Raw genomic sequence first — 115,343 nt, 5'->3', positions numbered from 1 at the left:
TGATTGGGTAAGGAATACTTTCTTTTTTGTATTTTATTTTTTCTTGGTGGCGGGGGTTTTTGTCGGATTTGTAAAGCCTCAGTTGGATATTTTTAGAAACACTAATGCAAATTATCGCAAAGAGCTTTTTACACTCGAACAAATACAAAAACAACGCGATTTAGAAAAGCAATCTTTGGCAGAATATCAAAAAAATAATGCAGAGATTCTTGAAGGATTTAAATACCAAATTACTCAACAAGAAATCGAAGAAAAATTGCGAATTATTTTCGATACAGCAGGGATTGTAGCAGATGGAGAGCCAATTTTGGAAGGGGATTATTGGAAGCAGCGTTATGTAATTAGTGGAAAGGTTAAAGATATTCAAGCACTTAAAAAAGCACTTGAAATAGCTCAAAATTTTAAAGCTATTATGCGTTTAAATTTTCCAATTCATATCGAAAAAGAGGGCAAAATGCTGGTGTTTTCTTTTCGATTAGATGTTTATTATCTCAATAAAACTTAATTTAAGGAGAACTTATGCGAAGCGATGTGATTAAAAAAGGCTACCAAAGAGCCCCGCACCGAAGTTTATTGCGTGCGACAGGGCTAAAAGATTCTGATTTTAACAAGCCCTTTATAGGTGTGGCAAATAGCTATATAGACATTATCCCCGGGCATTTTTACCTAAACAAATATGCGGAGATTATCAAAGATGAGATACGCAAAGCCGGGGGCGTGCCATTTGAGTTTAATACCATTGGGGTTGATGATGGGGTTGCTATGGGGCATAATGGTATGCTCTACTCTCTGCCTAGTCGTGAGCTGATAGCCGATTGTATCGAAACGGTGATGAATGCCCATAGTCTTGATGCGATGATATGTATCCCAAACTGCGATAAAATCGTGCCGGGTATGCTTATGGGGGCATTGCGTGTGAATGTGCCGACAATCTTTGTGAGTGGCGGTCCGATGAAAGCTGGCAAGCTAGATGATGGCAGTGTGCTGGATTTGAACTCTGCCTTTGAAGCGGTGGGGGCGTATGAGAGTGGTAAGATAGATGAGAAGCGACTGCATGAGATAGAGTGCAATGCCTGTCCGGGTGGTGGGAGCTGTAGCGGTATGTTTACTGCAAACTCGATGAATACGCTTTGTGAAGCTATGGGCGTGGCACTGCCCGGTAATGGCACGATACCGGCGTTGAGTAAAGAGCGTGAAGAGCTACTTAGAACGGCGGCTAGGCGAATCGTGAAGATTGCACTAGATTCTGAAGCAAGTGAGCAGTTTAGATTCCGCAATATCTTAAATCACAAGGCGGTGCATAATGCCTTTGTCGTGGATATGGCAATGGGTGGTAGCACAAACACCGTGCTGCATATGCTTGCTATCGCTAAGGAAGCGGAGGTAGAGTTTGACTTAGAATCTATCAACGCTATCGCTACTAAAGTCGCCCATATTGCTAAAATCGCCCCGGCACTTAGTAGTGTGCATATGGAGGATATTAATAGGGCAGGAGGAGTGAGTGCAGTGATGAATGAAGTGGCTAAAAGAAATTCGTCTTTGGGTAATCATTCGGCAGATTTGCAAGGTTTGGGGGCAGTCATTACCGATGGGGTAACTCCTACCCCCGCACCTTGCAAAAACTCCCAAAGCACCACCACAAATACTAGAATTTGTGGGGAGGGCGTTTCAGAATCTATTCTGTATTTGGACGCGCTGACAATCACAGGCGAGACTTTGGGTGAGAGAATCAAGGGAGCAAAAATCACAGATACCAACATTATCCACACCAACGAAAATGCATATTCGCAAGTAGGAGGCTTAAAGATTCTCTTTGGGAATCTAGCCCTTGAAGGAGCGGTGCTAAAGGTCGCCGCTGTGGCAGAATCTATGAAAGAATTTAAGGGCAAAGCGATTTGCTTTAACTCCCAAGCTGAGGCGATTAAAGGTATCGCAGGGGGTAAGGTAAAAAGTGGCAATGTCGTGGTAATCCGCTATGAAGGACCAAAGGGGGGTCCCGGAATGCAAGAAATGCTAAGTCCCACAAGCCTCATAATGGGCATGGGCTTAGGGGAGAGCGTGGCGTTAATCACTGATGGGCGATTTAGCGGGGCGACGCGTGGAGCGTGTATCGGGCATGTGAGTCCAGAAGCCGCAGAGGGAGGCTTAATCGCACTCATAGAAGATGGCGACGAGATAGAGATTTCAGTTTCAAAGGGGAGTTTGGAGCTCTGTGTGGATTCTAAGGTTTTAGAATCTAGGAGGGCAAAATGGCTAGAACAAGGCGTAGCACAGAAAATCATGCAAGATAAAAACATCACAAGCAAATGGCTCAAACGCTACTCCCTACTTGTCAGCAACGCCGCTAATGGTGCTGTCTTAAAAACGGAGCTGTGAGGAGAAAAATCAATGATTGTGTTATAATATAACCAATAAAAAATAAAGGACTTGAAATGTTTGCATACGATAGCCGTTTTTTTAAAAATGAAAGCGATGTAGAGATAAAATATATACTTCCATTACTTACGCAAATTTTAGGCTATGATGAGCAAAAAGATTTGTTTTGGAAAGAAAGCATAGACTTTGTTCAAGGTAGAGAAAAAGTCAGAAAACAAGCAGATTTAGTCGTCTATAAAGAAAATAAACCTGTTTTGCTTGTTGAAGCAAAGAGTCCTAAGGAATCGTGTAAGGATAATGTCGCTCAAACAGATTCTTATGCTTTTGCTAAAGAAGTGCGTTATTCGCTTACTATAAATGGCCTAAGGCTTATTTTGCGTGAATATTTGGCTGGAAATAAAAAAATAAATTTGCTTGATGAAAGCATACAAACCCTACATAACAATAACTATAAAGAGCTTATTTCTAGTATCTCTAAAGCAAACATAAATACACAAATCATAGAGAGCAAAGAGCCAACAGAGAATAAAATAGAGCTAAATAAAATCAAGGATTATAGGCAGTTTTTTAGGAGCATTCACAATATCATACGAGATAGTGAAAAGATTGACCCGGTGATTGCCTTTGATAATTTTAGCAAGATTCTTTATCTCATACTTGCTAATGAAATGGCATTAAAAGATAAAAGCATAGAGCATTTTGAGAGTTTAGAAGACTTTAAAACACCGAGTGCGAAGCCGATTGATTTGCTCAATGATTGGTTTTGTAAGGCTATGAATAAATATTATCCTAACATTTTTGGAGAAAATGCACGTATTGATTTAGGCTTTGAGACAATTCAAAAAATTTTTACAAAAATCAAGCAGTATGATTTTTTAATCTATGACACAAGTATTGATATAAAAGGTAGGGCTTTTGAGGAGTTTTTACCATCACAGCTTAGAGGCAAGGGCTTGGGGCAGTTTTTTACCCCTAGAAGCATTGTAAAGTTTATGGTTGCTTTGTCAGATATTTCTCACAAAGATATTATTTTGGATTTTGCTTGTGGGAGTGGAGGATTTTTGATTGAAAGTTTTCATATTCTTAAAAAAATGCTTGATGAGATTCCAGAATCGAGTTTCCACGCCATAGGCACAACTAAAGAAAACACATTAGGACAAATTAAACAAAAACAAATTTTTGGCATAGATGCTGAATCTAAAGCGGTAAGAATCGCTAAAATGAATATGTTTTTGTGGGGCGATGGTGACCAAATCGTGCGTGGCAATGGACTTAGCTCCCTTGATTGGTATGGCAATCCCTATAAAGTCACAGAATATGATAGTCTCAATGATAGCGGGGGTTGTACACTTATTTTAGCAAATCCACCTTTCGGGCTTAACGAAAAAGATTCTACAATCTTGCAATCTTTTGAAATAGCTAAAAATAAAACTAGTCTTTCAACGCAAAATCTGTTTATAGAAAAAGGAATACGGCTTTTGCGACCTAGTGGTAGAATGCTTATTGTCTTACCAGAGGGTATTTTATCTAATCCTAATGATTCTTTTGTGCGTAACTTTATTTATAAAAATGCTAGGATTAGAGCCGTTATAGCTTTACCAAAACACACATTTGTGCAATCAGGAGTTGATACAATAAATAGTGTGATTTTATATATAGAAAAATACGAAAATGGTATATTCGAGCAAATACGAAAGCACACAAAAGATATGGAATCTGAAAAAGAAATTATCAATGCCATTAGTGAGATTGTTGATTATGAAATATTTTTAGGAACTTGTCAAAATGTGGGTTTTGAACCTAATGGCAAGATTTTAAAACAAGAAAAAAGTGATTTAGATATATTGTTAGAACACTATTTTGATACTTCTCATACACAAAATGCAACAAAACCATTATTTGAGGAGAATGAGGATAGCACTTCATCTTGGAAAAAATATGCGGCTGATTCTCATACTATAAAATTTTCAAGCATACAAGAAAGACTAGATCCCTCATTTTATTTATTTTTTAAAAATTATGGAGCAATCTTGCAAAATTTTAAACCTTTAGAATCTTTTGGGCTAGAAATAAAAGATACAAAAATCAAACGTCCTAAGCAAGATTACGAACTTGAAAGCGAATATGAGCTTTATTCGGTTAATAAAAATAGCCCCGATTGGAATATGGAATTTGACGGATATATTTTTGGCGATGAGTTGGCAAGACAAACTCAAAGTAAAATAAAACTCTATAAAAATTATATTGTTTATAATCCTTATAGGGCAAACATCGGTAGTTTTGCCCTTGTGCCAACCAATATAGGGGATAATGCTATTGCAAGTGGGGCGTATATACAATTTTGCATAAAAAATTATGAAAGTGAAATATTGCTCTATCTTTTTAAAACACCTTTTTATCAAAAATACATTAAAATTCTCTCAACAGGAAGCATTCGAGATAATTTTTCAAAAGAACTTTTAAGACAGATAAAAGTGCCACTTTTAGATTCCAAAACAAAAGAAAAGCTTTTACAAGCTGCACGAGAACTAAAAGAAAATGAGCAAAAATTAAAGCTTTTAAACAAAATAATTATAAAGCAATCTTATAAAGATATTTTTATGTAAATTAGTAGACCACATAATCTTAAGTTGGGCTTTGTGTGCGATGGACGGTATCTCTTTTCGCAAAGGAGTTTGGAATCGTGTGTGCTAGATTCTAGCTTTAGAGAATTTGTGAAGATTTCAAATATGCTATAATGCTTAAAAATATCACAAGCAAGTGGCTTAAACGCTACTCACTATTAGTCAGCAACGCCGCAAATGGTGCGGTGCTAAAGACGGAGCTGTGAGAAAAATATTGGGATATATTAGAAAGGGATTCTATGCTACACGCTACAATTAAAAATTTTTCTTACACAAAATACTTAAAAGAGGAATTAAAAACTTGTGATTTTACAGATATTAACGCACTTCCTAGCAAATGCCTAATAAATTTTAATGATAAAACTTTCGCCTTAAGCAAATGGGTAAGCCCTAAACGCACCCGCTCTTATCCTTATGCAAGAGTGTATGATACTTTTAGCTCTAGTGCCTCAAAAAAATCACTACCATTATCCCGCTTATCAAAGATGAGGGCATAAATGGTGATATGGATTATTTGCAATGGGATACGATTTCATTGATGAGTCTCTTAAATGTTTATGTCATTTTAGGCTATTATGATAAGGCAGAATCACACCCACATAACAGTGATAAAATTACTAATCAGCAATTTAACAACGACTATATCAAACAACAATTACATAAGCTATCAAACTATCATCAATCCGCATTGCATTGGAATTTGAATCAATTAGAAAGAGATAATCTTTCAAAACTTATAGGTTTAGTAAAAACTTCATACAATGGTATCGCCAAAGAACTCAAATGCACACTGCATAATCATAAAAATATCGATACCTTTGCTACTAAAATATCACAAACAAAAGAATCTTTTATGCAATTCTCAAGGACAAAAGCACAAATGGCACAAAATAGAGAAAGTCTCACTATTCAGCCAAAAGAGCAAATAGGCATAGGGCAAAAGAGTAAGATTATGATAGAAAATTACTTGGGAGGGCAGTATTTTTTCACAATCGATGATGTGTTGCTTCATAATGACACTTTCTATATTTGTGAAAGCAAACATAGTAAAAATGCACTTTTGCCAAGTAGTGATGATATAAAAGATGGGCTTTTAAAGCTTATGTTGTATAACAATATAGATTCTTTGCAAGGACACACAAATTTTACAGTTGTGTTGCGTCTTACTTCTAGTATTTTGCAAAGTGGCATAAAGCTACCAAATAATAATATAGAATCTTTTTTGCAAAATAACGCTTTTACCAAAACACAAAACAAGCTTTTACAAGATTTAAATGCAGAGGCTAAAGCAAATAATTTTGCAGTATGGATAAATAATGATGTATAAAAAATCCCCTTTGCGTTATCCCGGTGGCAAATCAAGAGCAATAAAATTTTTAAAAGATTTTTTTCCAAAAGATTTTATAGAGTATAGAGAGCCATTTTTTGGTGGTGGAAGTGTGGGGCTCTATCTTTTGCAAACATATCAGAATCTTAAGATTGTAAATTATACGCTTAACTCCAAGACTTTTGATTCTAAAAGCTCTTTACGCACACAATGTAAAGATTCACAAAAGAATCTTATATCACTTTTTGCTGATATACAAGCACAATGTGAGAGCTTACAAGCAAATCAAGAAATAAAATTCTATGCCAATGATATAAACTATGACCTTTATTGCTTTTGGCAGATTCTAAAAACTCAAAGCACAGAATTAATACAAGAGATTCAAAATATAAAGGATACATGCACAAATGGCAGGGAGCTTTATACACTTTTGCTTAATCGTAGAAGTGAGAATCTAAGTGATTTTCAAAGGGCGATAGATTTTTTTATCCTCAATCGCATTAGTTTTTCTGGCACGATAGATTGTGGAGGCTATTCACAAAAAGCTTACGAGTCTCGCTTTACACAAAGCTCTATTGAAAGACTAAAAGATATAAGCGAAGTGATACGAGATATAGAATTTAGCTGCAAAGATTATGAATCTTTGATACAAAAAGAGGGTAAAAACGTCTTTATCTTTTTAGACCCGCCTTATTTCTCTGCCACAAAATCAAAACTCTATGGCAAAAAAGGGGATTTACATACAGGCTTTAATCACGAGAGGCTTTGTGAAATTCTGAAAAAAACTAAACACACATTTTTACTTACTTATGATGATAGCGAGTTTGTGCGAGAACTCTATAAGGATTTTTATATAAAAGAATGGAGTTTGCAATATGGTATGAATAATTTTAAGCAGACAAAGGCAGAGCTTGGCAGAGAGCTTTTGATTAGTAATGACTATTTTAGTAGCCAAGAAAAAGAGCATAAAATTAGTATGGAATATTTTGTAGAAACTAAACAATATAGGAGATATATATGATAGAAAACTTAAAACAACATTTGATTAAAAAGTATTCACAATTTACATCAAGAGATACTCAAGACTGTATTAAATTACACTACCAATATAAAGGAGTGAGCATTAATCTTTATTTTGATTATTATGAAAAATTATTCACATCATCACTTGTACTGATATATGAAAATATTTATTACTATAACTCACTTAATATTGACACTCTTATCAATCCAAACAAAAAACCATATTTAGATAATTTACCACCAGAAATAATACATCAAATACGAGATAAAAATAATAAGTTACAAGACTTTTATGATGCCATGAGACAACACTTAATAAGCGAAAATCTCGAACAAACAACCTACAATGATGCAATATTTCAAAGAGGGATTAACGCACATAGAGATAATACCAGAAATCCTTTTTTATCACATTTGAGAAAGACTCCTATGAGTGAGACACATTTGGATTTTCTTAATAAAAACTTGAATATTCCAAGAAAAGCACTGAAAGATTTACAAAAAAGAGGATTTACCATAGTAACCACTGCTAACCTACAGGAAAGAAAAAGCATTACTTTGATATTGCAACAAGAAGGAATTTTCTTATAAAGTCTTTATTGAGTTGTATATTGATTTTTAAATATCAGTTGTTACGAGACTTTTAAAACAAAGAATTTAATGCAAAATATGATAATGCGGGGCAAAGGCGAGAAAAATGATGAGATTCTTATCCTTGATACCAAATGGAAGATTCCAGATTCTACTAATGATGAAAAGCGATATGGTATCGCCCAAAGCGATGTATATCAAATGTGGGCGTATGCGAGCAAATACGCTCTAGAATCCACTCTCCAAAATACAAAATCTAAGCTGGATTCTAAAGAGATAAAATCTCAAAAAGCCCCAGAAATTACAGAGTTAGAATCTAACACAGATTATAAAAAGATAGAAGCAAACAAACCCAAACAGCTTAAAGTATGGCTTATCTATCCGCTTTGTGAGAGGACAAAAGCATTGCAAGAAAAATGGCAAAAACCTACGCAAGAACAGCCTAAGCAATGGTATTTCAAAGCAAGCATACCGCACAATAAAAGCCATAAAACACATGAAGAAAATCAAGAAAATGGGGCAATTTCCCTATTTGTCGCCTTTTTTCCGCTTACAGATTAATGTTGGTGTATAACCCTCATCAATTTAGCAGAGTAAGATGCAAAAGCCAAAAAGCTATAAAATCCACAAAGACTTTATGGATATTATAAGAAAAGATTAAGAATATAAAGAAGCTAAAGTTAAAGATTGGAAGTTTATCTCCCTAAGCTAATTAGCTCCAAAAACCATTGTTGCAGGCTTGTGTTATTGAAATAAATGAATGGTTTGTTTCTATTTAAAAAAATATTAATGCTTTTATTGATAAAATAATAATTATTTTCAATATTAAAGGTTAGAAATGGAAATTCTTAAAGAAACTATTGATTATGCGATTTTTGGTATTTTAGGAATTATGGGATTTATTGCGTTGTGGCTGACAATCGAGCGGGTTATATTTTTTTCTAAAGTTAAGTTGAGTGATTATCCCACTCAAGAATCTTTTGATGATTCAATTACAAAAAATCTTACTACCCTTTATATTATTTATTCTAATGCACCTTATGTCGGGCTTTTGGGGACTGTGATTGGGATTATGATTACTTTTTATGATATGGGGTTGAGCGGAAATATTGATACAAAAGAGATTATGACTGGTTTATCTCTTGCACTAAAGGCAACGGCTTTGGGGCTTGCAGTGGCGATTCCTACTTTGATTGCTTATAACGCACTTTATAGGAAGATTACTCTTCTTAGCAATCTTTATAAAACAAGGCAAAACAATGATTAAGATTCCTAAAAATGAATCTTTAAATATTGTTCCTTTTATTGATATTATGCTTGTGCTTTTGGCGATTGTATTGAGTGTTTCGACATTCATCGCACAGGGCAAGATTCAAATAGAGTTGCCACAAAGTGCAAATCAAGAGCAACAAAAAGATGAAAAAAAGGTAAAAGTTCTCATCAATAAAGAGAATCAAATTTATTTGGATGATAGTTTGGTTGGCTTAGAAGAATTGAAAGTGAAGCTAGAGAGTTTGGAGGCTAAAACTATGGTGGAATTACATAGCGATAAAGATGCAAAATTTGAGACTTTTATCCAAATTGTTGATATTTTAAAAGGAAAAGGGCATGAAAACTTCAGTATTGCAACACAACAACAATAATTCTACATTGCATTCTTTTTTGATTGCAAGTGGAATTTATGCGATATTATTTTTTGGAATTTTTTATTCTACTAAAAACTTTCTTCCTAAAGATGTGGGATTGCAGACTCGGGCTATTGCGATTTCCCTTTCTCATTTTTCTCCCTCCACAAAAGAGCCTCTCCCAACACCAAAAGAAGAGGTAACCCCTAAGCCAACTCCAATAGAAAAGCCAAAACCTATCCAAAAACCATTGCCCAAATCAAAGCCTATTGCTAAGCCTATTAAGCAAGTAGAATCTGTGCAACCTACACCTATTAAACCAACAGAAAATGTAGAAAATACAAAAGAAATGGCAACTGAAGCTAAAAATGCCTTAGCAACTCCAAAGCAAATGGGGAATGTTCCAGAAACATTGACTTTTGGGAAAGTGAATGATCCTTTTTTGATTTCAGTAAAGCAGGCAATTGATAAGAATTTGGAATATCCAAGAAAAGCTAGAATGTTAAGAATGACGGGTATTGTAATGGTGGAATTTACTTTATTAAAAGAAGGTGGGCTAGAAAATGTTAGGATTATTGAATCTTCTCAGCATCAATTGCTGGATAAATCCGCTATTAAAACTATCATGAGAGCTACTAATGACTTTCCAATCCCAAAAAATAATGTAATCATTCAAATACCTATTCAGTATCTTCTTACCTAAGGATAAATTAATTAGCTGCAATATAATTTTTGATTTGCTCTTTGATATTTGGTGCAATGGATAATTCAAGCTGCAAAATAGAAAGGGGCAAACCAAACTCTTCTAATTTTACCGCATCTTTTTGAGTTACCAAAAGTGAAGTTGCATTGAGCGTGGCATAAGATTCTAAAATTTTTGTTTTATCAAAATAGGAATGATCTTTTAAGATAATTTTTCCAACCACATTAGGAAGGTAAGAATCTAATCTTGAAGGATTTGCAATCGCAGTTAGAAGCAACATTCTCTCTGTGGGATAAAGGAGTTCTACTTTTCTATTATAATCAATTCCTTCTTGTGCTATTATGTCCGCTTCTTTGTAGGCTTTTTTGGATTCTCTATAACCGCCACTTGGGATACAAAAATCAAAATAGGGTTCTAATTTTGGTTTTAATAAGATATTGAGTTTTTTGAAATTAAAGCGGAATCCATCGTCTAAGAAAATGACTTTCGCACCCATTTTTTTTGCCTCTAAGATAGCTTTTTTGCGATTTTCACTAACAATAACAGAGGCATTTTTTAGTATTTTTGCAAGCATAATTGCTTCATCACCTGCTGTTTTTGGAGTTTCTAGGATTTCGCCCTTTTGGCTAACTATTTTTAGCCCTTTGCTTTTTCTGCCATATCCTCTTAGTATCACAAAGCAATCTTCATAATCTTTTGCGATTTCTATGATAAAAGGACTTTTTCCACTTCCCCCTAAGACAAGGTTTCCAACGCTAATAATAGGAATATTAAAATCTTCAAAATGTGCTATTTTGCGTTTTGTGGTAGCTATAATGCAATAAATTATACTAAAGGGCAATAAACAAAAAGAAAGCATTTTTTGTAAAGGGCTAGGTGCAAGAAAATAACGCTCTAATGTTTTCATAACTATACCCTTTGGTTTGCAAGTCTTAAAACTTCTTTGCAAACATAATCAATATCTTCTTTTTTCATTGCACTATAAATCGGTAAGCTTAATATTTGTTGATAGTTTTTAAGTGCAATTGGAAAATCACTTATTTTGAGCTTGTATTTGGTTTTGTAGTAGGTCAAAAGGTGAAGAGGGACAAAATGTAAGGCGGTTTCAATACCGCTTTCTTTGAGTTCTTTGGCAAAGTGATCGCGATTTTTATCGATTTTGATAATAAAATGAAAAAAAATGTGTTCGTTTTTGATAATCGGCATAGAAATATGTGGAGCATTTTTTAAACTTTGCATATAATAATCCGCAATTTCTTTGCGTTTTTGGATAATATGTTCAATGCGTCTTAGCTGGCTAAGGCAGAGTGCGGCATCTAAAAAACTAAGATTATATTTATTGCCAATGCCTATGACATCATAAAGATATTGTGGGCGGATGCTTGTAACCTTTTCACTAACGATTCCATGGTATCTTAATAGGGCTGCTTTTGAAGCTATTTCTTCATCTTGAGTGGTAAGGAATCCTGCTTGTGCGACTGGATTATGAGAATCAAGAACAATACTAAAAATTGTTGCAAAGCTTTTTTGATTACCGATTTTGACGCCATTGTGTGTTAGTCCAAGAGCCATTGTGGCATCTTCAATGACTTTGATATTGTATTTATCAGCTAGTTGATAAAATGGCTCCATTTCACAAACTTGTCCTGCAATATGGCCAACAATAATTGCACGCAATTTTTTGGTATTGTTTTTTTCTAAGGCTTCTTTGCATCTTTCATAAGAAATTTCAAAAGTATCTTCTTGAATATCCACAAAAATAGGCTCTGCATCAAAATGTCGTATCATTTCTGGAAAACTTGGGTGACAATTGATGGAGCAAAGTATTTTATCACCGCGTTTAATATCCATTGCAAAGAGACAAAGATGGAAAGCAGCAGTGCCGCTAATAGCAGAAACAGCGTATTTTGTGCCAATGTATTTTTTAAACTCTTCTTCTAACTCAGAAATGATATTGTGGCTTGGGTATTCTAATACATTAGCAATAATATTTTTTTCGCTTTCTGTAATATCGGGGATAAAATAGGGAATTTTTAGCATTTATAATCCTTCCAAAGAAGCAATTTCGGGCATTTTTCTCTTGAATTCCATTAATTGCATTCTTTGCAAAACAAATTCTATAGCAGTTTTAGATAAATTTTTTTCTAACATTTCTTTTTTAGAAAGCCCTTTTTCTAATGATAACATAATTTCATCAAGAATGGCATAAGAAAAGCCAAGTTCTTTTTCATCGCTTTGCCCTTCATATAAATCGGCACTCGGAGCTTTATTTTGGATACTTTGTGGGATTTGAAGAATCTTAGCGATTTTGAAAATTTCTGTTTTATAAAGATTCCCAATAGGATTAATTGCGCAGGCTAAATCACCAAAAATTGTTCCATATCCTAGAAGAATCTCGCTTTTATTGCTTGTGCCAATGACTAAAGACTGATTAGCAAAAGCATAATCATAGAGATAAATCATACGGATTCTTGCACATAAATTCCCAATTCTTGATGGATTATCTTGTAAGCCTTCTAAGGTTTGCAAAAAGGCTTTTTGTGGTTTTTCTAGGGGGCAAATGGAATAGGGGATCTTAAAAGATTCGCATAATTCAAGAGCATCTTGAATGCTATTAGTTGAAGATTGCAAGGAAGGCATTAAGATTCCATGAATATTATCACCAAATGCTTGTTTGCATAAAACCGCAACAACCGCAGAATCTATTCCGCCACTCAATCCAAATACAACTGATTTGAAGCCTTTTTCTTTGACTTTTTTTTGGAGGAAATCTACTAGAGTTTCAATGATTTTTTGGTAATTACGCATAAATCTCCATCTATTCTTAGAATCTAAAATTGAAGTTAAGATTTTATCTAAAAAATTATTATTTTATAGTTATCTTAAAATAATCTATCATCTATAAGAAGGCTTATCATTACTTGATAGCCTTTGGAGGTTTTTTGGCTGTAATGTAATAAATGCAACCCAAAAATGCTATAAGACCCCCTATATACCCAATGAAACTGACATTAAGCTTATCCACTACAATCCCGCCAATAAACGCTCCACTACCTATTCCGATGTTATAAATTCCAGAAAACATAGACATGGCAATAGAAGTAGCTTTTGGAACTAGATGAATGATTTTGGATTGAAAAGTGAGATTGAAAATTGTAATACACAATCCCCAAAAAATACAAGCAACAATCATTAAAAACGGATTATAAGAAGCAAGACGTAGGATAAATAAGCTAAAAGTAATACCAAAAATTGCAAAGTATGTGAATCCTAAAGTATGATTATCGTGGTATTTTGTAAATAAGAAGCTACCCAAAAAGCCTACTGCACCAAATGCTACCAAAATAAGAGTGATATCTGTTTTGTCAAAATTTGCACTTTTAGCTAAGAAAGGCTCAATATAGCTATATCCTGTGAAATGTGCGGTAGTTAGGAGGATTGTAAGGAGATAAATCCCTAAAAGATGAGGAGTTTTTAGAATCTGTGGCAAAGAGCGGATAGAGATAGCACCTGTGCTTGGCATTGTAGGGAAAACTCTCCAAATTACAAGCATAACAAGAAAGGCAATTGCTCCAATTACCAAAAAAGTTGTTCTCCAACCCAAATACAATCCTATAACTCGTCCTAAGGGCAATCCTGCAATAAATGCAATGGCAGTTCCTGTAACAACAAAGCTCAATGCTAAGGATTGTTTGCCTTCTGGTGCAGCACGCACAGCCATAGGAGTAGCAATAGACCAAAAAAGCGCATGAGAAAAGGCTACTCCAATCCTTGAAATAATAAGCATTGTATAGCTATTTGCCATACCAGATAGAATATGGCTAATGACAAATAAAGCCATCACACAAAGAAGCAATCTTTTTAATTCTACTTTTGAAAAAGTAAGCATTAAAGGAAGAGAGGCTAGAGCAACAACCCAAGCATACATTGAAATAAGGAAGCCAACTTTTGCTTCACTCATTTGAAAATCTTGTGCAATTAGGCTCAAAAGCCCGATGGGAACAAATTCTGAAGTATTAAGGATAAAAGCACCAAGACTAATTGCAATGACGCCAAGCCAAGTGTTTAATGAAGTGTTTTTCATTGTTTCGCCTTCAAAAGTGATTAGAAAATAAAATTGCGAATTTTATCAGAAAAGATTCTATTTGACTTTAAAGTTTTGCAACAAAAAGTGTTGGGCAATAAAAAATAAAACTTTTCATCTTTAATAAAAGTTACAAAATTTTAATCGTATAATTGCAAAAAATAAACATTTTGAGGTTTGATCAATGACACAAGAGGAATTAGACGCATTATTAAATGAAAATATATTAGATGAGGCAGATGAACAAGAAGCAAAAGTAGAAGCCAAAGAAGAGGTGCCAGAAGAACAATTTGAGGATAAACATGGGAAAATTGATGAAAGCAAAGGGGTAAAGGCAGCAGATTTTCGAATCGATTCAGATGCGAGTTGGCCACCACCACCACCAACAGTAGAACATAAAGTGGTGCATCAATTAGATGATGTTACAAGAGATTCGGAAGTCAAAGCAACAGAAACTTTTGACAAATTAGAACTTATTAGCAATGCAGGAATGGATATAGAAGAAGGATTAGCAAAGATTGAAAACTTTATTAATTCGCAAGAAGATATGTTGCAAAAACTTCATTCAAAGTTTCCTAATTTTCATACCTTTTCGCAAAAACTAGAAGAGATTGCAGAGGTTAGAGGAGTGGTAGGTAAGATTACTAATGCAGTGCAGGATGTGAGCAATGCTTCATTAGAGGCAATGGATATTATGCAATACCAAGACATTCATCGCCAAAAAATTGAACGCGTTATCAATGTAATGCGTGCGCTTTCAAGATATATGAGTTCTTTATTTGAGGGCAAAATTGATGATACAAAGCGAGTAAGCTCAGCGGTGCATATCCAAGGGGATAAAACAGAAAATGTGGTGAATGAAGAAGATATTGAAGCATTGATTGCAAGTTTTGGAAAATAATTTTAATGAATAAGGAATTAAAGAAACCAGAACTTCTTTCACCAGCAGGGAATCTTAGGAAATTAAAAATAGCTTTAGAATATGGGGCGGATGCAGTTTATGGTGGAGTAAGCCATTTTTCCTTGCGGAATCGCTCTGGTAAAGAGTTTGATTTTGAGAGTTTCAAAGAAGGGATAGAATACACACACAATAGAGGCAAGAAAATCTATGTAACCATCAATGGTTTTCCTTTTAATTCGCAAATCAAGCTTTTAGAGAAGCATATTCAAAAAATGGCAGAATTAAATCCCGATGGGTTTATTGTCGCTGCACCCGGGGTTGTGAAGCTGGCACAAGAAATTGCTCCACAAATTCCTATTCATTTATCCACGCAAGCTAATGTTTTGAATGTATTAGATGCAAAAGTTTTCTATGAAATGGGAGTAAAAAGAATAGTTGCTGCAAGAGAATTAAGCTTGAGGGATGCTATTGAAATTAAAAAAGCTTTGCCAGATTTAGAGTTAGAGATTTTTGTGCATGGGAGTATGTGTTTTGCGTTTTCTGGACGCTGTTTGATTTCTGCTTTGCAAAGTGGGCGTGTCCCAAATCGAGGCAGTTGTGCAAATGATTGTCGATTTGATTATGAATATTATGTGCGTAATCCCGATAATGGCGTAATGATGAGACTTGTAGAAGAAGAAGGCATAGGGACGCATATTTTTAATTCCAAAGATCTAAAACTCATAGAGCATCTTCCAATGATATTGGAAAGCGGGGTGATTGATTCTTTGAAAATTGAAGGAAGGACAAAATCTAGTTATTATGCCGGAATTACTGCCTTAGCTTATAGGGGGGCAATTGATGGGTATTTTAAGGGAGATTTTAGATTGCAAGAGTATGAAAAAGAGCTTGAAACGCTAAAAAATAGAGGCTTTAGTGATGGATATTTGATACATCGTCCCTATGAAAAAAACAATACACAAAATCATTTTACAGCTATTAGCGAGGGAAGTTATCAAGTCAATGCTGAAGTAAGTGAAGATGGGAAGTTTGCACTTTGTCGGCATACTATTAGAGTGGGAGAATCCAAAGAAATTGTAAGTTCGCATAACAAAGAAATCAATGAAGGTAAAAACGAATTGGGTGAGATTTATACCAATGGAGATAAAAAGTTTATGCGGTTTGATAAAATTTTGCTTGAAAATGGCAAGGAATTAGAATCTATTCATAGCGGGAATGAAAATAGGATTGTGCTTCCACTCTCACTCCCGCCTTTTAGCTTCCTGCGTCAAAAAATTTAACTTTTTTTGAAAATTTTATAAAGTGGGCAATATCCATAGACTGCACTTAATAGTGGAAGTAGTGAGATAAGCCACCACCAGCTTTGGCATACAAAGCCAAAGATGAAATAAAGTATCATTGCTATGATTAATCGAATAGTTTTATCTAAGTTGCTCATTTTTTCTCCTTTTTAAGCTCTTGCGTGAATCATTCCACTCATTACCATTGGTTTCATAAGATAAATTTTTACAAACCAATTTAACCAACTTTCTCTTGTTGCTCCAAAGCAAGGTAAGCTTGGTGCTGCACCTTTATAGTCAAACTCCACCATAACGGCTTTTCCATATCTTGTTAATAAAGGGCAAGCGGTGTAACCATCAAACTTTGCCTTTAGAGGTTCTCCGTTGAGATGTGCAATGAGATTCTCTGCAATTACAGGGTATTGTTTGCGGATACTAGCACCCGTTTTTCCTTTTGGGATTCCTGCACAATCGCCGATGGCAAATATATGCGGATATTTTTTGTGTTGTAATGTGTATTGATCTACATCAACCCAGTGTCCAGCAACATCCCCTTTTGTAATAGCAAGTCCAGAATCGCTTATAAAACTTGAAGTTGTCATTCTTGGAATCATAAATAAATAATCAAAAGGCTTTTGGATTCTCTCTTTTGCTATTTTGGAGATTCCATTTTCAGTGTAAGGCATCATTTTTTCAAAAGTGGCAATATTGTTATTTGTGTCAATTTCTACTAAATTATGTTGTTTGGAATATGGCATATTTCGCCCTATAAAAAATTGCTCTATCATTGCTGCGTGTATAGGACTAGAAAGCATAGAATTTCCACCTGCATAAAGGTGCATTTCAACTTTATCTCTCAAGCCTTGTTTGGTTAATCTATCTTCTAATAAAAAATAAATTTTTTTATTTGCGCCACCACATTTGATAGCGGTATTTGGTTCTGCAAAGAGGACTTTACCGCCACTTTTTTCAATTTTATTAAACATTTCTTGAGCTTTTAGTGCGCCATCTGCAGTGTATATGGTTGTAATATTTGTATTTTTATCATTAATGATATTTTCATCAAGCCCTTTGACTTTTTCAAATTCATAGGTGGTTCCAGTGGCGATGATGAGATAATCATAGTTGTATATTTGATTGCTTGTAGTTGTTAATGTCTTGTTATCGGGATTTACAAGGGAAATGTTTTCTTTAATCCACTTTACTTTGCTATCAAGCAATTCTTCTTTTTTGTATAAAGTATCTTGCTTATTGTATATTCCACCTGCAATGAGTGTAAAACCGGGCTGATAGTATAAAATGGGGTCTGCATCAAAGATTGTAATTTTGGCATTAGGTAAGTCTTTGATGAGTTTTGCAGAAAGTGAAATACCTCCAAGCCCAGCACCAATGATTGCAATATTTGGAGCTAAAGTAGATTTAGCTTGAGCGGCTGTTGGCATTAGAGTTGATGTTCCAAGTGCTATTCCGCTTACCCCCATTATTTTCAACAAATCACGACGACTTATTTTTTTGTCTTGCATAATTTTACTCCATAATAAATTGATATGGAATAATTATAATATATAAGCTTTTTGAAAAGAGGTGATAAAGTCACAAAAAGTAAATTATTTTTTAATCTAAATGGCGTTTGAAGCGATAAGATATAGAGAAGTAGCAAAGGTAATTTGAATAGAAATTGTGAAAAATATAAACACTCTAAAGAAGAACTTTAGAGTGTTAGTAGAGTAAAGTTTGTTGGAGGGAATTTAAGAGTTTTATGTCTTTGCCAAAGCTTTTTTGGTAGATAATGTAGTTTGCTAAGACTTTTTTCCCATATTTTCTTGTTTCTTCATAGGGTATCATTTCCATACTATACCAAGGATCTAGTGGATTTGATTTTTTAAAAAGTTGATTTTTTGCAAGTAATCTTCTAGTAAATCCCGGACCGCCATTGTAAGCATAAGAAACAAACAAGGGGTGTTTAAATTCTTTGATAAGTGGGCGTGTAAAATATTCCGCATAAGGGATATTGATTGCAGGATCAAACATATCTGGGTAGCTAATTTTGTTTTCTTCTTTAAATTTTTTTGCAAGCGCTGTTACATTAAAGGGCATAAGCTGCATTACCCCTAATGCATAGGAAGTAGAAATAGCCGTAGGAATAAATAGGCTTTCTTGTCGTCCTAATGCGTATAAAAGAGCTTTTGTGTCATTGGAATAAGGGCTAAGAATTTCAGCAAAGGGTTTGAGAAAGTATTCTTTATCTTTTTGTTTGTTAAGCCAAACAAAATGGGGTTTTGTATCAGAGTGATAGACTTTTTGGAGAATAGGTTGAGATGGATTTTTTTGATAAGAATCTTTGATAATTTCCCATTCAAAAGGGTTTTTTGTATTCCATTTTGCAAGAGTGGTTGGTGTTTTTATATCATAGAGTATCTCAAATTGTGGAGTGTTGTTTGTGATTTCTAGACTTGCTAGAGTATAAATATCAGCAGATTTTGATTGGGATAGTTTGTGGAGATAATTGATATCTTTGCTGGCAAGATAAGCCCAAAAGATTCCGCGATTTTTTTCAAAAGTGTATTTTGCAACTTGGCTAGAATGCAAAAAATATTGCAATGAATCTTGAGCATTGTTGTATTTGATAGCATTTATTCCCAAATAAAAAGCACTTTCATCATCTAAAAATTGCAGAATCTCTTTGGGTGAAATTTGAGTTAAAGAATAATTTAGGTTTTGCATATTGGGATTGATAATTACTTGACGCAAGAATCTCATAAAGGCAATGTTATTTTGTGAAATATATTGGATAAGTGTAGCTTTTGGTATGGGGGCATTGAGTTTTTGTTTTAGTTCTTGTGAAACATTGAAATAGAAACTTGCAAAAGTTTTGGAATCGGTTTTTATGAGATTTAAAAAGGGATCTTTAGAGGCTAGGATTCTAAGGTGAGTTGATAACATTTTATCTTGTTTTTCAAGTTTTTTAGAGAGGTTTAAAAGAGTTTTTTTATCAAGCGTTTGAGATTCTTTGAGTGTTAGACCAAAGGCAATACATTGTGTATCTTGTTTGAGGAGTTTGGGTAATGGCATTTGTTGGCAGATAGTTTTACGCGATAGGGTTTTATTATCTCCCTTTTTATAGTATAAACTAAAAATTTTTGCATTTTCTCTTGAGGTGAGTTTGTAAGCTTGAGTAGCCTCTTTTGGGGTGATATTTTGCTGTAAAAAAAGCCAAATATAAAAATCGCGTGAAATTCCTTTGGGTTGATTTTTTAAATATTCTAATGTAATATCTTTTGCATTTGCGACAAGGCAAAATAATAGAGTGAGTAAGGCAATAATAAGTTTCATTTTTTATCCTAAAAGCTATGGGCAAAACTAAAGAGTAGTTTAACAAAAAATAGATTGATAAATTGTAATGCCAAAATGACAATTATTGGAGCAATATCAATTCCTCCGATAATTGTTGGCATAAAACGACGAATCTTAGCATAAATGGGCTCTGTTAGTTTATAAAGGATTTGAACTATCGGATTATAAGGGTCTGGACGCACCCAAGAAATCAGTGCTGCAATAATAACTACCCAAATATAAATGTTAATAACCATATTCAAAATATGTGCAATGGCTTCAATGAATGTGCTAATAACCATATTATTTCCTTATAATATCTTTTAGATAAAATCGTAGAAATGGGAATAAATCGCTTAACTCTGGACCATGCTCGGCACCTGTTAGGAGAAATCTTAGGGGTTTGAAGAAAGATTTGCCTTTGAGATTTGAAGCACTCATGGCGAGATTTTTGAATTCTTCATAGCTTTTTTGGGAGCAATCTTGTGTGGCAAGTATCTCCAAAAGAGAGTTTTGTAGAATCTCTAATTCTTTTTGGAAATCTACCATTGTAACTTCATTGAGGAGCAAGGATTTTTTGACAAAAATTTTATCAATTTTATCTCGCAATTCATTGAGAGTGCTTGCTTCTTGCAAATAGAGTTTTGCTAAAGCACCAATGCTAGAATCTTTATAGCCCAAAAGTGCTGCTAAATCTTGTTCGTTAAGTAGCTTGAAATGCTCTCGATTGAGGAAGCGGAGTTTGTTAATATCAAATTTAGCCGGTGCTTTTGCAATATTTTCAATTTTAAACCACTGGATTGAATCTTTGAGTGTAAAGACTTCACAAGGGGTTTTGTTGCCCATTAAAATGAGATAATTTGCAATCGCTTGTGGCAAATAACCTTCATTAAGTAGCCATTGGACGCTAGAAGCATTATCGCGTTTGCTCATTTTTTTGCCTTCTTCATTAAGTAAAATGGGCAAATGAGCAAACTCTATGTTTTTTTGATAGTTTAGGGCTTGGTGAATCAACATTTGCTTGGGCGTGTTGCTTACATGGTCTTCCCCACGCACAATAAAATCAATATCATAAAGCATATCATCAACTGCACAAGCGAAGTTGTAAGTTGGGATTCCATCATCTTTTAAGATGACAAAGCTATCTAATTCATTGGGGGCAAATTCTATTTTTCCTTTGATTTTGTCAGTAAATTCCATAGGAGTTTTAGAGCCTTTTAAACGAATTGTGGGCTTTGGATTGGAATCTTTTTGTAATTCTGCCCACGAATCATCATACCTAAAGGCTTTGTGTTCATTTTTGGCTTCTTCCCTTTTTTGCTCCAAAAATTCTTTGGTGCAATAGCAGTAAAAAGCTTTATTTTGAGAAATTAGATAATCAGCTAGTTGGCGATGTCTTGGGAAATTCTCACTTTGATAAACAAGCATATCCCATTTAATCCCAAAAAGAGTAAGTAAAAACATAATATCTTTGTCTTTGCCTTCAATGTTTCTTGCAATATCAGTATCTTCAATGCGTAGAAGAAATTTTTCATTTCTTTGGAGGGATAAAATATAATTGAAAATAGCTGCACGTAGATTCCCTATGTGCATATCTCCTGTTGGGCTTGGTGCGAATCTAAGCATATAGAACCTTGAAATAAAAATAGAATAAATGGGAATTTTACCATAAAGAAACTTGAAAATTTTCATAATTTTAGAATTTGGATAATGAGATTGGTGCTATAATGTTAAAAATAATTATTGAGGTTTTTTGAGATGTTTTTTAGTAAATATTCTGCAAGTGGGAATGATTTTATTTTGATGCATACTTTTAGATACAATGAGGATTCTTATAGCGACTTGGCAAAGCAAATTTGTCATCGTCAAGAAGGTATTGGGGCAGATGGATTGATTGTTTTGAAGCCTCATAGGGAATATGATTTTGAATGGGAATTTTATAATGCAGATGGCAGTGTAGCTGAAATGTGCGGAAATGGAAGTAGGGCGGCTGGTATGTATGCTAGAGATTTGGGTTTGGCTGGGAATAGTCAGAAATTTTTGAGTAAGGCAGGGGTGATTGGAGTTGAGATAGAAGGGGATTGGGCTGAAAGTGCATTGAGTAAAGCAGAGGTTTTAAAGAAGGATATTTGCGAATTTGGTAAGAATTGGTGGTTAATAAATACAGGCGTGCCTCATTTGGTTTGTGAGGATTTAGAGATTATGGGGTTGAATAAAGAAGATTTGAGATTTTTAAGGCATAAATATAATGCAAATATCAATATAGCTTCTTGTAGAGAAGATAGAGTGTTGGCAAGAACTTTTGAGCGAGGAGTTGAAGATGAAACTCTAGCTTGTGGGACAGGAATGGCAGCAATGTTTTATTATTTGTTATTAGCTAATAAAGTCAAGAATCCTTGTCTTTTTAATCCTGCAAGCAAAGAGGATTTGTATCTAAGGGAGGAAAATGGCAAGTTATATCTCAAAGGGAAAGTGAGAAAAATTTGTGATTTTATTTATCCTTAATGACAAATTTTTCATTTTCTAGGGTGATAGGAAAGATTTCTTTGGTTTTGAGATTTACCAAAAAACATTCATCGCCATTTTCTAATTCATATCTTTCTTTGGGATAGAGTGAAAGTCGTCTTTGGACTTCCTCTAAATCCTCACACAATGCACTAAAGCCAAACATTACAAGTTTATAATCAAAATCTTCCATTAGAGTGATTTTATCCTTGCTACTCCACTATCAATAGCTGCTTGTGCTACGGCATTGGAAATAAAATCTTTTAATCTTGTATCAAAGGGTGAAGGGATAATATATTCTTTGCCAAATTCAAATTTTCTTTTATGGATTTTTTCTAATTCTGCTTTTAAATCATTGGGTATTTCTGCTTGAGCGAGTTGTGCTAAAGCATTTGCTGCAGCAAGTTTCATTTCTTCATTAATTGCTTTTGCTCGAGCTTTTAATGCCCCTCTAAAAATATATGGAAATCCTAAGACATTATTGATTTGGTTTGGGTAATCACTTCTGCCAGTTGCTATAATTGCATCAGGACGAACTTCTTTGATGACTTCAGGGCTAATTTCTGGAATAGGATTACTCATCACAAAAATCATAGGATTCTTATTCATTCCTTCAATATCTTTAGCTTCTAAAATATTTCCTTTGGATAATCCAAGCAATACATCTGCACCTTCTAAGGCTTCTTTGAAGCTATTAATTTCTTTATCTACAATAAAATCTTTTTTGAAGCCATTTAAATTATCTTTTCTGTGGGTGGTAATTGCCCCTTTGCTATCAAACATAATAATTTCTTTTACGCCAAGCTTTTTGGCAATTTTCGCACAAGCAATTGCCGCACCACCCGCACCTAAGACCACTACTTTTAAATCATTGATTTTTTTGTTTGTAATTTTAGCCCCATTGATGATTCCAGCAGCTGAAATAATAGCTGTCCCATGTTGGTCATCGTGCATAATTGGAATATCCAAAGATTCTTTGAGCTGTTTTTCGATATAAAAACATTCAGGCGCTTTAATATCTTCTAGGTTAATCCCTCCAAAAGTTGGCGCAATGGCTTTTATGATTTCTACAAATTTATCTGGATCTTTTTCATTGACTTCTATATCAAAAGCATTGATATTTGCAAACTTTTTAAATAAAACTGCCTTGCCTTCCATTACAGGTTTTCCGGCTAATGCACCAATATCACCCAAACCTAAAACAGCAGTCCCATTTGAAATAACTGCCACAAGATTGCCTTTAGAAGTGTATTCATAAGCCATATTAGGATCTTTTTGAATTTCTTTGCAAGGCACTGCAACTCCGGGTGAGTAAGCAAGGGATAAATCATGTTCATTTTCTACGCGAGTTCTGGGTATAACTTCGAGTTTTCCACCTTTGTGATAAGGAAGTGAATCAGGATAAGTTTGTTTTAAATCTTCCATAGCTTGGACCTTCTTAAATGAGTAAAATTTGTAGAGGATTTAATCAAAAATAAAATAAAAGAAAACTTAATTTAGTAAAGATAAAGTTATAAAATTTTATTTTGTGGAATGAATGAGTGGGGAGGAAATATCGCCAGAGATTGTGTATTTGTTTTCACCTTTGCGGTTGGTAAGTGTGAAATCTCCCTTTAATTTTTTATTGTTTAGATTGGTAACAATTTTTTGGGATTGAATTTTGAGTGCATTGCTTTGGAGTTGAATCCTGCTTTGTATGGTTTTATCTTGGAGGATGGTATTGTAAATGTAACCACTAAAATTTTCTTTTGCAATATTTTGTTGTGTTTTGGATTGAAATTCTCTTAGAAGTGGTGAATCTTGGAAAGTAAGTTTGTGAATATCAAAGTTGATATTGCTAATTTGAAGATTAAAGTCATTATTGAGGCTGAAATTTCCTATCCCATTAAAATAATGTGGAATTTTATCAAAAAGCGTGTAAATTTGGCTAGAAGGTATTTGATTGATTCGCAAGATAAAATTTTGAGGTGTAAGTAGAAGGGAGAAGGGATTTTCTGAGTTTTCATAAATAATATTTCCTTTTAAATCAAAAGAATCTTTTGTGTAGTTTCCGCTAGATTTTAGTGAGCCTTGGAGGGCGGTTTTATTCTGAAAAGAAAGGTTTTGGAGTTTGCTAACTTCAAATTCTGTGGGAAAATTGAAATCAAAAGGATGAAGTGTAAAATGTCCTTGTTGTGTTTTAAGAAGAATGAGATTAGATTGAAGTGTGTAATCCAAAAGTCCGCTTCCATTGGCAAGTTCGATTTTTGAATCAAAGATAAAATGAGTAGAGGGGAAGCCTATTTGGATTTTTTCTTCTAAAAGAGGGCTATTGATGAATAGATTCTGGCTTTTTAGGGTAATGATGCCTGAGATTCCATGAGAAAAATCTCTCAAATCCATATTTAAGTCAATATTGCCTTCAAAATAGGGATTTTTATTGAAAAGCAAAAAGAGAGAATGCGCCTTGAGATTTTTAGAGGAAATTTTGAGTGTTTTGGGTTTAAGGTTTTGTAGGTTTAAGTTGTAATTTAGCGGAGAGTTAGAAAGCTGTATTTCCCCATCTAAAAGCATATTTTTAAAATCGCCCTTAGCGATTCCTTTTGCACTAAAGGCACCATTAAGTGGGAGTTTAAAAAAGGGCGAAAGGGGAGAGAGATTTGCAAGTTCAATATTAAAATCGGTATTGGTTGCAAGAGATTGGATATTGGTTGTTCCATTAAGAGTGATGTCTCCTAGAGTGGAGTAAATTTTAAGTTGATGGGTGAAAGTATTTTGTGCAATAGAGGATTGGAGTTCCCCCATAAAATTAGTTTGAGGGATTCTAAGATTGAAATCTGATAAGAAGGCTTCTTGGTTTAATTCTCCACCTTCAATATTAATATTGAGAGTGCCATCAAACTTTTCTTCATTTTTGGAGAGATTGGTTGTGAGGTTGATAATCCCATCTCCATATTGTTTTTCTTCAAGCATTTCTAATAAATAAGCCAAAGAGCCGTTTTTAAGGTCAAGCTTAAGGTGTTGGAGGTTGAGATAATGGAAATATGCCATTATATCGCTTTGAGAATCTATCAAATTACTTGAGGCTTGGAGAATGTAATTGTCAAAGTCTCCTGCAAATTTTCCTTCAATCCATTGATTTTCTTTGAAGTATAGAGTATGCTGATTGAAATGTGTTGCAAAGCCTTTTGAATGTGCGAAAAATTCCCCCTTTAATGTGCGTAAAAAAAGCGAATATTCCCCTTGTGCAAATAATTCTAAATTCCCATCTTTAGCACTAAATTCTAAAGAGAAATGGCTAGGAGTGAGCTTAAAAGAGTTGCTTTTCCATTGCATTTGTGTATGCGTTTGGAGAGTTGCTAAAAGAGCTTTGGCTAAAAAATAATTTCCAAATGGAGAAAAAATAAAGCCCAGCAAAGTTAAAATGATAATAGCAACAGCACAAAAACTAAGAAAAATTTTGGAAGAAAATAGTTTTTTCATGTGAAAAATTTTAATGAAAGTATGGTTAAAAATACTTTAACAAAGGTAAAATAATACTTGTTTAATGCAAAATAGAGTAGAATTTACAAATTGTATGTTATCCAAAAATCAAAAAGGATTATAATGGACTATAAAGAAACATTGGAATTGCCAAATACTTCCTTTCCTATGAGGGGTAATCTCCCGCAAAATGAACCAAAGACTTATCAAAAATGGAAAGACAATGCAATCTATGATCGCATTTTGGAGAATCGTAAAAATGCAAGTGAGAGTTTTAATTTGCATGATGGACCACCTTATGCAAATGGACATTTGCATATTGGGCATGCTTTAAATAAAATTTTAAAAGATATCATTGTTAAATTCCACTATTTTCAAGGCAAAAAGGTTTTTTATACGCCCGGTTGGGATTGTCATGGGTTGCCAATAGAACAGCAAGTGGAGAAAAAACTCGGAAAAGAAAAAAAGGATTCTTTGCCCAAAACAAAAATCCGCGAACTTTGTAGAAAACATGCACAAGAATTTGTCGAGATTCAAAAGAATGAGTTTTTGGAACTCGGAGTAATAGGGGATTTTGATAATCCTTATAAAACAATGGAATTTGCTTTTGAAGCAGAGATTTATAAAGCTTTGTGTGAAGTGGCTAAAAAAGGTTTATTAAAAGAACGCAGCAAGCCTGTATATTGGAGTTGGGCTTGTCAAACCGCTTTGGCAGAGGCAGAAGTGGAATATGAAGAAAAAGAAAGCGATTCTGTTTTTGTGGCATTTGCTTTGCAAGATAGTGCTTTAGAAGCAATTGGAGCAAGAGAGGTTGGGCTAGAGCAAGCTTATTGTGTGATTTGGACGACTACACCATGGACTTTGCCAGCAAATAGTGGAATTGCACTCAATCCAAATGAAGATTATGCACTCACAAGTGATGGGAAAATAATCCTCGCTTCAGAGGTAGAAAAGCTAGCAGCTTTGGGGGTTGTAGAAAATAAAATTTTAAAAGTATTTAAAGCATCGATTTTGGAAAATACATTTGCCACTAATCCTCTAAATGGAAGAGATTCAAAGATTATTTTGGGAGAACATGTAGCAGTGGGTGATGGAAGTGGCTGTGTGCATACGGCACCCGGACATGGAGAAGATGATTATTTTGTGGGTTTAAAATATAATTTGCCAATGCTAATGCCTGTTGATGATAATGGTTGCTATGATGAGACTTTGATAAAAGAAAAATTATTTTTTAATCCTGATGAGTTTGTTGGAAAATTTGTTTTTGAAACGCACCCAAGAATCTTTGAGCTTTTGGGTAAAAATCTTTTGTTACATACCAAAATTAGACATTCTTATCCACATTGTTGGCGTTCTCACAAGCCGATTATCTTCCGTGCGACTAAGCAATGGTTTATTGTCATGGATGAACCTTTTAGCAAGGAAGGAAAAACTTTGCGTGAGGTGGCATTAGAGGAGATTGATAAAACAAGATTTTTTCCAGAACATGGCAAAAATAGAATCCGCTCTATGATTGAAAATCGTCCAGATTGGTGTATTTCAAGGCAAAGGGATTGGGGCGTGCCTATTGCATTTTTTAGGGATAAACGCAGTGGAGAAGTGCTTTTGGATTCGGAAATTTTGGATTTTGTAGCCGAGATTTTTGAAAAAGAAGGTTGTGATGTATGGTGGAGCAAGGAAATTAAAGATTTATTGCCTCAAAAATACCAAAAAGATTCGGAGCATTTTGAGAAGATTCATCATATTTTAGATGTTTGGTTTGATAGTGGAAGCACTTGGAAAGCGGTGCTAAAAAGCGAGAATTATCGTAGTGGAAGTTATCCTGCAGATATGTATTTAGAGGGGAGCGATCAACATAGGGGTTGGTTTCATAGCTCTTTGCTTGTAAGCTGCGCTGTGAATGAAAAGGCACCTTATAAAAGCATTTTAACTCATGGTTTTACAATGGATGAAAATGGTGAGAAAATGAGTAAATCCAAAGGAAATGTGATTGTCCCAAAAGAAGTATTAAAGGAATTTGGAAGCGAGATTTTAAGGCTTTGGGTGGCAATGAGTGATTACCAAAATGATCAAAGAATCTCCCAAAATATTTTAAAGCAAGTGGGAGAGAATTATCGTAAAATTCGCAATACAATACGCTTTTTATTGGCAAATACCAATGGTTTAGATGAACTTCAAGTAGAGAATTTTAATCAGATTGATTTGTGGATACTCAAGCAAGCAAGAGAATGCTTCAATGAAGTCAATAGGCTTTTTGGGGAATATGAGTTTTCTAAAGCGATTCAAGAATTAACTTATTTTTTGAATGTAGAGCTTAGTGGCATTTATTTGGATATTTGTAAGGATAATTTGTATTGCAATGCCCTAACTTCCAAAGAACGCAAAGCAAGTCAGAGTGTAATGGCACTTATTACAGGAAGACTTTTTGGTATTTTAGCGCCGATTTTTACTTATACTATCAATGAAGCATTGGAGCATACTCAAAGCAAAGCGGTATTAGAATCTTGTGGCATTTCTAAGTGTGGTGATGTTTTTGAGATTCTTTATACTCCATTGCCGAGTTTTGAAAATCCTAAATTTGACTTTGAGAAATTACTTGCTTTGAGAAGTGTATTTTTAGAACAAATTGATGGGCTTAAAAAGGATTCTGTGATTAAATCAACTTTGGAAGTGGATTTGGCAGTCCCACAAGCAATGTTAGAATTTGAAGAATTGAATCTTTGGCTTATGGTAAGTCAAATAAGAAGTGAAGTCAAAGGAGAAGTTTTGGCTAGTTTTGTATTTGAGGGAATGGAATATAAGATTTTAAAAGCGCAAGGCTTTAAATGCCCTAGATGTTGGCAATATATTTCGCAAGAAGTGGATGAGCCTTGCAAAAGGTGCAAAGAAGTGTTGGAGGGGCAATAGTGTTTGAGAATTTTTTTGATTTTTCTAAGCCTGTTGGAGCCGATGAAACTTGGGTGAGTATTTTTGTCGTCGTGTTTTTGATGTGGATGGGGTATAAGTTTCTTAAAAAACAAGCAAAAAAGCACTAAAATGCTTTATCTTGCAGGGGAGTAGAAGAAAGTAGGGATATTTAAGAAAATATTAAATAACAAAACTATATAATTCTACTTCCGTTTTTAAATGGCTCGATAGCTCAGTCGGTAGAGCAGGAGACTGAAAATCTCCGTGTCGGTGGTTCGATTCCGCCTCGAGCCACCACTTTTTATGCTACATAATGTTTCAAATATGATAATACAAAAAATCCCTAAATATCGCTACTCAAAGCTTTAGAATCTAACACAATACCAAATGGAATTAAAAATCAAAAAATGCAAGAAAGATTCTATATAAAATTGCTCAGTGAAAATTGCCTATACTTTTTATCATAAAAGCAATTTGTGATAGATAAGAGAAAAATAAAACACTTCATTTTGTTGTTTAAGAGTTAATTTCCCCTCACACTTTTTAGGTAAATATCAGCTATGAAATGTTTTATCTCTATATTTATTGATGAGGTTGTTGTAATTTTATTGATTTCTTTTTTTTGATTGTTTTTTGTAATACCGAGTGCTTTTGAAAAAGACGCTTTTTTGCTTCTTTTAATTTCTTTCCTAACAAATCATTAGATTTTTGCACATTATAGCCCCAAAGAGTAATTTTTTAGCATGTGAAAATTGATAATACTTTGGCTATAATTATGGTTAAACTCCACAAAAGGTAATGAATCTAAACTATGCAAAAATTTGTTTTAAACTCATCTTACAAACCAGCAGGGGACCAGCCACAAGCCATAGAAAAGCTGAGTGGCTTTATCAAAGATGGTTCTCAATACCAAACCTTAATTGGTGTTACAGGTAGTGGGAAAACTTTTTCTATGGCACATATTATTCAAGAGTTGCAAATGCCAACTTTGATTATGACGCACAATAAAACTCTTGCCGCACAGCTTTTTAGTGAGTTTAAAGGATTTTTCCCCAAAAACCATGTGGAATATTTTATTTCTCACTTTGATTATTATCAGCCAGAAGCGTATATCCCTCGTCAAGATTTATTTATTGAAAAAGATTCTAGCATTAATGATGAGTTGGAGAGATTGAGATTATCTGCGACTACTTCACTTTTGGCTTATGATGATACGATTGTGGTAGCATCAGTGTCTGCAAACTATGGTTTGGGGAATCCCAAAGAATACTTGGAGATGATAGAAAAGTTTGAAGTAGGCGAGAGTTATCATCAAAAATCTATGCTTTTGCGATTGGTGGAAATGGGCTATAAACGCAATGATTCATTCTTTGATAGAGGGGATTTTAGGGTAAATGGAGAAGTGGTTGATATTTATCCAGCTTATAGTGAAGATGAAGTGGTGAGATTGGAATTTTTTGGTGATGAATTGGAGAAAATTACAATCCTAGATAGCATTGACAAAAAACCTATAAGAAATTTAGAATCTTTTGTATTATATGCTGCAAATCCTTTTATTGTTGGGGCTGATAGGCTAAAGATAGCAATCAAAAGTATTGAAAAAGAGCTTGCAGAACGACTGGATTTTTTTAAAAAAGAAAATAAAATGGTGGAATATGAGAGGCTCAAATCTCGCACAGAGTTTGATTTGGAAATGATAGAATCAACGGGAATTTGCAAGGGGATAGAAAATTATGCAAGGCATTTAACAGGCAAAAAACCCGGTGAGACACCTTATTCTTTGTTGGATTATTTTGCCCAAAAAAACAAGCCTTATTTATTGATTGTAGATGAATCGCATGTGAGTTTGCCACAATTTGGCGGAATGTATGCAGGCGATAGAAGTCGCAAAGAAGTGCTTGTGGAGTATGGATTCCGCTTGCCTAGTGCATTGGATAACCGCCCTTTGAAATATGAGGAATTTATCCACAAAGCCCCACATTTCCTTTTTGTTTCTGCTACACCCGCACAAAAAGAGTTAGAGTTAAGCAAGAATCATATTGCAGAGCAATTAATTCGACCAACGGGCTTGCTAGACCCTATTTATGAAGTTTTGAGTGTAGAAAATCAAGTAGAAGTGCTGTATGATGAGGCTAAAAAAGTCATTGCAAGGGGCGAGAAGGTGCTAGTAACGGCACTTACTAAAAAAATGGCAGAGGAATTGACGCGGTATTATAGCGATTTGGGGTTGAAAGTGCGGTATATGCATTCAGAAATTGATGCAATTGAGCGTAATCAAATCATCAGAGGACTTAGAGTAGGGGAATTTGATATTTTGGTGGGAATTAATCTTTTGCGTGAAGGGCTTGATTTGCCCGAAGTTTCTTTGGTGGCGATTTTGGACGCGGACAAAGAGGGATTTTTGCGTAGTGAGACGAGTTTGATTCAAACAATGGGAAGAGCTGCTAGAAATGTCAATGGAAGGGTTTTGCTCTTTGCAGACAAAATTACCCCTTCGCTTAAAAAGGCGATGGAAGTTACAGATTATCGTAGGGCAAAACAAGAAGCCTTTAACAAAGCTCATAATATCACGCCACAAAGTGTTTCAAGAAAACTTGATGAAAATCTAAAAAATCAAGATTTGGGAATGCTTTATGAAAAGGCTAAAAAGAAAGAAAAAATGCCAAAAATAGAGAGAGAAAAGCTAGTAAAAGAACTCACCAAAAAAATGCATGAAGCTGCTAAAAGATTGGATTTTGAGGAAGCAGCAAGATTAAGAGATGAAATAGCAAAAATGCGGAGTCTATAAGAGTTTAAGAAAGAATTTATTATGATTTTGCAATCTATTTTTTAAGGATTTTTATGGTTCAAATTACTGGACTTTCTATGCAATATGCAACAAAAAAGCTTTTTGAAAATGTCAATTTGAAGCTTGATAAGGGCAAAAGATATGGGTTAATTGGGGCAAATGGCGCAGGAAAATCTACTTTTTTAAAGATATTAAGTGGTGAGATTGAGCCTACAAGTGGGGATATTTCTTTTAATCCTAATGCAAGACTTGGAGTTTTGGGGCAAAATCAGTTTGCTTTTGAGGATTTTAGTATCAAAGATTGTGTGCTTTATGGAAATAAACGCTTGTATGATGCAATCAAAGAAAAAGAAAAACTTTATGAAGCAGGTGATTTTAGCGATGAGGTTAATGAGCGTCTAGGGGAGCTAGAGATAATTTGTGCAGAAGAGGATCCTACTTATGAATATGATGTGCAAATTGAGAAGATTTTGGAGGATTTGGGGTTTTCTGCTACGATTCATGATGAATTGATGAGTACTCTTACAGGGGGAGATAAGTTTAAAGTGCTTTTGGCTCAAGTGTTGTTCCCTAAACCGGATATTTTGTTTTTAGATGAACCGACAAACAATTTGGATTTGCGTGCAATTAGTTATCTTGAAGAGCAGTTGAAGCGGCATGAAGGGACGCTTGTAGTTATTTCGCATGATAGGCATTTTTTAAATAGTGTTTGCACGCATATATTAGATTTAGATTTTAGAAGTGTGAGGGAATTTAGCGGGAATTATGATGATTGGTATATTGCTTCAACTTTGATTGCCAAACAGCAAGAAGCCGAACGCAATAAAAAACTCAAAGAAAAAGAAGAATTAGAATCTTTTATTGCGAGATTTTCTGCTAATGCTTCTAAGGCAAAACAAGCCACAAGCCGCCAAAAGCAACTTGAAAAGCTTGATATTCAAGCCCTAGAAGTTTCAAGTCGCAGAGATCCTAGCATTGTGTTTAGGGTAAATCGAACCATTGGCAATGAGGCTTTAAATATCATAAAATTAAATTTTAGCTATGGGGATTTGTGTGTTTTAAAAGATTTGACTTTGGATATTTTGCCCGGAGATAAAATCGCATTAATTGGACGCAATGGGATTGGAAAAACTACATTTTGTGAGCTAATTTGTGAGAATCTAAAACCTCAAAGTGGCACTATTAAATGGGGTGCAACAATTGAGAGGGGGTATTTTCCTCAGAATACAACTGAAATCATCAAAGGTGAAGAGAGCCTTTATGAATATTTGCGTGGGTTTGATAAAAAGAAAGAAACAACAGAAATACGCAATGCTTTGGGTAGAATGCTTTTTAGTGGAGAGGAGCAAGAAAAAAGTGTGGGGTCACTAAGTGGTGGAGAAAAACACAGAATAATGCTAAGCAAGCTTATGTTAGAGGGTGGAAATTTTTTGGTGCTTGATGAACCAACGAATCATTTAGATTTAGAAGCAATCATTGCACTAGGGGAAGCACTTTATAAATATAGTGGGAATGTGATTTGTGTAAGTCATGATAGGGAATTAATCGATGCATTTGCAAATCGAATCATAGAGTTTAAAGAAAATAATGAAGTGGTAGATTTTCGTGGAAGCTATGAGGAATATCTTGCCTCACAAAATTTAGAATAAAGGAATATTATGGACTTATTGTGTAAGGCATTAGAAGAATCTTTTGTAAAAAATGCAAATAATATCGCCCTAGAGGTAGAGGGGGCAAAAATTACTTATCAAGAATTAGGTTTTCAATCTAAGATTCTCGCATCTTTGATTCTTGATGTGCGTGGGGGGAGGGGGCATTTAGCAGTTAATTCTGATAAAATACTTATTTTTGCTTCTCGGAGTGCTTTAGTTTATACTTCTATTCTTGCTTGTATTTTAGTTTATCAAACCTATGTCCCGCTAAATCCAAAATTTCCAAGCCAACGACTTTTGTCTATGATAAAACGAAGCGGTGCTGGGATAATGTTTTTAGGAAGGGAATGTTATGATTCTTTTGATGAGATTGCAGAATCTTTAGAATCTTTGGTGATTGTGGTTGAGGAATTAGGGGATTTAGAGGAGAGATTCCCTAAGCATAAATTTATTGTTATTCCAAAGATTTTAGAGTTGGATTGTAATAAATGGCGGCTCTTAGAAACGCATATAGAATCTGGCTTGAAGTCAAACTTGCAATCTTGTACGGCTTTTGGGGGCGATTTTAAGCAAAGTTGTGATTGTAGCTCTTCTAGCATTTCTAATTTTCCTAGCAAAACTGCTTATTTGCTTTTTACTTCAGGTAGCACAGGTGAGCCAAAGGGCGTTATGGTTAGTCGTGATAATCTCTTTGCCTATACACAGAGAATGCTTGCAAAGTATCGCTTCAGCCCACAAGATAGAATTTCAAACTTCTTTGATATTACTTTTGATTTAAGTATGCATGATATTTTTTGTGCATTTTTGAGTGGAGCGACTTTGTGTGTGATTCCCAAGCAATCCCTTTTTAATCCCATTAAATTTATTATACAAAATAATCTAAGTGTGTTTTTTGCTGTGCCTTCTTTGATTGCTTATTTGATAAAATTTAAAGCTTTAAAACCTAATTTAATAACAAGTTTGAGATTGTCGTTGTTTTGTGGGGAGGAATTTCCAACACAGAATGCTAAACTTTGGAGTGAGATGTGTAAAAATAGTGTGGTGGAGAATCTCTATGGACCCACAGAGGCTACAATTGCTTTTATGTCTTATTGCTATGGGGCAGAACTTCAAGAAAAGATTGTGCCTTTAGGGATTCCATTTGATGGGCTTTTGGTGAGTTTAAGAGATGAGACAGGAAATGAGGTAACAAAAGGGGAGAAAGGGGAAATTTGGCTAGGAGGGGATCAAATAGCACAAGGTTATTTGAATGATAGAGAAAAAACAGAGCAGAAATTTATCACCAAAAATGGGGTAAGGTGGTATAAAACCGGAGATTTAGGGATTTTAAAAGAAATTAATGGGGAAGAAGTGTATTGCTTTTTGGGGCGTGTGGATTTTCAGGTAAAGATTCAAGGATTCCGCGTGGAGCTTTTGGAAATTGATAATGTTTTAAGGGAGGTTAGCAAAACACAAAGTGTAAGTGTGGTGATAAAAAACGATGGTATTACAAGTATTGTGGGGGTGATTGAGGCTAAAAGTATCAAGAGTGATGAGATTCTAAAAATATGCAAACAAAGATTGCCACATTATATGATACCAATGCAGATTTTAGCTTTGGAATCTTTTCCTCTTAATAGCAATGGCAAGATTGATAGAGAGCAAATTAGGGTTTGGGTTGAATCTCAATTCATAGAAAATAAGAAGAATTTTGGCGTTTTGATGTATGAGCTTGCACAAAGACTTTTTAAGATTCCTCGCTCTTTAAGTGGGAATGGGAATAGGGAGACACTTAGGATTATTAATAGCATTTTAGGAGGGAATTTAAAAGTTTATGAAGTTCCAAGCCATACTCAAGTTTTTGACTGGGAGATTCCAAAAGAATGGAATGTAAATGAGGCTTATATTATCACGCCTAGTGGAGAGAAAATCTGTGATTTTGGGGAGAATAATTTGCATTTGGTGGGGTATTCTGTGCCTGTGAGGGAATCTCTCACTTTTGAGGAGTTGAAATCGCATTTGCATAGTTTAAAAGAGCAGAAAAATGCTATTCCTTATATTACTTCTTATTATAAAGAATATTGGGGATTTTGCTTGAGCTTGGAGCTAAGAGAAAAGCTAGAAAGAGAGTTTGGAGATTCTAAAGAAAAGTTTGAAGTCGTTATTGATTCAAAGCTTGAGAGCGGATTTATGAGTTATGGAGAGGTGGTAATAAAGGGAGAGAGTAACAAGGAGATTGTCCTAAGCACTTATATTTGTCATCCGCAAATGGCAAACAACGAGCTTTCTGGAATCTGTGTGGCAACTTATTTGGCAAAATATTTAAGTGAGATTCCACATTTTTACACTTATAGAATCTTATTTGTGCCTGAAACCATAGGGGCGATTTATTATCTAAGTCAGCATTTAGAGGAGTTAAGGGAGAAATGTGTGGCTGGGTTTGTGCTTACTTGTATTGGAGATGAGGGGGCGTATTCTTATCTTGAATCAAGGGCTGGAAATAACCTCGCAGATAGGGCTGCTAAGCATATTTTAAATTCAAGGTATAGGGGATATAAAGCCTATTCTTATTTGCAAAGGGGAAGTGATGAGAGGCAGTATTGTGCGCCGGGTGTGGATTTGCCCTTTTGCACTTTAATGCGAAGTAAGTTTGGGGAATATTCACAATATCACACTTCTTTAGATGATTTGTCTTTTATTAGTCCCAAAGGTTTGCAAGGTGGCTTTGTGATGGTGCGTGAGATTTTAGAGGTTTTGGAGATTAATGGTGTATATAAAAATACCATTTTGTGCGAACCGCAGCTTGGCAAAAGAGGGCTTTATCCGCAACTCTCGACTAAGGAAACTTTTGGTATGGTGAAAGATATGAGGAATTTGCTTATGTATTGTGATGGGAAGTTGGATTTAATAGAGATTGCGGATAAATGTGGTTTTTGTTTGTTGGATATGAAAGAGTGGATTAGAAAATTTGTAGAAAATGGATTATTGGTAAAAGTAGGTAAAAGCAATGTTGTTGAAAGTTAAAATGCTTAGAAGAGAGAAAAGTTTTATTACAAATTGTTTTGATTTTGAGACAATAAAAAATCTTAATCATATTCCTCTTTATGAGACAACAAGCGGTATATCGTTTTTGCAAAGCCGATTTAATACTAAATGGTTATATTATTTTTTGGTTTTTCCTTATGAGATTGTAATTCCCACTGGCGAGAAAATTGCTACAAATATTATTTATAGTGGGGAACAAAAAAATATTTTTTGTAAAGTGCTTGAAAAGAATGGTTTGTTTATAAAAAGAAAATTTATCAAAATGGATAGAGAAGTTAAATGGATTTCTAAAGACTATGCTATTACTTATGCTTGTATTGATGAGGTGGAAAATGTAATGAGTTTATTACTACAAAGCTTTCATGAGACTTTTGATAAGTTAATAGATAGGAAAAATTTAGAAAGGATGATTTTTGAAAAACAAGTTTTGATAATAAAAATAAAAAATAAAATAGTTGGTGTTTTGGTATTTTCCATTCAAGGGCTCCTATCCCGTTTAGAATTTATTTGTATTGATAAGGATTTTAAACAAATGGGATTGGGCAAACAATTAATGCAGCATTATTTGAATGTAGTTAGAGTTAGAAAAAGTGAATTATGGGTAGATTCTAACAATGTAAAGGCGATTTATTTTTATGAAAAATTGGGCTATTGCAAAAGTGGAATCTATAATGAAATTTTTGCAAATTATGAATAATATTTATGTTTTTTTAAGGAGTATTAAATGGAAAAAATAAAGAAAATTCTATTAAAAATTAATAATGAAATAGATTTTGAGAGCGAAGATTTTATGGCTGATGGATATTTAGATTCTTTTTCTTTTATGGAGCTAATTGGAGCACTAGAGGAGTCCTATCAAATAGATATTTTTGGAGAAGAAATAGAAATAGAAAAATTTAAGAATATTCAAGCAATTATGGATTATTTGAATGCAAAAGGGGTTTTGTAGTGGAAGAACTTTTTTTATACAAGTGTAAGACAATAAGAGATTTGGATTTAATAAAAGCAATGAAAGAGTTGGGGATTAAAAAAGATGATGATATTTGCATACATAGTGAATTGTATAAGATAGGAAAACCTTTGTTAGAAAAAAATAAATTATGCGAGAGAATTTCTAATTTGTTTTTAGATATCTGTCTAAAAGGAACAATTTTAATGCCAACTTTTACTTATAGTTTCTGCAAGAATGAAATTTACAATGTACAAGAATCTTTTTCTACAATGGGTATTTTAAGTGAGCATTTTAGACATAAAAAGGGAGTAATGAGAACAAAATGTCCTATATTTTCTTTTGCTGTTTTTGGGACTAATGCTAGAGATTATCTTGATATTTCAAATGAAGTACTTGGTAAAAATAGTGTTTATGAGAAATTAATACAACACAGGGGAAAAATTGTACTTTTTGGGAATTGGTATAAAGGCTATACATTTTTTCATTATTTAGAAACTTTATTGGGTGTTTCTTATCGTTATCCAAAAATTTTTAGGGGAATTGTTAGTAATTTTGGAAGCAAATATTCCCATGAGGTAGTTTATTCTGTTAGGGATTTGGAGGTTTCAAGTGAAATTGATTATATGAGACTGGCTAATTTTCTTAAAGAAAGTCAATGTTTAAAAATATTGCCATTTGGGGGAGGGGAAATAGGTGTGATTGATTTAGTAGAAGCCAAAGCGGCTATTAACGATAAAATCTCTAATAATGAGAAATATTTTGTTCTATCTACTTAGGTTTAATTGGGGAAATATAAATGTAAAATCCCCATATTCTACTTCAAGCTCTCAACATAGGCTCCGACATCTTCCATATCTTTTTTGGTGTAGCGAGTGGCAATTTGGTTTTTAACAAAGCGAGATTGCCCTTGGAAACTTTGATCTTGATAACTTTTGATTTCATCAGCAATGTTTTGCGCACTCCAAGTGTTAATGGGTGATTTTTTTGCCACAGAGATTTCTCCTTTCTCTCCATGACAGCTTGCACAATCTCTATTATAGAGTTTTTTACCATTTTCTAAATTGGCTTGTTTAGCAGAAGGGGCTACCTCGCCTGTGCCTATAAGGCTCTCTAAAAAACTTCTTTCTTGAATTGTTAAATCCGCATCTTCTCTAACAACTTGAATATCTTTAGAACCTAGATTTTTGGAATATTTTTTCAAAATTGCTTTGATTTCCTCTCCAAATTCTCCCTTTAATTCAAAACAGACACATTCATTAGCATTCAAAATACTAAGGCTTAAAATTGTGGAAATGAGCATTTTTTTTATCATAAATTTACTCCTAATTATTTTTAAAATATTTATCATTAGGCGTATTTTGCCAAAAAAATATTAATTTTATTGTTAATTCTTTAAATTAAAAGCTATTTTTAGCTAGGATATTTTATAATTTTAGTTGCCTGAGTGGAGCGAGTTTTTATTTTTTGGTAGTCCAACATATAAAATATTGCTGGTTGCATAGTTTCTTTTTGTGTGATGGTGTTTTCGCTATCAGTCTCTTAAGTTGAGACGAGAATCTGCCGCCTAATAAAAGACTTGTGGCTAGAATCTTTAGCTTTTAGGGCTTACACAATGATAGACGCCCACTTGGGTTTTTGGTTTTTAAAATTTCTATGGAGTAGAGATTTTAAATATCAAAATAAAGGTAAAGTATGGAGATAGTGATTGTTGGAAGTGGCGGGAGAGAATATTCTATTGGGCTTGCCTTGCAAAAAGAGTGTAGAGTAGATGGAATTTATTTTTATCCCGGAAATGGGGCAACAAGCAGACTTGGGAAAAATATTGATTTTAAGAATTATCAAGAATTTGTAGAGTTTGCAATCACACAGAAAATTGGGTTGGTGATAATTGGTCCTGAAGCACCTTTGGTAGATGGTTTAGCAGATATGTTAAGAGAAAATGGTATTTTGGTTTTTGGTCCAAGTCAAAAAGCGGCACAATTAGAAGGTTCTAAGGCTTATATGAAAGAATTTGCTAAACGCTATGGAATCCCAACAGCACAATTTATCCAAACACAAGATTATAAAGAAGCTTGTGATTTTATTGATACCTTGAATCTTCCTATTGTTGTTAAGGCAGATGGGTTGTGTGCGGGCAAGGGCGTGATTATCGCACAAAGTTATGAAGAAGCCAAAAGTGTAACAAAAGAAATGTTAGATGGGAAAAGTTTTGGTGATTCGGGCAAAAAGGTAGTCATAGAGGAATTTTTAGATGGCTTTGAGCTTTCTATTTTTGCAATGTGTGATGGAGCAGATTTTATCGTTTTGCCCCCTGCACAAGATCATAAAAGATTACTGGATGGAGATAAGGGACCAAATACTGGTGGAATGGGGGCTTATGCACCTTCTTTATTGGCGGATTCTAATTTGATTGATGAGGTGAAAAAAACTATTATTATCCCCACTTTGGAGGGAATGGAAAAAGATGGGAATCCTTTTAGTGGGACATTGTTTTGTGGAATAATGGTTGTCAAAAATAAACCTTATTTGTTGGAATTTAATGTGCGTTTTGGGGATCCTGAATGTGAGGTGCTTATGCCTCTTTTTAAAAATGGATTATTAGATTGTTTTTTGGGTTGTGCTAGGGGAGATTTAAAAGGCGTAAATTACGAAATTGAAGAACAAGTTTGTGTTGGTGTAGTGGTTGCTTCAAAAGATTATCCATATAAAAATTCCAAAAAAGAAAAAATCAAAATTCTTACAAAAGATTCTCAAGATTCTTTGATTTCTTATGCTGGAGTGAGTAAAGAAGGGGAAGATTTATTGGCAAGTGGAGGAAGAGTTTTGGTGTGTGTGGGTAAGGGCAATAATGTAAAAGAAGCAGCACAGAATGCTTATTTGATGGTGGATTGTGTTCAATTTGAAGGAATGCAGTATCGCAAGGATATTGCATATCAAGCTTTGGAAAAATAATGGATATTGAAAAAATAGAAGAAACATTAGCGCGAGAGGAGATTGAGCTTGCACCTCTTTGGAAGCGGTTGGTAGCGTTTGTTATTGATGATTTGCTAATTTCTATGGTGCTAATAGGGATAAATTGGGATAGCATCGTCCAAAATTCACACGATAAAGAAGCGATTTTGGGTATTGTTTCTAGCTCTTGGATTGCCTTGTATATCATCAAAATTGTATATCAATGGTTATTTGTGTGTTTTTATGGAGCGACTATTGGTAAAATTGTTGTAAAGATTCGCGTCATTGAAGTGGGATTGCTAGATAATCCTAAAATGGGGCAATCTTTTGTGCGTTCGTGTTTTAGAATTTTGAGTGAGATGTTGATGTATCTTCCATTTTTGTTTGTTTTTGAAAATAGGATTTATCAAGCATTGCACGATAAAGTTGCTAAAACTATTGTGGTAAATTTGAAGTAAAGTAGCCAAATGATTAAAAAAAGCTTATGTTTGGTGAGTGTAGTTGCAGCTTTGGCTTTGAGTCCGAGTAATATGGAAGCAAGGGCTGCAATCAAGCAGTTTAACCAGCAACAAGAATCTATTTTTGAGTTTTTAGCTGATGATATGGAATACAATAAAACGCAAATCATCGGAAAAGGGCATGTTACAATTATTAATCTTGATTATTTTGTAACAGCTAATAAAGCCATTTATGATACACAAAAGCAAGAGATTCTTCTTAGTGGGAATGTTAATGCGTATAAGGGAAATTCGCTTTATTTGAAATCTCAAGAAGTGAAGATTAGACTCCAAGAGGATTATTCTTTTTTGGAGCCTTTTTATTTGCAAGATTCTGAAAGTGGATTGTGGGTAGATTCTAAGAGTGCAGAGTTTAATAATAATATTTATCAAACCAAAGAAACAAATATTTCTACTTGCAGTGTGAATAATCCTATTTGGACGATTAAGGCAAAAGAGGGAGAATATGATGCTAATGATGAATGGCTAACAGTGTGGCACCCTCGTCTTTGTATTTATGATGTTCCAGTGCTTTATTTTCCTTATTTGTCTTTTTCATTGGGATACAAAAGAAAAACGGGATTGCTTTATCCTCTTGTTGGTAATTCTAGTGATGATGGATTTTTTTATTCGCAGCCTATTTTTATCGCACCTGATGATAATTGGGATATGACATTTATGCCACAAATTAGGACAAAAAGAGGGGGCGGATTTTATAATGAATTTAGAATGATTGATGATCAAGATAAAATCTTGTGGGTAAATTTGGGTTATTTTGGCAATAGTCGTTCTTACCAACAAACTTATGATTTAGAGAATCGCGATCATTATGGAATCCAACTTAAATATGAGCGAGAAAATTTATTTTCTAAACTTGAAAATTATTTTTATGAAGATGGATTGTATGTAGATATTTCCCAAATTTCTGATATTGATTATTTTAGATTGCAAGAAGAAGATGCACAAAATATTGCAGATTTGCAGGGGAATTTACTAACTTCACGCTTGAATTATTATTTAAAGAGCAGTGAGGATTATTTGGGCTTTTCAGCGAGGTATTATTCGGATTTGGAGCAAACAAGTAATGCTAATACCTTGCAAACTTTTCCAGAGATTCAATATCATCGTCAAATTGACAATATTTTGTTGGATAATCTTTATTATTCTTTTGATTATAAGGCAAGTAATTTTACTCGTCCTGTTGGGTATCGTGCGATTCAACAAGAAGCGGAGTTGCCTATTATTTATACACAAAGTTTGTTGAATGATTTTTTGAATATCTCACTTTCGCCTATTTTTTATGGGACAAGCGTGGATTATTCAAATAAACAGCAAGATTTGAATTTGAATAATGGGAGATATTTTAGTCAATATTATCGTTTCAAAGCTAATACAGATTTGGTAAAAAAATATGATAGTTTTGGGCATACTATCAGTTTGGAAGCAGAATATACTTTGCCCGGATTTGAGCATAAAGAAGGGGATTTTACTTCCTTTTTTACACTTCCTGGAGATAGGCAAGAGTTTAAGCTTGGTGGAACGCAATATTTTTATACTTTGGATAATTCTTTGATACTTTCTCATAAAATGGAGCAATATTTTTATTTTGAGGATAATGACAATAAACTTGGGGAATTAGAAAACGAGATACAATATTTTTATAATAATCAATGGAGTTTTGTAAGCGATATTTTTTATTCACACAAAGAGGCTAGAATCTCAGAAGCTACTCATCAAGTGAATTATGAAAGCAATTATATTAAAGCTAGTTTTGGACATTTTGTGCGAGAAAGCTTTGCCAAAGAAGATTGGATTAATGGTAGATTTGGTGAGGCAAATTATATTAATATGGGTTTTAGAAAAGAATTTGAAAATTTTGATGTTTTTGCAAACGCAGGTTATGATTATAGGGAGAAATATTTTAAAACTTGGCAAGTAGGCGTAGATATGCAGATTCGCTGTTTTTCATTTGGGGTAAAATATGTTAGCGAAATTTATCCGATGCTGACTTCAAGAGGTGCAGAAGCAAGAGATGATAAATATATTCTTTTTACGATTCAATTTATACCGCTTTTAAGTAGTGATTTGAAAATGGGAAGTTAGGAGAGGGAATGTTGGGAGCAGGAAATAATACTCATTCTTTGATGCGTAAGGCATTATTTGAAAATCGCAATGATGCTTTACAGAAGCTTCTTAATAATATGCCACTTAGCTTTTTTGAAAAGCAAGATTGCGTGGTGGTTGGAATTTCTTTTGAAGGTATTTTGCTAGCAAATTCTCTTGCACAAGCTATTAAAGCTCCTTTGGGGTTTCTTTTTACTTCCCCGATTTTAGCACCTAATAATCCAGAATGCGAAATTGCAATGGCAACTGAAACCCATGATGTTGTAATTAGTGATGAATTAGTGCGTTCTTTTGAGATTAGTTTAGATTATATTTATGGAGAAGTTCAACGGCAATATGAAGATAAAATGCTTCCTTTGATTTATCAATACCGCAAAGGAAATCCACTCATTTCTTTGAAAAATAAGAGGGTGTTGCTTGTAGATGATGGGATTGATAGCGGATTGACTGCACTTGCTGCAATTAAGTCAGTAACCACTTTGCAAGCAAAAACCATTCACTTTGCGACACCTGTTGCACCCTATGAGGTTGCAAAAGTGATGGAGGAAGTCACAGATGGAATTTTCTGTCTTTATAAATCTAAAAATTTTGTAGATATTGGGTATTATTACAAAGATTATCCAGCAGTAGAATCGGCTAAGATTGAGGAAATTTTTGCTAATATGCAATCATAAATGAAGGAGTAAGAATGGGACAAGCTATTTTGTCTTTTTTGGAAAAAGAAGAGAAGTATATTTTTGATAAATTTGCCAAACAATGTAGCGGAAGTGTGTATCTTCAAAGTGGGAATAATGTCGTATTAGCCACTGTTGCTATTGATACACAAGAAGTAGTGGAAGAAGATTTTTTGCCTTTAACGGTGCAGTATATTGAAAAAGCTTATGCAGCAGGGAAGTTTCCTGGAGGATATATCAAAAGAGAAGCAAAACCGGGAGATTTTGAAACATTAAGTGCTAGGATTGTAGATAGGAGTTTGCGACCACTTTTTCCCAAAGGGTATTGTTATCCTACTCAAATTACCATTTTGGTTTTAAGTGCAGACCAAGATGCGGATTTGCAACTTTTGGCATTAAATGCGGCAAGTGCTGCACTTTATGTGAGTGAGATTCCGCTTTATTCTCCTGTGAGTGCTGTTAGGATTGGCAAAATAGGAGATAATTTTGTAATTAATCCGAGTTTAAAGCAATTAGAAGAAAGTTCATTAGATTTATTTGTGAGCGGTGTGAATGAAGATTTGTTGATGATTGAAATGCGCACCTTTGGGGGTATAAAAACACAAGAAGGGCAAGCTATTTTTAGTGCAAATGAATTGCAAGAAGAAGAAATGATAGAGGCTTTGGAGATAGCAAAAAATGCAATTTCCCAAAAAAGTAAGTTGTTTGTAGAGCATTTTAAGGACTATATTAAGCCTTCATTGAATTTAGAACAAACAAGAAAAACTTATGTTTGTCAAAAGATTTTGGAGTATATTCAAAGTGAGCATTTAGGGGAGTTAAAAGGTATTATTCAAAGTCTCTCAAAAACAGAGAGACATAGTCTTTTGATGGCTTTTGCTAGAAAAATTCAAAAAGAATGGGAAGAAAAATATCCGCAAGATACTCAAGATCTTTCAAAAAGGATATTAGAGACGATTTTGAAAATCAAGCGAGAGATTATTCGAGCGATGGTTTTAGAAGAATCTACAAGAGCAGATGGTAGAGGACTAAAAGAGGTGCGTCCAATTAGCATTGATACTAATTTTTTGCCAAATGCTCACTCTAGTGTGCTTTTTACAAGAGGGCAAACTCAAGCGTTGGTGGTTGCGACTTTGGGGGGAGATATGGATGCTCAAAGTTATGAATTATTAACCGACAAAGCATCTTCTAAAGAACGCTTTATGGTGCATTATAATTTCCCGCCTTTTAGTGTAGGGGAAGCAAGTAGTATTTCAGCGCCCGGAAGAAGAGAGTTAGGGCATGGGAATCTTGCCAAAAGAGCGTTAGAAGCAAGTATTATCAATGGGGATATGAGAACGATTCGCCTTGTTTCTGAAATTTTGGAATCTAATGGCTCTTCTTCTATGGCAACGGTTTGTGGAGGCTCTTTGGCTCTTGTCGCAGCAGGGATTGAATGCACTAGTTTGGTTGCTGGAGTGGCAATGGGGCTTGTGTGCGAGAATGATAAATATGCGGTATTGACAGATATTATGGGTTTAGAAGACCATGATGGAGATATGGATTTTAAAGTGGCTGGTTCTAGGCACGGGATTACAGCAATGCAGATGGATATTAAGTTGGGTGGGCTTAATATGCAAATTTTAAAAGATGCACTCAATCAAGCAAAAGAAGCACGAAATCACATTTTGAATTTAATGGAAGAAGCAAGAGGGAAAATCATACTCAATGAATCGGTATTGCCAAGCTCACAAATTTTTTCTATTGAACCTAGTAAGATTATTGAAGTCATTGGACAGGCTGGAAAAACTATCAAAGAAATTATAGAAAAATTTGGTGTTGCAATAGATTTGAATCGCGAAAATGGCGAGGTTAAGGTAAGCGGAAGCAATAAAGAAAAGGTAGAAGCCGCTAAAGAGCATATTTTGAAAATTACCAAAAATCTACAAGATATTTATAAAGTAGGGGATATTTATCAAGGCAAAGTAAAAAAGGTTGTAGAATTTGGGGCATTTGTAGAGTTGCCAGAGGGCTATGATGGATTGTTACACATTTCAAAAATCACTAACAGCCGAGATGAGAAAGCTTCAGATGTCTTGAGTGTAGGTGAAATGGTGGAGGTAGAAGTCCTTTCTCTCAATAAAAATAAAGTCGAGTTAGGGTTGATTAAGAAATTATAAATTTTTGATTCTTAAAGAACGAATTTAATACGAGAATCTTTGTGTAGGGTTGCAAAGATTTGATCTCTTTCTTCTTTGGTTTCTACTAAGATTTCAAGGTTGATGCTGTGGTACTTACCACCGCTGCTTTCTTTGCCTAATGTGTGGATAAATTCTTTTTCTAGCAGTTCAAAAGCTGCTTCTATTAGCTCTTCTTTGCTGTTGCCGATGATTCTGTAATGCCAAGTGCAAGGGTATTGAATTTCGTTTTTCTTTTCATTATCCATAGATTAACTCCTAATTTATTTGGTTTTGGTGTGGGGTGTTGAAAATATCTTTTGCCCATTGTGGAATTTTTGTGATTTTTTGGGTAGTAGATTCAAAGCATACAAGCGTGATGATGGCTACAAAGATAGGTTTTTTTGTTTGTGTTTGCTTAGATAGAGATTCCCTCAAAATTGTTTGTTTTAATGTGATAGAGGCGTTTTTTTGCTCTAAAATTTCTGTGTGAATTGTGAGCAAATCTCCAAGTTTGGCAGGGGAGAGAAATTCAAGATTCATATTTTTGACTACAAATCCTATGTTATTTTGCTGGGGTAGAATCCCTTGAGCAAAAAACCATTCACTTCTTGCCCTTTCGCAGTATTTAAGGTAGTTTGCATGATAAACAATACCGCCACAATCAGTATCTTCATAATAGATTCTTGTTTGATAGGTTTTTGGTTGCATTGATTCCCTTAATATTTTTGTGGTTTATTTTATTATATTTTTCTTGATTTATAAATAAAGTTTTGAAGGAAAATGTAATTGTGAGAGATAAATCAAATGGTGCGGAAAAGAGGACTTGAACCTCCATGCCTTGCGGCGCCAGATCCTAAGTCTGGTGCGTCTGCCAGTTTCGCCATTTCCGCTTATTTAGAAATGCAATTCTATCTAAAATAGCTGAATCTAATATGAAAAACTAGAAAAACTATCGTAGCTTTTCTAGTGCTTTATAATTTAGTGTATTTTTAGGGAATTGCATAGAGATGCAGTGCAAACTCCCATGTTGTCTTATTAGAATGGAACAATCAATGGGGATAATTTTATGCTTTGGAAGTGCTTTTTGTAGAATCTCTATGGCTTTTTTGTCGTTTTTATCGTTATAAATAGGCAGCAAAACCGCACCATTGATAAATAAAAAATTAGCATAAGTTGCTGGGAGTCGCTCATTGTGATAGTATTTGGCTTCACAAAAGGGCAGAGCGATGAGCTTGAAGGGCTTACTTTCAAGGTTTTTTAGCTTTTTTAGCTCTTTTTCCATTTTGGCTAGGGCGGGGTAGTGTTCATCGTTTTTGTCTTCGCATTTGAGGTAAGCAATGGCGTTGGTATTGACAAATCGTGCTAGAGTGTCGATGTGGCTATCAGTATCATCTCCGGCAAGATAGCCGTTATTTAGCCATAGAATCTTTTTTGCTCCAAAATCTTTTTTGAGGATTTTTTCTATCTTTTTTTGTGTGTAAGCAGGGTTACGATTGGATTCTAAGAGGCATTGGGTGTTGGTTAGGACAATTCCTTCGCCATTTGATTCAATACTCCCACCTTCTAAAATTAGTTTTTTTGTTTGGATATTTTTTAAAATTCCGAGTTTATAGAGATTGTTTGTGATATTATTGTCAAAATTGGAAGCAAATTTTAAACCCCAACCATTAAAGCCATAATCTAAAACAATGTTTTTGTTATTTTTGCAAATAGTGATACCGCCAAAGTCTCTAGCCCATGTATCATTTGTGGGCATTTCTATCAAATAGAGATTTTTTAGATTCAAATCCCATTTGTGAGTTTTGGCTTGTTGTTTTAAGAATGTTTTGGTTTCTATTTTGTTTTGGCACAAAAGAATACAAGTTTCGATTTTTGAAATCTCATAGATGATTTGACAATAAACCTCTCTTGCTTCTTCTAAATATTCGTTCCAATCAGAATCTTTGTGGGGAAAAGCAAGCATAATTCCATCTTGTTTTTCCCATTCGGCATAAAATTTTTTCATTTTGCTACTCTTTTTTAAAAAAATGTCGATATTATTATATAAAAATTTTGTCAAGGAGGGCAATATGTCAATTCAATCTGTTAAAAGTAGCATGGATTATACACAAGATTTACAATCAGCAATGGCTTCTAATCCTTTATCCAAAGAAACTACCAGTGCAGAAGATAGAGAGAAAAACATTCAAGAGGCTGCTTCAAAAATCGATGCAAAATCTGTGATGACGAGTTATATTATGCAATTTCAAATGAGTGTTAGCACTTCTTCGGAGAACAATTTTGGAGCACAAAGCTCTGTTGGCTTGATGGGAAGTAGTGCATTAGAAGATTCTGCAAAGCTTAATAATATTTTGAGTGGTTTGGATTTGGCTTCTATTGGGTATGATGGAAAAGCTCTACAAGATTTAACGACACAAGAAGCTAAAGATTTAATTAGCGAAGATGGGTTTTTTGGTGTGGCGCAAACTTCATCAAGAATCGCAGATTTTGTGCTAGCTGGTGCAGGCGATGATGTAGAAAAACTTCAAGCAGGTAGGGAAGGAATCATTCGTGGATATGAACAAGCACAAAAAGCGTGGGGTGGAGAATTGCCCGATATTAGTGAAGAAACTTTGCAGAAAGCTTTGGAGAAAATTGATAAAAAACTCTCCGAACTTGGCGTAAATGTTTTGGAACAAGAAGCGTAAAATTGCTTTTAAGTATCGAGAGTAGTTGTGATGATAGCTCTATTGCTATCACACAAATAAAAAATAAAAAAATCTTATTCCATCAAAAAATTTCACAAGAAAAAGAACATTCTAGTTATGGTGGAGTAGTCCCTGAGATTGCAAGTCGCTTGCATGCGAAGATTCTTCCTCAAATTTTAGAAAAAGTCAAGCCATATTTTCATGAATTAAAAGCGGTTGCAGTTACAATAGAGCCGGGGTTGAATGTAACTTTGCTTGAGGGGTTGATGATGGCAAAGACATTGTGTTTTTCTTTGGATTTACCTCTGATTGGGGTTAATCATTTAAAGGGGCATTTGTATTCACTTTTTTTGGAAAAAGATTCAATCTTTCCTTTGGGGGCTTTGTTGGTTTCTGGAGGGCATACGATGTTGCTTGAAGCAAAGGCATTTGATGAGATTAGAATCGTCGCACAAAGTATTGATGATAGTTTTGGAGAGAGCTTTGATAAAGTTTCTAAAATGCTTGGATTAGGCTATCCAGGCGGTCCTATCGTGGAATCTCGTGCAAAAAGGGGTAATGCAGAATCTTTTGGTTTTTCTTTGCCGCTAAAGAGCAAGAAGCAATTTGCCTTTAGTTTTTCGGGGCTTAAAAACGCAGTGAGATTGGAGATAGAAAAAGGGAATAAGCAAGATGAAAAGTTTGTAGCAGATATTTGTGCTAGTTTCCAAAAGACTGCTATCCAGCATTTGTGCCAAAAATGCAAGATATTTTTTGAACAAAATGCAAGAGATTCTAGAGGTTGGAAGCATTTTGGGATTATTGGTGGGGCAAGTGCAAATTTATCTTTGAGGGAAAAAGTCCAAAAAATGTGTGATGAGTTTGGTATATCTTTGCTTTTGGCGCCTTTGGAGTATTGTTCGGATAATGCTGCAATGATAGGTAGAGTGGGGCTAGAATCTTATCTTAGGGGAGAATTTTCTCCGTTAGAGATTCAAACAAAGCCTAAAATACAGAGTATTTAGAGAATCTTGTTTGAATGGATTGATGGGAAGTTTGGTAAAATTATCGGGCGAGTGAAAGTTTAATTGTTTGGTAAGGTTTGTGGATGGGGCTAAACCTAAAGGGCGAATGCCATAAGGTTTAGCAAAGTATAAGAGATTATCTACCCAATTTCATTAAGCAGATTTCTAATCTAGCTTGAGCCTTCCTTACTGCTGCTTGGGCTTTGGCAAATCTACTTTGACGAATCATCTGATTTGGGTAAGTGTAGGCATATTTTTGAGCTTCAGCTAATTCATCCAAGGCTCGTTCATATGTCCGTTGTTCTTGAGAACAATCATTATAGGCAAACCCCATACTAATACTACATAATAAAATTAAAATTATTTTTTTCATTGTTTTTTCCTTATTCAAGATTTTCTTTGTAGCTATAATATAGCTTTTTTTCTTTGACTTCTAGGAAGTTTTCTTTTGTATCTTCATTGATAAATTTGATGAGAAAGGCTTTTTCTTCTTGTGTTAAGTTACAAGAAAAGGCACAATGACGAAGAATCTGCTCTCCATTAATTATCTGCGTTTCTTGGGTGATGATTGTAACCCTTTGTGGAATGCCAGAATCAGAGAATTTAATCTCATAATGATTGGGTGTGCTAAAGTAAAATCCTTCCCCGCTTCCTTTTGAAATCCTTTTCTTCATTTTATTCCTTTGTATTAAAATGACCTTGTTATTATGCCCCCCCCCCCCCTGAATATTTGCTTAAAATAAAATGTTTAGAGGTTTGTCAAATTTTGAGATTGTTGGCTAATAAAGGTTTGTTTAAGTATGGGGATTGTTTGTAGTGTTTGTTTTGTATTTTTGTGGTGCTTGGGGGATTTAGATTCTTAATTTTAAGAATCTAAAATGATTTGTGAGAGGGTTTGTAGGTTTAATTGGTCTTTTTGTTCTCCGCTTTGCATATCTTTTAGGGAAGCGGTGTTGGTGGATTCTTCATTCTCTCCGGTGATGATAACCCATTTGTAGCCTTTGTTGTTGGCGTATTTAAAGGCTTTTTGTGGTTTGGTGATTTCTGGATAAACTTCAATTTTCATTCCTAGATTCCTTAGATTTTGTGCGAAAGTATAGGCATATTGTAGATTGTTTAAAGGGATTAAAATAGCCTCTGCAGGCGTGTTTTGGGTGATTAAGTTTAATTCCTCCAAACCCGCTAAAAGCCTATCAAGTCCTATACTAGCGCCCACACCACTCATTTTATCATTAGAGAAATTTTGTGTGAGATTATCATATCTACCCCCGGAGCAAACAGAACCAAGATTTGGCAAATCATTTAAGATAGTCTCATAAATGATTCCTGTATAATAGCCTAATCCTCTTGCGATAGAAAGATTGATAGTGTAGAAGTTTTGTGGGATAAGCTTAGATAAAATCTCACAAAGCGATTCTAGCTCTTCTAAGCCCTCTTTGAGCGTAGGATTAATGTTTTTGTAGTGGTTTAAACTAGAGAGAAATTGCAGGGAATCTTCTTTTTGTTTTAAGGAGATAAAATCAAGCAATACTTGGATTTGTTCTTTTTGGAGGGGGGTTTTGTCTTGCAATTCTTTGGTTACAGAATCTTTGCCGATTTTGTCAATTTTGTCGATGATTCTTAGGATTTCTGCTGTGTGATTTTCAGCATTAAGAGATTGACAAAGCCCATTGAATATTTTGCGGTTATTGATGTGGATTGTGAAATTTTTAAGCCCTAAATCACTTAGAGTTTGGTAAATCACTTGCAAGATTTCTATATCGCTTCCTAGGCTTTCTGTGCCAATAAAATCAAAGTCGCATTGTGTAAATTCTCTATATCGTCCTTTTTGTGCTCTTTCTCCGCGAAATACATTGCCAATGCAATAACGCTTAAAGGGAAGTCCAAGATCATTTTTGTATTGAGAGATAAATCTTGCAAGAGGGAGTGTTAAATCAAACCTTAAAGCCACTTCGCGATTCCCATGGTCAAAAAAATGATACATTTCTTTTTGAATCTCATCGCTTCCTTGTTTTTTGAGAATCTCTGCATATTCCAAATGAGGAGTTTCAATAGGGGAGAAACCAAACTTTTCAAAAGAATTAATAATGCTTTTTAGCATTTGGGATTTAGCATAAGCTTCTTTGGGAAGTCTATCTTTAAAACCACTTAATGTGCGGGGTGTGATGGGCATTTTATCCTCCAAATTTATATTGATTGATTTTTTAGATGAATTTTAGCAAGAAAAGTAAGAATAAAAAATAAAAAGAATAATTTTAAATAAAATATGGTATGATTTTAAATTGTTTTATTTTTAAATGGAAAAGGTTTATTATGAAAAAGGGAATTCATCCAGAATATGTGCCTTGCAAAGTAACTTGTGTTACAAGCGGAAAAGAAATTGAAGTTATGAGTGTAAAACCAGAGTTGAGGATTGATATCTCTTCATTTTGCCATCCTTTTTATACAGGTTCGGATAAAGTTGTTGATACAGCAGGTAGAGTAGAGAAGTTTAAGCAAAGATATAATCTAAAATAAAAACCTTTATGGTTACCTTTCTTCCTACTCCAATAGGAAATCTTCAGGATATTACATTACATACATTAGAAGTTTTAGAGAAATGTGAGGTGCTTTTGTGTGAAGACACAAGAGTTACCAAAAAACTAATCTCACTTCTAGTAGAACGCAATCTATTAAAAGCCAAAGAATATCAATATTTTTCTTTCCATACCCATAATGAAAAAGAGTTTTTATCTAATGTATCTTTAGAGTTTTTTTCTAAAAATATTGGATTTTTGAGTGATGCAGGTATGCCTTGTATTAGTGATCCAGGTGTATCTTTGGTGCGGTTTTTGCAAGAAAATAATTTAGAATACGAAGTTTTGGGTGGAATTAGTGCATTGACTTTGTCAGTGGCATTTAGTGGGATTGTAGAAAAGGAATTTTTATTTTTAGGATTTCCCCCGCATAAGAAAAAAGAAAAATTAGAAACGCTAATGGAGCATTTAAAAAATCCTTACCCGATAATTTACTATGAATCTCCGCATCGTTTATTAGAAACTTTGGAAATAATAGAGAATATTGATAATCAAAGGGAGATTTTTTTAGCCAAAGAATTGACTAAAAAATACCAGCAGACTTTCAAAGGAAAGATTAGAGAAATTTTGTTGGATTTAAAGAAAGGCGTTATTAGGGGTGAATGGGTTGTGGTTATAGAGGGTAGCAAAAAAAGCACTCATGAAAATGTTTTGACACAAGAAATGGTGTATTCTTTGGATATTCCTCCAAAAATTAAAGCAAAAATTTTGTCAAAAATAAACAATAAACCAGCAAGTGAATACTATAATGCACTCTGTAAGTAAAAAAATAATAAAAATAGGATAAAATAGTGGTTGTTTATGGGAAACACATTGTAGAGTTGATTTTGCTAAAATATCAGTATCTTATTGAAAATATTTATCTTGCCAAAGAGGTGGATAAGAGCTTTTTTGGCTTATTGAAAAAAACAAAAAAACAGATTATTAAGCTTGATGCAAAAAAGGCACAAGCAATGGCAAGAGGCGGAAATCATCAAGGGTATTTATTAGAAATTAAACCTTTGGAGGTTTTAGAGTTTTCCAAAATAAAAGAGATGGATTTTGTTTTGGTTTTATGTGGAATCAGTGATGTAGGGAATCTGGGTTCTATTTTTAGAAGTGCTTATGCACTTGGAGTGGATGGTATTGTGGTGTGTGGAATAAAAGATTTTAAGCAAGAGGGGGTTTTGAGGGCTAGTTCTGGTGCAATGCTTGGAATGCCATTTTGTGTTGTTCATAATCCATTAGATGTGATAAATGAATTAAAGCAATCAGATTTTACTTTGTTTGGCACAAGTATGCAAGGCAAAGATTTGCAGAATGCCTTAAGTGGCAAAAAAGCATTGTTTTTGGGCAGTGAAGGGCATGGATTGTCTAATAAAATTTTGGCAAAGATGGATTATAACCTTACAATCCCAATGAAAAGAGAATTTGATTCATTAAATGTTGGGGTAGCTGGTGCAATTTTGATAGATAGGATAACAAATGGAAGAAATTGAAAAATTAAAAGTAATTGGCGCAAAAGAAATTTCAAAGAAAACTCATATGGCTTTAAATAAAATTGAGGCTATTTTAGAAATGGCATATGGTAATCTTGAGGACAAAGCCACAACTATTGGATTAATTCAGATTTTAGAACGCGAATACCATTTGGATTTGCATCAATGGTGTGAAGAGTATGAAAAGTTTTGGGAAGAACATAAGAGTAATAGCGAAAAAATGGAGGCTAATATTAATTTTAAAATTTCTCACGAAACAATGCAAGAAAATGATAATAAAAAGAGTATCATCGTTGTTGCTGTTGTGATTGTGTTGGTGGCATTAGGGATTTATTTGTATTTTAATTTTCATAATTTACAAGATACCATTACAGAAAAAGAGACAATATCAACCCCTAAGCCTGAATCTGCACTAGAAAATTTACAAGAAGAAGGGATAATCAAAGAAGAAGCAAAATCCATCGAAACAAATGCAACATTAGAAATGCAAGAAAATAACGCAACACAAGAAATATTAGAACCTAATGTAAATTTAGATTCTTCAGCATCAACACCGATTAATGAATTGCCTGCCCCTCAAGCCATTCAAGAGGAAATAAAGATTCAAAAAGAAGTTAAGATAGTTCCCTTTTCTCAAATGTGGGTAGGCATTATTTATTTGGATACAAAAGAAAAAACCTCTTTTCTTATTAATGAGCCTTTAAAAGTGGATTTGAAAAGACCACAGACTATTATTACTGGGCATGGAATGCTAGAGATTCAAAACAATGATAATACAGAGAAATATAATCTTGCTGGGAGAATGCGTTTTTTTGTAGATGAAGATGGAAATTTTAGCAGTATTAGCATAGAGCAATATAACCGATACAATGGAGGTTTGGGGTGGTAAATAAAATAATTTTTATTTTATTTTTCATTTGTTTGGGTTCTTATGCAATTGCCAAAGAAAATAGTTTGGATTATAGTATAGTTTCTTTGCTTGGAGTGCAAGATTATAAGGTTAATCAAAAATTTATACAAAAGTTGTTTGAAAATCAAGAAGAATTTTTAAATGGCGTAGGAGAGCCAGATTTATATAAAATTTCCAAAATTTTAAAAGAAAATGGGCTTTTGAAATTGACTTTTGGGAAACCTATGGAGCTTGAAATTGCTTTTGAGATTAAAGAGAATCCAGCTACTTTTACCAGTGTTCTTTATGATGTTTTGGGGGCAATGGGGTATTATTATTTTTTGGTTAAGCAAAGTATGCTAGAAGATGAGAAATATCATTTTGTATTGTCTATGAATACGGAATATGCAGTTGATCCTGTTTTGCTACAAGAGAGATTGTTGGCTTATGGATATCATATTTCAAAAATAGAAAAACGCAATATTAATCAATGGGTGTATGAAGTTTGGCAGGGTGATTTTCAATATCCCAAAGCGATTTTGCTAACTATCAATGAGACAAATAATCATGCGAATCTCAAAGGGGAGTATTGGTATAAAATCCAAGAAGGGAAAAATATTAGTTTTGCGAGTGTTGGCGGAGTGTCGTGGTATCCTAAAATTGTGTTTTTTGATAAAAATTTAAAAATTATTAATATTGTTTCATCGCAAGATACAATGCGTGAAATCAATCTCAAGATTCCAGAAAATACTAGTTTTATTAAGGTAAGCGATAATTATTTGCCTATCACCATCAAAAATGGTTTAAATGTGCTTTTAAAATAATTTTTCAAGGAGTGAGAAGTGTTTGAGGAGATAGAGTTTGAAAGAATAAAAAGATTGCCTAAATATGTTTTTGCCGCAATTAATGAAATTAAATTACAAATGCGTCAAAATGGGGAAGATGTAATTGATTTTAGCATGGGAAATCCTGATGGAGCTACACCAAATCATATTGTAGAAAAGTTGTGTGAAGCGGCACATAAGCCAAAAAATCATGGTTATTCTGCAAGTAAGGGGATTTATAAATTGCGTCTTGCAATTGCAGATACTTATAAGAGAAAATACAATGTCAATTTGAATCCTGATACACAAGTGTGTGTGGCTATGGGTTCTAAAGAGGGTTATGTTCATTTGGTACAGGCAATTACAAATCCCGGTGATACAGCAGTAGTGGCAGAACCAGCTTATCCTATTCACTATTATGCTTTTATTTTAGCGGGGGCAAATGTAGCCACTTTTGGATTAAAATGGAATGAGAATTTTGAATTGGATGTAGAGGCTTATTTTGAATCTTTGAAAAAAGCGTTGCACAATACTTTGCCAAAGCCAAAATTTGTTGTAACTAACTTCCCTCACAATCCAACCACTGTGGTAGTGTATAAAGAATTTTATGAAAAATTGGTAGCTTTAGCAAAACAAGAAAGATTTTATATTATTAATGATGTTGCTTATGCGGATTTGAGTTTTGATGGATATGTGGCACCTTCGATTTTTGAAGTAGAAGGTGCTTTGGATGTCGCAGTGGAGGGCTATACGCTTTCAAAAAGTTATAATATGGCAGGTTGGCGTGTAGGCTGCTTTGTGGGGAATGAGAGATTGATTGGTGCATTGCAAAAAATCAAGAGTTGGCTAGATTATGGGATTTATACGCCCATTCAAATTGCTTCTACCATCGCATTAAATGGGAATCAAGAGTGTGTAAAAGAGATAGCTAATAAGTATGAAAAGCGTATGGAAGTGTTGATTGAGAGTTTTGGGGCTGCTGGGTGGAAAATGCAAAAACCAAGAGCGAGTATGTTTATTTGGGCGGAGATTCCAGAATGTGTGAAGCATTTGGGGAGTATGGAATTTTCCAAAAGACTTTTGCAAGAAGCCAAAATCGCTGTGAGTCCGGGTATAGGATTTGGTAATCATGGGGATAATTATGTGAGAATTGCATTGATAGAAAATGAAAATAGAATTAGACAAGCTGCAAGGAATCTCAAGAAATTTTTAAAACAATTTAGCAATTAAATTTGATGAAAAGACTTTGCGATCACTGCCATTTGGAATTTGATGAAAAAGTGTTAATTAAAACACAGATTGCAGGCAAAGAAAAATATTTTTGCTGCAAAGGCTGTGAGGGTGTTTATAAATTGCTTCAAGATCAAGGGTTAGGAGATTTTTATTCTAAGCTTGGTTCTAATACTTTAGAACCGATTCAAGAGGAAATTGACAATAATCTTGCATATTTTGATTCACCAGCTTTTTTTGAGCATTATGTCGAAAAAAGAGGAAAAACTTGCGAGATTTCTTTGGTTTTGGAAAAGATACATTGTATTGCTTGTGTATGGTTAAATGAAAAAATACTTTCCTTGCAAGAGGGGATTGTTAGCGTGAATATCAACTATACAAATCACAAAGCTGTTATTGTTTTTGATCCTGCAAAAATTAAAATTTCCCAAATTATTCACACCATTCGTCAAATTGGCTATGATGCACACATTTATGATTCAAGAATCCAAGAAGTTTATGCCAAAAAGCAGAAGCGTAATTATTATATTAAAATGGTTGTTGGAATCTTTTGTGTGATGAATATTATGTGGATTGCTGTGGCTCAATATGCAGGATATTTTTCTGGGATTTCACAAGAAATGCGGAATATTTTGAATTTTGCAGGATTTGTGCTTGCAACGCCGGTATTGTTTTTTAGTGGTTCTATTTTTTGGCGTGGAGCTTATGTGGCTATTAAATATAAAATGCCAAATATGGATTTATTGGTCATTAGTGGCGCAACTTTGGCTTATATTTATTCTATCTATGCGAGTTTTATGGGGGGAGAGACTTATTTTGAATCAGTAGCGATGATTATTACTTTTGTCTTAATTGGTAAATTCTTAGAAATACGAGGGAAAAAAAGTGCAGTAGATAGTTTGGATACTTTAAACTCCCAAATTCCTCTGAGTGTAAATGTAAAAAGGGGCGATATAATTGAAGAAAAAGCAGTGGAGGCAGTAGAAGTTGGGGAGATTGTAGAAGTAAAGCCCGGAGATAGAATCGCACTTGATGGGGAATTGCTCTCTAATGAGGCTTTGTGTGATGAGAGTGCTTTGAATGGGGAATCTCTGCCTCAATCAAAAAAGAAATGGGAAACAATTTATTCTGGCTCTATAGTGGTTAATCTTTCTTTTTGTTATCAGATAACAAAGAAATTTAAAGAATCGATGATGACTAGGATTATTAGCTTAGTTGAGGATTCTTTGAATGCTCGACCAAGAATCCAAGAAATAGCAAATCAAATTTCGCGTTATTTTTCTTCGGTGGTACTTACTTTTGCTTTGGGGACTTTTTTGGCGTGGTATTTGTGGATAGGGGTGGATTTTAATCAAAGTTTAATGGTGATGGTTTCAGTGATTATTATTGCTTGTCCTTGTGCTTTGGCACTTGCTACTCCCATTGCTTCTTTGGTGGGGTTAGGGGAAGCGTTTAAGAGAAAAATTATTTTTAAAGAAGCACGATTTTTAGAAACAATTGCAAAGGCAAATATCCTTGTTGTGGATAAAACAGGGACTTTGACAGAGGGTAAATTGCGTGTAATTGGAGAAAAAAATTTTGCAGCAACTCAATGTGATTTTGAGATTCTTCGTGGAATGCTAGAAAAGAGTTCGCACCCTATCACACAGGCTTTGAAAAAACATTTTGGTGATTTTGGCAATAAAGTAGAGATTCAAGCCATTGAACAAATTAATGCAAGGGGCATTAGGGCAAAAGTGGGAGATGATATTTATATAGGTGGAAATTTGGAGCTATTGCAAGAAAATGGCGTGGAATCTTTGGAAAAATTGCAAGAGGCAGAAAATACAATTTTTTATTTTGCAAAAAATTCTTGTTTATTGGCGGAGTTTCAACTAGAGGATTCTATCAAAAAGGGTGCTAAGGAAGCCATTTTGGCTATTGAAGCAATGGGGATTGGCGTGATACTTTTGAGCGGAGATAATGCAAATGTTTGTAAAAAAGTCGCTGAAAATCTGGGAATTAAGCAGTATTATGCCAAACAAAATCCACTCCAAAAGGCTGATTTTATAGAGGATTTAAGAGCAAAGGGAAATGTGGTGGTAATGGCGGGAGATGGGATTAATGATTCTATTGCATTAGGCAAAAGTAATATTGCTATTGCGATGGGAAATGGCATTGATGTGGCTATTAATATTAGTGATATTATTATTCTTGATAGTAGTGTTAATGGGATTTTGGAGGCTTTTAAGATAGGAAGGAAGACTTTTAAGTTTATCAAAGAAAATCTTTTAATCTCTTTGCTTTATAATGTTATTACAATCCCTTTGGCGATGCTTGGATATGTTATACCGCTTATTGCAGCAATTGCAATGTCCCTTAGCTCTTTGATTGTGGTGGGGAATAGTATGAGGATTAAATCGGATTCTTAATTTTATTTAAAGTTAATAAATATATTTTGTTGGTTTTTTTTTGAGTTAGTGGGTGCGTCTCTTTTTGAAATTTATGTGAGATTAATTCTTGATTTGTAGTATGTTAAGGGTTTAGTAGGATTTTGTTTTGTATTGAATAATTGGTTTGTGTTTTGTCTTTGGCAATTATAATTAAATTAAAGAGAAAAAAATAGAAATGACCAAAATAGATAAGGTAGGTTAATGCCATATTTTGCAAAGTTTTTGAAAAATTAAAGGATATAAAAAGTAGTTTTGGTGGAGCTGTGGGGGATCAAACCCCAGTCCGAAAATCAGACCAACAATAATTGATATACATGCTTTCTTGGGTTTGGAATCTTTCTTGTTTGCTAAACACCCAAAAATTCACAAACAAGGCAACCAAAGGAACTTAAATCTTATTTTCGGTAAATAAGATAGCATCTAGCAAAAATGATGTTTTTAGAAAGTAGCTAGAATCCTAACTAAAAACAGCTCCAAAAAGCTAATTAAACTTACGCAACTTTAGCGTAAGCTGGAGCGTAATTTGTATTATTTGCGTTTATATTTAAGAGCCAGTTTTACAACTTAGCACAAGTTGGCATGCAACTAGAGCCATCCAACTCCCGTCGAAATTCATATCAGCCCCATTTTGTTGATAAGGGCGATAATTTTATTCTTATTTACAAAAATTGTCAAGTTTTTGATAAAATTATAGTAAAATCTTTTGAAATAAAATTCAAGCGAGATAAAATGAGTATTCAAATAGAAAATAAACAAACTACTATCACACAAATTAAAAATAAAAAAAACAAAGAAAAAATCACGATGATAACCGCTTATGACGCACTTTTTGCCAAAATTTTTGATGGTGAGGTGGATATAATTTTGGTAGGAGATAGCCTGCATATGAGTTTTTTTGGGGAGAGTGATACGCTAAGTGCAAGTTTGGATTCTATGATTTATCACACAAAGGCAGTGTGCAATGGTGCAAAAAAAAGCCTTGTTGTTTGCGATTTGCCTTTTGGGAGTGTGAGTAATCCTGCTTGTGCATTAGAATCGGCTATCCGAGTTTATAAAGAAACCAAAGCTCAAGCAGTAAAAATAGAAGGCGGAATAGAAGTGAGCGATACTATTAGGCTTTTGGTGCAAAATGGCATTGCAGTTATGGGGCATATTGGGTTAAAACCGCAATTTGTGAGAAGTGAGGGTGGATATAAAATTAAAGGTAAGGATAAAGAGGAAAATGAGAGATTATTGCAAGATGCTTTGGCTTTGCAAAAGGCAGGAGTATTTTGTATGGTGCTAGAGGGCGTTAAAAGTGAAGTAGCTAGAGAAATTGCAAAAAGTATTGAGATACCCATTATTGGTATTGGAAGTGGTGTGGAAGTTGATGGGCAGGTGTTGGTATGGAGCGATGCGTTTGGGTTTTTTGAAGATTTTAAGCCTAAATTTGTGCGACAATATTTGGAGGGTGCAAAAATGGTGAGAACATCTCTAAGAAAATATGTTCAAGATGTGAAAAATGGAGATTTTCCTAGCAATGATGAAAGCTATTGATAAAGGGATAGGGATTTGGAAAGAATTGTAGAAATAGAAAAAATAGCATTAGAAGGTGATGAGGAAGTTAGATTACGCCCTAATAATTGGTCTGATTATATAGGTCAAGAGAAACTCAAAAAGAATTTGCAAGTATTTATTAATGCAGCTAAAAAACGCAATGATACACTCGATCATATTTTGCTTTTTGGACCTCCGGGATTAGGCAAAACGACATTGGCACATATTATTAGTGGGGAAATGAATGCACCAATTAAAGTTACAGCAGCACCTATGATTGAAAAAGCCGGTGATTTAGCAGCGATTCTTACAAATCTTAGTGAAGGGGAGATTTTGTTTATTGATGAGATTCATAGGTTATCTCCCGCTATTGAAGAGATTTTATATCCTGCAATGGAAGATTTTAGATTGGATATTATCATCGGAAGTGGTCCTGCGGCACAAACTGTAAAAATTGATTTACCTAGATTCACGCTTATAGGGGCAACTACAAGGGCTGGAATGATTAGCAATCCCTTGAGGGATAGATTTGGAATGCAATTTAGAATGCAATTTTATGAAAAAGAAGAGTTGGCAAGAATCGTGCAAATTGCAGCGATTAAACTCCAAAAAGAATGCTCTAGTGATGGGGCTTTAGAGATTGCTAAACGCTCTCGTGGAACACCTAGAATCGCTTTGCGTCTTTTAAAGCGTGTCAGAGATTTTGCAGAAGTGGCAGAAGAAGGGATTATCACAAAAGAACGCACGCAATATGCTCTTAATGAGCTTGGTGTCAATGAATATGGGTTTGATGAATTGGATTTAAGATTCTTAAAAATTATTTGTGAAAGTCGTGGAAGACCTATTGGGCTTAGCACTTTAGCGGCTGCTATGAGTGAAGATGAGGGGACAATCGAAGATGTGATTGAGCCTTATTTGCTAATAAATGGTTTTTTGGAACGCACAGCTAGAGGGAGAATTGCTACGCAAAAAACTTATGAGTTATTTTCATTCAAAGATATAGGAAGTTTGTTTTAAAATGGCAAAGTATTTGGTTAATCGCCTTAGAGGTAATTAACCAAAGAGAGTTGAGAGACTTTGCCGATTGAGGAAAGCATAGCTTGGTAGTTGAGTGAGAGGGTTGAGAATTGTAAATACGCCTCTGCAAAATCTGTATCAATAGTATCTGAACGCAATGTTTTGGCTTGGACAATCAAAACTTCTGTGCGTTCGATAGAGTATTCAAACGCATTTCCCTGTGCCCCATTTTTGGTGTGGGCTTTGTTGATATGGTCTGCTAAATGATCAAATACCAAAAGAGCATTTTGGATTCCGGGATTCCTCATGCTATCATCATATTCATCAGTGCCACCGGGACGATAAGTGCCATCTTCTAAAGCTTGGATAATTGTATCAATTTGTTGGAAAAAATTGACATGAGGATCATCTGCTACAATGGCATTATTAGCTTGAAAAGTAAGTGCTGGATGTCCTGTGGTATTTACTCTGCCATTAGCATCAAGAGCAAAATTACTACTTTCGCTATCATAGAGCATAAACTCCATTCTAGTTGGAGTGCGATTTAAATCTTTAACTTGCATTTGTCCATTAACATCTAGTGAAATAGAAACATTGTTTTTGGAATTGCTAATCATTGTTTCATAAGAAAGCTTGATAGCTGGATCATCGAAATTTGCACCTGCTGGATCAAATACATTTTGTAAATCAGCTGGATTAGTGTTTGAAAGATTTAGCACCATTCCTAGTGTATCAGCTAGTTGTTGATAAGTAACATCATCTGCTGGCGTTGCTTCACTTGCTACTTGTGGGGGATTTCCATTAGGATTTAAGATTGGTATTTCAATCCCATCAATATCAACCCCATTAATGGTTGCAGGGGAATCAATAATCATTACACTTCCTGTATCTCTAAATTCGATTCTTCCACTAATTGGAGTCCCATTGACATCTTTTACTTCAAAATTATAAGTATGCCCATCAAGCCCAACGCCTGCGACTTGCGAAAGTTTGGTATCCATTGTCGCATACTCGTTGGTATCGCGGATAACTTGAGAAACATTCGAAGAAAGTGTCGAGCCATTTTTGCTAAAGCCCACTCTATCGTATTCTACGCTGTAATCATTGCGGAATCCATTGACATTGTTGCCTCCAGCATCTTGTGCGGTGATAGTAAGACTAAGTGAGCTTTCACCGATATAGGGTAATGTATCTTGTGCTTGATCTGGTGGAGTTTTTTTGGAGACATTATTATCAATGATTGTGATTTTTCCATTGGAAAATTCTACTTCTACATTTGCACCCGGTTGGGCATTATACATATTTTCAATAGAATCCATTAAATCTTGAATAGTTGAGGTCGGAGTAATTGTAAAAGTGCTATTAACATTGGTATTTGTTGGATTGTTGTCCGCATCATTTGCAGAGATACCACTTAAATTGAGTTGTGTAACACCTTCTGGAAAAATATCACTCAAAAGCGTAGAGGTTTTGGCGATTTCATTGTTGCTATTTCTAAAGGTTGTTGGGATAGTGTGGATTCTATGATCATTGTAATCTTCAACAGAAGTGATTTGTGAATTAGAAAAACTTCCCAAATAAGGGCTTTGCACATAGGTATTGACTTTTGCTCCGCTATTTAATAGTGTATCAATGTCAGAAACTCCTACTCCATCGGGGTTATTTGGGTCTTGGTAGCTACTTGATACCATATAAAATTCAATATTAGAGCGTCCGCCTGTGAGGTCTTTTATTTCAATCTCTCCCCATTCATTAAGTGTAACATCTACAACTTTACTTGTTTCTGTGTTGCCAAATTCCTTGCCGATTCTATCTAATAAATCTTGCACGGTTGCGGATTGATCTTCATCGGTGTAAGCTACTCCCATTTCAAATTTGGATTTAAAAGCAGTCCCATCGGGTCTTCTTCCTGTGATATAAAAAACTTCTGGATCGTTATTAGAAGGATCAGAATCATTATCCCCCACTAAATCACGCAAAGTATCTTCTGCAGTAATATAAACTTCCTCACTATTCCCTGTTGGGTGGTCTGGGTCCATAATTTGAGGGTTTAAAGCACTTTGGTTAAATTTTGGGATATTGGTTGAAATAACACGATTTGTATCATTGTCTGAGCCAAAAAATAATTCATAGCCAGTGATATTATAGGCTAGGGAGTTGTTGGAACTAAGCAAGGCATTAAGTGTTGCGTTATTACCATTGTAACTGCCATCAGAATTGAAGGGCTTAGTGGTTGTCGCAGTTCCTCCAAAAATAAATTCTCCGCCGATAGAAGTATTGGCAATTGATAAAAAATGATCTCGGATAGATTTGAGGTCTTGGGCAATTGCAAGACGAGAGGTTTCAGAGTGAATATCATTTGCACCTTGGACTAGTTTGCTTTTAAAATTGTCCATGCTTGATGCAAGTTCGCTTAGAGCGGTGTCGGTGTGTTTGGTGAAAGTTAAGGCATTATTTGCTAATTCTTTGCTTTGAGTGAGTGTGGTGATATTATAATCTAATTCAAGAGTTTTGTTAAAAATACTTGTATCTTGATAGCCAAATTGAATTTTCAAACCATTCATTTGAGCTAGAATATTATTTAATCCCGCTTGTGTCTTTCCTTGATAATATTGCATCATTGTGTAGCTTGAGTTTGTTCCTATTCTCATAAATTTCCTTTTATAGCTAAACTATTTTGTTTTGCATCAAGCAAAAATTATTCCTCTTTTCATCAATTGAAAATTATTTTTCTATTTAATCATTTCTTGTATTTTTTTTTGATAAAATCTTCACTTTGCTAAACAAATTTCTTAGGAGTAAGTGTTTTGAGAAGCCATTATTGTGCAGATTTAGATGAAAAAGATATTGGTAGAGAAGTAAAATTATGTGGTTGGTGCAATACTTATAGGGATCATGGTGGAATTGTTTTTATTGATCTAAGAGATAGAAGCGGATTAGTCCAGCTTGTTTTTGATCCAAAAGATTTTGAGCAATCTCATAAAATTGCTAGTGAAGTAAGAGATGAATATGTTTTGATTGCTAAAGGAAAGGTAAGAAAAAGAGGCGAGGGCTTAGAGAATCCAAAATTAAAAACAGGAAAAATTGAAGTTTTGGTAAGTGAATTGAGTATTGAAAATAAAAGCTTAACTCCGCCTATTGCTGTTGGTGATGAGAGTGTGGGCGAAGATGTAAGGCTTAAGTATCGTTATTTGGATTTACGCAATCCGCGTTTGCAAGAAATTTTTATCACACGAAGCAAAGTAGCACAGGCTGTTCGTAATACTTTGAGTAATTTAGGCTTTTTGGAGATTGAAACTCCAATCTTGACTAAAGCTACACCAGAGGGAGCAAGAGATTATTTGGTGCCAAGTCGTGTGCATCATGGTGAGTTTTATGCACTTCCACAAAGTCCGCAACTTTTTAAACAGCTTTTGATGGTAAGCGGGTTTGATAAATATTTTCAAATTGCAAAGTGTTTTAGAGATGAAGATTTGAGGCTTGATAGGCAGCCCGAATTTACACAGATTGATATTGAAATGAGTTTTGTAGAACAAAAAGATGTAATGGGTGTGGCAGAATCTGTGTTGAAATCTATTTTTGGTGCTTGCGGGATAGAGGTGCAAACTCCATTTCCACATTATACTTATAAAGAAGTAATGGAAACTTATGGAAGTGATAAGCCAGATTTGCGTTATGATTTGCCGCTTGTAGAAGTTTCTGATTTGTTTGTGGATTCTAGTAATGAAATTTTTGCTTCTATTGCAAAAGATTCTAAGAAAAATCGCTTTAAAGCACTTTGTGTGAAAGGTGGAGATAGTTTCTTTAGTCGTAAGACTTTGGGAGAAGCAGAAGAGTTTGTAAGGAAGTTTGGTGCTAAAGGTTTGGCATATTTGCAAATTAAAGAAAATGAAATCAAAGGTCCTTTGGTCAAATTTATTAGTGAGCAGAATCTCAAAACCTTGCTTGAGAGAGTAGGAGCAAGTGTCGGTGATATTGTGTTTTTTGGAGCAGGGGCGAAAAAGGTTGTTTGGGACTATATGGGTAGATTGCGTCAAAAGATTGCAAATGATATGGGAATGATCAATGAAAGTGTTTATAAATTTTTGTGGGTTGTAGATTTTCCTATGTTTGAACGCAATGATGATGGTAGTATTTCAGCACTTCATCACCCCTTTACGATGCCAAGAGATTTAGAAGTTGAGGATATTGAAGAGATTAATTCTGTGGCATATGATGTGGTGTTGAATGGTTTTGAAATCGGTGGGGGAAGCATTAGAATTCATAAGCAAGAGATTCAAAGTAAAGTTTTTGAACTTTTGGGAATCACTCAAGAAGAAGCAAAAGATAAATTTAGCTTCTTGCTTGAAGCGTTGCAGTTTGGTGCTCCTCCACATGGAGGAATCGCATTTGGATTGGATAGGATTATTATGTTGCTTTGCAATGCACATTCTATTCGCGATGTGATTGCATTCCCCAAAACCCAAAAAGCAACTTGTCCTCTTACAGACGCACCAAGCCCTGCAGGTGAAGAGCAGTTAAGAGAATTGCATATTAGAGTAAGAGAAACCAAAAAATAAGGAGAAATATGAAAAAATTATTTTTAGTTATTGGAGCACCCGGTAGCGGGAAAACAACTGATGCGGAGATTATTAGTAAAAATAATACAGAAAGTATCGTGCATTATTCTACTGGAGAACTTCTAAGGGCTGAAGTGGCAAGTGGAAGTGAAAAAGGAAAATTGATTGATAGTTATACAAGCAAAGGAAATCTTGTCCCGCTTGAAATTGTAGTGCAAACGATTGTTGATGCGATCTCTAATGCACCTAAAGATATTGTAATTATCGATGGCTATCCTAGAAGCGTGGAGCAAATGCTGGAGTTGGATAAAATCTTAAAAGGAACAAACAATATTACTTTGGCAAATGTTATTGAAGTAGAAGTGAGTGAAAAAGTAGCGTGTGATAGAGTGCTTGGTAGAGCTAGGGGAGCTGATGATAATGTAGAGGTATTCAACAATCGCATGAAAGTATATTTGGAGCCTTTAGCGGAGATTCAAGAGTTTTATAGTGCTAAAGGAATTTTGCACAAAATTAATGGCGAAAGAACAATAGAAGAAATCGTAACAGAAATGGAAGCATTTATTAAGAGTAGAATCTAAGGTGTTTTATGCAGAATAAAATAAAATGGTATTTGGTTGCTTTTTTGATGATTGTAGGAACTTCACAAGTATTTGGAAAAGAAGGTGTGAAGCCCATTAATGTCGTGATTTCTCTCGTAGAAAAAAGTCAATGGGAAACTGCAAAGTTGCAAGTGCAAGCAATCCAAAAAAGTTTAAAAGATGATGAAGTGGGTGATATTGAGCTTGTGATGGGCGGAGATTCTGTGCTGCTTTTTGGTAAAAATAGCACTTCATCAGATAAAATAAGAAAAGAAATTGCTGCTTTGGTGAAACTCCCAAATGTTAGAGTTGTAGCTTGTAGTGGGGCAATGCGACGAGCAAAAATCAGCAAAGAATCCTTGATTGAAGGTGTAGAGCAAGTGAAAAATGCCCCAAGAGAAATTGTAGATAGACAATTGCAAGGGTATGCAATTTTAAATCAATAAAAAGGAAAGAATTATGAATTTATCAAAAATTGAAGTAGGTGAGAATCCTAGCAAACTAAATGTGGTTATTGAGATTCCTTATGGAAGTAATATTAAATATGAAATTGACAAAGAGAGTGGGGCGGTCGTCGTCGATAGGGTAATGTATAGTGCAATGTTTTATCCTGCAAATTATGGGTTTGTCCCAAATACATTAAGTGATGATGGTGACCCTGCTGATGTGTTGGTATTAAACGAGTATCCTTTGCAAGCTGGAAGTGTGATTAAGGCAAGATTGATTGGGGTTTTGATAATGGAAGATGAGAGCGGGCTTGATGAGAAGCTTATTGCTGTGCCTATTTCTAAAATTGATCCGAGATATGATAATATCAAGTCTCTAGCGGATTTGCCACAAATTACATTAGATAGAATCAAAAATTTCTTTGAAACTTATAAAATGTTAGAGCCAAATAAATGGGTAAAAGTGAAAGAATTTCAAGACTTAGAAAGTGCAAAAGCTATTTTGGATAAAGCAATCCAAAACTACAAATAATACTAATGTCAGTGTTTTTACACTGGCATCTTCTAAAACTACCCTATCTTTTTATTGTAATTATTTTATTTTTATTTTATCAACTTTATCTCAATTTAGTAGTATAATATCTTTTATGAATTTATAAATCAAAGAATCTCTTTTAAAATTTCTTTTAAAAATGTTTTTCTTTGTTTGTAAATTTAAATATCTTATAAAGGAGATAAAATGTCAAACAATCCTAATTCTGTTATAGTATGGGGGGGGGGGGGCAAATAAGCCTTTAATTAATAACCTCTCTTTAAAAACCTCTAAACTACAAAAAAAGAATCCAAGTCTTTCTAAGAATCTAAAAGATTCAAAGAATCAATCCAATCTTTTAGTTTCTAAACCAACCCTTAGTAAAATAAGTATATCTATTGTAGCTTCTATAGTTTTATCTCAAAGTCTAGTGGCTTTACCTAGTGGAGGTAAATTCACTATAGGAAGTGGAAGTATTACTACTATTAATGGTAATACTATGAATATCACAGGAAATAATAAAAATCATGTGATTGCTTGGGGAGGTGGATTTAATATCAATAAAGGTGAAGTTGTTAATTTTGATACAAGTCATAAGAATCCAGCTTCTTTTTTAAATCTTGATTATTCTAATCAAGCTTCAAAGATTCTAGGAACATTAAATGGAGGAAAGCATAATATCTATTTGGTTAATCCTAGTGGAGTCTTAGTAGGTAAAGAAGCTAGTATTAATGCTAATAAATTTATTGCTTCTACTTCTCCTATAGATCAAAAAGATTTAGATTTGTTTAACAATCAAAACACATTAGTAGAATCTTTCTCTCCTGTTTTTAAACCTAATAAGGGGAATATTGTTAATCTAGGAACAATTAAAGCCAATAATGGAATTACATTGATTGGGAATGAAGTGGTATTTGCAGAGAGTGCAAAACTCATCAATCAAAATGGAAATACCCAAAATAATTCTATAACCTTAATTGGCAATGAACTTGATATGAGGGCTCAATACATTAAAGGAAAGGTTATTACAAGTATTGAAGATAAAGCTAGTATTCAAATCTCTACAACAAATCTTTATGGGTATGAGAATTTTAATATTGAAACACAAAATTATAATGGAATTACTAGTGCTATTTCCATAAAGGACTTTAAAGGTATTGCAACGATTGGAAAAGAAAAAGGCAATAATGCAGAGTCTTTAAGGGATTGGTATTATTTTGCAAAAGGTTGGAATGAAGGGAAAAATCAAATAAGAGATTTGATTGATGATTTTGTATTGTTAAGCGATATTGACTTTGGTAAAAATGAGAAAATTTCACTTATTGATGGAACTCAATTAAGCTTTAGCGGGAATTATGCGGATTTTAATGGGGATAATGATTATAGTGATTCGATGGTTGTGGGAGGGGTAAGTGGTTATTTTTCTACTACTCACCCAAATTATGTTTCTAATGCCTTTGCTGCCAACTTTATTGGAAATGGGCATACAATAAGTAATGTAGATATTGATATTGATGCTAAATATACTACAGGTGATTTAAGTAACATAACTTTTGCAGGTATCTTTGGTCAAACTAGTGGTGGAACTATTAGCAATTTAAGTGTTGATAATGTGGAAATTACCGCCACTGCTATTGATACTACTATAAACCATGCTTTAAGTACTTATATAGGTGGATTTGTAGGGTATTCAGATAATAGCACCTTTTCTAATATTGCCTTAGAAAATATCCATGATTTGAAAGGCGGTGTTATAGGTGGATTTGCTGGAACTGCAGGAGATTATTCAAATTTTAGCAATATCACCTTAAATAATGTCGGTAGTTTAACGGGCGGTGATGTAGGTGGATTTATAGGAGATTTAGATTATTATAGAAGTGATTATAACACTTTTTCTAACATTTCTTTAGAAAAAATCCATGATTTGACAGGTAGTGGGTCCGTAGGTGGTTTTGTTGGAAATGCAAATATGTCATATCATGTTTTTTCTAATATCACTTTAAATGATATTGATAATTTAACAGGTAGTATGATAGGTGGATTTGTGAGTGGGCAATCGTCTGGCTCTTTTACCAATATCACTTTGAATAATGTTCATGGTTTGAAAGGTGAGTTTGGGGGTGGATTTGCTATGCAAATATCAGAGGGGTCAACAGTTTCTAATATTGTATTAAATGATATAAGTATAGAAACTAGTGGTGAGGTTGGAGGATTTGCTTGGGATTTTGTAACTTCAACCGCTTCTAATGTTGTTTTAAATGGTGTTAATATAAAAGTTAATGGAACTGGCAATATCTCTTGGACAGGTGGATTTGCTGGTAGAGTAGGTAGTGCAATCTTTTCTAATATCGTCTTAAACGATGTCAATATTGCAATAACAGGCGGTTTTCCATCATGGTTAGGTGGTTTTGCTGGATTTTCACCTGGTCAAAATACTTTTCATAATATTATCCTAAATGGTATTGGAGATTTATCTGCTTATCTTTCTGATTCTAATGGGAAAGATTACGGGGGAGTTGGAGGATTTATTGGGTGGATTGAAACTATAAATGGTGCTGATAACTTTTCTAATATCTACCTTTATTTCGACTCTGATTCTGTGATTACATCCACAGGTAATTCTAATAAATATATAGGTAAATTCTATGGAAATCTACTTGATGAAGGAACTAATGAAAAAAATGATCCACTCTTTGAGTCAACTTTCTCCAATGTCCATATTTATTATAAAGATGGAAGTCTAGCTAATGCCAGTTCTGATTCCAATGATTACAATTCTAATGGCGGCAAAATCAACCTCCACACTTACACAGATTCTACACAAGGAATCAAAGATTTCCAAACCGCCATCACAGGCAACAATATCTTTGAAAATGTAGAACTAAAAGATTATGAAGGTAATTCCATAACCTTTGATCCAACCTACAACCAAATTATCAAAGATCCAAATGATTCAAAAGAGTACTTCAAAATTAATATTGATGACACCACAGGTTACTACTCTTTCATCAACACAGACAAACTACAACAAGACTTAGATAGTCTGGTAGGCTCTAACAATCCAAATGACCCTAGCAATCCGGGTGGAGGTGCTGGAAGTGATTCTAGTAATCCCAATGATTCTATACAAATCCCCACTCTAGATTCTACTCTAGTTACTAACAACTACATTCCTATTGCAGAGGATTATAATAAAGGTATCTTAGATTCTATTTTAGGAGAAAACAATCTAATCTTTGATTTATTAGGAGAAGATGATTTAGAATCTATTAGACAATCTTTAGATTTCTTAGTTTCTTTCTTAGATGGAGAAAATGATATTAAAGAATTATTTGGAGATTATTATAAAGTCAATGATAATATCTATGGAGCATTAAACCAAGACTTAACAATTAATCTTAAATTCTCTAATTTCATAGAAGCATTAAAACAAAACAAGGATATCAATTTAGCCTTCTTAAAAGATTATAGAGATAAACTCAATACCTATAATCAAAACAAAGAGCTTTATCAAAGTGGAGGCTTACCGCCTTTAGAGCAAGAAAGCCTAAAAAAACTATTAGAAGAACAATACAATGAACTTTTAAACTTAGAGCAAATAGCTAAGACAAATTTAGAATCTCTTCAAGGATTAATCAAGGATTCTTTTAAGATGGATACTAACTATACAATCTTTGCTAAAGAATCTCTAAGTCCTCTAAATTTTACAATCAACATAGGCAGTTTAGATAACTTTGAAGATACACAAGGCAATGGAGATAACAATAATCGTTTTACTCCACCAAATGAAGTGCAAAAAATAGCAGACTTAGCCTCTAAAGAAGCAATACTAATCCTCCCAGCACAAGAAAAACAAGAAGCCATTGTAGAAGATGGTAAAGAAAGAGGTAGATTATGTATTGTAAGTGATAATGCTAAGACAAATAATCCTTGTATGGCGATTACTTATTAATTAATTCTATTAGCTTAGGTTAATCCTAAGCTAAATAGACACTAATCAAAATATTGAAGAGATTTTAAAAAGATTCAAAATAAAACAATGCAATAAAAACTTTTTTATTCTTGTTTGATTATTTTATAAACTCTAATACAAAATAAACATTTAAACTTTGAATCTTTTTAGAATCTTAAAAGAGATTCAATGCTTTTAAATAATTGAATGATATTTCTAAGATTAAATTGAATTGTATTTTTAAGATTCTAAAGTATTAAGATATAGGAGGTGGAGAAGAGGCTATGAATAAATATAGAATAGACACTTAGCATTAGAATAAATATGCAATGTGTGTATTAGAGAATATCAAGAGTTGTATTATTATAGAGTATTACCTAAAAGCATTTAGGTAATACTTGAAAGATAATAAATAACAATGGCGTATAGTATTATGGGTAGGTTAATAAGTGGGTAATGGTGTAATGATGGGCTACTCATAGATATTATTGTTTCTTCAAATAGAGCTAATAATCAAAGTTTCTTAATGTTTTAAAATTATTTGAGTTTGTAAAATATGAAAGCTGTTTAATTTTTGGATAATTATTTGAATAGCAAATTTTATAAGGTGTTATATGGTATCAAAACCTTCTAAAGTGTTTCAAAAAGTAATCTTTAATGGGATAATCTTTGGTAATCAAAATAGAAGTAGAATGAAATTTCAAAAAAAGTTTGTAAAATTATAACGACTAGCATAAAGTTTTTGAGTTAGTATTTTATAAGGAGAAAAAATGAAACAAAGTTTAGTGATTTTAGCTTTGGCGATTTTAGGTTTTGTTGGTTGTGGAGGTGAAAAAACAGAAACTTCCCAAGCTGATTCTAATAAAGTTTATGAAGTGAAATTTGCTCATGTAGTGAGTGCAAATACACCAAAAGGGAAAGCAGCAGACTTTTTTGCAAAAAGAGTTAATGAATTGACAAATGGTAAGATTGTGGTGCATGTTTTCCCTTCGGCACAATTGGTGGATGATGATAAAGTGTTTCAAGAGTTAAAGCGTAACAATGTGCAGTTAGCCGCACCGAGTTTTTCAAAATTTACTCCATTTGCAAAAGAATTTAATTTGTGGGATATTCCTTTTATTTTCCGTGATACCGAGCATTTACATAAAGTAATGGATGGAGAAGTTGGGCAAATTTTAAAAGATGTTATTACTAATAAAGGTTATGTGGCATTAGACTATTGGGATGCAGGATTTAAGCAATTTAGCACTAATAAAAAGCCTATTATTTTGCCTAGCGATGCAGAAGGTCAGAAAATGCGTATCATGAGCTCTAAAGTGTTAGAAGAGCAAACAAAAGCAATCAAAGCAATTCCACAAGTTTTGCCTTTTGGCGAAGTGTATTCAGCGCTTCAAACAGGTGTAGTTGATGCAGCAGAAAATCCACTTTCAAATCTCTATAATTCTAAATTTTATGAAGTGCAAAGTTCTATTACGATGTCTAATCATGGATATTTAGGGTATTTGGTCGTTGCAAGTGAAAAATTTTGGAATGAATTACCAAAAGATTTGCAAGAAAAGTTTATGGTTGCTATGAAAGAGGCAACTATTTATGAGAGAGAAGAGAGTGCAAAAGAAGAAAAAATGTTGCTTGATAAGCTTAAAGCAGATGATAAAACAGGCACTCAAATTTTCACACTTACAGAAGATCAAAAGAAACAATGGCAAGATGTGATGTATGCGATTTATCCGAAGTTTTATGACTTGGTGGGTAAAGATTTAATCGAAAAAACAATGAATACTAAGTAATAAAGGGTAAAATTTGCGGAATTTATTATTGATGATTCAAAAACCTTTTTTGTATGCACATAAGAGTCCCGGTATTAATCGCTTTTTTGAGATTTTAGATATGATTATTGCAGGGATTAATAAAAATGTAGCTGTATTAGGATTGGTGTTTGGAATCGTGATTACTGCTATTAATGTTTGTGTGCGTTATATTGCGGGCTTCTTTCCTGAAATTGGTTCATTAACTTGGGCAGAAGAAGTCGCTAGGTATTGTTTTTTGTGGTCTGCATTTTTTGGTGCGGCTTATGGGTTTAGAAAAGGTGTGCATATTTCTGTTACAATGTTGATTGAGAAGTTTCCACCACCATTGGCAAAAGCATGTGTATTGGGAACACATATCCTAAATTCTATCTTTTTAGGATTTATGTTTTATGCAAGTGTGATGGTGTGTTATTTGAACTATGAGATTGGCTATATGAGCGAAGCACTCCATAGTGTTCCTTTGTGGGTTTTCCTTCTTTGTTTGCCTATTGCATTTTTTGGAGCTACTTATCGAAGTATCGAGAAAATTTATGAAGTTTCTTGGATGGATGCAGATAAGGTAGTAAGAAATGCAGAAGAAGAAATGATACACGATTCGGTAATTAAGGACTAAGGGGATATTATGAGTGTTGCATTTTTGCTGATAGTTTTATTTGGTTTGTTATTGCTTGGTGTTCCTGTTGCTATTTCACTAGGTGTAAGTGCAGTAGCTACAATGCTGATTTTTACTTCCTATGATATTATGGGTGTGCCAGAAATTATGCTAAATGGGTTGAAGCCTGCTTTGATGGCGATTCCTATGTTTATTTTGGCGGGTTCTTTGATGAGTAAGGGGAGTTCTGCACAAAGAATTGTAGATTTTGCAAAAAGTATTGTCGGGCATTTACCTGGTGGGCTTCCTATGAGTGCAATTTTGGCGTGTATTATTTTTGCGGCAGTTAGTGGGAGTTCCCCTGCAACAGTTGTGGCGATTGGTTCTGTAATGTTTGCAGCACTTAAAGCAGCAGGATACCCTAAGAGCTATTCTGTGGGTGCGATTACTTCAGCGGGAAGTTTGGGGATTTTGATTCCGCCTTCTGTGGTTATGATTGTTTATGGGGTAACTGCAGAAGTTTCTATCGAAAAGCTTTTTATGGCAGGAGTTGTTCCGGGATTGATGATTGGTGGAATGATGATGCTATATGCTTATATTGGGGCTAGAAGATTGGGATTTAAATCTACTACACCAGCGAGCTTTAAAGAGAGATGGAGTAAGTTTAAAGAAGCATTTTGGGCATTACTTATCGTTTTTGTTGTAATTGGTGGGATTTATGCTGGAATCTTTACTGCCACAGAGGCTGCTGGAATTAGTGCAGTTTATGCTTTTGTAGTTTCTATTTTTGTTTATAAAGATATTAAGATTAAAGATTTGTATGCTGTATTTTTAGATGCAGCTATTACCACAGCGATGATTTTCTTTATTATTGGATTTGCTGTTGTCTTTGCGCATTTGCTTACAAGTGAGAGAATCCCTCATATCATAGCAGAAAGTTTGGTAGGTATGAATATGACTTGGTGGATGTTCTTAATCTTGGTAAATATTGTCTTATTTATTATGGGGCAATTTATGGAGCCAAGCTCTGTTGTAATGATTATGACGCCGCTTCTTTTGCCTATTGCATTGCAATTAGGAATTGATCCGATTCATTTTGGAATTATTATGATTGTGAATATGGAGATTGGTATGCTAACCCCTCCTGTTGGGCTGAATCTTTTTGTAGCAAGTTCATTGACAGGATTAAGCCTAAAAGATGTAACAATTTCTATTATTCCATGGTTGTGTGTTTTGTTGGTTGGATTAGTTCTAACCACTTATGTGCCTGAAATTTCACTTTGGTTACCTAATTTATTGGAGCGTTAAGAAGTGGTTTTTGGTCGATAAGGTAGCACAAAAGTGGAAGAATATTTATTGTTTTTATTTGATAAAGCCCCGCTTGGAATTAGTTTCTTAGCGGGGATTTTGACTTTTATTAGTCCTTGTGTATTGCCCCTTATTCCTGCATATCTTTCTTATATTTCTGAAGTTTCCCTAAGTGAATTGAAAGCTTATCATATGCTTGATAGAAGAATGCGTTTTGTAATTGTTCGCAATGCTTTATTTTTTGTTTTGGGAATGGGGATAGTTTTTGTTTTGCTTGGAGTGGTAGCTGCTAGAATATTAAGTGGCGGAATCTTGCTTAGTCCTTATGTGGCATATTTTGCTGGAGGGATTTTGATAATTTTTGGTTTGCATACTGCAAAGGTTATTGAGATTCCTTTTTTGAATTACCAAAAAAATGCGAAATTTAATGTAGTTCATTTTAGTTTTTTGCGTGATTTTTTTATGCCATTTTTATTGGGAGTGAGTTTTTCGTTGGGTTGGACACCTTGTGTAGGACCTATTTTAGCAGGGATTATTTCTCTTGCTAGTTTAAGGGCTGATGAGGGAATTATCTTGATGATAGTTTATACATTGGGATTTAGTTTGCCATTTTTGCTGTGTGCATTTCTAGTTGGTTATGCTTTTGCATTTTTGGATAGAATTAAAAGGTATTTTAGGTTAATTGAATGGTGTGCGGGTGGATTGCTTATTGTTATAGGGATTTTAATTATTACTGGCAAAATGGAGTGGTTATCTAATTATTTGGTAAAAGTTTTGGGATAAATTATGAGATTAAAAAATTTTACTAATCTTTCGCAGCAAGAGAGTAGAGAAGTTTTTTTGTGGAGGAATAGCGAGGAAATTTCTTGTTTTATGAAAACAAAAAATATTTCTTGGGAAGAGCATATTGCCTTTCTTGAAAAGCTCAAAGAAGAGGTAACTAAGCAATATTTTTTGGTTTTTGATGGAGAAGTGGCAGTGGGTGTTGTGGATTTTGTGGATATTCAAAGGGGAGATTCTTGTGAGTTTGGAATCTATCAAAATCCAAATTTAAAAGGATATGGAAAAGGCTTAATGGAGGTTGTGATAAAATATGCCTTTGAGACTTTGAAAGTCAAGAATCTTTATGCTTGTGCTTTTAATGAGAATCAAAAAGCAATTTCTCTTTATCTAAAATTTGGTTTTATTCTGACAAAAAAGGATGCAAAAATGAGTTATTTTAAATGTAGTAGGGGGGGGGGGGTAAATAATATCTTTTATGGCTTGCCATTCTTTCAAAGGGAGGTGAGTTGATGAAGGTGGCGATTTTAACTTCTCCCAATCAATGGTTTATCCCTTATGCAAAAGATTTGCAAACAAAGATTACTAAAAGCGATTTGTATTTTTCTCATCAAGAAATAAAGCAATCTTATGATATTGTTTTTATTTTATCTTATCATCAAATAATTCCTAGATCTTTTTTAATTAAGAATAAACATAATCTTGTAATTCATGCTTCTAATCTCCCCAAAGGAAAAGGCTGGTCGCCGATGTTTTGGCAGATTTTAGAGGGTAAAAATGAGATTGTGTTTTCGATGTTTGAAGCCGATGAAAAGGCGGATAATGGTGATATTTATTTACAAAAAACATTGCAATTAAGCGGACTTGAATTATATGATGAATTAAGAGATAGACAAGCTAAGATGTGTGAAAAGATGTGTTTGGAGTTTTTAGCAAAATATCCTAATATTGATGCAAAAAAGCAAGAGGGAGATGAGAGCTTTTATTCTAAGAGATTACCTAAAGATAGTGAATTGGATATAAAAAGTAGCTTGGAATCTCAATTTAATTTATTAAGAATCGTTAGTAATGAGGAGTTTCCAGCATTTTTCTATAAGGATGGTAAAAAGTTTATTTTAAAAATCTATGATTCTTCTATGGGGGTGGGGGAATAACCCTAAAAGATTATATTGATTTTAAGTCCTAAGGAACATAGTGAGATTTTGAAAATTAGCAATGATGAGAGAATAAGAAAATTTCTTTATACTCAACATTTTATTTCAATCAAAGAACACTTGGAATTTGTAGAAAGATTAAAGAAGGATTTGAGAAAAAAATATTTTGCAATTTATTGTTGTGGTAAATTTTAGGAAGTGTTAATTTTGAAAATAAAGGACAAGAAGTTGAATTTGGATTTTAAGCAAATCCAAATATTGCTGGGCTTGGTAGAGTTATGGAGCAAATTAGTCTTTTTTATGCTTTTTGTGTTATGAATTCAAAAAAGCTGATATTGGAGGTTTTTTATGAGAATAGTAGGGTAATTAATCTGCATAAAAAGTTTGGGTTTATTGTGTATGGAGAGTTTTATAAGGGCGAAAAGAAAGTTTTGAAGATGTATTTAGAAAATAAATTGAATGATAAAAGAGAAAATTAACTTCCTAATTAGTATAATTTTGCATTAAATTTTTAGAGGTTTTTGTATGGTGGAGACGAAATATATTTTTGTTACAGGTGGAGTTTTAAGTTCTCTTGGGAAGGGGATTACTTCCTCATCAATAGCAACTTTATTGAAGCATTCAGGTTTTGAAGTGGGTATTTTGAAAATCGATCCTTATATCAATGTGGATCCCGGGACAATGAGCCCTTTAGAGCATGGAGAGGTTTTTGTAACACAAGATGGTGCGGAGACGGATTTAGACATTGGGCATTATGAGCGTTTTTTAAATATGGATTTTTCCTCTAAAAATAATTTTACAACAGGGCAAGTTTATCTCTCTGTGATCGATAGAGAGCGTAAAGGTGGGTATTTAGGTAAGACAATTCAAGTCATTCCACATATTGTTGATGAGATTAAGCGAAGAATCAAACTTGCAGGAGAGGGCAAGGAAATTTTGGTAGTTGAACTTGGCGGAACAGTGGGAGATATTGAGGGGCTGCCATTTTTGGAAGCTATGCGTGAGATTAAACATGAATATGGAATGGAGCGTGTTATTAGTGTGCATGTGACTTTGATACCATTAATCAAAGTGGCAGGGGAGTTAAAAACAAAACCAACACAACATAGTGTGCAAGAATTAAGACGCATTGGGATTACTCCGCAAATTATCATTGCACGGACAGAAAAAGAATTGCCAAAAGAGCTTAAAAATAAACTTTCAATGAGTTGCGATGTGGATTATGATTGCGTAATCACTGCTCAAGATGCTAAGAGTATTTATCAAATGCCGCTTCATTTTTTGAAAGAAGGGGTTTTGGTGCCTATTGCAAGATTCTTAAAACTCCCAGAATTTACACCTAATATGCAAGAATGGGATAGTTTAGTGAAGCGAATCCTAGCTCCACAAAATGAAGTTAGCATTGCCTTTGTGGGTAAATATTTGAATCTTAAAGAATCCTATAAATCCCTCATTGAAGCTTTGGTGCATGCAGGGGCGAATTTGGATACAAAAGTGAATATTCAATGGATAGATAGTGAAGAGCTAGAAAATAATCCAGAAATAATTCAGCAATTAAAGTATGTTAATGGTATTTTGGTGCCCGGTGGATTTGGAGAAAGAGGGATTAAAGGCAAAATGAAAGCCATTTGGTTTGCGAGAGAAAATAAGATTCCATTCCTTGGAATCTGCCTTGGAATGCAGTTGGCAGTCTTGGAATTTGCACATAATGTTTTGGGAATCAAAGAAGCAGATTCTATGGAATTCAATCCTAAGACAAAAGAACCTATTATTTATTTGATTGAAAACTTTATTGATCAAAATGGCAAACAGCAAATTCGCACACACACTTCCCCTATGGGTGGCACAATGAGGCTTGGTGAATATGAATGCCAAACTAAAGAGGGCAGCAAACTCCAACAAGCTTATAAAGGGCAAAAAACTATCAAAGAAAGACATCGTCATCGCTATGAAGTGAATCCAAAATATAGAGAAGCTTTAGAAAAGCAAGGAATGATAATCTCTGGAGAATCTAATGGGCTGATTGAAGTAGTAGAGCTCAAAGAGCACCCATGGTTTGTGGGAGTGCAATTTCATCCGGAATTTACTTCTAGGCTACAAGCACCTAATTTGGTAATTTTAGAATTTATTAAGCAATCTTTAATGTATCATGCTAAATGATATATTGAGGTTTTCTCCGCTAAATGCACTAGAAATAAAAAATATTCTTGCAGGTAGGTTTGATGGGGAAAAGATTAAAAAATTGCAAGATTTGCCTCCCCCTGATTCTTTGAATAATCTCTCTAAGATTGCCAAAAAAATTGCCAAAGCCATACAAGAAAAAAAAAGAATAGTTGTAGTTGGCGATTATGATGTAGATGGTGTCGTTTCTTGTGCGATTTTAAAAGAGTTTTTTGATAAGATACCCTATGTGATTTCAATTGTGATACCTAGCCGTTTTGATGATGGTTATGGATTATCAAGTGCAATGATTGACAGATTAGATTGTGAAATGATTATCACGGTGGATAATGGCATTAGCGCGATAGAAGCAGCAGAAGTTTGTAAGCAAAGAGGAATTGAGCTAATTATTACAGATCATCATACACCGCAAGAAAATCTACCAGATGCACTTATTTGCAACCCAAAGCTTTCTCCCCATTTTCCAGAATCTGAAATTTGTGGTGCTTGTGTGGCATGGTATTTGTGTGCAGCAATCAAGCAAGAAATGGGGATAGAAGTCCAAATGGCTGAATTTTTGGATTTACTTGCTTTGGCAATTATTAGTGATGTAATGCCTCTTAGAGGAATGAATCGTGTGTTGTTGAAAAAGGGGTTAGAAGTTTTAGCACAAAGCAAAAGAGCTGCTTTGGTGATTTTAAAAGAGCATTTCAAAAGATACCCTTTGAATTCGCAATTGTTAGGATATTATTTTGTGCCACTTTTGAATTGTGCAGGGAGGATGGAAGAGGCTAAGATTGCATATGAATTTTTGATTGAGAAAGATTATTACAAGGCATTAGAAATATTTAAAAAACTTCAAAAACTTAATCAAAAAAGAAAAAATCTCCAAAATAAGACTTTTTTAGAAGCTAAAGAATATTTTGAAACACAAGAAAAGTTTGAAGAATTACCCTTTGTGCTTGTGTGTAATGAGCAGTGGAATGAAGGAGTGGTTGGGATTGTTGCAGCAAAACTTTGTGAAGAGTATGCCAAACCAAGTATTGTGCTAACGCATAAAGAAGAGTATTTAAAAGGCAGTATGCGTTCTTTGGATATAGATTGTATGAAGATTTTGGAGCAGTGTCAAGGATATTTGGAGGCATTTGGGGGGCATTTTGGTGCAGCGGGATTGAGTTTGCAAAAAGAGAAATTTTTGGATTTTAGAGATTATTTGATGCAATTAAAATTGCCAGACAAACAAAAGATAATTCAATCTAATATTCTTGGAGCTTTGCCTCTTAAAGAAGTGAATTTAGAGATTTTTAGAATCTTGCAGGAATTTGAACCCTATGGAGAGCAAAATAGCATTCCCCAGTTTGTAACTCAAGCAAAAATAAGAGCGGTGCAAATTTTTGGGACTAACCATAGCCAAATGGTTTTGGAGCAAGAAGGGGTGATTAGAAAAGCTTTGGTATTTTTTGAAAATCTAAAAGCTTATGAGAATCAAGAAATGGGGTTTGCGTATTCTTTGCAATGGGATAAATTTGCTCGTGATGTAGTATTAAAAGTGGAGAATTATACCCCATTGATTTAGGCTATCTTACACATTCTTTTGAATATGAATCGCATTTGAAGCCTAATGGACAATCTGTATCAAAATTGCAGCCACTTTCAATTTTTGGTCCATAATTGTTTCTTGGCTCATTAAAATTTTGGATTCCAAATTCATCGACTGCTTTTATACATTGTCCTTCCCAGTCATACATATTTTTTAGACATTGGTAGCCCAAATTGCAATCTGCATCAGACATACAAGCAAAGGAAAATTGAGAAGCAATCCATAAAAATATTATAAATTTTTTCATTTTCTACCTTTTTATTTTTTGAGAGTGATTAGGAGTGTTGGGAGCAAGATTAATGATCCAGCAAGCATTAGAAGCATTACAAGTGTAGTGAGTAGCCCAAAATAAATTGTGGGGATAAAATTGCTAGTCATCATGGCACAAAAACCAACTACAATTATTAAGGTGGTATAATACATGGCATTGCCAATAGAGCTATGAGAGCGTATAATGGCTTGTTTGATTGAATGGGATTTTAGCTCTTCTTTGTAGCGATGAATATAATGTATCACATCATCAACTCCAATTCCAAGACAGATTGCAGCAATAGTGATTCCCATTAAATCTAGGGGGATTCCACTAATACCTAAGAATCCAAAAATTGCCCCTAATGGAATGAGATTAGTTAGGAGTGCAATCACAGAAAGTTTAAAGCTTCTAAAAATTAGAACAAAAACTAAGAAAATTGCTCCAATTACAAGGCTTAGAGTATCTACTTGCGAGGCGATGAGGCTTTGTAAGAGATTGTTATAAAGCACCATCATACCATTGATTTTAAAAGTTACAGATTCGTTTTGGAGCAGGGTTGTAAGATCATTTTGGATTTCGTGGATGAAAAGATTGCGTTTGAGATTTGGATTAGAATCAAAGGTGCGAAAGACAAAACGCATTTGATTTTTTGCAATGTTGGCATAAGGGGTGAAGAGTTGATTTTTGAGATTTTGTGGAGAATTTTTATAAAGAAAAGCGATAGTAAAATCATCAGCACCTAATCCCAAAGAGCCTACAAGCATGGAGAGGCTATGTAGGCTTAAAATAGAGCCGATGTATTCTTTGTTTGCTAAGTAAGTGTGGATTTTTTCTGCGATTCTTAGTTTTTGACTATCAAACCAATAAGAATCCTGTTGTTCTAATGCATTAAATTCCTCTTCAAATTCATTTTCAAAATCACTAAGAGAGGAATCTTTGGAAGATTTATCTTGAAAATTTATGATAATTTCAAGTGGAATCGTGCCTCCAAGATCTTGGTCGATTGTAAGTAGTCCCTGTTTGATTTCGCTGTCATCTTTGAAGTAATTAACAAAGCTGTTTTCTACTTTGAGATTCATAATACCATAAATGCTAAAGACAATGCAAAGAAAAGAAATAGCATAAATGAGTTTGGGTTTATTAGTGGCAAGATTTGCACATTTTAGCAAAAAGATGTGGTGCCATTTGGGGAGATCTTTGACTTTTTGGGGTTTGGGTAGAATGACTAAAATTGCACCAAAAAGCATAAAAGTAAAAATGAGTGCAACACTTACCCCAATACTCATAATAATTCCTAGATGAATAATAGGGAGAATTTTGGAAAATACGAGGCTTAAAAATCCAATAATAGTGGTTAAAACAGCAAAAAAACTAGGCGAGGCTTTGTTTAGCATCACTGCATACACGAGGTTTTTTTGTGAGGCTTTGGGAAATTTTTCATAAAACTCTAAATAAGAGACAATTAGATGCACTATCAAAGAGACAGAAATAATCAGCAATAAAGAAACATAATTGCTTGAAACAATGGTGATTTGATAACCAAAAAAAGAAAAAATACCACTGCTAACAACAAGGCTAAAAAGACAAACACAAAAACTTAGAGCGACAAAATAAATGTGGCGGAAAAATATCCACAACATTAATGCCAAAATTATACTCAATGCTGTGCCATAAGTAATGAGGTCGGATTTTACATAATCAATCATATCGCTTGCAATAAGCATAATTCCGCCAAGATAAACTTTTCCTTCTGCTATGTATTGTTCTTTGAGAGATTTTAGGGCTTGAATAGTTTGGGCATTGTGGATTTGGGAATTTTGTTTGTGTGTATGAATGAGATTTTGGATATTTTGTTTTTCTTCTTTGGTGTTTGCGGTATTTTTGAGTTGGGTTAATTCTTTTAGTTTAATGTCTTCTTTTAGATAAATTAAAATTCCAGCAGTTTTTGCATTTTTTGAGATGATATTTTGTGTGTAAAAAGGGTGGTTTAGAATCTCATTTTTTGCGAGGTTTTTATCGGTTTGTTTGGAAAGTAGAGTTGGATTTATTTTGAGAATTTCTTGTAATTCAAGATTGGGTGTGCTTTTGAGCAAAGGGGCATTTAAAATGCTTAGAGTATCTTGCACTTGTGGAATCTTTTTGATATCTTGTGTGATTTTTTGGAGAATTTGGAGTGAATGGTTTGAAAATACATTCCCATCTTTTGGGATAAAGGCTAAAATCAAAAAATCTTTTGTTTGGTAGTCTTGCAAGATTTCTTCATAAATTTTGAAATCTTTGTCATTTTCGAGGATAAGGCTTTCAGAGCTAGCATCAATGGGGAGCTTTATCGCATAAAATAAAGAAATAAAGAAAAATAAAATACAGCAGAATAGAATCTGCTTTGGATATTTTAAGATGGTTTTAAAAATAAACGCTAATGGGTGATTAATTTTCAAAGCGTATTTCACTTTCTAGTTTTTGGAGTAATTTTTCAAAACCTTCTTGAGAGATAATATCTGCAAATTGTGAGCGATAAGTTTGAATAACGCTAATGCCCAAAATATCAACATCATAGATTTTCCAATCTTGATTGAATTCATGAAATTTGAAAGTGATATAATGGATTTTTCCATCTAAGATGATAGAAGTTTTGAGATTGTAGCGGTTGGCTTTAGTCTTTTGCCCACCTAGGACTTTCATAGTTTCATCTTTGTAGAGGTGGAGTTTGTCTGTAAAACTTCGCTTGAGATTTTTTTCAAATGCGACATCAAATTCTTTTTGTTGGCTAGGTGAGAGGGTTTTGTATTTTTTTGAGAGTGAGAGTTGTGCCATTAAATGATAATCAAAAATAGAATCAAACATTGCAAAGATTTCTTTGGCAATAGATTCAATGTTTTTATTAGAGGTTTGTAAAATGTGGATTGTTTGATTGATATTTTTTTCCATTGTTGTATCAATTTTGTCAAATTCTAATGCAAAACCAAAAGTAGCCACCAATAAAAAACTAAATAAAATTTTCATAATCACTCCTTGATTAATTCATTTCTATGTTGTTCATAAGAATTTTTCATTAAAACATAAGTATTTAAGCTGTCTCTTCTAAAAGTATCCAAAGTGTCCTTATGTCTTGCAGTGTAGTTAAATTCTTTGAAGGTATAAACACCAGCAGAAAGCAAAAATGGTTCTAAATAGGTTGTGGGATAAGCTAGAGCATTAAGCGGCATTGCTAAAATATCCCTAAAATTAGAAGGTCCAATCAAAGGAAGCACGAAATAAAATTCTCCATCTATTCCCCATCTTCCAAAGGTAATTCCAAAATCAGAGCGTTTAGAATATAAACCATTTGGTGTCGCTATATCTAGGATTCCCCCAATCCCAAAGGTGCTATTTAGCGTAAATCTCCCAAATTCATTGATTGCATCATTGAATCTAAAAGAAAAGAGGTGAGAGAGAAATCGCAAAGGTGAAGCAAGATTATCAAAAAAATTGTAGATTCCAAGTCGCAAACCAAGTGGAGTTGCTGCGTTATAGACTTGTAGGGCTGGATCAAAAACATAATCATAAATACCCCAATTGACTTCTGTCATAAAGCGATTGTATTTTTCAAAAGGATCTTTGATAACACTTTGTGTGTATTCACTTTCAAAATCTTCCAAAAACTCTTCTTGCCCAAAGAGATTTTGGCTAAAAATGATGAGCACAATAAGTATAAAATTGCGCATTTTTTATCCTAGAATGATTTGTGAAATTTTATTGGCTAGAGTTTTTGAATCTAAGCCCAAAAGCTCTTCAACCTCTTGTGTTTTGCCATGAGGAATAAAAGCATCTTCAAATTCAAAAGAATGAATTTCTAATGACAGATGATAGTTTTGTGCAAATGCACTTAAAGATTCTCCAACCCCACCGATTTTGGCACTATCACTAAAGACAAACCATTTTGAGTGTTTTTGTGCAAGCCTTTGGAGGGATTCTTCATCTAAAGGCTTTAGGAATCTTAAATCCACAATATTGCACAAAATGGACTGCTGTTTGAGGATTTCAGCACATTGCAATGCTCTCCCAACTCCATTACCATAACCTAGTAGCAAAATATCGCTTTTTGCTTCTTGTAAAATTTCTAGCTTTCCATAAACAAAAGGGGTTGCAGGGATAAGATTTTCTTGTAGCAAAAATGTTTTTCTAGGATAGCGAAAAGCACAAGGTCCATTGTTGAAATGATTAGCAAAAATGATAGCCTCTTTGAGTGTGGCATTGTCTCTTGGAGCAAAGAGGGTGAAGTTTGGGATTATTTTAAGATAAGCAAGATCAAAAACGCCTTGGTGAGTCTCGCCATCTTCTCCGACAATACCCGCTCTATCAAGGGCAAATTTTACAGGAGTATTCATAATCCCTACATCATGGACAAGTTGATCAAAAGCGCGTTGCAAAAAGGTAGAATAAATCGCTACAAAGGGTTTAAAGCCTTCTTTGGCTAAAGAGCTTGCTTGTGTGGTTGCATGTTGTTCTGCAATGGCAACATCCCAAAAACGATTTGGAAAATGCTTTATAAGCAAATCAAGTCCCGTTCCACTTGGCATTGCAGCAGTAATCCCCACAATCTTTGAATCTTGTTGTGCGAGTTCTAAAAGAGTGTTTGCAAAAACTTGGGTTGGAGTTTGCTGGGCAGAATTATTTTGTGTTAAACCTTTTTGCATATCAAATGGGCTTACGCCATGCCATTGTTCCAAATGCCCTTCAGCAAGCGAGTAGCCTTTGCCCTTTAGTGTGTGTGTATGGACAACAATTGGTTTTTGCATGCTTTTGGCAAGATTAAAGGCATTGATGAGTTCTTTAAGATTGTGTCCATTGATAGGACCGATGTATTCTAATCCAAGCTCTTCAAAGAGTAATCCTGGAGTGATGAGTTTTAGGGATTCTTCAAAGCGTTTAGCAAGATAAGTAGCATTTGGCATTTTATTAAAAGCGCTGCTGAGTTTAGATTTGATTTTTTGGATAAATTTACCAGCAATTGCTTGAGAGAGATATTTGCTAATTGCTCCTATGGGTTCTGCAATGCTCATTTCATTGTCATTTAAAATAATCACCATAGGGTATTTTCTATCCCCAAGTTCATTTAAGGCTTCATAGGCAAGTCCCGCACTCATTGCACCATCGCCTATTAAAACAACAGGGAGATTTTGGGATTGATTAAGTTTGAAAGCCTTTGCTACACCAACGCCTAAAGAAATGGAAGTAGAGCTATGCCCAGCAATAAAATAATCATATTTGCTTTCTTGTGGTTTGGTATAACCGCTAATCCCATTAGTTTGACGCAAACTCTCAAAATCGTCCCAACGCCCTGTTAAGAGTTTGTGTGCATAAGCTTGATGGCTAACATCAAAAATAAAGGGATCATTTGGAGAATCAAAAACGCAATGCATAGCAATGATGAGTTCTACCGCACCCAAACAAGAGCTTAAATGCCCGCCATTTTTGGAAACTACTTCTAAAATTCTTTTGCGTAATGTTTGGGCTAATTCTTCTAAGAGAAGATAATCTTTGTCGTTTAAATTATCTTTTTTGAGAATCTCTAGGTATTTTTTATCTAGTGGCATTAAAATTTACTCTCTAAGATGGACTTTTTGATAGCTTCAAACCTCAAATAAATATCGCCATCAATGTTCCCCTCATTGCTTAAAATGACAACCCCACCTTTTGCAATGGCTTGGTCTGCTTGGAGTGTGATATTGTTTAAATCTTTTAGTGATTCTTTGAGTTCCTCTAAATCTCCGGGAAAAACTTTGAGTGTTACTTGTGTGTTTTCGCTAATATTTTGGAGCAAATTTCTTGCAAGAGAAGTCGCAATTTTGGCACTATTGTTATTTACTTCACTGATAATTACTTCTTTGGCAATATCTAGGGCAATAGCACTTAACTCTTTTTCGAGGTTAAGAATATGATTTTTTGATTCAAGGATATGTTCATCAATGCGTTTAATACTAAGTGCGTAGAGTTCTTTTTGGCTATTAATTTGTGCTTCGAGCTCTTGTTTGGCTTTTTGGTAGCCCTCATTATAGCCTTGCTCTTTGGCTTCTGTTTTGGCATTTGTAACTTTTTGGTCAATTTCTTTTTCTTGTTTATCAAATTGTTCTTGTAGTTTTTGCAAGGATTGTGCTAATGCATCACTTTTTTGGAGAATCTTATCTACTACTTCTGTTTCAAAAAGTTTGAGAGAGGGAGTATCAATTTGTGGTTGATTTTGGATAGTTTCTTGTTGGGGTTGCATTTCTTGAATCACTTCTTGTTCTTGGATTTCGTTGTTTTTTGGAATAGAATCTTGGATAGTTTCTTTGTGCGTAGTTTGTGCTGCTGGTTTGGGATTGACTTCCATATTTCTAAAATTATATTTTTTAATATCATGCCTTGCTTTGTGTTCTTCGGTGATAATGTTTTCGTGTTCGTTAATATTATTCAATGGTATCCTCTTGTTCTCCGATTTGTATTACCCCTTGTTCTGAAAGGGATTGGACGGTTTCAACAATTCTTCTTTGGGCAGATTCGACATCTCTGACTTTCACTGCCCCCAAAAATTGCATTTCTTCCAAAAACTGCTCACTTGCTCTTTGGGACATATTGGACATAAATTTTTGTTTTAGTTCTTCTGGAGAAGCCTTAAGCGCCAAAATCAAATCTTTTTTATCGACCACTTTTAAAATTTCTCTAATAGCGTTGTTATCTAGCTTTTCAATATCTTCAAAAGTAAACATCATTTCTTTAATAGCTGCTGCGAGTTGATCATCAATTTGCTCAATATAGGCAATGGTTGCTTTAGCTGCTTTTTGCCCTAGTCGGTTAAAGACTTCTGCTACTGCGCGGATACCTCCAACTTCAACTTTATAGCTAGTGAGCGATTCGAGTTTGTTTTCAAGGACGGTAGAAACTCTTTTGACGACATTTGGAGAAATATCTCCTAAGTTTGCCATACGAATCGCTATTTCTGCTCTTAAATCATCTGAAAAAAAGCTAAGAGTTTCTGCAGCATTTGTAGGATCCATATGTGCTAAGATTAGAGCAATGGTTTGTGGGTGTTCATGGATAATAAAATCTGAAAGTTGTTGAGGGCGAACTCGCGAAAGGTATGCAAAATTTTGAGATGATTGCATGGATTTTGCAAGTTTATCTAAAACCCTCTTTGCAGCTTCTGGACCAAGTGCGCGATAAAGAAGCTCTTTTGCGTATTCAAAGCCACCTGTTGAAATGTATTGGTTGGATTGAAAAATAGCATAAAATTCTTCTAATATAGCCGCTGCTATGGTTTTATCTACTCCGGAGTTTTGGGCGATATATTTTGAAATTTCTGTAATGGAATCCAAATCAAGATGTGAGAAGATTTCTCCTGTAATTTCATCACCTAGCTGCACAAGCAAAATGGCAATTTTTTCTGCCATTGAAAATTCGTCATATTGTGCTTGTTGTCTAGGGCTAAGGGAAATAGATGGCATAATTATCTTCCTCCTTTTGATGGGCTACTGATATTATCAATCCCTAATTCATCATGAACAAGAGTTTGGAATAGATTAGCTAAATCAGTTGGTTTTTCTTGTGCTAATTCTTTGATTTTTTCTAAAAGAACGCTATATTTGACTTCATCTTCGTTATTGTTGCTAAATCCAAGCTGATCTTCAATGCGTCGCTTAACTTCATTGAGTTTATCGGTATTTTCTTCTTCTTCATCTTCAATTTTTAGTAGAGATTCAATCTCTTCTTCCTCATCAGCTTTTGCTTCAAGCATTCTTTCACTAAAGGGAACGATGACTTTTTTATAGAATAAAAATAAGATAATCCCCACTACTACATATTTTAAGAGTGGCATAAAAGGGGTAAGCAATTCTTGAGAGGTTTCTAAGAATCTCTCAAGTGGAGTTCTTGCTTTGAAACCAGAAATTTGCCCATTGAGTTGAAAATTACTTACAGAAACTTCATCGCCTCTTTGTTGATTATAACCAATAGCCTGTCTAACAAGAGCTGTAATTTGCTCCATTTCTTGCTGATTGAGTGCGATATATTCTAGTTGTTCTACTCCGTTGTTATCAAGCTGTTTTTGGTATTTCCCATCGACTACAACTGCAGCAGATAAGCGTCTAATAGTTGCAAATTCTCCTTTGATATTAGAAATTGTTTTACTTACCTCATAATTAGTGGTTGTTTGGGATTTTTCATATTTTTCTTTAGCATCTTCATTTTCTAGCCCTTGCACCGGTCCGATATTGCTAACTACGCCCGGAACGCCACCTATTTCTTTGGGTTTAGCACCTTCTCTGCTTTCTTCGAGATTTTGTTCGCTACGCACTACATTATTAGGGTCATAATATTCTTGCGTGCTTTCTTTTTGTGCAAAATCAAATTCCGCTGTAACTTTGGCTACAACCCCTTCTTTGCCACCTGTAATTGGAGCTAAGATATTGATAATTTTTTCTTCTAAAGATTGTTCAAAATTGCTTTTATATCTTAATTGAGCTGCTGCTAATTCTCTAGCACCACCAAGCTCATCTAATTCGCTTAAAGGCTCACCTTTTTCATTGACAACTTCAACATTTTCTATTGTAAGATTAGGTATAGCAGAAGAAACAATATTTTTAATCCCTGAAATTTGCTTGGGAGTAAGTGTTTGTGCTGGTTTAAAAGCAAGGACAACAGAGGCAGTGGGTGGAGTTTGTTCGCTAACAAATACACTTTTTTCGGGCTGTGCAATATGCACGGTAGCTTTTTGAATGGGAGATAAACTCTCAATAGTCCTTGCAAGCTCCCCTTCAATTGCTCTTAAATATTTAATGCGTTGGTCAAAATCTGTTGCACCAAAATCTTGCGTATCAAAAATTTCAAAGCCCACCTTGCTGCTTTTTGGGATTCCATTGCTAGCAAGTTTCATACGCTCTTCATAAACTAATTCTTGTGGAATAAGAATAGTATTGTCTTTGGGGATTTTATAGGGGATTTTATCTTGCTGAAGCTGCTGGATAATAAGTGCTCCATCTTCTGGGCTGACACCTTCAAATAAAACTGCATACCCCGGATACAATACACCTGCTTTATTATTGATAGAATTCCATACAATCAAAGCAGAAATGAAACCAACAATTGCTACAATAGTTGCCAAAATAACAATTTTTTGTTTTTTATTAAGGCGTTTATAAAGATTTCTTATTTGTTCAAATAAAGCTTTTAAATCCAATGTTTAACACCTATTTTTGTTCTAAAAATTCATTTAAAAGTGTAAAGAATTTTTCGTTTTGATTTTTTGTTCCTATGGTGATGCGGATAGCATTTAATCCATAAGAAGCAAGATTGCGTATAATCATACCTTTTTTGAGAAGGTAATCTGCAATTTCACTTGAGTTTAATGGTGCTTCAAAAAGATAAGTGATGAAATTTGCATAAGAAGGAATGTAATTAATCCCTTTTTCTTTTGCAAAAGATTCATAATAAGCCATTTGTTCTAGGTTATTTTGGGTTGTTTTTTGGATATGTTCTTGATCCTTTAGTGCTTCAATGGCTGCAGCTAAAGAAGGTGTGGTGATATTAAAAGGTGGTCGCAATTTGGAGAGTGCTTGAATGATATTTGGTTTTGCAATCCCATAGCCAATACGCATTCCGCCTAGTCCATAGGCTTTTGAGAATGTGCCAAGATAAATTGTATTGGGGAAAGTGTTGATTAATTCTTTTGGGCAAATAGCCTTTTTAGAATCTTTTGCTTTGGCATATTCTTGATAAGCACCATCAATGATTACAAGAGTATCATTATCGATTTCTTTTAAAAATTTAAAAACTTCGGTTTTATCTAGGCAATCCCCCAAAGGATTATTAGGAATACAAAGAAAAATCACAGAAGGCTTATGTGCCTTATATATTTCCAAAAACTCATCTAAATTGTGAGATTGGCTTTGTGTTTTAAGGATAGTTGCTCCTGTGGTTTTAGAATAAATTTCATACATTGCAAAAGTGATTTTTGCCATTAAGACTTTGCTGTTAGAATGCGCTTTTGCATGGATACAAAATTCTATAATCTGATCACTTCCAGAACCGATAATAATTTCTTGTTGGCTAACATTAAAATACTGACTTAATCCTTCTTTGAGTGCAAACATCGAATCATCTGGATATAAATGTGCATTTCTAGCGTTGTTTGTGATTGCTTCTATGGCTTTTTTGCTAGCTCCTAGAGGATTTTCATTGGAGGCTAGTTTTACAATATCTTGTGGGGCAATGCCAAACTCCCTTACAACAAGCTCTATTGGCTTGCCTGCTTCATAGGTTTGAATTGTATCCAAAATAGAATTAAAAGTCATTTTGAAATATCCTAAATAAAAATTGTGGAAAATATTTTGCTATTGTAGCAAATTTTTCTATTACATTTTATAAAATCATACGCATCATATCAATAAATTGTTCTGTGTTATTGCGATAAATGAGATATTGAATCTGGGATTTCTTGGCTTCTTGTATAAGCGAATTATCGAGATTTTTAGGGATAATTGCACAAAAATAAGTTTTCTCTTTTGTGTTAAAAATTTTTTGATAGCTTTGGATAAAATCCAAAATACACACATCATCAATTTCCCATTCCATTACAATTACATCATAATGTGTGTTTTTGGGTGAATCAAGAATTTCTTTAGGGTGATTAGAGGTAGTAATATTTAAATCATTGTCAAAGTTTTTTAGATATTCTTTGTAGCGTTTGCTATCATCAACAGATTTTTGGATAAGCAAAATATTTTTTTTAGAAAAAGTTTCAAGATATTTTAATAAATCAAAAAGTGATTTAGTTTCTTGGCGAATTTTGCTTCTATCAAGGCTTTTTAAGAAGTATTTTAAAAAAGTCTTAGAGCTATAAGTGCCAGTGATTCCAGCTTCTATGAAGAATCTTCTTACACTTAGGCTTTGTTTGGCTCTCTGCCACAATAAACAATCTAGCTCATACGCTTTTGAATTCAAAATTTTTATAAAATCATTTTTGAGTTCTTTAGAAAAAGGAAGATAGCTTTTTAAAAAAGGCTCATAAAATTGCTCTTCAAATTGCTCTCCAGCTTTGGTGATTTTTGCTAATTTTTCTTTTTGGGAAGAAAGATAGTGGAGTAAATCAACATAGCGTTTGCGGAAGCTTTTTAGGCTAGTTTGGGTTTGAAGATAATCAGGGGAATTTAAATCTCTGCGATTGGCAAATCTTTCTTCCATTTCTTTGAGTGTTTTCCCCATAGAGGCTTGCTGGATTGAAGCACTTTTGATAATTGAATGTGTAGTTTGGATTAATTCTTGGTTTTTGGTGTATTGGATTTGCTTAGATAAGAAGATTTTTTCATAAGAGTATTGAGGTGGATAGGAGGCTTTTTTGCTAAAGGATTCAAAGGCATTATCTAGGGAAGCTAACTCGGATTTGAGATTGCTTAGGGCTAAGTTTGGTATCGTGCTATCAAGTTCAAAAAGATCATTATAAGCGGTAAATAAGAAACGCTTGATACGCAAAAAATCAAGCTCTTTATTAGATTGGATTGCCTTTTGGTAACGCTTAATGAGGTTTTCTACACCTCCAAAATAATCATAAATACAATCTTTAATACTTTTGGTTTGTTGGATTGTAAAATTTTCATTAGCAAAGATTGATTTTGGTTTCACAAAAAGCACTTCTTTGGTATTTGAGAGTTCAAATTCTACTTCTATATTAGGTGCAAGCTCATCTAATCTCCCTTGCCATACTTTCAAATCAAATTCATAGTGGCGTTTGTTGTGTGCTTGTTCTATCTTGCCTTGACGAGTTTTGGCGTTAAAAGCGATTAAAAAACCTGTCATTGAATCCTCAAAATCAAAATAAACATTTCATTGATTATAGCAAAACTTTGGAATAATGGGATAAAATTCATTTTATTTTATGGAAGTTCTAGCCATTTTTGATAAAGTGGGAGTTGGTGGCTAATATCAAATTTTTGTGCTTGATGGAGTAGATTTTCTTTTGAAAAATAGTTTGGGTTAGCAAGTGCCCATTCAATCGCTTCTGCCATAATTTGGGAATTATTGAGTGGAGTTGTGATTCCACATTTTCCGATTTTGAAATTCTTTAAGCTTTGATGGCATTCTAAAATCATATCAGGAGCACAATCTGTTGTGATAATGGGGATTCTTAGGCTTAGGGATTCTACTAAAACATTGGGGAATCCCTCATGGTTGGAAGCAAAAAGAAAGAAGTTAGCACAGCTTAATGGAGCATAAGGATTGGTAGTTGCCCCTAAAAGTGTGATTGTATCCTCTAAATTGGCATCTTTAATTTGTGTGTTTAGGGTATTTTCTAGCTCGCCTTGACCGATGATAAATAAATGGATATTTGGGGTATTTAATTTTTTGAAAGATTCAATGAGTAGATGATGGTTTTTGCCTTTATCTAATCTTCCTATGCTAATAAAAATTATTTTTCCCTCGCGTTTTTTTTCAAGAATTTTTTGTTTTAGTGGAGTGTTTTCTTGGCTTAATGTGTGAATTTTTGTCAAACAAAAAAGGTTTGGGAGCAGGGTGAGTTTTTGGGGAGAGATTTTGAAGTTATTGATTAAATCTTGTAGGTTTTGAGGGGAGTTGGCTGAAATTTTGTAGGCTTTTTTGTAAAGTGTTTGGATTAAAAAGCGATTGATTTTAGATTGTAAGTTTTCATAGCCATATTGTTTGCTAGGATAGGAGCGTTCTGAGATGAATATTTTGGGCTTTTTGGCTAAAAAGGAAGCGAGGATATTAATATAATTAGGTCTAGTCATTAGCGAAAAAGAATGCGTGGCATTATGGATAATTTTTGAGTATTGATAGGCTAAAATAGGGAGTTTTAAAAGCTTTTTTAAACCGCTTTCTTTTAAATTATTTTTTCCAAGAACAATTTTTTGGACATTATTTGGGATTTCATAGTGGCAAATATCCTCTAATAAAACCAAAGTAATTTTGTATTTTTTGCTAAGGGATTCTAAAAGCAAAGAAGTGATTCTTTCTGCTCCACCGGGTCCTAGAGAATAAATTAAAATCACTAAAGACATTTTTTTAGCACCTCTAAAGTATCTTTTACCATTTTTTCAACAGAAAAATTATTGAGGATATGCAATCTTGCATTTTTTTGGGCAGTTTGTAATTTATCTTTTTCTAAATTCAAAACAGATTCCAAACCTGCACAAAAACTTTGCAAATCTTTTGGGGGGAAAATATAAGAATAACTTTGCCCAAAATTTGCAATAACTTTGCTCTCGCCCGCATCGCTTACAAGAGGTATGCACTCACACGCCATCGCTTCAGCAATTGAGTTTGAAAAACTTTCTGTATAAGAAGTAGAAATAATGCAATCAAAAAGGGAATAAAATTGCTCCACTTCTTTTTGAATACCTAGAAATAAGAATCTTTTTTGGTATTCCCCTAAAATATTTTTGCATTCTTGTAGAATTTCTGGATTAATTTTGCCAATAGCGATAAAAATAACCTTTGGATTTTTAGAGAGAATCTCTCTAGCTCCTTTTGCCAAAAGTGGATAATCTTTGACTTTGTCCATTCTTGCAGAGATTCCAAAAACAAAAGAATCTTGCAGGATATCAAGAGTTTTTTTTAGGTGGTTAGAATCTTGAGGGGTAAAGTATTGTGTATCAATTCCATTGTAAATAACTTTTGCTTTTTGCATGCAATAGCCCATATTTTGATAAAAATCAATTGCATGATTAGAATTGCAAATAATTGCTGCGGCTTTGGAGCTAAAGAGTTTTTGGGCGTAAAAATAAAGTTTAGAAAAAAGAGATAGATTTTTTATTTCAATATTGCTTGACCTAAATCCCCAAATTACAGGAATTTTCAAAGAAGCACTTGCAAAAAGACTAAAAAGATTAGAATCAGGCATAAAGGCATAGATGCAAGAGGGATTAAAACTTTTGATGATTTGACGATAACGCCACAAAAAAAGAAAATCTCCCTTGCCTTTTTTATGGAGGCAAATATGTGGAATCCCAGCAATCTCATTTTCTAATTGTCCGCCTTGATAAAAAGTGCAAAGCAACAATTCCACTTCTTGTGTTTGTGCCAAACCTTTTGCAAGTAAAACCCATTGTCTTTCAGCACCCCCAATAAAAAGAGAGCGGATAACCAAAAGTATTTTAATTTTTTTCATTTTTCAACTCTTTGTCGGACATTGAGTTTGGGGATAAAAGATTTTGGTAAAAAGAGGTAAAATAAGGTTCCTAGAGCTTTGAAATTTGGATAAATCAAAAAACTTTGAAAGATTTTTTTAAGTGCATGTTTATTATCTCCGCCTTGTTTATAAAGTAGGGCGGCAGTTACACATAAATTAGCAAGGTGTTTGGGGCAAGATTCTTTGCGTTCTTTATAAAAAAGTAAAATATCTTGTTCGTAGTTTTTTACCATTTCAAGGGGTTGGTATTTCATATTTTGGGTAAGGGATTCGGCGTGGATTCGATAGAATTTCAAAGGGCGATGTAGATAAAAACAGGGGCTTTGTTTGTGCATTCTAAGCCACAAAAGCCCCATATTTCCGCGTTTTAGATTCTCATTGAAGCGACGCGTGCCTAGCAATCTTCTCTCAAAAAGCGTAATAAACTCCCCTTGTAATTTGCCACACAAAACTTCTTGAAAAGAAATTTCACGCGTTTCATTGATGCCTTTGCCAGAAAGAAAGCCATCATCACTTCTTGTGCAGTTTGCCATGATGATTCCATAATGTTTGTTAAATTGTAAATAAATCTCTACCATTTGGGAAATTGCCTCTTTAAATAGCAAATCATCATCATCTAAAAGCAAAACCAAATCCCCACTTGCATAATCTAAGCCATTATTGCGATTTCCTGCCGAGCCTTTGGAATGTGTGTTTTGAACAACCTTGATACAGGGGTGATCTTTGGCATATTCACAGGCAAAAGCAAAAGTATTATCGCTAGAGCCATCATCGCTGATGATAATTTCTAAATTAGGATAATCTTGCTCCAAAATACTCTCAATTGCTTCTGTAAAAAAATATTCCCTATTAAATGTTGTGAGTATTACGCTCACCTTTGGGAGAGTAGTATCCGCATTTTCCATAAACTTTACCTTTTTAGAGCTTTAGTGTAAATCATCGTATTTTATCTCTTTTGGGATTCCTTTTGTGATTTGGTAAATTATATCGCATTTTTGAATAGTGCTTAAGCGGTGAGCGATAATTAGTAGGGTTTTATTAGAGGAAATTTGATAAATTTCGTCCATAATTTTTTGTTCGGTTTTGTTATCTAATGCACTTGTGGCTTCATCTAGCACAAGAATTTCAGGCTTACCATACAATGCTCTAGCAATTGCAATTCTTTGTTTTTGTCCTCCACTTAGAGAGATTCCACTATCTCCAACTTGAGTATAAATTCCTTCTTTGGTTTCTAAAAATTCATAAATATTAGCAAGCTTCAAACATTCAATGATTCTTTTTTCGTCAAAATCTCTACCAAATACAACATTATCAGCGACATTACCATCAAAAAGATAAACATTTTGTGGAATATATCCAATCTTTTGACGCCAACTTTTGAGATTCTTATCACTAAGCTTGGTAGTATCAATATAAATTTCCCCACTACAAGGTTCTAAAAGGCTAATAATAATATCCACTAAGGTGCTTTTTCCACTCCCAGATTCTCCGACAAAAGCGACTTTAGCACCTTTTTTGATAGTCAAATTGACATTTTCTAACACTTTCTTATCTTTTGTATAACCAAAGCAAATATTGTGGAGTGTGATTTTATCTTCAAAGTTGATTTTATCTTTCCCGAGATTTTTGGTTTGCATTTGAATATCTTTGTAAATAATCTCCAAAGAGCGAAAATTAAAAAGGATTTTATTATAAGAATCTAAGATTCTATTGATAGAGGGCAAAAGACGATAAAGTGCCAAAACATACATAGAAAGCAAAGGTAGATAAGCATTCATATTTTTGCCATCAGTAATAAAAAGATAAAGCACAACTGCAATCATCATACAAAAGCCAATAGCCTCTAATAAAAGTCTCGGAATATGGAAGAAAGTTTGGTTTTTGATATTAGCAAGAGAGTATCCCCAAGAGCTTTGTGTAAAATTATTTAAAATAGATTCATCATTGCTTTGGAGTTTGATGATTTTATAATTTCCAAAACTATTTGCAATGCTTTGAAAAAAGCTTTTTTGATAAAATTCTTTTTGCTTTCCTTGTTTTTTGATTTTTTGAGAGACGATTTTGCTCATCAAAAAGCCAAAAATTCCAAGCATTAAAGTCAATCCCAAAGTGATTTTGAAATTTACAAACAAAAGCGTTCCATAGATGAAAAGCACCACAAAAACCTCTGAAGTCATAAATAAAATTGCAGCAAGCAAGATTGTGAAATTATGGGCTTCTGTGGTGATGGTTTTGGTTAGATAGCTGGTATTTTTGGTAATAAAATCTTGATAATTCATACCCAAATAATTTACAAATAGCCTCCCTACAATCAAATGGTATCGCCCAAAGGTAAAACGAGCCAAAAAATGTTGATAGATGAGGTTAATAATACTTCTAAAAAGATAAAAAAACAAAAGAGCAATCCCAAAAAATACAACAAAATCATAAGGGCTAGAGAAATTAAAAAGATGATAGAAGTAAGCATAATAGGGTTTGGATTCTATGAGTGAAAAATCGCTTGCCACAGAGATAAAAGGGGCAATAGCAGAGATTCCAACTAATTCAATAAGGGAAACGATTAAAGAGAAAAAAAGCAAAAAATAAATGTAAATTCTATCTTTGTGTAAAAGAATCGCTTTTAATTGTTTTAACATAAGAACCTTTGAAAATTTTAATGATTTTGTAATCTATAATTATAAAACAAACTTTGTATGAAGTTTTTTAATTTTTAGTAAAGTTTTAAATTTTTAGAGTTTATTTATTGCAAACAAAGTAAAATAGCGTTTGATTTATTTTAGAATATAAGGAAGATTCTATGAAAACTTTAGCAGTTATTGGACTTGGTTATGTGGGATTGCCATTAGCCGTAGAGTTTGGCAAAAAATATAATGTAATTGGTTTTGATATTTTTAAACAAAGAATCGATGAGCTTAAAAAGGGCTATGATAGAACTTTGGAAGTAGAAAAAGACGAATTGCAAAGTGCAAAAAATCTAAATTTTACAACGAATTTGGAAGATTTAAGAGCAGCACAAATTTATATCGTAACTGTGCCAACGCCTATTGATCAATACAATAAGCCAGATTTAACTCCACTCCTAAAAGCTTCTAGCAGTGTGGGCAAGGTATTAAAAAAGGGAGATATTGTAATTTATGAAAGCACAGTTTATCCGGGTTGCACAGAAGAAGATTGTGTGCCGATTTTGGAGCGTGAGAGTGGATTGAAGTTTAATGTCGATTTCTTTTGTGGATATTCCCCAGAGCGGATTAATCCGGGCGATAAACAGCATCGATTGCCAAGTATCAAAAAGGTTACAAGTGGTTCTACTCCGCAAATTGCTGATGAGGTTAATGCACTTTATGCAAGTATTATCACAGCAGGCACACACAAGGCATCAAGTATCAAAGTAGCAGAAGCAGCAAAGGTAATTGAAAATTCACAAAGAGATATTAACATCGCTTTTGTAAATGAGCTTGCTTTGATTTTTGATAAAATGGGAATTGATACATTAGATGTATTAGAAGCAGCAGGGACGAAGTGGAATTTCTTGCCATTCCGCCCGGGGCTTGTAGGGGGGCATTGTATTAGTGTAGATCCTTATTATCTCACACACAAGGCAGAATCTCTAGGCTATCATTCTCAAGTGATTCTAGCAGGGCGACATATCAATGATAATATGGGCGTTGTGGTGGCAAATAAAGTCATTAAGCTAATGATCAAAAACGCACATCAAATTGTGGGAAGTAAAGTAGCAATTTTGGGAATCACTTTTAAAGAAAATTGTCCTGATATTCGTAATTCTCGCGTTGTGGATATTGTCAAAGAATTAAAAGATTTTGATTGTTGTGTAGAGATTTTTGATCCTTGGGCAGATAAAGAGGAAGTGAAGCATGAATATGGGTTGGAGTTAAAAGATTCTAAAGATTTCAAACTTCAAGAATATGCAGCGGTGATTGTAGCAGTGGCACATGAGGAATTTAAAGGGCTTGATTTTAGCCATAAGGGCAAAACAATCGTGTATGATTTAAAGGGCATTTTACCAAAAGAGCAGGTAAGCGGGAGATTGTAATCTAAAAAGCAATTTTGAAATTTTTATCAAACCTTGGGCAAGAAACTCTTACTTTTTTAAGTAAGAGATGAATTGCCTATTGTCATTTTGGTGGTTAAGTTTTTGCATAATTTTCTTACTCAAATAATTATTTTAGTTTTGCAAAATAGCAATCTAATCAAACTTAAAACTTGTTTGGGTTAGGAACTAGCCTTTATAAACAAGCCCTTTGTTTGCTTAGATTTAGTTGGGAATCTCTTAAGTGGGTGATTTACAAAATGATTAAATCTTACAAAATAATTTGTTTTGCAAGAGCAAGTTTGTGTTATAAATTTAAGCCTTTTTGGGCGGAGATTCTAAGTATCTTTGATACTCTATGATTTACAAGATACAATAGCCATTTTTTTAAGCCAAAGATTGCTAAAATTCCATAAAAATTTTTTAGGAATATTCTATGAGTGCTTTTGAGACAATCATCGGACTAGAAGTGCATGTCCAGCTAAATACTAAAACCAAAATCTTTTGTTCGTGTGCCACGAGCTTTGGGGCAGAGCCTAATACCAATGTTTGCCCCACCTGCCTAGGATTGCCCGGTGCGTTGCCGGTGCTAAATCGCGAAGTGGTCAAAAAGGCGATTGCCTTTGGCACGGCGATTAATGCACAAATCAACCAAAACTCTATCTTTGCGCGTAAAAACTACTTTTATCCAGACTTGCCCAAAGCCTATCAAATAAGCCAGTTTGAGATTCCAATAGTGGGGCGGGGCAATATCGAAATCGAAGTGAATGGCGAGAAAAAGACTATCGGCGTTACACGCGCACATATGGAGGAAGATGCGGGTAAAAATATCCATGAGAGCGAGTATTCTAAGGTGGATTTGAATCGTGCCTGCACGCCATTGCTAGAGATTGTCAGTGAGCCGGATATGCGTAGTAGTGATGAGGCGATTGCCTATCTTAAGAAGCTGCATTCTATTGTGCGATTTTTGGATATTAGCGATGCAAATATGCAAGAGGGGAGCTTCCGCTGCGATGCGAATGTCTCAATCCGCCCCAAAGGAGATTCTAAACTTTATACTCGCGTGGAGATTAAAAATCTAAACTCGTTTAAATTTATCCAAAAAGCCATTGAATACGAGGTGGAGCGACAAATCGAGGCATGGGAAGATGGCAAATATGAAACAGAAGTCGTGCAAGAAACGCGGCTATTTGATACTGCTAAGGGTGTAACGCGATCTATGAGAGGCAAGGAAGAGGCAGCGGATTATCGGTATTTCCCTGACCCGGATTTGCTGCCAGTGTATATCGATGAATCTCTTATGAATGAGGGGCGGCAAATCCCTGAAATGCCCGATGAGAAGCGTGAGCGGTATGTGCGGGAGTTTGGGATAAAGCCTAGCGATGCGGGCGTGCTCACAAGCGAGCTAGAAATGGCGCGGTATTTTGAATCTATGCTTGAATCTGGTGCGAGTGCGAAGGGTGCGGTTACTTGGCTTACTACCGAGCTTTTGGGGCGATTAAAGGGCGAGAATACCTTGCAGACTTGCGGAGTGGATTCTAGTACATTAGCGACTTTAGTCAAGCGTATCGATGAGGGCAAAATCAGCGGTAAGAGTGCTAAGGAAATCCTTGATGTGCTAGTGGAGCAAAAGGGTGGCGATGTGGATAGCCTCATAGATTCTATGGGATTAGCCCAAGTTAATGACGATGGAGCGATTTTAAACGTGATAGAATCTGTGCTAGCTGCCAATGCCGATAAAGTGGCAGAGTATAAAAGTGGCAAAGATAAGCTCTTTGGATTTTTCGTCGGGCAGGTGATGAAAGCTAGCAAGGGCGCAAATCCTGCACGCGTGAATGAATTGCTCAAAGAAAAATTACAATAGCAAAATTTGGTCGATAATAGAATCTAAATTATTTTTATAATTTTAGCGGTTTGATTGAAGAAAAGAGCAAAAAGCTTTGATAAGCTTTTTGTTGTGAGGTAAGTAAGATTTATGTATCTAAATACTTGATATTTATTCTTAAATTTTGAAATTTTCACAAGATTATTTGGTGGTTTTGGATTGTTTTTCATTTTTTTTTGATTAGTGAAAAATCTTTATTATGATTAGCTTGTTTGTTGATTTCTTTGGTACATAGGCTTTGTATAGTATCTTTTAGGCTGTATTGCTCTCCTATTTCAGTAATATCAAATTCCTTGACACATTCGCCAAGCCAAGTAAATTTTTAGTGAGTTTGTTAATTATTCTCGGATTTATTATTTAATGTAATTTAAAATATTTAGGGATTATTATATCTATGTCAAAAACTATTCTATTTAAGTCAATTTTAGTGGTTTTTAAAATATTTTTACATACATAGAATAATTATTGATATACATATAATATTTTTACTATAATTTTGGGTATTAAATTTAATAGTCTTTTGAAAACTATTCTATTTATGTCAATTTCTGAATGAAAATCGGCTAAGTATTCTATTTAAGTCAATAAATTTTGTAAGGAACATCAAATGCTATTGAATGTTATCATTGAAAAAGATCAAGATGGGTATTTTGCACGCATTTTAGAGCTTGAAGGTTGTGTTTCACAAGGAAATACTTATGAAGAAGCTTTGTTTAATATAAAAGAAGCAGGGGAACTTTATTTAGAAAGTCTTAAAAGTGAAGAAAAAAGAACCATTGAAAACAAAATAACTTCAATTGTTCCTGTGGTTTTACCCAATGCCTGAATTTCCAAGAATGACTGCAAAAGAAGCAGAAAGGTTTTTATTGCAAAATGGTTTTGTGATTGATAGGCAAAAAGGTAGCCATAGAATCTATAAAAAAGGGCTTTATAGAATGGTTATTCCTCACCATAGTGGAGAGATTTTGCACCCCAAAATCATAAAACAACTTTTTGAAGTTATTGAAATGAGCAAAGGATAAAAATGCCTAGACGAAACACGATTGATACAATTACGCTGGGAATTTTTAGCGATGAAAATGTTTCTGTAATTTGTGAAGATACCATCAAGCTAGAAAAAGGCTCTGTGGCTGTTTTAAGTGGTAATAGTGAGGTAGGCAAATCTTTTTTAGCTTTAGAGGGTATGCCATTTTGTCCTTTCATCCAAAATATAATAAATTCTAGTAAAAAATAACTAATACTCAAATAAAACAAAATATTAATCAATAAAAGAATTTAAATCGTTTTTATTGACCTAAATGACAAAATTAAATGTTTTATTTTATGGTTATGGCTAGAATATTTTATAAAATATTTATAATTTATCCCTATGTAATATAATAATGTTTAGCAATTAAATATTTTATTCTTTGAAAACTATTGCATTTTATGAAGTTTAATTCCCAAAGAATTTTAGAAAAACCTTGCTTTTATATTGTTAATATGTTACAATCCTAGTTAGCTTTGAGTTTAGTTTCTAAGCTTTAAGCGAAAATATCTATTATACAAAACTCTAAACTTTTGGCAAAAAGCTTCAAAATCTTGCTTTTTGTGTGCGAATTTTTGTATAATCAGATTGTAATTTCGAAATTCAATCTTAAGGAGATTAAAATGAAATTTTTAAAATTAAGTCTTGCAGCTAGCGTTGCTCTAGGTGCATTATCTACAGCGAGCTTTGCTCAACCACTCGAAGAAGCTATCAAAGGAATCGATGTTAGTGGATATTTGAGATACCGCTACACTGATGATAGAGTTGATAATGGAAATGGGGATGTGAATGGCAGTAAAGCTAGACATCAATGGAGAGCAGTAGCTGATTTCAAAACACCAGTGGTAAATAATATCGCATTAAATTTTGGTGTATGGTATGATAATGAGAACAATGTAAATCATGGTAAAGGAACGGGAACTCCACAAGCTGGATTCTTAGGTCAAGGTCTTGGTTCTGGTTCTGATGGTGAGTTTGGTGTAAGAGAATTTTATGCAACTATCACTCCAGATAGCACAGCAACTACAATCAAAATTGGTAAGCAATTGCTTGATACTCCTGTAACTAACGCTTATGATGGTGATAGAGGGACAGGTATCTTAGCACTCAATAGCGATATTCCAAACCTTACTTTAGCAGCTGCTGCATTTGATTCTTGGGCTATTAATGAGTATAGTTTTGCTGCTGACACAACTGGAGCTATTCATAATGGAGTTGGTGATGAATCATCTTTTTCAAATACAAATTCTGTTGATAAACCACTTTATGCTTTAGCGGGTATCTATGGTGTGGATACCAACTATGGTAGATTTGGCGGACAACTTTGGGGATTCTATATCGATGATGCAGTCGATGCGTTGGTATTTGGTGAGCTTTCTTGGCAAGGTAGCTTGCTTAGAGCAAAACTCCAATACACTTATGCAGCATTAAACAATGACAATGATTCTGTATTTGCTACATTGTATGGTAGCCCAACATGGTCTACAAAAGGTAAGGCTAATATTGCAGAATCTAATGATATGTTTGTAATTGATTTGGGTGCAGATTTCCGCAATGATTTCCAACTCCCATTAAACATTACTTTGGGTTATATTACAAACTTCGCAGATGGCACAGCTGTAGCACTTGAAGATGAAGGAAGCAATGTATCAAGAAAAGGTAAAATCTGGTGGCAAAACGCTGGGACAGGTATCTCTACTTCAGCACTTAGAGGTTATGGTGTCCAAGGATTTGGAACAGAACAAGAAATCAATGTATTCTATGCAGGTGTAGATTATAGCTTCCTTGATGAGAGATTAAATGTAGGTCTTGAATTTGCTTGGGGTGAAAATGATATTTCCTATAATAAAGTAATAAATACAGCTACTAAAATTAAAAAAGTAGAATTTACTGAAATTACTCCAACAATTAGCTGGAAACACAGCAAACAATTAACATTGTCTGCATTCTATGCATTCTTGAATAATAGCTATGATATGGTAACATCTGGTGCTTCAAAGGATGATCAAGATAGAAACAGATTTAGGGTTGAAGCTAAATATAGCTTCTAATCCTTTAGAAATAAAGCCTCTTTGGCTTTATTTCCCCTCTTTACTTCCAAACTTCTATAAACCTCTTTATAATCCAAATTCATTGATACAAGTTAATGTGTATAAGGCTTTAGTGATTTTAGCTATAATTTACACCATTAAAGCTTTGATATTTGCTTTTAGATATTTGTTTGTATTTATTCTTGATTATAATGTTGTATTGATACAAGGATTTTATCGCATTAGGAATCACTTTGCCTCATTTATATTTTTAGTAAAAGAGTGTATGAGATAAACAAATTGAGGAGTTAGAATGATAGGAATACTTTGTGCTACATTTGCATTAATTGCTTTCTTTGGTGCTTCTATTATGATTTTAAAAATGATTGAAAAGGCTTAAACTCCAAATAAAAAGAGGGAAATATCATTTGGATATTTCTAAAAGTCTTTTGGGCTTTTTAGAATTTTGCGTTTAGATAGGCAAAAGATAGCACAACAAAGGAATGGAAACAAAAGAAAAAAGAATCCCAAAAGCTATGGAGCTCACAGCGAGATTTGAATCTAATTTGGCTTTCATAATCATTGCACCTGCTAAAGTCATTGTTGGCATAGAAGATTCTAAAATAGCTGCAATTACGCGAGGCGTGAAGGCTATATCAAGCAAGCTTAAAATCACAACAAAAATCAAAGGGGCAAGCAAAGTTTTGGATAAAACTACGATAATGGTTCCCTTATAAGAAGCTTTGATAGCACTAAACCCTAATCCCAAACCAATAGAGAAAAGAGCCACTGCAGTTGCGGAATTCCCAAAAATAATAATAGGTTGAAAAATAAAATCAGGCAATACAAATAGTTTGCATACAAAGCCCAAAATAAGTGCAATAAAAGGCGGGAAAAGTAGAATTCTTTTGAGATTGCTTAAAAGATTAGTAGGTTGATTGCTGGCTAAAGAGAGTATGAAAGGACCAATGATTGAAATAGGAATAGCTGTTGCTAGTGCATCATAAAAAATCGCCTCGCTGATGAAACTTTCGCCATAGATTCCAGAAAGTATAGGAATGCCAATAAAAAGTGTGTTTCCAAATCCTGCAAGCAAAAACATACTCACTAATGTTGCTTTGGAGAATTGAAGGAATCTCCCAAGCATTACCGCAAAACCTGCTGATAACATACAAGAGAGAAAGCCTATTAGGATTAATGTAACAAGGGTAAAATCAAAATTGAGATGATAGGTTTTGTCAAAAATCAAACAAGGCAGAGCAAAGAGAATTGCAAAATCCAAGAACATTTTGGATTGTTTTTGTTTGAGGACTCCTATTTTCTTTGCCATATATCCGCCAAGAAGCAAGATAAAAATAGTAAAGAGTGGATTGAAAATAAACATAAATAAGCCTTGTTAGAAAATCAATGTGGAATTATAATCCTAAAAATTTAAAGGAATTTAAAAAGTGCGGAGCAATCGCTTCAAAAAGAGAAAAAACAAGGGAGGGGGAATCCCTCGTTAGAATTATTTAATCACAACGCTTAGGATTCTGCCCCCTCGATTGATTAGCATTCTTTTGGGTTGCCCTTTGTAGCGATTAATAGCTTGATTGAAAGATTGTATATCCAAAATTGCGAAACTTTCAATTTGGACAATAATATCTCCCTCGCTAAATCCTATTTCCTCTGCTTTGCTATTTGGTTTTACTTGTGTGATGAATACTCCTTGAATATTGTTTGGAATACCAAAGCGATTTTTGATATCAGGTGTGAGGGTGGAGACTTCAAGCCCATCTATTCCCCCTGCTTTTTCTCCATTAGTGTTTGAATCTGGGATTTTTGTAAGGGATAGGGTTAGGGTTTGTTCTTTTTTGTCGCGTAAGATAGTGAGAGTTACTTTATCTTTTGGGCTAAATGTGCCAATGTAGTTTTTGAGTTCGGCTGCGGATTTGATAGCTTTGCCATTGACTTTTGTAATCAAATCCCACACCTTTAATCCTCCCTTTTGTGCTGGGGAATCTTTTTCGATAGAAATAACAACTGCTCCATTTTGGTTTTTATAAACTTCTTTTAAATCACCGCTAATATCTTGAATACTAACGCCAAGGTAACCTCGCTCAATCTCTCCATCTTCAATGAGGGCTTTTGAGATTTTTTTCACCATTGAAGAGGGGATTGCAAATCCAATACCATGATTCCCGCCTGTGCGAGAAAGAATTGCAGTATTAATCCCTATCAAGCCTCCGCGACTATCTACCAATGCTCCGCCACTATTTCCGGGATTGATTGAAGCGTCAGTTTGTATGAAATTTTCATAATCATTTATCCCAATTCCACTTTTATTAAGTGCAGAGATAATCCCTTGTGTAACGCTCTCGCCAACTCCAAAAGGATTCCCAATAGCAAAGACAACATCGCCTACTTGCAAATCATCGCTTGAGGCAAATTTCAAAAAGGGGAGATTTTTTGCTTTGATTTTAATGATAGCCAAATCGCTTTTTTCATCTCTTCCGATGATTTTTGCTTCGTATTCTTTATTGGTATCTGGCAAAGCTACGATGATTTTATCTGCGCCTTCAACAACATGATTATTTGTGACAATATAACCATCACTTGAGATGATAACTCCACTTCCTAAACTGCGTTCAATCCTATCTTTTGGGATAATTGCCCCAAAAGCATCTCCAAAGAATTGCTTAAAAAATGGATCATTTAAAAGTGGATGTCCTTGAATATTTGCAGCTTTTATTTTCTTTTGGGTAGAGATATTGACTACGCCCTTTTTAGCTTCTTTAATCGAATCATAAAAAGAATAAATTTTGTTTTGTGAAATATCAGGCGTTTCTCTTGCGGTAATGTTTGGAAGTTCGCTTACTTCAAATGCAAATACATTACTAACAAGCAATGTGCCTAAAAGCAAGGTTTTAATTTTCATATTTTCTCCTTTTTTGGATAAATCTAAAATAATGTGAAAATTATTTCAAAAAAATGTAAATCAATCGATAATGAAGATTACTTTTTATAAATTATCCTTACAAGTGTTTTGGAGTGAAATTGAATAAAGTATTATTTTGGGTTTTTGGAGAGGAAGGCAGAATTTTGTAGCATTTCTAATTCCTCTTTGGTGAAGCCTGCTTGGATTCTTGCTTGAGTATTTAAAGAGGAGTTGGCTTTGGGGAAAGAAAAATGGTATTTTTTGAGGATTTCTAAGTAAGTTTTGGCATGATTTGTGTGGGGGATATTTTGTTTATCGCACAAATAATGAAACCAAAAATTCCCTTTAGAGACATGAGAAATTTCTTCTTGTAAAATTATCTCTAAAACCTCTAAAAGTTCTTTTTTAATATTGTGGTTACTTGCTTGGACTTTGGCACACAAAAAAGGATTGACATCTAAGCCCACTGCTTCCATTCCTCTTGGTATGAGTGCGATTCTATCAAGCAAAACATCGCAATTTTTCATTGAATCAAAAAGCAAAGTATGCACACCAAAATCGCCATATTTGAAGCCTATAAGGTTTAAAAGAGATTCTAAAGATAGAAAATGATTGACTTCTTGAAATGCGACTTCCACCCAATTTTTGTAATATTCTAAGGGCAAATTCCTAAAGCGGTAAGCACAATCTAGGGCTAAATCGATAGCAGAAAATTCAATATGTGCAATAGAATGCAAAAGGTGGGCTGCGTTTAAATCGTTTTTGAGGTATTTGCCTTGAGGGACTTTGTGGGGTGGGACAATGGGGCAGAAATTGGCAAAAGTTGGTAGAGGAAGAGGAAGAATCTCGGTATCTTGCTGGATTGAAAAAGCATTAAAATTTTGCCATATTTCTTTTGTTAGGGTGCATTTTTCTTGAGAGGTTTTGGCATTTAGTGCTTGGTAGAGCGCGTGAAATAATTCTATGGAATCCCCTTTATAAAAAAGTTGCTTTAAGCCCTATTATCATCATTTTAACCCCCATTGCCATAATAAAAACAAGGGCAATTCTTGATAAAACATGTAAAACAAGTTTGCCTAATACTCTTTCTATGGTGGCTGCAAAATGAAATAAAATAAGCATAAAAATAAAAGCCGCAATGACTGCACAAATCGCTAGAATCTCTCCATTTTCTTCTGAAATTACAATTACTGTTGAGAGAGTTCCCGGACCTACTAGCATAGGGAATGCCATAGGGACAATGCTTTGGCTTAAAAGTTCGCTTTTGTCTGTGGTTTCATAATGGGTGGCAGTTTTGTGCGAGGCAAAAAGAAGATTTTTTAAACTAACTAAGATTAAAAGCAATCCTCCAGCAATGCGTAAATCGTTTAAATCAACATTAAAAAGATACCGCATAATAAAAGGACCAATAAGCAAAAATATAATCACAATCACAAAGGAAGTATAAAGGATATTGCGAAAAAGGCTCTGACGCAGGGAAGTCTCTAGCTCTTCTGTCATTGCAATAAATTGCGGGAGATTGCCAAAGGGATTTAAAACAGCTAAGATAGCAATAGCAGCAAGTAAAATGCTATAAAGTTGCGATTGAAGCTCTCCAAACATAAAGTTATTCCCAAATAAAAATTTTTTGTGGATTTTAACACAATTTTATTGAAATTCCTTATATCTAATGTGAAGAAAAGTTGGGAATCGTGGGAGATTATTTTTGGTTAAGCCATTGTATTTGTAGGTGATAATGGAATGTAGAGGCGGTGGGGATTGTCTTTCTTTTGTGCTAAAGCCTGAACCGATTTTAAAAGTTTTTTGCACACCTTGAATTTTGGCTTGACAGATAATCGCACCTAGCATTCCTTCAAATTTGCCTTTCCCTTGTGTGTAGCCAATCACTTCACATTCGCTATCCATATAAGGTTTGTATTTGTAAGTATTGCTAGAATCTCCATAGGGTGTATCATTTTTGCGGATAATAATGCCTTCTCCATTTTGATTGAGGATTTCTTGAAAATAGCTTTGCAAATGTTCTTTGCTTTGGATTTGGATTTGTGGGATTATTTTGATAGAGGGAGAGGGATTTTTGTCTAGGTATTTTTGGAGTTTGTCTAATCTTTCTAAAAGTGTGCAATCTTGGCAGATGTTTGGCGCATCAAAGACGTTATAGGTGATGTTTTGCCATTCTTTGAGGCTTGAATTGGAATTGCGGACAATGCTGGAGATTTTTTCAAAAGATTGATAATCTAGCCATAATTCACCATCTAGGCTAAATGGAGGGAAATTTTTTAACCAAACTTTGGGGGGATTAATGGGGTAATTATTGCGTGTGTTTAGGGTTTTTCCATTCCATATTCCGCGGATTCCATCGAGTTTTTCACTCATTAAATAGGTGTTATTTTTAAAATTCAAAGATGATTCTTGTGAATAATCTTTGAATTTTAAAAGTTCGCCCCCAAAAAGGAGGCTAAAGGATGAAAAGAAAAAGAATAGAAATTTTATCAAACTAGCCCTTGCTCAATCATTGCATTAGCAACTTTGCGGAATCCAGCGATATTAGCACCCAAAACAAGGTTAGTAGGCTCTCCAAATTCTTTGGCTGTTTGGCTTGCATTAGCATAAATGTTTTGCATAATTTTGTGTAGTTTGCTATCTACTTCTTCAAAACTCCAAGCAGTCATAGAGGCATTTTGACTCATTTCTAAACCACTTGTCGCCACGCCCCCAGCATTAGCTGCTTTGCCCGGACCATAGCAGATTTTCGCATCAAGGAATTTATGCACTGCCTCGATTGTAGAAGGCATATTTGCACCCTCACTAACGCATTTACAACCATTTTTGAGGAGGTTTTCTGCATCTTTTGCATTAATTTCGTTTTGTGTTGCACTTGGGAATGCGGCAAATGCAGGAATAGCCCAAAGTGGATTATGGTCACTTGGGTAATCTCTTGTGCTTGTGTATTTCGCACTTGGTTTTTCTTTGGCATAGGATTCTAGGCTTTCTCTTCTAACTTCTTTAATTTCTTTTAAAAGAGCTAAGTCAATGCCGCTTTCATCATAAATCATGCCTTTTGAATCGCTGATTGTAACAGGTTTTGCACCGAGTTGTTGGAGTTTTTCGATTGTGTAAATTGCTACATTCCCGCTTCCTGATACTAGGCAAGTTTTGCCTTCTAGTGAGCCAAAATCACTATGTTTTAGCATTTCTTGTGCAAAATATACGCTTCCATATCCTGTTGCTTCTGTCCTTACTAAGCTTCCACCCCAAAGAAGTGATTTTCCTGTCAATACACCATCATAGCGGTTGGTTAATTTTTTGTATTGCCCAAAGAGGTATCCAATTTCTCTACCGCCAACTCCAATATCTCCCGCAGGAACATCGGTATGTGCGCCAATATGTCTATATAATTCATTCATAAAGGCTTGACAGAAACGCATAACTTCTCTATCGCTTTTGCCTTTTGGGTCAAAATCGCTTCCCCCTTTACCGCCGCCCATTGCAAGTCCTGTAAGAGAGTTTTTGAAAATTTGCTCAAAGCCTAAAAATTTAATGATACCTTCTGTTACGCTTGGGTGGAATCTCAAACCGCCTTTATAAGGTCCAAGTAGTGAGCTAAATTCGATTCTATAACCACGATTGACTTGAATCTCGCCTTTGTCATCTTCCCAAGTTACGCGGAAGTTGATTTGTCTTTCTGGGATAACGATTCTTTCTAATACTTTGTATTTTTCGTATCTTTTATCTTTTTGCAATGCGGGTTCGATAGATTCTAAAACTTCTTTGACTGCTTGATGAAACTCTACTTGGTCTGGATAGAGTTTTTGGACTTTTTGGATAACGCTTTGTGTGTAAGACATAATAAATCTCCTTTTAAAATATTTTATAGGTAGAATTTTATTTATACTTTAATTAATATAAGCTTATAAGATTAAATTTTTTTTTTAAGCTATATTTTCAAAAATAAAGAAAAATCAAATCAATGATTGAGGCAATACTGCTTTTGGAGGAAATTTTGGCGTATTAAGAAATATTTGAATCTTTTTAAGAATATAGAAAAATATTTTTTATTTTAGTTTTTTGGGAAATAGCCGATATTGAAGTTGTTATTTAATTTTTAAGGAGAAAACATGCAAGCAAGTATGAGTTTCTCTTCTCTGCAAGCCTCATATACCACCACGCATTGGAGTGCTCTTGGAGAAGAGATTAAAAACAATCAAGCAAATAGTGTTCCACAAATAAGTGAAGAAGAGGGAAATAGTCAAAAAACTTCTAATATTCTCTCATCAACAGAAATTTTGAATAATAAAATTGGCGATTTTCAAAAGCAAATCATCAATCAAGCTTTGAATAAAATTTCAGAGATTCAAGATGAAATGATAAAAGTGTGGGAGGAAGTGTTTGGAATGTCTAGCGAGAATTCTTCTAGCACAAATACAAGCATTTCAGGCTCGATAGAATCTCTACTTAATGGTAATTTCTCTCGCCCAAGTTATAATGTAGGAAGTGGGATTAGCATCACTCAAGGTTTTTATCAATCTTTGGAGTTATCTATACAAGGGACGATTGTAGGGAAAGATGGAGTAAGTAGAAAGTTGGATTTGAGTATTAATGTCTCTCAAAGCTTTGTGCAAAATTTACAAATTAATTCCCAAAATACAAATACTAACAATACAAATTCAAATAAAGTGATTGATCCATTGGTGATTGATTATGCTGGGAATGGAACAGAGCTTAGCGATACAAAGATGAGTTTTGATTTGGATAGTGATGGCAAAGAAGACCAAATTTCGACACTTAAAGAGGGTTCAGGATTTTTGGCATTAGATAAAAATAATGATGGCAAAATCAATAATGGAAATGAGCTTTTTGGAACTCAAAGCGGTGATGGGTTTAAAGATTTGAGTGCTTATGATTTAAATCAAGATGGCAAGATTGACAAAGAAGACCCGATTTATGATAAGTTAAGAATCTGGACACCTAATGAAAAAGGTGAGGGAGAGCTTGTAGGTCTTGGAGAAAAGGGCATTGGTGTGATTTATTTGGATGCCAAAGAAAGTCAAGAGCTAATGAAGGGAGAAGAGGGGGATTTGCTAGGAATTAAGCAAAAAACTTCTAATTTTATCCGTGAAGATGGGAGTGCTGGAGAGATTCATCATATTGATTTGGTTGCTGGGGATAATTCTGCACAAAATACTTCTAATCCTACTTTGCAAGAGGGATTGCAGCTTGCGGCTAATAGAGCATATATGCAGAATCTAAGCATTAGCTTTAGTTTTTCTCAAAGTAGTGGAAATATTTTAGCTGGCAATAACGCTTCTAGTGGTTTTTCATTAAGTGCATTTAGCTTTAGTGCTTCGCAATATTCTTTTAGTTTAAGTTCGCTAGAAAATGCTAATAATGGAGTGAGCAAAGAATTATCAACAATGTGGAAAGTGCTACAAGAAACCTTTGTGGGATTTGAGAAGGAAGAAGAATCCCCTATGACTTTAAAGACATTGCTAGAAAACTTTAGTGAATCTTTTGAAGATTTGAATCGTTTTGTTTTTGGCGAAATGGGATTTGATAAAGAAGAGAATCCATTTAAAAATACTCTTTCAAATATCGATATTCAAAGACTTTTGGCTGCTTAAGCTTAGTTTAGCTTGGATAGAAATGCCTATCCAAGTAAGCTAATTTGAAATTTAAAAATTGAAAATAAAAAGATAAAATTCATAAAATCTACCCTAAAATCTTTCAATCTAATTTTAAAAAATACAAATTTAAAGGCTTTGTAGTGGTGCAATTAGCAGATTCTAGGCAGTAATTCACCGCTAGGATAATCCAAAAATCGCTTTGCACCATAAGTGGTTTTTAAAACAACTTTTTTGGAGTTTGTAGCGGTGGTATGTCCGATGATTGCTGCATTTTTGCCTAATTTGCTTTGTTTTAAAATATCAAGTGCTTTAGTAGAATCTTCTTTGGAGATTGCTAGGACGCACATTCCTTCATTAGCCAAATGGTATGCTTCAAACCCCAAAAGCTCACAAATCCCTCTAACTTCATCTCTAATAGGCAAGGATTCTTCTTGTATTTCTATGCCTATATTAGAAGTGTTTGCCCATTCATTAAGCACACTTGCAATCCCCCCTCTTGTCGCATCACGCAGGGCGTAGATTTGGATATTGTTTTTGAAAAGCTCTTCTAGCATAGGATAAAGCAAAGCACAATCGCTTTTTAAAGTGCTATGAAGGGAGATTTCCTCTCTTTTGGAATAAATCACTGCCCCATGGTTACCAATCTCCCCACTAACTAAAATACAAGAATCTTGAGGGATTTTAAAGGCACTCATTTGTAAGTGAGGGTAAAGAAATTCTCCAATGGCTGTGGTAGTAATAAAAACCTTATCTAAAGTGCCTTTTGGAAGGACTTTTGTATCTCCAGAGATGAGTTTTGTATCACTTTCTTTGAGTGTTTGGCTAAAAGATTCTATGATTTTTTTCAAATCCTCTATCAAAAACCCTTCTTCAATCATAAAGCTAGCAGTCAAATATTTGGGTTTTGCTCCCATCATTGCTACATCATTGCAACTACCACAAACGCTAAGTTTGCCTATATCACCACCGGGAAAAAAGAGGGGAGAGATAGTATAGCCATCAGTGCTAATGGCACATTTGTCTTTTATTTCTCCAACCCCTGCATCTTCACTAGCACCTATTACACAGCCTTCTAAATAATGATAAAAAAGCTCTGTAATAAGCTTTTGTGATTCAATGCCTCCGCTTCCATGACTTAAAGTAATAATAGAATCTTTTTTTGCCATAAAATTCCTTGTATTAAAATAGGTGTAGCTATAAGCCGAGTTCTGTTTATGTGGTTATTTATCTTGTTTTTGCTTTGCAGCAAAAATCTAGCAAAGGGCTAAAAACTTGGGATATTAACCATGCCCTTTTTGCTGCGGATTGGGCTTGCAATGACAGAATGTATTGCTACATTCTCGGTAGGCTCTTACCCCACCTTTTCACCCTTACCATAATAGGCGGTTTGTTTTCTGTTGCGCTTTCCCTTAGATTACTCTAGCCATTAGTTAAATGGAATCCTATCCCAAAGCAGCTCGGACTTTCCTCTTTAAAAAGCAACCACTCGCTACACCTAAAGGGATTGTAGCAAAAAAGTGCTAAAAAGAATAGAAATTTTGATTTTTTAAAGTGAGAGTTCAATTTGGGGTAACTTGTTTTGTGAATGGATTTTAGTGTAAAAGATTCAGTATTGATAGAAACTAGCTTTGCAGGGAAAAGCCTAAAAAGAATTATTTTGATTCTTAGTGTGAATTTTGGCAGTTAATTTTAAATATTATGATTGTTGTGAAAAATGCAAGAAATTAATAGCAGGGCAGCAAATATCAAAAAGACTTTTGGTTTTATCGATGAAAGTTTGGCTATGTTTATTGTGGCTAAAAGCCCAAAATTAATGGGCTTTTTTAAGATGAGCAGGCGGATTTTCCTGTGTTGATTGGTTGAATCTCGCTGTTATCAGCTAATTTTTTGTCATTTACTTCTTCTATAAAATCCCATAATTCTTTTGCTGCTTTTAGGTATTCTTTGGCAGATTTGGATTCTGGGTGGAAATATACAATAGGTTTTCCGCTATCGCCTGCTTCTCTTACGCTTGGTTCAATGGGGATTTGTGCCAAAGTTTTTGTGCCATAGGCTTTAGCGACTTCTTGTGTAGTGCCTTTGCCAAAGATATCGTATTCTTTGCCGCAATCAGGGCAGATAAAGCCACTCATATTTTCAATGATCCCAGCTACTGGGATTTTGAGTTTAGAAAACATATCTAATGCCCTTGCGCCATCATCTAATGCTACTTTTTGGGGTGTAGAAACTGCTATTCCTGCTGTTACAGGCACACTTTGTGCTAAAGTGAGTTGTGCATCACCTGTACCCGGAGGCATATCAATTACCATTACATCTAGGTTATCCCACAAAACATCACTTAGCATTTGCTCAATAGCGCGGATAATCATTGGACCACGCCAAATGAGGCTCTGTCCTTCATCATAAAGTACTCCCATAGAAATCATTTCAATCCCATAAGCTTGGAGAGGAATGAGTTTTTTGAGTTTTTGATCTACTTCGGGCTTGTCTTTTTGTAGCCCTAGCATTCTTGGGATATTAGGACCATAAATATCTGCATCAAGTAAGCCCACTTTTTTGCCTTGTTGGGCTAGGGCGATTGCGAGATTAACACTTGTGGTAGATTTCCCAACTCCGCCTTTTCCGCTGCTAACCATTACAAAATTTTTGATTTGTGGGGCAAGATTCTTAGTACTTTGTGGCTTTTGGGTTTGTTC

Annotated in this window: 100 protein-coding genes, 2 tRNA genes, 2 other RNA genes and 1 pseudogene (2 of these 105 cut by a window edge); 60 read left to right on the top strand and 45 right to left on the bottom strand. The window is 34.4% G+C overall.

All coding sequences use genetic code 11. The features are described 5' to 3' along the window. From JJQ98_RS02535 to JJQ98_RS02480, 11 genes and pseudogenes are all read left to right on the top strand, one after another. On the top strand, nucleotides 1–505 hold the 3' portion of the coding sequence (locus JJQ98_RS02535) for a hypothetical protein (protein WP_054197547.1). Its footprint begins 23 nt before the window's first position; only the last 505 of its 528 coding nucleotides appear in the window; its start codon lies beyond the left edge, outside the window; its stop codon occupies nucleotides 503–505. A 14-nt stretch (nucleotides 506–519) separates the two neighbouring features. Then, nucleotides 520–2,376, top strand: coding sequence for a dihydroxy-acid dehydratase (ilvD, locus tag JJQ98_RS02530; RefSeq protein ID WP_151104728.1), 1,857 nt, complete (start codon nucleotides 520–522; stop codon nucleotides 2,374–2,376). A 56-nt stretch (nucleotides 2,377–2,432) separates the two neighbouring features. Then, nucleotides 2,433–4,982, top strand: a complete 2,550-nt coding sequence (locus JJQ98_RS02525) for an N-6 DNA methylase (RefSeq protein WP_151104727.1) — start codon at nucleotides 2,433–2,435, stop codon at nucleotides 4,980–4,982. A 257-nt stretch (nucleotides 4,983–5,239) separates the two neighbouring features. Next, a complete protein-coding gene (locus JJQ98_RS02520) occupies nucleotides 5,240–5,497 on the top strand; it encodes a hypothetical protein (RefSeq protein WP_151104726.1) in 258 nt (85 codons plus the stop codon). An 8-nt stretch (nucleotides 5,498–5,505) separates the two neighbouring features. Next, nucleotides 5,506–6,327, top strand: a complete 822-nt coding sequence (locus JJQ98_RS02515; protein WP_151104725.1) for a hypothetical protein — start codon at nucleotides 5,506–5,508, stop codon at nucleotides 6,325–6,327. Further along, nucleotides 6,317–7,348 carry a DNA adenine methylase gene (locus tag JJQ98_RS02505; RefSeq protein WP_247596653.1) on the top strand — a complete coding sequence of 344 codons (1,032 nt, stop codon included), beginning with the start codon at nucleotides 6,317–6,319 and terminating at the stop codon, nucleotides 7,346–7,348. The genes JJQ98_RS02515 and JJQ98_RS02505 overlap by 11 nt, the downstream gene beginning before the upstream one ends. Then, nucleotides 7,345–7,941 (top strand): hypothetical protein, encoded by a 597-nt coding sequence (locus JJQ98_RS02500; RefSeq protein WP_151104724.1) that lies wholly within the window; start codon nucleotides 7,345–7,347, stop codon nucleotides 7,939–7,941. Before JJQ98_RS02505 ends, JJQ98_RS02500 begins: the two co-directional genes overlap by 4 nt. 33 nt (nucleotides 7,942–7,974) lie before the next feature. Beyond that, nucleotides 7,975–8,172: pseudogene (locus JJQ98_RS08930) on the top strand (5-methylcytosine restriction system specificity protein McrC); the annotation flags it as partial. Between the two features lie 607 nt (nucleotides 8,173–8,779). After that, the gene (gene exbB / locus JJQ98_RS02490; RefSeq protein ID WP_005020569.1) at nucleotides 8,780–9,208 is read left to right on the top strand and encodes a TonB-system energizer ExbB; all 429 of its coding nucleotides are present in this window, start codon (nucleotides 8,780–8,782) and stop codon (nucleotides 9,206–9,208) included. Then, nucleotides 9,201–9,584, top strand: coding sequence for a TonB system transport protein ExbD (exbD, locus tag JJQ98_RS02485; RefSeq protein ID WP_005020570.1), 384 nt, complete (start codon nucleotides 9,201–9,203; stop codon nucleotides 9,582–9,584). Before exbB ends, exbD begins: the two co-directional genes overlap by 8 nt. Next, nucleotides 9,550–10,269: an energy transducer TonB gene (locus JJQ98_RS02480; RefSeq protein WP_151104722.1), complete on the top strand. Its 720-nt coding sequence runs from the start codon at nucleotides 9,550–9,552 to the stop codon at nucleotides 10,267–10,269. Before exbD ends, JJQ98_RS02480 begins: the two co-directional genes overlap by 35 nt. A gap of 7 nt (nucleotides 10,270–10,276) precedes the next feature. Here JJQ98_RS02480 and JJQ98_RS02475 read toward each other — a convergent pair whose 3' ends face one another. The 4 genes from JJQ98_RS02475 to JJQ98_RS02460 all read right to left on the bottom strand — a co-directional run bounded on the left by JJQ98_RS02475 (nucleotide 10,277) and on the right by JJQ98_RS02460 (nucleotide 14,353). Next, entirely contained in the window at nucleotides 10,277–11,176 is a 900-nt protein-coding gene (locus JJQ98_RS02475) for a tetraacyldisaccharide 4'-kinase (protein ID WP_040499519.1), read from the bottom strand. Between the two features lie 2 nt (nucleotides 11,177–11,178). Beyond that, complete coding sequence (locus JJQ98_RS02470) at nucleotides 11,179–12,309, bottom strand: DegT/DnrJ/EryC1/StrS family aminotransferase (protein WP_151104721.1); 1,131 nt, start codon at nucleotides 12,307–12,309, stop codon at nucleotides 11,179–11,181. Further along, nucleotides 12,310–13,077 carry an NAD+ synthase gene (locus JJQ98_RS02465; protein WP_054194709.1) on the bottom strand — a complete coding sequence of 256 codons (768 nt, stop codon included), beginning with the start codon at nucleotides 13,075–13,077 and terminating at the stop codon, nucleotides 12,310–12,312. It lies immediately after the preceding gene. A gap of 109 nt (nucleotides 13,078–13,186) precedes the next feature. Then, the gene (locus JJQ98_RS02460) at nucleotides 13,187–14,353 is read right to left on the bottom strand and encodes a sugar transporter (protein WP_151104720.1); all 1,167 of its coding nucleotides are present in this window, start codon (nucleotides 14,351–14,353) and stop codon (nucleotides 13,187–13,189) included. 184 nt (nucleotides 14,354–14,537) lie between these two features. Here JJQ98_RS02460 and JJQ98_RS02455 point away from each other — a divergent pair, with 184 nt between their 5' ends. Further along, on the top strand, nucleotides 14,538–15,254 hold the full coding sequence (locus JJQ98_RS02455) for a chemotaxis protein (RefSeq protein ID WP_065826550.1): 717 nt from the start codon (nucleotides 14,538–14,540) through the stop codon (nucleotides 15,252–15,254). A 5-nt stretch (nucleotides 15,255–15,259) separates the two neighbouring features. Further along, entirely contained in the window at nucleotides 15,260–16,534 is a 1,275-nt protein-coding gene (locus JJQ98_RS02450) for a peptidase U32 family protein (protein WP_005020578.1), read from the top strand. On the opposite strand, the gene JJQ98_RS02445 is transcribed toward JJQ98_RS02450, so the two are convergent. The 5 genes from JJQ98_RS02445 to gltX all read right to left on the bottom strand — a co-directional run bounded on the left by JJQ98_RS02445 (nucleotide 16,531) and on the right by gltX (nucleotide 21,493). Beyond that, nucleotides 16,531–16,692, bottom strand: coding sequence for a YgaP family membrane protein (locus tag JJQ98_RS02445; protein ID WP_005020580.1), 162 nt, complete (start codon nucleotides 16,690–16,692; stop codon nucleotides 16,531–16,533). The two genes, JJQ98_RS02450 and JJQ98_RS02445, sit on opposite strands and share 4 nt — an antisense overlap. A gap of 12 nt (nucleotides 16,693–16,704) precedes the next feature. Further along, nucleotides 16,705–18,057, bottom strand: coding sequence for an NAD(P)/FAD-dependent oxidoreductase (locus tag JJQ98_RS02440; protein WP_060660976.1), 1,353 nt, complete (start codon nucleotides 18,055–18,057; stop codon nucleotides 16,705–16,707). 196 nt (nucleotides 18,058–18,253) lie between these two features. After that, on the bottom strand, nucleotides 18,254–19,867 hold the full coding sequence (locus tag JJQ98_RS02435; RefSeq protein WP_151104719.1) for a lytic transglycosylase domain-containing protein: 1,614 nt from the start codon (nucleotides 19,865–19,867) through the stop codon (nucleotides 18,254–18,256). 8 nt (nucleotides 19,868–19,875) lie between these two features. Further along, nucleotides 19,876–20,169: a YggT family protein gene (locus tag JJQ98_RS02430; protein ID WP_005020590.1), complete on the bottom strand. Its 294-nt coding sequence runs from the start codon at nucleotides 20,167–20,169 to the stop codon at nucleotides 19,876–19,878. A gap of 1 nt (nucleotide 20,170) precedes the next feature. After that, the gene (gene gltX, locus JJQ98_RS02425) at nucleotides 20,171–21,493 is read right to left on the bottom strand and encodes a glutamate--tRNA ligase (RefSeq protein WP_060660978.1); all 1,323 of its coding nucleotides are present in this window, start codon (nucleotides 21,491–21,493) and stop codon (nucleotides 20,171–20,173) included. 132 nt (nucleotides 21,494–21,625) lie between these two features. On the opposite strand from gltX, the gene dapF reads away from it, so the two are divergent. After that, the gene (gene dapF, locus JJQ98_RS02420) at nucleotides 21,626–22,372 is read left to right on the top strand and encodes a diaminopimelate epimerase (protein ID WP_151104718.1); all 747 of its coding nucleotides are present in this window, start codon (nucleotides 21,626–21,628) and stop codon (nucleotides 22,370–22,372) included. On the opposite strand, the gene JJQ98_RS02415 is transcribed toward dapF, so the two are convergent. The 3 genes from JJQ98_RS02415 to JJQ98_RS02405 form a co-directional block, all read right to left on the bottom strand. Continuing rightward, nucleotides 22,359–22,565: a hypothetical protein gene (locus tag JJQ98_RS02415; protein WP_054194717.1), complete on the bottom strand. Its 207-nt coding sequence runs from the start codon at nucleotides 22,563–22,565 to the stop codon at nucleotides 22,359–22,361. The two genes, dapF and JJQ98_RS02415, sit on opposite strands and share 14 nt — an antisense overlap. Continuing rightward, nucleotides 22,565–23,797 (bottom strand): malic enzyme-like NAD(P)-binding protein, encoded by a 1,233-nt coding sequence (locus JJQ98_RS02410; protein ID WP_151104717.1) that lies wholly within the window; start codon nucleotides 23,795–23,797, stop codon nucleotides 22,565–22,567. The genes JJQ98_RS02415 and JJQ98_RS02410 overlap by 1 nt, the downstream gene beginning before the upstream one ends. Nucleotides 23,798–23,893: 96 nt before the next feature. Beyond that, complete coding sequence (locus JJQ98_RS02405) at nucleotides 23,894–25,834, bottom strand: translocation/assembly module TamB domain-containing protein (RefSeq protein ID WP_151104716.1); 1,941 nt, start codon at nucleotides 25,832–25,834, stop codon at nucleotides 23,894–23,896. A gap of 123 nt (nucleotides 25,835–25,957) precedes the next feature. On the opposite strand from JJQ98_RS02405, the gene ileS reads away from it, so the two are divergent. The 9 genes from ileS (at nucleotide 25,958) to JJQ98_RS02365 (ending at nucleotide 37,933) form a co-directional block, all read left to right on the top strand. Next, a complete protein-coding gene (gene ileS, locus JJQ98_RS02400; RefSeq protein WP_151104715.1) occupies nucleotides 25,958–28,741 on the top strand; it encodes an isoleucine--tRNA ligase in 2,784 nt (927 codons plus the stop codon). Continuing rightward, complete coding sequence (locus JJQ98_RS08880; protein WP_278824237.1) at nucleotides 28,741–28,869, top strand: hypothetical protein; 129 nt, start codon at nucleotides 28,741–28,743, stop codon at nucleotides 28,867–28,869. The genes ileS and JJQ98_RS08880 overlap by 1 nt, the downstream gene beginning before the upstream one ends. Before the next feature lie 93 nt (nucleotides 28,870–28,962). Then, nucleotides 28,963–29,038: transfer RNA gene (locus tag JJQ98_RS02395), tRNA-Phe, on the top strand. Between the two features lie 514 nt (nucleotides 29,039–29,552). Then, the gene (gene uvrB, locus JJQ98_RS02390) at nucleotides 29,553–31,529 is read left to right on the top strand and encodes an excinuclease ABC subunit UvrB (RefSeq protein WP_065830369.1); all 1,977 of its coding nucleotides are present in this window, start codon (nucleotides 29,553–29,555) and stop codon (nucleotides 31,527–31,529) included. Between the two features lie 53 nt (nucleotides 31,530–31,582). Continuing rightward, the gene (locus JJQ98_RS02385; protein WP_151104714.1) at nucleotides 31,583–33,178 is read left to right on the top strand and encodes an ABC-F family ATP-binding cassette domain-containing protein; all 1,596 of its coding nucleotides are present in this window, start codon (nucleotides 31,583–31,585) and stop codon (nucleotides 33,176–33,178) included. A 9-nt stretch (nucleotides 33,179–33,187) separates the two neighbouring features. Continuing rightward, nucleotides 33,188–36,184, top strand: coding sequence for a DUF4910 domain-containing protein (locus tag JJQ98_RS02380; protein WP_151104713.1), 2,997 nt, complete (start codon nucleotides 33,188–33,190; stop codon nucleotides 36,182–36,184). Beyond that, the gene (locus JJQ98_RS02375) at nucleotides 36,168–36,902 is read left to right on the top strand and encodes a GNAT family N-acetyltransferase (protein WP_151104712.1); all 735 of its coding nucleotides are present in this window, start codon (nucleotides 36,168–36,170) and stop codon (nucleotides 36,900–36,902) included. The genes JJQ98_RS02380 and JJQ98_RS02375 overlap by 17 nt, the downstream gene beginning before the upstream one ends. Before the next feature lie 27 nt (nucleotides 36,903–36,929). Beyond that, nucleotides 36,930–37,154, top strand: a complete 225-nt coding sequence (locus JJQ98_RS02370; protein ID WP_065831291.1) for an acyl carrier protein — start codon at nucleotides 36,930–36,932, stop codon at nucleotides 37,152–37,154. Continuing rightward, on the top strand, nucleotides 37,154–37,933 hold the full coding sequence (locus JJQ98_RS02365; protein WP_077247015.1) for an AAC(3) family N-acetyltransferase: 780 nt from the start codon (nucleotides 37,154–37,156) through the stop codon (nucleotides 37,931–37,933). The genes JJQ98_RS02370 and JJQ98_RS02365 overlap by 1 nt, the downstream gene beginning before the upstream one ends. Before the next feature lie 38 nt (nucleotides 37,934–37,971). Here JJQ98_RS02365 and JJQ98_RS02360 read toward each other — a convergent pair whose 3' ends face one another. Beyond that, nucleotides 37,972–38,469, bottom strand: coding sequence for a c-type cytochrome (locus JJQ98_RS02360; RefSeq protein WP_151104711.1), 498 nt, complete (start codon nucleotides 38,467–38,469; stop codon nucleotides 37,972–37,974). A 380-nt stretch (nucleotides 38,470–38,849) separates the two neighbouring features. On the opposite strand from JJQ98_RS02360, the gene purD reads away from it, so the two are divergent. Genes purD through JJQ98_RS02335 form a run of 5 tightly spaced genes read left to right on the top strand, consistent with a single transcriptional unit; the run spans nucleotide 38,850 to nucleotide 45,563 of the window. Beyond that, nucleotides 38,850–40,109, top strand: coding sequence for a phosphoribosylamine--glycine ligase (gene purD / locus JJQ98_RS02355; protein WP_005020607.1), 1,260 nt, complete (start codon nucleotides 38,850–38,852; stop codon nucleotides 40,107–40,109). Continuing rightward, nucleotides 40,109–40,567, top strand: a complete 459-nt coding sequence (locus JJQ98_RS02350; RefSeq protein WP_151104710.1) for an RDD family protein — start codon at nucleotides 40,109–40,111, stop codon at nucleotides 40,565–40,567. The genes purD and JJQ98_RS02350 overlap by 1 nt, the downstream gene beginning before the upstream one ends. 9 nt (nucleotides 40,568–40,576) lie before the next feature. Continuing rightward, complete coding sequence (locus JJQ98_RS02345; RefSeq protein ID WP_151104709.1) at nucleotides 40,577–42,709, top strand: LPS-assembly protein LptD; 2,133 nt, start codon at nucleotides 40,577–40,579, stop codon at nucleotides 42,707–42,709. Nucleotides 42,710–42,717: 8 nt separating this feature from the next. Continuing rightward, nucleotides 42,718–43,404, top strand: coding sequence for a phosphoribosyltransferase (locus JJQ98_RS02340; RefSeq protein WP_005020611.1), 687 nt, complete (start codon nucleotides 42,718–42,720; stop codon nucleotides 43,402–43,404). Between the two features lie 14 nt (nucleotides 43,405–43,418). After that, nucleotides 43,419–45,563 carry a polyribonucleotide nucleotidyltransferase gene (locus JJQ98_RS02335; protein ID WP_151104708.1) on the top strand — a complete coding sequence of 715 codons (2,145 nt, stop codon included), beginning with the start codon at nucleotides 43,419–43,421 and terminating at the stop codon, nucleotides 45,561–45,563. 11 nt (nucleotides 45,564–45,574) lie between these two features. On the opposite strand, the gene JJQ98_RS02330 is transcribed toward JJQ98_RS02335, so the two are convergent. The 4 genes from JJQ98_RS02330 to JJQ98_RS02315 form a co-directional block, all read right to left on the bottom strand. Beyond that, nucleotides 45,575–45,829 carry an HP0495 family protein gene (locus tag JJQ98_RS02330; RefSeq protein WP_060660987.1) on the bottom strand — a complete coding sequence of 85 codons (255 nt, stop codon included), beginning with the start codon at nucleotides 45,827–45,829 and terminating at the stop codon, nucleotides 45,575–45,577. 10 nt (nucleotides 45,830–45,839) lie between these two features. Then, nucleotides 45,840–46,271: a YbgC/FadM family acyl-CoA thioesterase gene (locus JJQ98_RS02325; RefSeq protein WP_151104707.1), complete on the bottom strand. Its 432-nt coding sequence runs from the start codon at nucleotides 46,269–46,271 to the stop codon at nucleotides 45,840–45,842. Nucleotides 46,272–46,368: 97 nt separating this feature from the next. Next, a tRNA-Leu gene (locus JJQ98_RS02320) sits at nucleotides 46,369–46,453 on the bottom strand. Between the two features lie 59 nt (nucleotides 46,454–46,512). Further along, complete coding sequence (locus JJQ98_RS02315) at nucleotides 46,513–47,568, bottom strand: agmatine deiminase family protein (protein WP_151104706.1); 1,056 nt, start codon at nucleotides 47,566–47,568, stop codon at nucleotides 46,513–46,515. A 64-nt stretch (nucleotides 47,569–47,632) separates the two neighbouring features. Between JJQ98_RS02315 and JJQ98_RS02310 the strand changes: the two genes are divergently transcribed. Next, entirely contained in the window at nucleotides 47,633–48,250 is a 618-nt protein-coding gene (locus tag JJQ98_RS02310) for a hydrogenase-4 component G (RefSeq protein ID WP_151104705.1), read from the top strand. 2 nt (nucleotides 48,251–48,252) lie between these two features. Next, on the top strand, nucleotides 48,253–49,254 hold the full coding sequence (tsaD, locus tag JJQ98_RS02305) for a tRNA (adenosine(37)-N6)-threonylcarbamoyltransferase complex transferase subunit TsaD (RefSeq protein WP_065829993.1): 1,002 nt from the start codon (nucleotides 48,253–48,255) through the stop codon (nucleotides 49,252–49,254). A 136-nt stretch (nucleotides 49,255–49,390) separates the two neighbouring features. On the opposite strand, the gene JJQ98_RS02300 is transcribed toward tsaD, so the two are convergent. The 3 genes from JJQ98_RS02300 to hisS all read right to left on the bottom strand — a co-directional run bounded on the left by JJQ98_RS02300 (nucleotide 49,391) and on the right by hisS (nucleotide 51,427). Continuing rightward, nucleotides 49,391–49,627: a hypothetical protein gene (locus tag JJQ98_RS02300; RefSeq protein ID WP_151104704.1), complete on the bottom strand. Its 237-nt coding sequence runs from the start codon at nucleotides 49,625–49,627 to the stop codon at nucleotides 49,391–49,393. 10 nt (nucleotides 49,628–49,637) lie between these two features. Continuing rightward, nucleotides 49,638–49,928: a hypothetical protein gene (locus JJQ98_RS02295; protein WP_151104703.1), complete on the bottom strand. Its 291-nt coding sequence runs from the start codon at nucleotides 49,926–49,928 to the stop codon at nucleotides 49,638–49,640. 191 nt (nucleotides 49,929–50,119) lie between these two features. Continuing rightward, complete coding sequence (hisS, locus tag JJQ98_RS02290; protein WP_151104702.1) at nucleotides 50,120–51,427, bottom strand: histidine--tRNA ligase; 1,308 nt, start codon at nucleotides 51,425–51,427, stop codon at nucleotides 50,120–50,122. 140 nt (nucleotides 51,428–51,567) lie between these two features. On the opposite strand from hisS, the gene rpmE reads away from it, so the two are divergent. From rpmE to JJQ98_RS02255, 7 genes are read left to right on the top strand one after another with little or no spacing between them, the layout of a single operon-like run. Further along, complete coding sequence (gene rpmE, locus JJQ98_RS02285; protein ID WP_005020629.1) at nucleotides 51,568–51,771, top strand: 50S ribosomal protein L31; 204 nt, start codon at nucleotides 51,568–51,570, stop codon at nucleotides 51,769–51,771. Between the two features lie 8 nt (nucleotides 51,772–51,779). Further along, a complete protein-coding gene (gene rsmI, locus JJQ98_RS02280) occupies nucleotides 51,780–52,595 on the top strand; it encodes a 16S rRNA (cytidine(1402)-2'-O)-methyltransferase (protein ID WP_151104701.1) in 816 nt (271 codons plus the stop codon). 26 nt (nucleotides 52,596–52,621) lie between these two features. Further along, nucleotides 52,622–53,308: a 23S rRNA (guanosine(2251)-2'-O)-methyltransferase RlmB gene (gene rlmB, locus JJQ98_RS02275; protein WP_005020632.1), complete on the top strand. Its 687-nt coding sequence runs from the start codon at nucleotides 52,622–52,624 to the stop codon at nucleotides 53,306–53,308. Further along, the gene (locus JJQ98_RS02270) at nucleotides 53,295–54,197 is read left to right on the top strand and encodes a hypothetical protein (protein ID WP_151104700.1); all 903 of its coding nucleotides are present in this window, start codon (nucleotides 53,295–53,297) and stop codon (nucleotides 54,195–54,197) included. The genes rlmB and JJQ98_RS02270 overlap by 14 nt, the downstream gene beginning before the upstream one ends. Then, on the top strand, nucleotides 54,191–55,021 hold the full coding sequence (locus JJQ98_RS02265; RefSeq protein WP_005020634.1) for a hypothetical protein: 831 nt from the start codon (nucleotides 54,191–54,193) through the stop codon (nucleotides 55,019–55,021). Before JJQ98_RS02270 ends, JJQ98_RS02265 begins: the two co-directional genes overlap by 7 nt. Nucleotides 55,022–55,039: 18 nt before the next feature. Continuing rightward, nucleotides 55,040–56,251 (top strand): LL-diaminopimelate aminotransferase, encoded by a 1,212-nt coding sequence (locus tag JJQ98_RS02260; RefSeq protein WP_065827269.1) that lies wholly within the window; start codon nucleotides 55,040–55,042, stop codon nucleotides 56,249–56,251. Between the two features lie 5 nt (nucleotides 56,252–56,256). Beyond that, the gene (locus JJQ98_RS02255; RefSeq protein ID WP_210670769.1) at nucleotides 56,257–58,662 is read left to right on the top strand and encodes a heavy metal translocating P-type ATPase; all 2,406 of its coding nucleotides are present in this window, start codon (nucleotides 56,257–56,259) and stop codon (nucleotides 58,660–58,662) included. Between the two features lie 274 nt (nucleotides 58,663–58,936). Here the strand turns inward: JJQ98_RS02255 and ssrA are convergent. Beyond that, nucleotides 58,937–59,308, bottom strand: a transfer-messenger RNA (tmRNA) gene (gene ssrA / locus JJQ98_RS02250). A 104-nt stretch (nucleotides 59,309–59,412) separates the two neighbouring features. Between ssrA and panB the strand changes: the two genes are divergently transcribed. Together panB and ruvB are read left to right on the top strand one after the other, a co-directional pair. After that, the gene (panB, locus tag JJQ98_RS02245; RefSeq protein ID WP_054197591.1) at nucleotides 59,413–60,219 is read left to right on the top strand and encodes a 3-methyl-2-oxobutanoate hydroxymethyltransferase; all 807 of its coding nucleotides are present in this window, start codon (nucleotides 59,413–59,415) and stop codon (nucleotides 60,217–60,219) included. 15 nt (nucleotides 60,220–60,234) lie between these two features. Then, nucleotides 60,235–61,236, top strand: a complete 1,002-nt coding sequence (gene ruvB / locus JJQ98_RS02240; RefSeq protein WP_005020647.1) for a Holliday junction branch migration DNA helicase RuvB — start codon at nucleotides 60,235–60,237, stop codon at nucleotides 61,234–61,236. Between the two features lie 26 nt (nucleotides 61,237–61,262). Here ruvB and flgL read toward each other — a convergent pair whose 3' ends face one another. After that, nucleotides 61,263–63,887 carry a flagellar hook-associated protein FlgL gene (gene flgL / locus JJQ98_RS02235; RefSeq protein WP_151104698.1) on the bottom strand — a complete coding sequence of 875 codons (2,625 nt, stop codon included), beginning with the start codon at nucleotides 63,885–63,887 and terminating at the stop codon, nucleotides 61,263–61,265. Between the two features lie 156 nt (nucleotides 63,888–64,043). On the opposite strand from flgL, the gene aspS reads away from it, so the two are divergent. The 14 genes from aspS to recJ all read left to right on the top strand — a co-directional run bounded on the left by aspS (nucleotide 64,044) and on the right by recJ (nucleotide 80,684). Continuing rightward, entirely contained in the window at nucleotides 64,044–65,795 is a 1,752-nt protein-coding gene (gene aspS, locus JJQ98_RS02230; protein ID WP_065828769.1) for an aspartate--tRNA ligase, read from the top strand. An 8-nt stretch (nucleotides 65,796–65,803) separates the two neighbouring features. Then, nucleotides 65,804–66,376, top strand: coding sequence for an adenylate kinase (locus JJQ98_RS02225; RefSeq protein ID WP_151104697.1), 573 nt, complete (start codon nucleotides 65,804–65,806; stop codon nucleotides 66,374–66,376). Nucleotides 66,377–66,384: 8 nt separating this feature from the next. Beyond that, nucleotides 66,385–66,822, top strand: coding sequence for a DsrE family protein (locus JJQ98_RS02220; protein WP_065826496.1), 438 nt, complete (start codon nucleotides 66,385–66,387; stop codon nucleotides 66,820–66,822). A gap of 13 nt (nucleotides 66,823–66,835) precedes the next feature. Then, nucleotides 66,836–67,354, top strand: a complete 519-nt coding sequence (ppa, locus tag JJQ98_RS02215) for an inorganic diphosphatase (RefSeq protein ID WP_005020652.1) — start codon at nucleotides 66,836–66,838, stop codon at nucleotides 67,352–67,354. A 430-nt stretch (nucleotides 67,355–67,784) separates the two neighbouring features. Next, entirely contained in the window at nucleotides 67,785–71,306 is a 3,522-nt protein-coding gene (locus tag JJQ98_RS02210) for a filamentous hemagglutinin N-terminal domain-containing protein (RefSeq protein WP_170252201.1), read from the top strand. Between the two features lie 770 nt (nucleotides 71,307–72,076). Continuing rightward, nucleotides 72,077–73,093 carry a DctP family TRAP transporter solute-binding subunit gene (locus JJQ98_RS02205; RefSeq protein ID WP_054194748.1) on the top strand — a complete coding sequence of 339 codons (1,017 nt, stop codon included), beginning with the start codon at nucleotides 72,077–72,079 and terminating at the stop codon, nucleotides 73,091–73,093. A gap of 31 nt (nucleotides 73,094–73,124) precedes the next feature. Next, entirely contained in the window at nucleotides 73,125–73,727 is a 603-nt protein-coding gene (locus JJQ98_RS02200; RefSeq protein WP_005020655.1) for a TRAP transporter small permease, read from the top strand. 9 nt (nucleotides 73,728–73,736) lie between these two features. Continuing rightward, the gene (locus tag JJQ98_RS02195; RefSeq protein ID WP_054197592.1) at nucleotides 73,737–75,014 is read left to right on the top strand and encodes a TRAP transporter large permease; all 1,278 of its coding nucleotides are present in this window, start codon (nucleotides 73,737–73,739) and stop codon (nucleotides 75,012–75,014) included. 33 nt (nucleotides 75,015–75,047) lie between these two features. Next, nucleotides 75,048–75,797 carry a cytochrome c biogenesis CcdA family protein gene (locus JJQ98_RS02190; protein ID WP_151104695.1) on the top strand — a complete coding sequence of 250 codons (750 nt, stop codon included), beginning with the start codon at nucleotides 75,048–75,050 and terminating at the stop codon, nucleotides 75,795–75,797. Between the two features lie 3 nt (nucleotides 75,798–75,800). Further along, nucleotides 75,801–76,307: a UDP-4-amino-4,6-dideoxy-N-acetyl-beta-L-altrosamine N-acetyltransferase gene (gene pseH / locus JJQ98_RS02185; RefSeq protein WP_210670768.1), complete on the top strand. Its 507-nt coding sequence runs from the start codon at nucleotides 75,801–75,803 to the stop codon at nucleotides 76,305–76,307. After that, nucleotides 76,307–76,948 carry a formyltransferase family protein gene (locus JJQ98_RS02180; RefSeq protein WP_151104693.1) on the top strand — a complete coding sequence of 214 codons (642 nt, stop codon included), beginning with the start codon at nucleotides 76,307–76,309 and terminating at the stop codon, nucleotides 76,946–76,948. Before pseH ends, JJQ98_RS02180 begins: the two co-directional genes overlap by 1 nt. A gap of 278 nt (nucleotides 76,949–77,226) precedes the next feature. After that, the gene (locus JJQ98_RS02175) at nucleotides 77,227–77,427 is read left to right on the top strand and encodes a hypothetical protein (protein WP_151104692.1); all 201 of its coding nucleotides are present in this window, start codon (nucleotides 77,227–77,229) and stop codon (nucleotides 77,425–77,427) included. A 46-nt stretch (nucleotides 77,428–77,473) separates the two neighbouring features. Further along, a complete protein-coding gene (pyrG, locus tag JJQ98_RS02170; RefSeq protein ID WP_104719713.1) occupies nucleotides 77,474–79,108 on the top strand; it encodes a CTP synthase in 1,635 nt (544 codons plus the stop codon). Continuing rightward, complete coding sequence (gene recJ, locus JJQ98_RS02165) at nucleotides 79,098–80,684, top strand: single-stranded-DNA-specific exonuclease RecJ (protein WP_247596652.1); 1,587 nt, start codon at nucleotides 79,098–79,100, stop codon at nucleotides 80,682–80,684. The genes pyrG and recJ overlap by 11 nt, the downstream gene beginning before the upstream one ends. A 1-nt stretch (nucleotide 80,685) precedes the next feature. Here recJ and JJQ98_RS02160 read toward each other — a convergent pair whose 3' ends face one another. The 14 genes from JJQ98_RS02160 to JJQ98_RS02095 form a co-directional block, all read right to left on the bottom strand. Beyond that, entirely contained in the window at nucleotides 80,686–80,955 is a 270-nt protein-coding gene (locus JJQ98_RS02160; protein WP_065829668.1) for a hypothetical protein, read from the bottom strand. A gap of 11 nt (nucleotides 80,956–80,966) precedes the next feature. Next, a complete protein-coding gene (locus JJQ98_RS02155) occupies nucleotides 80,967–83,399 on the bottom strand; it encodes an efflux RND transporter permease subunit (protein ID WP_247596651.1) in 2,433 nt (810 codons plus the stop codon). Continuing rightward, nucleotides 83,389–83,964, bottom strand: a complete 576-nt coding sequence (locus tag JJQ98_RS02150) for an MlaC/ttg2D family ABC transporter substrate-binding protein (RefSeq protein WP_060661012.1) — start codon at nucleotides 83,962–83,964, stop codon at nucleotides 83,389–83,391. The genes JJQ98_RS02155 and JJQ98_RS02150 overlap by 11 nt, the downstream gene beginning before the upstream one ends. Nucleotides 83,965–83,966: 2 nt before the next feature. Beyond that, nucleotides 83,967–84,665 (bottom strand): MlaA family lipoprotein, encoded by a 699-nt coding sequence (locus tag JJQ98_RS02145; protein ID WP_060661013.1) that lies wholly within the window; start codon nucleotides 84,663–84,665, stop codon nucleotides 83,967–83,969. A gap of 3 nt (nucleotides 84,666–84,668) precedes the next feature. Continuing rightward, nucleotides 84,669–86,537: a 1-deoxy-D-xylulose-5-phosphate synthase gene (dxs, locus tag JJQ98_RS02140; protein ID WP_060662630.1), complete on the bottom strand. Its 1,869-nt coding sequence runs from the start codon at nucleotides 86,535–86,537 to the stop codon at nucleotides 84,669–84,671. Then, nucleotides 86,537–87,397 carry a flagellar assembly protein FliH gene (gene fliH / locus JJQ98_RS02135; RefSeq protein WP_005020672.1) on the bottom strand — a complete coding sequence of 287 codons (861 nt, stop codon included), beginning with the start codon at nucleotides 87,395–87,397 and terminating at the stop codon, nucleotides 86,537–86,539. The genes dxs and fliH overlap by 1 nt, the downstream gene beginning before the upstream one ends. Next, complete coding sequence (gene fliG / locus JJQ98_RS02130; RefSeq protein WP_005020674.1) at nucleotides 87,390–88,424, bottom strand: flagellar motor switch protein FliG; 1,035 nt, start codon at nucleotides 88,422–88,424, stop codon at nucleotides 87,390–87,392. The genes fliH and fliG overlap by 8 nt, the downstream gene beginning before the upstream one ends. A 2-nt stretch (nucleotides 88,425–88,426) precedes the next feature. Further along, entirely contained in the window at nucleotides 88,427–90,154 is a 1,728-nt protein-coding gene (fliF, locus tag JJQ98_RS02125; RefSeq protein WP_005020675.1) for a flagellar basal-body MS-ring/collar protein FliF, read from the bottom strand. A gap of 10 nt (nucleotides 90,155–90,164) precedes the next feature. Next, nucleotides 90,165–91,268 carry a histidinol-phosphate transaminase gene (hisC, locus tag JJQ98_RS02120; protein WP_151104691.1) on the bottom strand — a complete coding sequence of 368 codons (1,104 nt, stop codon included), beginning with the start codon at nucleotides 91,266–91,268 and terminating at the stop codon, nucleotides 90,165–90,167. Nucleotides 91,269–91,335: 67 nt separating this feature from the next. After that, nucleotides 91,336–92,769 carry a hypothetical protein gene (locus JJQ98_RS02115; protein WP_151104690.1) on the bottom strand — a complete coding sequence of 478 codons (1,434 nt, stop codon included), beginning with the start codon at nucleotides 92,767–92,769 and terminating at the stop codon, nucleotides 91,336–91,338. A gap of 77 nt (nucleotides 92,770–92,846) precedes the next feature. After that, nucleotides 92,847–93,989: a glycosyltransferase gene (locus JJQ98_RS02110; RefSeq protein WP_151104689.1), complete on the bottom strand. Its 1,143-nt coding sequence runs from the start codon at nucleotides 93,987–93,989 to the stop codon at nucleotides 92,847–92,849. Continuing rightward, nucleotides 93,980–95,098 carry a glycosyltransferase gene (locus JJQ98_RS02105; RefSeq protein ID WP_151104688.1) on the bottom strand — a complete coding sequence of 373 codons (1,119 nt, stop codon included), beginning with the start codon at nucleotides 95,096–95,098 and terminating at the stop codon, nucleotides 93,980–93,982. The genes JJQ98_RS02110 and JJQ98_RS02105 overlap by 10 nt, the downstream gene beginning before the upstream one ends. Further along, nucleotides 95,095–96,024 (bottom strand): glycosyltransferase family 2 protein, encoded by a 930-nt coding sequence (locus JJQ98_RS02100; protein ID WP_151104687.1) that lies wholly within the window; start codon nucleotides 96,022–96,024, stop codon nucleotides 95,095–95,097. The genes JJQ98_RS02105 and JJQ98_RS02100 overlap by 4 nt, the downstream gene beginning before the upstream one ends. Nucleotides 96,025–96,045: 21 nt before the next feature. Beyond that, on the bottom strand, nucleotides 96,046–97,755 hold the full coding sequence (locus tag JJQ98_RS02095; protein WP_151104686.1) for an ABC transporter ATP-binding protein/permease: 1,710 nt from the start codon (nucleotides 97,753–97,755) through the stop codon (nucleotides 96,046–96,048). A 161-nt stretch (nucleotides 97,756–97,916) separates the two neighbouring features. Between JJQ98_RS02095 and tviB the strand changes: the two genes are divergently transcribed. The 6 genes from tviB (at nucleotide 97,917) to JJQ98_RS02065 (ending at nucleotide 104,130) form a co-directional block, all read left to right on the top strand. Further along, complete coding sequence (gene tviB / locus JJQ98_RS02090; RefSeq protein WP_005020686.1) at nucleotides 97,917–99,170, top strand: Vi polysaccharide biosynthesis UDP-N-acetylglucosamine C-6 dehydrogenase TviB; 1,254 nt, start codon at nucleotides 97,917–97,919, stop codon at nucleotides 99,168–99,170. Between the two features lie 433 nt (nucleotides 99,171–99,603). Next, on the top strand, nucleotides 99,604–101,031 hold the full coding sequence (gatB, locus tag JJQ98_RS02085) for an Asp-tRNA(Asn)/Glu-tRNA(Gln) amidotransferase subunit GatB (protein WP_151104685.1): 1,428 nt from the start codon (nucleotides 99,604–99,606) through the stop codon (nucleotides 101,029–101,031). Between the two features lie 628 nt (nucleotides 101,032–101,659). Next, nucleotides 101,660–101,878 carry a type II toxin-antitoxin system HicB family antitoxin gene (locus tag JJQ98_RS02080; protein ID WP_054194763.1) on the top strand — a complete coding sequence of 73 codons (219 nt, stop codon included), beginning with the start codon at nucleotides 101,660–101,662 and terminating at the stop codon, nucleotides 101,876–101,878. Then, the gene (locus JJQ98_RS02075) at nucleotides 101,871–102,074 is read left to right on the top strand and encodes a type II toxin-antitoxin system HicA family toxin (protein ID WP_054194764.1); all 204 of its coding nucleotides are present in this window, start codon (nucleotides 101,871–101,873) and stop codon (nucleotides 102,072–102,074) included. The genes JJQ98_RS02080 and JJQ98_RS02075 overlap by 8 nt, the downstream gene beginning before the upstream one ends. 2 nt (nucleotides 102,075–102,076) lie before the next feature. Further along, nucleotides 102,077–102,286 carry a hypothetical protein gene (locus tag JJQ98_RS02070; RefSeq protein WP_151104684.1) on the top strand — a complete coding sequence of 70 codons (210 nt, stop codon included), beginning with the start codon at nucleotides 102,077–102,079 and terminating at the stop codon, nucleotides 102,284–102,286. A 416-nt stretch (nucleotides 102,287–102,702) separates the two neighbouring features. Continuing rightward, nucleotides 102,703–104,130 carry a major outer membrane protein gene (locus tag JJQ98_RS02065; RefSeq protein WP_151104683.1) on the top strand — a complete coding sequence of 476 codons (1,428 nt, stop codon included), beginning with the start codon at nucleotides 102,703–102,705 and terminating at the stop codon, nucleotides 104,128–104,130. A 451-nt stretch (nucleotides 104,131–104,581) separates the two neighbouring features. Here JJQ98_RS02065 and JJQ98_RS02060 read toward each other — a convergent pair whose 3' ends face one another. The 6 genes from JJQ98_RS02060 to gdhA form a co-directional block, all read right to left on the bottom strand. Further along, entirely contained in the window at nucleotides 104,582–105,493 is a 912-nt protein-coding gene (locus JJQ98_RS02060; protein ID WP_065831168.1) for an AEC family transporter, read from the bottom strand. Nucleotides 105,494–105,616: 123 nt separating this feature from the next. Beyond that, on the bottom strand, nucleotides 105,617–107,026 hold the full coding sequence (locus JJQ98_RS02055; RefSeq protein ID WP_005020698.1) for a DegQ family serine endoprotease: 1,410 nt from the start codon (nucleotides 107,024–107,026) through the stop codon (nucleotides 105,617–105,619). Between the two features lie 131 nt (nucleotides 107,027–107,157). Continuing rightward, nucleotides 107,158–107,916, bottom strand: coding sequence for a ferritin-like domain-containing protein (locus tag JJQ98_RS02050; RefSeq protein WP_345719223.1), 759 nt, complete (start codon nucleotides 107,914–107,916; stop codon nucleotides 107,158–107,160). Nucleotides 107,917–108,001: 85 nt separating this feature from the next. Beyond that, entirely contained in the window at nucleotides 108,002–108,628 is a 627-nt protein-coding gene (locus JJQ98_RS02045; protein WP_060661027.1) for a MarC family protein, read from the bottom strand. 45 nt (nucleotides 108,629–108,673) lie between these two features. Beyond that, the gene (locus JJQ98_RS02040; protein WP_060662617.1) at nucleotides 108,674–109,519 is read right to left on the bottom strand and encodes a DNA ligase; all 846 of its coding nucleotides are present in this window, start codon (nucleotides 109,517–109,519) and stop codon (nucleotides 108,674–108,676) included. After that, nucleotides 109,516–110,871 carry an NADP-specific glutamate dehydrogenase gene (gdhA, locus tag JJQ98_RS02035; protein ID WP_054194772.1) on the bottom strand — a complete coding sequence of 452 codons (1,356 nt, stop codon included), beginning with the start codon at nucleotides 110,869–110,871 and terminating at the stop codon, nucleotides 109,516–109,518. Before gdhA ends, JJQ98_RS02040 begins: the two co-directional genes overlap by 4 nt. A gap of 270 nt (nucleotides 110,872–111,141) precedes the next feature. Here gdhA and JJQ98_RS02030 point away from each other — a divergent pair, with 270 nt between their 5' ends. After that, a complete protein-coding gene (locus tag JJQ98_RS02030) occupies nucleotides 111,142–112,644 on the top strand; it encodes a hypothetical protein (RefSeq protein ID WP_170252200.1) in 1,503 nt (500 codons plus the stop codon). A gap of 152 nt (nucleotides 112,645–112,796) precedes the next feature. On the opposite strand, the gene hypE is transcribed toward JJQ98_RS02030, so the two are convergent. The 3 genes from hypE to JJQ98_RS02015 all read right to left on the bottom strand — a co-directional run. After that, a complete protein-coding gene (gene hypE / locus JJQ98_RS02025) occupies nucleotides 112,797–113,813 on the bottom strand; it encodes a hydrogenase expression/formation protein HypE (protein WP_005020712.1) in 1,017 nt (338 codons plus the stop codon). A 15-nt stretch (nucleotides 113,814–113,828) separates the two neighbouring features. After that, nucleotides 113,829–114,145, bottom strand: an RNA gene (rnpB, locus tag JJQ98_RS02020) — RNase P RNA component class A. A 325-nt stretch (nucleotides 114,146–114,470) separates the two neighbouring features. Continuing rightward, nucleotides 114,471–115,343 carry the 3' portion of an Mrp/NBP35 family ATP-binding protein gene (locus JJQ98_RS02015; RefSeq protein ID WP_054197618.1) on the bottom strand. It continues 243 nt past the right edge of the window, so the window shows 873 of its 1,116 coding nt (coding positions 244–1,116); its start codon lies off the right edge, out of view; the stop codon is at nucleotides 114,471–114,473.

The organism is Helicobacter pullorum NCTC 12824 (assembly GCF_017979475.1).
Classification (GTDB): Bacteria; Campylobacterota; Campylobacteria; order Campylobacterales; family Helicobacteraceae; genus Helicobacter_D; species Helicobacter_D pullorum.
This window is presented reverse-complemented; position numbering and strand designations above follow the sequence as displayed.

Coding starts and splice junctions, on each gene's coding strand:
- ilvD (WP_151104728.1), top strand. CDS start 520: ATGCGAAGCGATGTGATTAAAAAAGGCTACCAAAGAGCCCCGCACCGA.
- JJQ98_RS02525 (WP_151104727.1), top strand. CDS start 2,433: ATGTTTGCATACGATAGCCGTTTTTTTAAAAATGAAAGCGATGTAGAG.
- JJQ98_RS02520 (WP_151104726.1), top strand. CDS start 5,240: ATGCTACACGCTACAATTAAAAATTTTTCTTACACAAAATACTTAAAA.
- JJQ98_RS02515 (WP_151104725.1), top strand. CDS start 5,506: ATGGATTATTTGCAATGGGATACGATTTCATTGATGAGTCTCTTAAAT.
- JJQ98_RS02505 (WP_247596653.1), top strand. CDS start 6,317: ATGATGTATAAAAAATCCCCTTTGCGTTATCCCGGTGGCAAATCAAGA.
- JJQ98_RS02500 (WP_151104724.1), top strand. CDS start 7,345: ATGATAGAAAACTTAAAACAACATTTGATTAAAAAGTATTCACAATTT.
- exbB (WP_005020569.1), top strand. CDS start 8,780: ATGGAAATTCTTAAAGAAACTATTGATTATGCGATTTTTGGTATTTTA.
- exbD (WP_005020570.1), top strand. CDS start 9,201: ATGATTAAGATTCCTAAAAATGAATCTTTAAATATTGTTCCTTTTATT.
- JJQ98_RS02480 (WP_151104722.1), top strand. CDS start 9,550: ATGAAAACTTCAGTATTGCAACACAACAACAATAATTCTACATTGCAT.
- JJQ98_RS02475 (WP_040499519.1), bottom strand. CDS start 11,176: ATGAAAACATTAGAGCGTTATTTTCTTGCACCTAGCCCTTTACAAAAA.
- JJQ98_RS02470 (WP_151104721.1), bottom strand. CDS start 12,309: ATGCTAAAAATTCCCTATTTTATCCCCGATATTACAGAAAGCGAAAAA.
- JJQ98_RS02465 (WP_054194709.1), bottom strand. CDS start 13,077: ATGCGTAATTACCAAAAAATCATTGAAACTCTAGTAGATTTCCTCCAA.
- JJQ98_RS02460 (WP_151104720.1), bottom strand. CDS start 14,353: ATGAAAAACACTTCATTAAACACTTGGCTTGGCGTCATTGCAATTAGT.
- JJQ98_RS02455 (WP_065826550.1), top strand. CDS start 14,538: ATGACACAAGAGGAATTAGACGCATTATTAAATGAAAATATATTAGAT.
- JJQ98_RS02450 (WP_005020578.1), top strand. CDS start 15,260: ATGAATAAGGAATTAAAGAAACCAGAACTTCTTTCACCAGCAGGGAAT.
- JJQ98_RS02445 (WP_005020580.1), bottom strand. CDS start 16,692: ATGAGCAACTTAGATAAAACTATTCGATTAATCATAGCAATGATACTT.
- JJQ98_RS02440 (WP_060660976.1), bottom strand. CDS start 18,057: ATGCAAGACAAAAAAATAAGTCGTCGTGATTTGTTGAAAATAATGGGG.
- JJQ98_RS02435 (WP_151104719.1), bottom strand. CDS start 19,867: ATGAAACTTATTATTGCCTTACTCACTCTATTATTTTGCCTTGTCGCA.
- JJQ98_RS02430 (WP_005020590.1), bottom strand. CDS start 20,169: ATGGTTATTAGCACATTCATTGAAGCCATTGCACATATTTTGAATATG.
- gltX (WP_060660978.1), bottom strand. CDS start 21,493: ATGCTTAGATTCGCACCAAGCCCAACAGGAGATATGCACATAGGGAAT.
- dapF (WP_151104718.1), top strand. CDS start 21,626: ATGTTTTTTAGTAAATATTCTGCAAGTGGGAATGATTTTATTTTGATG.
- JJQ98_RS02415 (WP_054194717.1), bottom strand. CDS start 22,565: ATGGAAGATTTTGATTATAAACTTGTAATGTTTGGCTTTAGTGCATTG.
- JJQ98_RS02410 (WP_151104717.1), bottom strand. CDS start 23,797: ATGGAAGATTTAAAACAAACTTATCCTGATTCACTTCCTTATCACAAA.
- JJQ98_RS02405 (WP_151104716.1), bottom strand. CDS start 25,834: ATGAAAAAACTATTTTCTTCCAAAATTTTTCTTAGTTTTTGTGCTGTT.
- ileS (WP_151104715.1), top strand. CDS start 25,958: ATGGACTATAAAGAAACATTGGAATTGCCAAATACTTCCTTTCCTATG.
- uvrB (WP_065830369.1), top strand. CDS start 29,553: ATGCAAAAATTTGTTTTAAACTCATCTTACAAACCAGCAGGGGACCAG.
- JJQ98_RS02385 (WP_151104714.1), top strand. CDS start 31,583: ATGGTTCAAATTACTGGACTTTCTATGCAATATGCAACAAAAAAGCTT.
- JJQ98_RS02380 (WP_151104713.1), top strand. CDS start 33,188: ATGGACTTATTGTGTAAGGCATTAGAAGAATCTTTTGTAAAAAATGCA.
- JJQ98_RS02375 (WP_151104712.1), top strand. CDS start 36,168: ATGTTGTTGAAAGTTAAAATGCTTAGAAGAGAGAAAAGTTTTATTACA.
- JJQ98_RS02370 (WP_065831291.1), top strand. CDS start 36,930: ATGGAAAAAATAAAGAAAATTCTATTAAAAATTAATAATGAAATAGAT.
- JJQ98_RS02360 (WP_151104711.1), bottom strand. CDS start 38,469: ATGATAAAAAAAATGCTCATTTCCACAATTTTAAGCCTTAGTATTTTG.
- purD (WP_005020607.1), top strand. CDS start 38,850: ATGGAGATAGTGATTGTTGGAAGTGGCGGGAGAGAATATTCTATTGGG.
- JJQ98_RS02350 (WP_151104710.1), top strand. CDS start 40,109: ATGGATATTGAAAAAATAGAAGAAACATTAGCGCGAGAGGAGATTGAG.
- JJQ98_RS02345 (WP_151104709.1), top strand. CDS start 40,577: ATGATTAAAAAAAGCTTATGTTTGGTGAGTGTAGTTGCAGCTTTGGCT.
- JJQ98_RS02340 (WP_005020611.1), top strand. CDS start 42,718: ATGTTGGGAGCAGGAAATAATACTCATTCTTTGATGCGTAAGGCATTA.
- JJQ98_RS02335 (WP_151104708.1), top strand. CDS start 43,419: ATGGGACAAGCTATTTTGTCTTTTTTGGAAAAAGAAGAGAAGTATATT.
- JJQ98_RS02330 (WP_060660987.1), bottom strand. CDS start 45,829: ATGGATAATGAAAAGAAAAACGAAATTCAATACCCTTGCACTTGGCAT.
- JJQ98_RS02325 (WP_151104707.1), bottom strand. CDS start 46,271: ATGCAACCAAAAACCTATCAAACAAGAATCTATTATGAAGATACTGAT.
- JJQ98_RS02315 (WP_151104706.1), bottom strand. CDS start 47,568: ATGAAAAAATTTTATGCCGAATGGGAAAAACAAGATGGAATTATGCTT.
- JJQ98_RS02310 (WP_151104705.1), top strand. CDS start 47,633: ATGTCAATTCAATCTGTTAAAAGTAGCATGGATTATACACAAGATTTA.
- JJQ98_RS02300 (WP_151104704.1), bottom strand. CDS start 49,627: ATGAAAAAAATAATTTTAATTTTATTATGTAGTATTAGTATGGGGTTT.
- JJQ98_RS02295 (WP_151104703.1), bottom strand. CDS start 49,928: ATGAAGAAAAGGATTTCAAAAGGAAGCGGGGAAGGATTTTACTTTAGC.
- hisS (WP_151104702.1), bottom strand. CDS start 51,427: ATGCCCATCACACCCCGCACATTAAGTGGTTTTAAAGATAGACTTCCC.
- rpmE (WP_005020629.1), top strand. CDS start 51,568: ATGAAAAAGGGAATTCATCCAGAATATGTGCCTTGCAAAGTAACTTGT.
- rsmI (WP_151104701.1), top strand. CDS start 51,780: ATGGTTACCTTTCTTCCTACTCCAATAGGAAATCTTCAGGATATTACA.
- JJQ98_RS02270 (WP_151104700.1), top strand. CDS start 53,295: ATGGAAGAAATTGAAAAATTAAAAGTAATTGGCGCAAAAGAAATTTCA.
- JJQ98_RS02255 (WP_210670769.1), top strand. CDS start 56,257: ATGAAAAGACTTTGCGATCACTGCCATTTGGAATTTGATGAAAAAGTG.
- panB (WP_054197591.1), top strand. CDS start 59,413: ATGAGTATTCAAATAGAAAATAAACAAACTACTATCACACAAATTAAA.
- flgL (WP_151104698.1), bottom strand. CDS start 63,887: ATGAGAATAGGAACAAACTCAAGCTACACAATGATGCAATATTATCAA.
- JJQ98_RS02225 (WP_151104697.1), top strand. CDS start 65,804: ATGAAAAAATTATTTTTAGTTATTGGAGCACCCGGTAGCGGGAAAACA.
- JJQ98_RS02220 (WP_065826496.1), top strand. CDS start 66,385: ATGCAGAATAAAATAAAATGGTATTTGGTTGCTTTTTTGATGATTGTA.
- ppa (WP_005020652.1), top strand. CDS start 66,836: ATGAATTTATCAAAAATTGAAGTAGGTGAGAATCCTAGCAAACTAAAT.
- JJQ98_RS02205 (WP_054194748.1), top strand. CDS start 72,077: ATGAAACAAAGTTTAGTGATTTTAGCTTTGGCGATTTTAGGTTTTGTT.
- JJQ98_RS02200 (WP_005020655.1), top strand. CDS start 73,125: ATGATTCAAAAACCTTTTTTGTATGCACATAAGAGTCCCGGTATTAAT.
- JJQ98_RS02195 (WP_054197592.1), top strand. CDS start 73,737: ATGAGTGTTGCATTTTTGCTGATAGTTTTATTTGGTTTGTTATTGCTT.
- pseH (WP_210670768.1), top strand. CDS start 75,801: ATGAGATTAAAAAATTTTACTAATCTTTCGCAGCAAGAGAGTAGAGAA.
- JJQ98_RS02180 (WP_151104693.1), top strand. CDS start 76,307: ATGAAGGTGGCGATTTTAACTTCTCCCAATCAATGGTTTATCCCTTAT.
- JJQ98_RS02175 (WP_151104692.1), top strand. CDS start 77,227: ATGGAGCAAATTAGTCTTTTTTATGCTTTTTGTGTTATGAATTCAAAA.
- pyrG (WP_104719713.1), top strand. CDS start 77,474: ATGGTGGAGACGAAATATATTTTTGTTACAGGTGGAGTTTTAAGTTCT.
- recJ (WP_247596652.1), top strand. CDS start 79,098: ATGCTAAATGATATATTGAGGTTTTCTCCGCTAAATGCACTAGAAATA.
- JJQ98_RS02160 (WP_065829668.1), bottom strand. CDS start 80,955: ATGAAAAAATTTATAATATTTTTATGGATTGCTTCTCAATTTTCCTTT.
- JJQ98_RS02150 (WP_060661012.1), bottom strand. CDS start 83,964: ATGAAAATTTTATTTAGTTTTTTATTGGTGGCTACTTTTGGTTTTGCA.
- JJQ98_RS02145 (WP_060661013.1), bottom strand. CDS start 84,665: ATGCGCAATTTTATACTTATTGTGCTCATCATTTTTAGCCAAAATCTC.
- dxs (WP_060662630.1), bottom strand. CDS start 86,537: ATGCCACTAGATAAAAAATACCTAGAGATTCTCAAAAAAGATAATTTA.
- fliG (WP_005020674.1), bottom strand. CDS start 88,424: ATGCCATCTATTTCCCTTAGCCCTAGACAACAAGCACAATATGACGAA.
- hisC (WP_151104691.1), bottom strand. CDS start 91,268: ATGACTTTTAATTCTATTTTGGATACAATTCAAACCTATGAAGCAGGC.
- JJQ98_RS02115 (WP_151104690.1), bottom strand. CDS start 92,769: ATGACAGGTTTTTTAATCGCTTTTAACGCCAAAACTCGTCAAGGCAAG.
- JJQ98_RS02110 (WP_151104689.1), bottom strand. CDS start 93,989: ATGTCTTTAGTGATTTTAATTTATTCTCTAGGACCCGGTGGAGCAGAA.
- JJQ98_RS02105 (WP_151104688.1), bottom strand. CDS start 95,098: ATGAAAAAAATTAAAATACTTTTGGTTATCCGCTCTCTTTTTATTGGG.
- JJQ98_RS02100 (WP_151104687.1), bottom strand. CDS start 96,024: ATGGAAAATGCGGATACTACTCTCCCAAAGGTGAGCGTAATACTCACA.
- JJQ98_RS02095 (WP_151104686.1), bottom strand. CDS start 97,755: ATGTTAAAACAATTAAAAGCGATTCTTTTACACAAAGATAGAATTTAC.
- tviB (WP_005020686.1), top strand. CDS start 97,917: ATGAAAACTTTAGCAGTTATTGGACTTGGTTATGTGGGATTGCCATTA.
- gatB (WP_151104685.1), top strand. CDS start 99,604: ATGAGTGCTTTTGAGACAATCATCGGACTAGAAGTGCATGTCCAGCTA.
- JJQ98_RS02080 (WP_054194763.1), top strand. CDS start 101,660: ATGCTATTGAATGTTATCATTGAAAAAGATCAAGATGGGTATTTTGCA.
- JJQ98_RS02075 (WP_054194764.1), top strand. CDS start 101,871: ATGCCTGAATTTCCAAGAATGACTGCAAAAGAAGCAGAAAGGTTTTTA.
- JJQ98_RS02070 (WP_151104684.1), top strand. CDS start 102,077: ATGCCTAGACGAAACACGATTGATACAATTACGCTGGGAATTTTTAGC.
- JJQ98_RS02065 (WP_151104683.1), top strand. CDS start 102,703: ATGAAATTTTTAAAATTAAGTCTTGCAGCTAGCGTTGCTCTAGGTGCA.
- JJQ98_RS02060 (WP_065831168.1), bottom strand. CDS start 105,493: ATGTTTATTTTCAATCCACTCTTTACTATTTTTATCTTGCTTCTTGGC.
- JJQ98_RS02055 (WP_005020698.1), bottom strand. CDS start 107,026: ATGAAAATTAAAACCTTGCTTTTAGGCACATTGCTTGTTAGTAATGTA.
- JJQ98_RS02045 (WP_060661027.1), bottom strand. CDS start 108,628: ATGTTTGGAGAGCTTCAATCGCAACTTTATAGCATTTTACTTGCTGCT.
- gdhA (WP_054194772.1), bottom strand. CDS start 110,871: ATGTCTTACACACAAAGCGTTATCCAAAAAGTCCAAAAACTCTATCCA.
- JJQ98_RS02030 (WP_170252200.1), top strand. CDS start 111,142: ATGCAAGCAAGTATGAGTTTCTCTTCTCTGCAAGCCTCATATACCACC.
- hypE (WP_005020712.1), bottom strand. CDS start 113,813: ATGGCAAAAAAAGATTCTATTATTACTTTAAGTCATGGAAGCGGAGGC.